Source organism: Bosea sp. RAC05, assembly GCF_001713455.1.
GTDB lineage: Bacteria > Pseudomonadota > Alphaproteobacteria > Rhizobiales > Beijerinckiaceae > Allobosea.
Genome location: NZ_CP016464.1, coordinates 3,874,328 through 3,983,797, shown reverse-complemented (window position 1 = coordinate 3,983,797; position 109,470 = coordinate 3,874,328). Strand labels below are relative to the sequence as shown.

General features: G+C 68.4%; 116 protein-coding genes and 2 pseudogenes (2 of these 118 only partly in view). 50 read left to right on the top strand and 68 right to left on the bottom strand.

Features of this window, described 5'->3' with window-relative positions; translation table 11 throughout:
* Positions 1–791, bottom strand: partial view of an ABC transporter permease gene (locus BSY19_RS22375; RefSeq protein ID WP_083247775.1) — the 5' portion only. The gene continues 76 nt to the left of window position 1, outside the view; the window shows 791 of its 867 coding nt (coding positions 1–791); it begins with the start codon at positions 789–791; its stop codon lies beyond the left edge, outside the window.
* A 182-nt stretch (positions 792–973) separates the two neighbouring features.
* Here BSY19_RS22375 and BSY19_RS22370 point away from each other — a divergent pair, with 182 nt between their 5' ends.
* Entirely contained in the window at positions 974–2,203 is a 1,230-nt protein-coding gene (locus tag BSY19_RS22370; RefSeq protein WP_150129699.1) for a metal-dependent hydrolase family protein, read from the top strand.
* 45 nt (positions 2,204–2,248) lie between these two features.
* The gene (gene ggt / locus BSY19_RS22365) at positions 2,249–3,856 is read left to right on the top strand and encodes a gamma-glutamyltransferase (RefSeq protein WP_069056085.1); all 1,608 of its coding nucleotides are present in this window, start codon (positions 2,249–2,251) and stop codon (positions 3,854–3,856) included.
* A gap of 54 nt (positions 3,857–3,910) precedes the next feature.
* Here the strand turns inward: ggt and BSY19_RS22360 are convergent, their stop codons facing one another.
* The 7 genes and pseudogenes from BSY19_RS22360 to BSY19_RS28540 all read right to left on the bottom strand — a co-directional run.
* On the bottom strand, positions 3,911–5,008 hold the full coding sequence (locus BSY19_RS22360) for a TRAP transporter substrate-binding protein (RefSeq protein WP_069056084.1): 1,098 nt from the start codon (positions 5,006–5,008) through the stop codon (positions 3,911–3,913).
* A 127-nt stretch (positions 5,009–5,135) separates the two neighbouring features.
* A complete protein-coding gene (locus BSY19_RS22355) occupies positions 5,136–6,032 on the bottom strand; it encodes a ketopantoate reductase family protein (RefSeq protein ID WP_069056083.1) in 897 nt (298 codons plus the stop codon).
* On the bottom strand, positions 6,029–7,192 hold the full coding sequence (locus BSY19_RS22350) for an alpha-hydroxy acid oxidase (RefSeq protein WP_150129698.1): 1,164 nt from the start codon (positions 7,190–7,192) through the stop codon (positions 6,029–6,031). The genes BSY19_RS22355 and BSY19_RS22350 overlap by 4 nt, the downstream gene beginning before the upstream one ends.
* A gap of 132 nt (positions 7,193–7,324) precedes the next feature.
* Positions 7,325–8,338: a MaoC family dehydratase gene (locus BSY19_RS22345; protein ID WP_069056082.1), complete on the bottom strand. Its 1,014-nt coding sequence runs from the start codon at positions 8,336–8,338 to the stop codon at positions 7,325–7,327.
* Between the two features lie 16 nt (positions 8,339–8,354).
* On the bottom strand, positions 8,355–9,452 hold the full coding sequence (ychF, locus tag BSY19_RS22340) for a redox-regulated ATPase YchF (RefSeq protein WP_069056081.1): 1,098 nt from the start codon (positions 9,450–9,452) through the stop codon (positions 8,355–8,357).
* A gap of 9 nt (positions 9,453–9,461) precedes the next feature.
* Complete coding sequence (locus tag BSY19_RS22335; RefSeq protein ID WP_069056080.1) at positions 9,462–9,908, bottom strand: PIN domain-containing protein; 447 nt, start codon at positions 9,906–9,908, stop codon at positions 9,462–9,464.
* Between the two features lie 109 nt (positions 9,909–10,017).
* Positions 10,018–10,128: pseudogene (locus BSY19_RS28540) on the bottom strand (FitA-like ribbon-helix-helix domain-containing protein); the annotation flags it as partial.
* A 151-nt stretch (positions 10,129–10,279) separates the two neighbouring features.
* On the opposite strand from BSY19_RS28540, the gene BSY19_RS22330 reads away from it, so the two are divergent.
* Positions 10,280–10,876 (top strand): single stranded DNA-binding domain-containing protein, encoded by a 597-nt coding sequence (locus BSY19_RS22330; protein WP_069056079.1) that lies wholly within the window; start codon positions 10,280–10,282, stop codon positions 10,874–10,876.
* Positions 10,877–10,882: 6 nt separating this feature from the next.
* Here the strand turns inward: BSY19_RS22330 and pth are convergent, their stop codons facing one another.
* From pth to BSY19_RS22300, 6 genes are all read right to left on the bottom strand, one after another.
* Positions 10,883–11,497, bottom strand: coding sequence for an aminoacyl-tRNA hydrolase (pth, locus tag BSY19_RS22325; protein ID WP_069056078.1), 615 nt, complete (start codon positions 11,495–11,497; stop codon positions 10,883–10,885).
* A gap of 89 nt (positions 11,498–11,586) precedes the next feature.
* Positions 11,587–12,201, bottom strand: coding sequence for a 50S ribosomal protein L25/general stress protein Ctc (locus BSY19_RS22320; RefSeq protein ID WP_069056077.1), 615 nt, complete (start codon positions 12,199–12,201; stop codon positions 11,587–11,589).
* 140 nt (positions 12,202–12,341) lie between these two features.
* Positions 12,342–14,153, bottom strand: coding sequence for a putative bifunctional diguanylate cyclase/phosphodiesterase (locus tag BSY19_RS22315; protein WP_236840427.1), 1,812 nt, complete (start codon positions 14,151–14,153; stop codon positions 12,342–12,344).
* A gap of 190 nt (positions 14,154–14,343) precedes the next feature.
* Positions 14,344–14,907, bottom strand: a complete 564-nt coding sequence (locus BSY19_RS22310; RefSeq protein ID WP_069056075.1) for a VUT family protein — start codon at positions 14,905–14,907, stop codon at positions 14,344–14,346.
* Entirely contained in the window at positions 14,897–15,622 is a 726-nt protein-coding gene (gene queC / locus BSY19_RS22305; RefSeq protein ID WP_069056074.1) for a 7-cyano-7-deazaguanine synthase QueC, read from the bottom strand. Before queC ends, BSY19_RS22310 begins: the two co-directional genes overlap by 11 nt.
* 19 nt (positions 15,623–15,641) lie before the next feature.
* Positions 15,642–16,586, bottom strand: a complete 945-nt coding sequence (locus BSY19_RS22300) for a ribose-phosphate pyrophosphokinase (protein ID WP_069057309.1) — start codon at positions 16,584–16,586, stop codon at positions 15,642–15,644.
* Positions 16,587–16,921: 335 nt separating this feature from the next.
* Here BSY19_RS22300 and BSY19_RS22295 point away from each other — a divergent pair, with 335 nt between their 5' ends.
* On the top strand, positions 16,922–17,812 hold the full coding sequence (locus BSY19_RS22295) for a hypothetical protein (RefSeq protein WP_150129697.1): 891 nt from the start codon (positions 16,922–16,924) through the stop codon (positions 17,810–17,812).
* Between the two features lie 31 nt (positions 17,813–17,843).
* Here BSY19_RS22295 and BSY19_RS22290 read toward each other — a convergent pair whose 3' ends face one another.
* Complete coding sequence (locus BSY19_RS22290) at positions 17,844–18,428, bottom strand: hypothetical protein (protein WP_069056072.1); 585 nt, start codon at positions 18,426–18,428, stop codon at positions 17,844–17,846.
* Positions 18,429–18,633: 205 nt separating this feature from the next.
* On the opposite strand from BSY19_RS22290, the gene BSY19_RS22285 reads away from it, so the two are divergent.
* The 7 genes from BSY19_RS22285 to BSY19_RS22255 all read left to right on the top strand — a co-directional run bounded on the left by BSY19_RS22285 (position 18,634) and on the right by BSY19_RS22255 (position 24,493).
* Complete coding sequence (locus tag BSY19_RS22285; RefSeq protein WP_069056071.1) at positions 18,634–18,903, top strand: accessory factor UbiK family protein; 270 nt, start codon at positions 18,634–18,636, stop codon at positions 18,901–18,903.
* Between the two features lie 373 nt (positions 18,904–19,276).
* Complete coding sequence (locus BSY19_RS22280) at positions 19,277–19,783, top strand: type III secretion system chaperone family protein (RefSeq protein WP_069056070.1); 507 nt, start codon at positions 19,277–19,279, stop codon at positions 19,781–19,783.
* A 114-nt stretch (positions 19,784–19,897) separates the two neighbouring features.
* On the top strand, positions 19,898–20,713 hold the full coding sequence (gene proC / locus BSY19_RS22275; protein ID WP_069056069.1) for a pyrroline-5-carboxylate reductase: 816 nt from the start codon (positions 19,898–19,900) through the stop codon (positions 20,711–20,713).
* A 66-nt stretch (positions 20,714–20,779) separates the two neighbouring features.
* Positions 20,780–21,526, top strand: a complete 747-nt coding sequence (locus BSY19_RS22270) for a TetR family transcriptional regulator (RefSeq protein ID WP_069056068.1) — start codon at positions 20,780–20,782, stop codon at positions 21,524–21,526.
* A 99-nt stretch (positions 21,527–21,625) separates the two neighbouring features.
* Entirely contained in the window at positions 21,626–23,626 is a 2,001-nt protein-coding gene (locus BSY19_RS22265) for a methyl-accepting chemotaxis protein (RefSeq protein WP_171905190.1), read from the top strand.
* Entirely contained in the window at positions 23,623–23,991 is a 369-nt protein-coding gene (locus BSY19_RS22260) for a tRNA-binding protein (RefSeq protein ID WP_069056066.1), read from the top strand. The genes BSY19_RS22265 and BSY19_RS22260 overlap by 4 nt, the downstream gene beginning before the upstream one ends.
* Positions 23,992–24,136: 145 nt before the next feature.
* The gene (locus tag BSY19_RS22255) at positions 24,137–24,493 is read left to right on the top strand and encodes a hypothetical protein (protein ID WP_069056065.1); all 357 of its coding nucleotides are present in this window, start codon (positions 24,137–24,139) and stop codon (positions 24,491–24,493) included.
* Positions 24,494–25,034: 541 nt separating this feature from the next.
* On the opposite strand, the gene BSY19_RS22245 is transcribed toward BSY19_RS22255, so the two are convergent.
* The 3 genes from BSY19_RS22245 to BSY19_RS22235 form a co-directional block, all read right to left on the bottom strand.
* Positions 25,035–26,402: an ATP-binding protein gene (locus tag BSY19_RS22245; RefSeq protein WP_150129818.1), complete on the bottom strand. Its 1,368-nt coding sequence runs from the start codon at positions 26,400–26,402 to the stop codon at positions 25,035–25,037.
* 86 nt (positions 26,403–26,488) lie between these two features.
* Positions 26,489–27,214, bottom strand: a complete 726-nt coding sequence (locus BSY19_RS22240; RefSeq protein ID WP_069056063.1) for a response regulator — start codon at positions 27,212–27,214, stop codon at positions 26,489–26,491.
* Positions 27,215–27,264: 50 nt separating this feature from the next.
* The gene (locus tag BSY19_RS22235; protein ID WP_069056062.1) at positions 27,265–27,771 is read right to left on the bottom strand and encodes a MarR family winged helix-turn-helix transcriptional regulator; all 507 of its coding nucleotides are present in this window, start codon (positions 27,769–27,771) and stop codon (positions 27,265–27,267) included.
* 202 nt (positions 27,772–27,973) lie between these two features.
* Here BSY19_RS22235 and BSY19_RS22230 point away from each other — a divergent pair, with 202 nt between their 5' ends.
* Complete coding sequence (locus tag BSY19_RS22230) at positions 27,974–28,861, top strand: branched-chain amino acid aminotransferase (protein ID WP_069056061.1); 888 nt, start codon at positions 27,974–27,976, stop codon at positions 28,859–28,861.
* Positions 28,862–28,904: 43 nt separating this feature from the next.
* Here BSY19_RS22230 and BSY19_RS22225 read toward each other — a convergent pair whose 3' ends face one another.
* The 5 genes from BSY19_RS22225 to uvrC all read right to left on the bottom strand — a co-directional run bounded on the left by BSY19_RS22225 (position 28,905) and on the right by uvrC (position 33,525).
* Complete coding sequence (locus tag BSY19_RS22225; protein WP_083247773.1) at positions 28,905–29,996, bottom strand: DUF1176 domain-containing protein; 1,092 nt, start codon at positions 29,994–29,996, stop codon at positions 28,905–28,907.
* The gene (locus tag BSY19_RS22220) at positions 29,968–30,423 is read right to left on the bottom strand and encodes a molybdenum cofactor biosynthesis protein MoaE (RefSeq protein ID WP_069056059.1); all 456 of its coding nucleotides are present in this window, start codon (positions 30,421–30,423) and stop codon (positions 29,968–29,970) included. The genes BSY19_RS22225 and BSY19_RS22220 overlap by 29 nt, the downstream gene beginning before the upstream one ends.
* A gap of 6 nt (positions 30,424–30,429) precedes the next feature.
* Positions 30,430–30,729 (bottom strand): molybdopterin converting factor subunit 1, encoded by a 300-nt coding sequence (gene moaD / locus BSY19_RS22215; protein WP_069056058.1) that lies wholly within the window; start codon positions 30,727–30,729, stop codon positions 30,430–30,432.
* Positions 30,726–31,337 (bottom strand): CDP-diacylglycerol--glycerol-3-phosphate 3-phosphatidyltransferase, encoded by a 612-nt coding sequence (pgsA, locus tag BSY19_RS22210; RefSeq protein WP_236840425.1) that lies wholly within the window; start codon positions 31,335–31,337, stop codon positions 30,726–30,728. Before pgsA ends, moaD begins: the two co-directional genes overlap by 4 nt.
* 67 nt (positions 31,338–31,404) lie before the next feature.
* Positions 31,405–33,525, bottom strand: a complete 2,121-nt coding sequence (gene uvrC, locus BSY19_RS22205; protein WP_069056056.1) for an excinuclease ABC subunit UvrC — start codon at positions 33,523–33,525, stop codon at positions 31,405–31,407.
* Positions 33,526–33,602: 77 nt separating this feature from the next.
* Here uvrC and BSY19_RS22200 point away from each other — a divergent pair, with 77 nt between their 5' ends.
* From BSY19_RS22200 to pgeF, 5 genes are all read left to right on the top strand, one after another.
* Entirely contained in the window at positions 33,603–34,211 is a 609-nt protein-coding gene (locus BSY19_RS22200; protein ID WP_083247772.1) for a chloramphenicol phosphotransferase CPT family protein, read from the top strand.
* 104 nt (positions 34,212–34,315) lie between these two features.
* A complete protein-coding gene (locus BSY19_RS22195; protein WP_442856666.1) occupies positions 34,316–35,332 on the top strand; it encodes an NADP-dependent oxidoreductase in 1,017 nt (338 codons plus the stop codon).
* Positions 35,333–35,419: 87 nt separating this feature from the next.
* Positions 35,420–36,259: a prolipoprotein diacylglyceryl transferase gene (lgt, locus tag BSY19_RS22190; RefSeq protein ID WP_442856665.1), complete on the top strand. Its 840-nt coding sequence runs from the start codon at positions 35,420–35,422 to the stop codon at positions 36,257–36,259.
* Complete coding sequence (locus tag BSY19_RS22185; protein ID WP_069056052.1) at positions 36,256–37,353, top strand: class I SAM-dependent methyltransferase; 1,098 nt, start codon at positions 36,256–36,258, stop codon at positions 37,351–37,353. The genes lgt and BSY19_RS22185 overlap by 4 nt, the downstream gene beginning before the upstream one ends.
* 36 nt (positions 37,354–37,389) lie before the next feature.
* Positions 37,390–38,154 (top strand): peptidoglycan editing factor PgeF, encoded by a 765-nt coding sequence (gene pgeF, locus BSY19_RS22180; protein ID WP_069056051.1) that lies wholly within the window; start codon positions 37,390–37,392, stop codon positions 38,152–38,154.
* Positions 38,155–38,161: 7 nt separating this feature from the next.
* Here pgeF and BSY19_RS22175 read toward each other — a convergent pair whose 3' ends face one another.
* On the bottom strand, positions 38,162–38,455 hold the full coding sequence (locus tag BSY19_RS22175; RefSeq protein WP_069056050.1) for a type II toxin-antitoxin system RelE/ParE family toxin: 294 nt from the start codon (positions 38,453–38,455) through the stop codon (positions 38,162–38,164).
* Entirely contained in the window at positions 38,452–38,703 is a 252-nt protein-coding gene (locus tag BSY19_RS22170; RefSeq protein WP_069056049.1) for a type II toxin-antitoxin system ParD family antitoxin, read from the bottom strand. The genes BSY19_RS22175 and BSY19_RS22170 overlap by 4 nt, the downstream gene beginning before the upstream one ends.
* Positions 38,704–38,830: 127 nt before the next feature.
* Here BSY19_RS22170 and BSY19_RS22165 point away from each other — a divergent pair, with 127 nt between their 5' ends.
* On the top strand, positions 38,831–39,460 hold the full coding sequence (locus tag BSY19_RS22165) for a 2-hydroxychromene-2-carboxylate isomerase (protein ID WP_069056048.1): 630 nt from the start codon (positions 38,831–38,833) through the stop codon (positions 39,458–39,460).
* Positions 39,461–39,469: 9 nt separating this feature from the next.
* Here the strand turns inward: BSY19_RS22165 and BSY19_RS22160 are convergent, their stop codons facing one another.
* Together BSY19_RS22160 and BSY19_RS22155 are read right to left on the bottom strand one after the other, a co-directional pair.
* On the bottom strand, positions 39,470–40,216 hold the full coding sequence (locus BSY19_RS22160) for an SDR family oxidoreductase (protein WP_069056047.1): 747 nt from the start codon (positions 40,214–40,216) through the stop codon (positions 39,470–39,472).
* The gene (locus BSY19_RS22155; RefSeq protein WP_442856663.1) at positions 40,209–41,027 is read right to left on the bottom strand and encodes a glycosyltransferase family 2 protein; all 819 of its coding nucleotides are present in this window, start codon (positions 41,025–41,027) and stop codon (positions 40,209–40,211) included. Before BSY19_RS22155 ends, BSY19_RS22160 begins: the two co-directional genes overlap by 8 nt.
* A gap of 360 nt (positions 41,028–41,387) precedes the next feature.
* On the opposite strand from BSY19_RS22155, the gene BSY19_RS22150 reads away from it, so the two are divergent.
* A complete protein-coding gene (locus tag BSY19_RS22150) occupies positions 41,388–42,044 on the top strand; it encodes an outer membrane protein (RefSeq protein ID WP_069056046.1) in 657 nt (218 codons plus the stop codon).
* Positions 42,045–42,197: 153 nt separating this feature from the next.
* Here BSY19_RS22150 and BSY19_RS22145 read toward each other — a convergent pair whose 3' ends face one another.
* Genes BSY19_RS22145 through BSY19_RS22130 form a run of 4 tightly spaced genes read right to left on the bottom strand, consistent with a single transcriptional unit; the run spans position 42,198 to position 44,927 of the window.
* Positions 42,198–42,803 carry a glutathione S-transferase family protein gene (locus BSY19_RS22145; RefSeq protein WP_069056045.1) on the bottom strand — a complete coding sequence of 202 codons (606 nt, stop codon included), beginning with the start codon at positions 42,801–42,803 and terminating at the stop codon, positions 42,198–42,200.
* A gap of 27 nt (positions 42,804–42,830) precedes the next feature.
* The gene (locus tag BSY19_RS22140; protein WP_069056044.1) at positions 42,831–43,682 is read right to left on the bottom strand and encodes a 23S rRNA (adenine(2030)-N(6))-methyltransferase RlmJ; all 852 of its coding nucleotides are present in this window, start codon (positions 43,680–43,682) and stop codon (positions 42,831–42,833) included.
* Between the two features lie 31 nt (positions 43,683–43,713).
* On the bottom strand, positions 43,714–44,382 hold the full coding sequence (locus BSY19_RS22135; RefSeq protein ID WP_069056043.1) for a ribonuclease T2 family protein: 669 nt from the start codon (positions 44,380–44,382) through the stop codon (positions 43,714–43,716).
* A gap of 17 nt (positions 44,383–44,399) precedes the next feature.
* Complete coding sequence (locus tag BSY19_RS22130; RefSeq protein ID WP_150129695.1) at positions 44,400–44,927, bottom strand: hypothetical protein; 528 nt, start codon at positions 44,925–44,927, stop codon at positions 44,400–44,402.
* Between the two features lie 150 nt (positions 44,928–45,077).
* Between BSY19_RS22130 and BSY19_RS22125 the strand changes: the two genes are divergently transcribed.
* On the top strand, positions 45,078–45,713 hold the full coding sequence (locus BSY19_RS22125) for a pyridoxamine 5'-phosphate oxidase family protein (protein WP_069056042.1): 636 nt from the start codon (positions 45,078–45,080) through the stop codon (positions 45,711–45,713).
* Positions 45,714–45,729: 16 nt separating this feature from the next.
* Here BSY19_RS22125 and BSY19_RS22120 read toward each other — a convergent pair whose 3' ends face one another.
* Together BSY19_RS22120 and BSY19_RS22115 are read right to left on the bottom strand one after the other, a co-directional pair.
* Positions 45,730–46,860 carry an iron-containing alcohol dehydrogenase gene (locus BSY19_RS22120; RefSeq protein ID WP_069056041.1) on the bottom strand — a complete coding sequence of 377 codons (1,131 nt, stop codon included), beginning with the start codon at positions 46,858–46,860 and terminating at the stop codon, positions 45,730–45,732.
* A gap of 42 nt (positions 46,861–46,902) precedes the next feature.
* The gene (locus BSY19_RS22115) at positions 46,903–47,790 is read right to left on the bottom strand and encodes a DMT family transporter (RefSeq protein ID WP_069056040.1); all 888 of its coding nucleotides are present in this window, start codon (positions 47,788–47,790) and stop codon (positions 46,903–46,905) included.
* 159 nt (positions 47,791–47,949) lie between these two features.
* Between BSY19_RS22115 and BSY19_RS22110 the strand changes: the two genes are divergently transcribed.
* Positions 47,950–48,267 (top strand): ArsR/SmtB family transcription factor, encoded by a 318-nt coding sequence (locus BSY19_RS22110; RefSeq protein ID WP_069056039.1) that lies wholly within the window; start codon positions 47,950–47,952, stop codon positions 48,265–48,267.
* Positions 48,267–48,836 carry an SRPBCC family protein gene (locus tag BSY19_RS22105; RefSeq protein ID WP_069056038.1) on the top strand — a complete coding sequence of 190 codons (570 nt, stop codon included), beginning with the start codon at positions 48,267–48,269 and terminating at the stop codon, positions 48,834–48,836. The genes BSY19_RS22110 and BSY19_RS22105 overlap by 1 nt, the downstream gene beginning before the upstream one ends.
* Positions 48,837–48,869: 33 nt before the next feature.
* On the opposite strand, the gene BSY19_RS22100 is transcribed toward BSY19_RS22105, so the two are convergent.
* From BSY19_RS22100 to BSY19_RS22070, 7 genes are all read right to left on the bottom strand, one after another.
* The gene (locus BSY19_RS22100; RefSeq protein ID WP_069056037.1) at positions 48,870–51,107 is read right to left on the bottom strand and encodes an ATP-binding protein; all 2,238 of its coding nucleotides are present in this window, start codon (positions 51,105–51,107) and stop codon (positions 48,870–48,872) included.
* Between the two features lie 28 nt (positions 51,108–51,135).
* A complete protein-coding gene (locus BSY19_RS22095) occupies positions 51,136–51,639 on the bottom strand; it encodes a putative pterin-binding protein (RefSeq protein ID WP_069056036.1) in 504 nt (167 codons plus the stop codon).
* A gap of 28 nt (positions 51,640–51,667) precedes the next feature.
* Entirely contained in the window at positions 51,668–52,729 is a 1,062-nt protein-coding gene (locus BSY19_RS22090; protein ID WP_069056035.1) for an HD domain-containing phosphohydrolase, read from the bottom strand.
* A 344-nt stretch (positions 52,730–53,073) separates the two neighbouring features.
* Complete coding sequence (locus BSY19_RS22085) at positions 53,074–53,604, bottom strand: winged helix DNA-binding protein (protein ID WP_083247769.1); 531 nt, start codon at positions 53,602–53,604, stop codon at positions 53,074–53,076.
* Positions 53,605–53,702: 98 nt separating this feature from the next.
* Positions 53,703–54,692: a TRAP transporter substrate-binding protein gene (locus BSY19_RS22080; protein WP_069056033.1), complete on the bottom strand. Its 990-nt coding sequence runs from the start codon at positions 54,690–54,692 to the stop codon at positions 53,703–53,705.
* Between the two features lie 36 nt (positions 54,693–54,728).
* Positions 54,729–56,033, bottom strand: a complete 1,305-nt coding sequence (locus tag BSY19_RS22075; protein WP_069056032.1) for a TRAP transporter large permease — start codon at positions 56,031–56,033, stop codon at positions 54,729–54,731.
* Positions 56,033–56,581 (bottom strand): TRAP transporter small permease, encoded by a 549-nt coding sequence (locus BSY19_RS22070; RefSeq protein WP_069056031.1) that lies wholly within the window; start codon positions 56,579–56,581, stop codon positions 56,033–56,035. The genes BSY19_RS22075 and BSY19_RS22070 overlap by 1 nt, the downstream gene beginning before the upstream one ends.
* Positions 56,582–56,797: 216 nt before the next feature.
* Between BSY19_RS22070 and BSY19_RS22065 the strand changes: the two genes are divergently transcribed.
* The 6 genes from BSY19_RS22065 to BSY19_RS22040 all read left to right on the top strand — a co-directional run bounded on the left by BSY19_RS22065 (position 56,798) and on the right by BSY19_RS22040 (position 65,391).
* On the top strand, positions 56,798–60,397 hold the full coding sequence (locus BSY19_RS22065; protein WP_069056030.1) for a hydantoinase B/oxoprolinase family protein: 3,600 nt from the start codon (positions 56,798–56,800) through the stop codon (positions 60,395–60,397).
* Between the two features lie 114 nt (positions 60,398–60,511).
* Positions 60,512–61,207, top strand: coding sequence for an SDR family oxidoreductase (locus BSY19_RS22060; protein WP_069056029.1), 696 nt, complete (start codon positions 60,512–60,514; stop codon positions 61,205–61,207).
* A gap of 138 nt (positions 61,208–61,345) precedes the next feature.
* Positions 61,346–62,020: an RraA family protein gene (locus tag BSY19_RS22055; RefSeq protein WP_069056028.1), complete on the top strand. Its 675-nt coding sequence runs from the start codon at positions 61,346–61,348 to the stop codon at positions 62,018–62,020.
* 129 nt (positions 62,021–62,149) lie between these two features.
* Complete coding sequence (locus tag BSY19_RS22050; protein WP_069056027.1) at positions 62,150–63,826, top strand: methyl-accepting chemotaxis protein; 1,677 nt, start codon at positions 62,150–62,152, stop codon at positions 63,824–63,826.
* Between the two features lie 80 nt (positions 63,827–63,906).
* Positions 63,907–64,998 (top strand): ATP-dependent DNA helicase, encoded by a 1,092-nt coding sequence (locus tag BSY19_RS22045; protein ID WP_069056026.1) that lies wholly within the window; start codon positions 63,907–63,909, stop codon positions 64,996–64,998.
* A gap of 72 nt (positions 64,999–65,070) precedes the next feature.
* A complete protein-coding gene (locus BSY19_RS22040; protein ID WP_083247768.1) occupies positions 65,071–65,391 on the top strand; it encodes a hypothetical protein in 321 nt (106 codons plus the stop codon).
* A gap of 166 nt (positions 65,392–65,557) precedes the next feature.
* Here the strand turns inward: BSY19_RS22040 and BSY19_RS22035 are convergent, their stop codons facing one another.
* Positions 65,558–66,295 carry an anti-sigma factor gene (locus tag BSY19_RS22035; protein WP_069056024.1) on the bottom strand — a complete coding sequence of 246 codons (738 nt, stop codon included), beginning with the start codon at positions 66,293–66,295 and terminating at the stop codon, positions 65,558–65,560.
* Entirely contained in the window at positions 66,292–66,837 is a 546-nt protein-coding gene (locus BSY19_RS22030) for a sigma-70 family RNA polymerase sigma factor (protein WP_236840424.1), read from the bottom strand. Before BSY19_RS22030 ends, BSY19_RS22035 begins: the two co-directional genes overlap by 4 nt.
* Before the next feature lie 204 nt (positions 66,838–67,041).
* On the opposite strand from BSY19_RS22030, the gene BSY19_RS22025 reads away from it, so the two are divergent.
* From BSY19_RS22025 to BSY19_RS22015, 3 genes are all read left to right on the top strand, one after another.
* Positions 67,042–67,836 (top strand): DUF4394 domain-containing protein, encoded by a 795-nt coding sequence (locus BSY19_RS22025; protein ID WP_069056023.1) that lies wholly within the window; start codon positions 67,042–67,044, stop codon positions 67,834–67,836.
* A 201-nt stretch (positions 67,837–68,037) separates the two neighbouring features.
* Positions 68,038–69,471, top strand: coding sequence for a DUF1800 domain-containing protein (locus tag BSY19_RS22020; RefSeq protein ID WP_069056022.1), 1,434 nt, complete (start codon positions 68,038–68,040; stop codon positions 69,469–69,471).
* Between the two features lie 5 nt (positions 69,472–69,476).
* Positions 69,477–70,724, top strand: coding sequence for a DUF1501 domain-containing protein (locus BSY19_RS22015; RefSeq protein WP_069056021.1), 1,248 nt, complete (start codon positions 69,477–69,479; stop codon positions 70,722–70,724).
* Between the two features lie 154 nt (positions 70,725–70,878).
* Here the strand turns inward: BSY19_RS22015 and leuD are convergent, their stop codons facing one another.
* From leuD to kynA, 8 genes are all read right to left on the bottom strand, one after another.
* Positions 70,879–71,481 carry a 3-isopropylmalate dehydratase small subunit gene (gene leuD, locus BSY19_RS22010; RefSeq protein WP_069056020.1) on the bottom strand — a complete coding sequence of 201 codons (603 nt, stop codon included), beginning with the start codon at positions 71,479–71,481 and terminating at the stop codon, positions 70,879–70,881.
* A gap of 37 nt (positions 71,482–71,518) precedes the next feature.
* Positions 71,519–71,968 (bottom strand): metallopeptidase family protein, encoded by a 450-nt coding sequence (locus tag BSY19_RS22005; RefSeq protein WP_083247766.1) that lies wholly within the window; start codon positions 71,966–71,968, stop codon positions 71,519–71,521.
* On the bottom strand, positions 71,968–72,213 hold the full coding sequence (locus BSY19_RS22000; RefSeq protein WP_069056019.1) for a hypothetical protein: 246 nt from the start codon (positions 72,211–72,213) through the stop codon (positions 71,968–71,970). Before BSY19_RS22000 ends, BSY19_RS22005 begins: the two co-directional genes overlap by 1 nt.
* Positions 72,210–72,476 (bottom strand): DUF2442 domain-containing protein, encoded by a 267-nt coding sequence (locus BSY19_RS21995; RefSeq protein ID WP_069056018.1) that lies wholly within the window; start codon positions 72,474–72,476, stop codon positions 72,210–72,212. Before BSY19_RS21995 ends, BSY19_RS22000 begins: the two co-directional genes overlap by 4 nt.
* Positions 72,448–72,693, bottom strand: a complete 246-nt coding sequence (locus BSY19_RS27170; protein ID WP_083247765.1) for a DUF4160 domain-containing protein — start codon at positions 72,691–72,693, stop codon at positions 72,448–72,450. Before BSY19_RS27170 ends, BSY19_RS21995 begins: the two co-directional genes overlap by 29 nt.
* A 41-nt stretch (positions 72,694–72,734) precedes the next feature.
* Entirely contained in the window at positions 72,735–74,153 is a 1,419-nt protein-coding gene (leuC, locus tag BSY19_RS21990) for a 3-isopropylmalate dehydratase large subunit (protein WP_069056017.1), read from the bottom strand.
* Positions 74,154–74,260: 107 nt separating this feature from the next.
* Positions 74,261–74,437, bottom strand: a complete 177-nt coding sequence (locus BSY19_RS28070; RefSeq protein ID WP_171905078.1) for a hypothetical protein — start codon at positions 74,435–74,437, stop codon at positions 74,261–74,263.
* Between the two features lie 96 nt (positions 74,438–74,533).
* Complete coding sequence (gene kynA / locus BSY19_RS21985; RefSeq protein WP_069056016.1) at positions 74,534–75,388, bottom strand: tryptophan 2,3-dioxygenase; 855 nt, start codon at positions 75,386–75,388, stop codon at positions 74,534–74,536.
* Positions 75,389–75,477: 89 nt separating this feature from the next.
* Here kynA and BSY19_RS21980 point away from each other — a divergent pair, with 89 nt between their 5' ends.
* Positions 75,478–76,656: an aminotransferase class V-fold PLP-dependent enzyme gene (locus BSY19_RS21980; protein ID WP_069056015.1), complete on the top strand. Its 1,179-nt coding sequence runs from the start codon at positions 75,478–75,480 to the stop codon at positions 76,654–76,656.
* A gap of 95 nt (positions 76,657–76,751) precedes the next feature.
* Here BSY19_RS21980 and rplS read toward each other — a convergent pair whose 3' ends face one another.
* Positions 76,752–77,147 carry a 50S ribosomal protein L19 gene (rplS, locus tag BSY19_RS21975; protein WP_069056014.1) on the bottom strand — a complete coding sequence of 132 codons (396 nt, stop codon included), beginning with the start codon at positions 77,145–77,147 and terminating at the stop codon, positions 76,752–76,754.
* A 221-nt stretch (positions 77,148–77,368) separates the two neighbouring features.
* Between rplS and BSY19_RS21970 the strand changes: the two genes are divergently transcribed.
* Complete coding sequence (locus BSY19_RS21970; RefSeq protein WP_069056013.1) at positions 77,369–78,157, top strand: SDR family NAD(P)-dependent oxidoreductase; 789 nt, start codon at positions 77,369–77,371, stop codon at positions 78,155–78,157.
* Positions 78,158–78,203: 46 nt separating this feature from the next.
* Here BSY19_RS21970 and BSY19_RS27710 read toward each other — a convergent pair whose 3' ends face one another.
* Entirely contained in the window at positions 78,204–78,665 is a 462-nt protein-coding gene (locus BSY19_RS27710; protein WP_150129694.1) for a hypothetical protein, read from the bottom strand.
* Between the two features lie 320 nt (positions 78,666–78,985).
* On the opposite strand from BSY19_RS27710, the gene BSY19_RS21965 reads away from it, so the two are divergent.
* The 4 genes from BSY19_RS21965 to BSY19_RS21950 all read left to right on the top strand — a co-directional run bounded on the left by BSY19_RS21965 (position 78,986) and on the right by BSY19_RS21950 (position 86,045).
* A complete protein-coding gene (locus BSY19_RS21965; RefSeq protein WP_069056012.1) occupies positions 78,986–79,699 on the top strand; it encodes an SUMF1/EgtB/PvdO family nonheme iron enzyme in 714 nt (237 codons plus the stop codon).
* A gap of 1,065 nt (positions 79,700–80,764) precedes the next feature.
* Entirely contained in the window at positions 80,765–82,837 is a 2,073-nt protein-coding gene (locus tag BSY19_RS21960) for a methyl-accepting chemotaxis protein (RefSeq protein ID WP_069056011.1), read from the top strand.
* Positions 82,838–83,099: 262 nt separating this feature from the next.
* Complete coding sequence (locus BSY19_RS21955; protein WP_069056010.1) at positions 83,100–84,809, top strand: AMP-binding protein; 1,710 nt, start codon at positions 83,100–83,102, stop codon at positions 84,807–84,809.
* 123 nt (positions 84,810–84,932) lie between these two features.
* A complete protein-coding gene (locus BSY19_RS21950) occupies positions 84,933–86,045 on the top strand; it encodes a sulfite oxidase (protein WP_069056009.1) in 1,113 nt (370 codons plus the stop codon).
* A 4-nt stretch (positions 86,046–86,049) separates the two neighbouring features.
* On the opposite strand, the gene mtaB is transcribed toward BSY19_RS21950, so the two are convergent.
* Positions 86,050–87,321: a tRNA (N(6)-L-threonylcarbamoyladenosine(37)-C(2))-methylthiotransferase MtaB gene (mtaB, locus tag BSY19_RS21945; protein ID WP_069056008.1), complete on the bottom strand. Its 1,272-nt coding sequence runs from the start codon at positions 87,319–87,321 to the stop codon at positions 86,050–86,052.
* On the bottom strand, positions 87,321–88,205 hold the full coding sequence (gene dapF / locus BSY19_RS21940) for a diaminopimelate epimerase (protein WP_069056007.1): 885 nt from the start codon (positions 88,203–88,205) through the stop codon (positions 87,321–87,323). Before dapF ends, mtaB begins: the two co-directional genes overlap by 1 nt.
* A gap of 154 nt (positions 88,206–88,359) precedes the next feature.
* On the opposite strand from dapF, the gene BSY19_RS27700 reads away from it, so the two are divergent.
* Positions 88,360–89,271 carry a GyrI-like domain-containing protein gene (locus BSY19_RS27700; RefSeq protein ID WP_150129693.1) on the top strand — a complete coding sequence of 304 codons (912 nt, stop codon included), beginning with the start codon at positions 88,360–88,362 and terminating at the stop codon, positions 89,269–89,271.
* Between the two features lie 14 nt (positions 89,272–89,285).
* Here BSY19_RS27700 and BSY19_RS21930 read toward each other — a convergent pair whose 3' ends face one another.
* The 5 genes from BSY19_RS21930 to BSY19_RS21910 are packed head-to-tail and all read right to left on the bottom strand — an operon-like array spanning position 89,286 to position 92,939.
* A complete protein-coding gene (locus BSY19_RS21930) occupies positions 89,286–90,344 on the bottom strand; it encodes an MBL fold metallo-hydrolase (protein WP_069056006.1) in 1,059 nt (352 codons plus the stop codon).
* A gap of 46 nt (positions 90,345–90,390) precedes the next feature.
* Positions 90,391–91,005, bottom strand: a complete 615-nt coding sequence (locus BSY19_RS21925; RefSeq protein ID WP_069056005.1) for a class I SAM-dependent methyltransferase — start codon at positions 91,003–91,005, stop codon at positions 90,391–90,393.
* Positions 91,006–91,018: 13 nt separating this feature from the next.
* Positions 91,019–91,645 (bottom strand): LysE family translocator, encoded by a 627-nt coding sequence (locus BSY19_RS21920; RefSeq protein ID WP_069057302.1) that lies wholly within the window; start codon positions 91,643–91,645, stop codon positions 91,019–91,021.
* A gap of 20 nt (positions 91,646–91,665) precedes the next feature.
* A complete protein-coding gene (locus BSY19_RS21915) occupies positions 91,666–92,331 on the bottom strand; it encodes a nitroreductase family protein (RefSeq protein ID WP_210184392.1) in 666 nt (221 codons plus the stop codon).
* Positions 92,332–92,378: 47 nt separating this feature from the next.
* Positions 92,379–92,939, bottom strand: a complete 561-nt coding sequence (locus tag BSY19_RS21910; RefSeq protein ID WP_171905189.1) for a CAP domain-containing protein — start codon at positions 92,937–92,939, stop codon at positions 92,379–92,381.
* A 288-nt stretch (positions 92,940–93,227) separates the two neighbouring features.
* Here BSY19_RS21910 and ffh point away from each other — a divergent pair, with 288 nt between their 5' ends.
* The 6 genes from ffh to trmD all read left to right on the top strand — a co-directional run bounded on the left by ffh (position 93,228) and on the right by trmD (position 97,707).
* Positions 93,228–94,814, top strand: a complete 1,587-nt coding sequence (ffh, locus tag BSY19_RS21905) for a signal recognition particle protein (RefSeq protein WP_069056002.1) — start codon at positions 93,228–93,230, stop codon at positions 94,812–94,814.
* Positions 94,811–95,074, top strand: a complete 264-nt coding sequence (locus tag BSY19_RS21900) for a hypothetical protein (protein ID WP_069056001.1) — start codon at positions 94,811–94,813, stop codon at positions 95,072–95,074. Before ffh ends, BSY19_RS21900 begins: the two co-directional genes overlap by 4 nt.
* 46 nt (positions 95,075–95,120) lie before the next feature.
* On the top strand, positions 95,121–95,480 hold the full coding sequence (gene rpsP, locus BSY19_RS21895; protein WP_069056000.1) for a 30S ribosomal protein S16: 360 nt from the start codon (positions 95,121–95,123) through the stop codon (positions 95,478–95,480).
* 150 nt (positions 95,481–95,630) lie between these two features.
* Positions 95,631–96,158, top strand: coding sequence for a ribosome maturation factor RimM (rimM, locus tag BSY19_RS21890; RefSeq protein WP_083247763.1), 528 nt, complete (start codon positions 95,631–95,633; stop codon positions 96,156–96,158).
* Positions 96,148–96,849, top strand: a complete 702-nt coding sequence (locus tag BSY19_RS21885; protein ID WP_069055998.1) for an HAD family hydrolase — start codon at positions 96,148–96,150, stop codon at positions 96,847–96,849. Before rimM ends, BSY19_RS21885 begins: the two co-directional genes overlap by 11 nt.
* 162 nt (positions 96,850–97,011) lie before the next feature.
* Complete coding sequence (trmD, locus tag BSY19_RS21880; RefSeq protein WP_083247965.1) at positions 97,012–97,707, top strand: tRNA (guanosine(37)-N1)-methyltransferase TrmD; 696 nt, start codon at positions 97,012–97,014, stop codon at positions 97,705–97,707.
* 44 nt (positions 97,708–97,751) lie between these two features.
* Here the strand turns inward: trmD and BSY19_RS21875 are convergent, their stop codons facing one another.
* Together BSY19_RS21875 and BSY19_RS21870 are read right to left on the bottom strand one after the other, a co-directional pair.
* Entirely contained in the window at positions 97,752–98,162 is a 411-nt protein-coding gene (locus BSY19_RS21875) for a rhodanese-like domain-containing protein (protein WP_069055996.1), read from the bottom strand.
* A gap of 105 nt (positions 98,163–98,267) precedes the next feature.
* The gene (locus BSY19_RS21870; RefSeq protein ID WP_069055995.1) at positions 98,268–99,470 is read right to left on the bottom strand and encodes a pyridoxal phosphate-dependent aminotransferase; all 1,203 of its coding nucleotides are present in this window, start codon (positions 99,468–99,470) and stop codon (positions 98,268–98,270) included.
* 230 nt (positions 99,471–99,700) lie between these two features.
* On the opposite strand from BSY19_RS21870, the gene BSY19_RS21865 reads away from it, so the two are divergent.
* The gene (locus BSY19_RS21865) at positions 99,701–100,513 is read left to right on the top strand and encodes a transglutaminase-like domain-containing protein (protein WP_069055994.1); all 813 of its coding nucleotides are present in this window, start codon (positions 99,701–99,703) and stop codon (positions 100,511–100,513) included.
* 51 nt (positions 100,514–100,564) lie between these two features.
* Here the strand turns inward: BSY19_RS21865 and BSY19_RS21860 are convergent, their stop codons facing one another.
* Positions 100,565–100,792 (bottom strand): hypothetical protein, encoded by a 228-nt coding sequence (locus tag BSY19_RS21860; RefSeq protein WP_069055993.1) that lies wholly within the window; start codon positions 100,790–100,792, stop codon positions 100,565–100,567.
* On the bottom strand, positions 100,789–100,920 hold the full coding sequence (locus tag BSY19_RS28535) for a hypothetical protein (protein ID WP_257785730.1): 132 nt from the start codon (positions 100,918–100,920) through the stop codon (positions 100,789–100,791). Before BSY19_RS28535 ends, BSY19_RS21860 begins: the two co-directional genes overlap by 4 nt.
* Positions 100,921–101,218: 298 nt before the next feature.
* Between BSY19_RS28535 and BSY19_RS21855 the strand changes: the two genes are divergently transcribed.
* The 4 genes from BSY19_RS21855 (at position 101,219) to BSY19_RS21840 (ending at position 104,653) form a co-directional block, all read left to right on the top strand.
* Positions 101,219–101,698: a YaiI/YqxD family protein gene (locus tag BSY19_RS21855; RefSeq protein ID WP_069057301.1), complete on the top strand. Its 480-nt coding sequence runs from the start codon at positions 101,219–101,221 to the stop codon at positions 101,696–101,698.
* 122 nt (positions 101,699–101,820) lie between these two features.
* A complete protein-coding gene (locus tag BSY19_RS21850; RefSeq protein WP_069055992.1) occupies positions 101,821–102,795 on the top strand; it encodes a Bug family tripartite tricarboxylate transporter substrate binding protein in 975 nt (324 codons plus the stop codon).
* A 20-nt stretch (positions 102,796–102,815) separates the two neighbouring features.
* Positions 102,816–103,412, top strand: a complete 597-nt coding sequence (locus tag BSY19_RS21845; protein WP_069055991.1) for a histidine phosphatase family protein — start codon at positions 102,816–102,818, stop codon at positions 103,410–103,412.
* Between the two features lie 107 nt (positions 103,413–103,519).
* Complete coding sequence (locus BSY19_RS21840) at positions 103,520–104,653, top strand: PQQ-dependent sugar dehydrogenase (RefSeq protein WP_069055990.1); 1,134 nt, start codon at positions 103,520–103,522, stop codon at positions 104,651–104,653.
* A 721-nt stretch (positions 104,654–105,374) separates the two neighbouring features.
* Here the strand turns inward: BSY19_RS21840 and BSY19_RS28435 are convergent.
* The 5 genes and pseudogenes from BSY19_RS28435 to BSY19_RS21815 form a co-directional block, all read right to left on the bottom strand.
* Positions 105,375–105,851: pseudogene (locus BSY19_RS28435) on the bottom strand (DUF5666 domain-containing protein); the annotation flags it as partial.
* Complete coding sequence (locus tag BSY19_RS21830; protein WP_069055988.1) at positions 105,848–106,684, bottom strand: DUF6502 family protein; 837 nt, start codon at positions 106,682–106,684, stop codon at positions 105,848–105,850. The pseudogene BSY19_RS28435 and the gene BSY19_RS21830, both read right to left, overlap by 4 nt.
* 563 nt (positions 106,685–107,247) lie before the next feature.
* Positions 107,248–108,024 (bottom strand): class I SAM-dependent methyltransferase, encoded by a 777-nt coding sequence (locus BSY19_RS21825; protein WP_069055987.1) that lies wholly within the window; start codon positions 108,022–108,024, stop codon positions 107,248–107,250.
* Positions 108,025–108,094: 70 nt separating this feature from the next.
* Complete coding sequence (locus BSY19_RS21820) at positions 108,095–108,451, bottom strand: DMT family protein (protein ID WP_069055986.1); 357 nt, start codon at positions 108,449–108,451, stop codon at positions 108,095–108,097.
* Between the two features lie 67 nt (positions 108,452–108,518).
* The gene (locus tag BSY19_RS21815) at positions 108,519–108,779 is read right to left on the bottom strand and encodes a SemiSWEET family sugar transporter (protein WP_069055985.1); all 261 of its coding nucleotides are present in this window, start codon (positions 108,777–108,779) and stop codon (positions 108,519–108,521) included.
* Positions 108,780–108,905: 126 nt separating this feature from the next.
* Between BSY19_RS21815 and BSY19_RS21810 the strand changes: the two genes are divergently transcribed.
* A protein-coding gene (locus BSY19_RS21810; protein ID WP_069055984.1) for a lytic murein transglycosylase crosses the window boundary here: on the top strand, positions 108,906–109,470 show its 5' end (the start). 620 nt of this gene lie beyond the right edge of the window; 565 of the gene's 1,185 nt are visible here — the first part of the coding sequence; it begins with the start codon at positions 108,906–108,908; its stop codon lies beyond the right edge, outside the window.

Genomic DNA, 109,470 nt, shown 5'->3' with positions numbered 1-109,470 from the left:
ACGACCGAGGCGACGAGGGGATCGAAGCGGTATTCGAGGTACTGCAACACCGAGATCGGGAAGGTGATCATGCCGGGGCTGATCAGGAACAGCGTCATCTCGATGTTCTCGAAGGAGACGATGAAGGCGAAGAGCGCGGCGGCGACGATGCCCTGGCGCATCATCGGCAGGGTGACGCTCCAGAGCACGCGGCCCGGCGAGGCGCCGAGATTGGCGGCCGCCTCCTCGATCGAGCGGTCGAGCTGGACGAGATTGGCGACGCAGAGCCGGACCACCCAGGGCGTGGTGATCAGAAGATGGGCGAGGATCAGGACCCAGTCCGAGCCAATCAGCGGGAACTGCGTGCGGATCTCGATGTCGACCATCAGGACATAGAGGCCGAGCCCGATGACGACGCCGGGCACCGTCAGCGGCGAGAGCAGCAGCACGTTCAGGATGCTTCGGCCGGGAAAGCTGTAGCGCACCAGCGCGATGCTGGCGGGCACGCCGATCAGCAGGCTGCAGAGTGTCGCCATGGCCGCGACCCGCAGGCTGGTGGAGAGCGACTGGCCAAATTTCGGGAATTCGGCGAGGCGGCCATACCAGGAGAGCGTGTAGCCGCTGGGCGGGAAGGTCACCACGCCATCGGCGAAGACGCTCATATAGGCCGTCATCATGAGCGGGATCAGCATCAGCGCGATGCCGACGAAGACCAGCAGCCGCGTCACCGCCGTCAGGGCGGCGACCGTCCCGGGGCTGCCCGGTATGGCCGCTCGCGGCAGGTCCCCGACTGAGTTCTGGGCGGCGGCCAAGCAACAATCTCCCCGTCGAAAGCCCTCTCAGCAGACCGGGAAGCCTCGTCTCTGTCAATTGGATAAAATCGCCAATATGCAATTGCCCGGCATCGGCTTCTGTGGAACGCTGGTGACCCGTCCTGCCCGGCTGCTGCGGCGACACCCGCCGCGGCGCATCCCGCCCGCCCGGAGACATCGCGATGAATCTGACCCTGTTCACCGGCGGTCGCTTCCTCGATCCGGAAAAGGACCGGCTGCTCGACGGCATCGAGGTTCTGGTCGAGGGCGACCGCATCCGCGAGGTCTCGGACCGGCCGATCACGGCAGCGAATGCGACGCGGATCGATCTGCGCGGACGCACCCTGATGCCGGGCCTGATCGACATGCATGTCCATGTCGTCTCGGCGGTGGTGAATGGCGTCGCCAATGCGATGACGCCCTCCTCGCTGGTGGCGCTGCGGGCGGGCCGGGTGATGAACGCCATGCTGATGCGTGGCTTCACCACGGTGCGCGATCTCGGCGGCGCCGATCTCGGGCTCGTGCTGGCGGTCGAGGAGGGGCTGATCGCCGGGCCGCGCCTGATTATCTGCGGCAAGGCGCTGAGCCAGACCGGCGGCCATTCCGACCCCCGCGACCGCTCCGAGACGCGCCCGCTCTACACCGGCCGCCTCGGGCAGATCGGCCAGCTCTGCGACGGCGTCGACGCCGTCAGGCTCGCCGCCCGCGAGCAGCTCCGGGCCGGGGCGACCTTCGTCAAGATCATGGCCAATGGCGGCGTCGCCTCGCCCAACGACCCGATCCATGCGCTGGGCTTCTCGAAGGACGAGATCCGCGCCGCGGTCGAGGAGGCGGAGAATGCCGGCACCTATGTCGCCGCCCATCTCTACACCGACAAGGCGATCGCGCGGGCCGTCGAATGCGGGGTGCAGTCGCTCGAGCATTGCAACCTGATCCAGGCGGAGACGGCGAAGAAGGCGGCCGCCGCGGGCGCCTTCGCGGTGCCGACGCTGGCGGCTTATGAGGGGTTGGCGCTGGAGGGTTCGACTTTCGGTCTGCGGCCGGAATCGGCGGCCAAGATCGAGACGGTGCGCAAGGGCGGCATGGAATCGCTCTCGATCATGCGCGAGGCCGGGCTGCCGATGGGCTATGGCTCGGATCTGCTCGGCCAGCTCCAGAAGTACCAGACGATGGAGTTCGAGCTGCGCTCGCGCGTTCTGCCGATGCAGGAGGTCCTGCAGTCGGCGACCACCACAGCCGCGAAGCTCTGCCGGATGGAGGGCGAGATCGGCGCGCTGGTGCCGGGCGCCCATGCCGACCTGCTCGTGGTGGACGGCGACCCGCTGTCCGATCCGCAGCTCTTCCAGAACGACGGCCGCGCGCTGCGGGCGATCATGCGCGGCGGCCAGTTCTTCAAGAACGAGCTGCACTGAGGCGACTGCGGTTCCCCGCGGTTTGAATCGCTGAAAGGACACCCCATGCGCGGAATGATCGTGGCGGCCCAGCCTGAAGCCGCCGAGGTGGGGGCCGACATCCTCAGGCGCGGCGGCAATGCGGTGGATGCCGCGATTGCCTGCGCCTTCAGCCAGGGCGTGGTCGATCCGCAGATGTGCGGTATCGGCGGCTTCGGGGCGATGCAGATCTGCATGCCCCAGCGCGGCGTCCACACCGTGCTGGAGTTCCTCGCGCGTGCGCCGCTATCGGCGACCGCCGCGATGTGGGCCGACCGCTTCGTCGGGCAGACGCGCGACGGCTTCGTCTTCCTGATGAGCGACCATGCCAACGAGCTCGGCCATCTCGCGGCCGGCACGCCGGGCAATGTCGCGGGCTATTGCGAGGCGCTCTCGCGCTTCGGGACGATGGCGCTGCCGGAGGTGGTGGCGCCGGCCATCCGCCAAGCGCGCGAGGGCTTCATCGTGCGCCCTTACGTCCACTACTACTGGGCGATCGACCAGCGCTCCACGGGCCAAGTCAACACCGAGGACAAGCTGCGGCTGAGCGAGACCGGCCGGGCGGTCTATTTCCATCCCGATGGCAGCCTGAAGCGCCCGGGCGACGTCGTCGCCAATCCCGATCTGGCGCGCACGCTGGAGCGGATCGCGGCCGGCGGCGCGCAGGCCTTCTATACCGGCGAGATCGCCCGGGAGATCGCCGCCGACATGGCGGCCAGCGGCGGGCTGATCACACTGGACGATCTGGCCGGCTATCGCGTGCGGGAGAAGGCGCCGATCTGGGGCGCCTATCGGGGCTTTCGCATCGCCGGCAATCCGCCGGCGGCGGGCGGCGCCTCGCTGATCGAGCTGCTGCAGATCCTGGAGGGGTTCGATCTCGCGAGCCTGCGGCATAACGGGCCCGAGCACATCCGCATCCTCGCCGAGGCGATGAAGTGGATGACGATCGACAAGGACGCCCATATGGGTGACCCCGACTTCGTCGACGTGCCCCTCGACCGGCTGCTCTCGCCGGACTATGCCGCCGGCCTCGCCGCCCGCATCCGGGCCGGCGAGAAGGCCAGCGTGCCGCGCTCGGCGCTGCCGAAGGACCCGCCCGACACCACCGTCTGCTGCGTGATGGACGAAGAGGGCAATGCGGTCACGATCACGCATACGCTCGGCCAGCCCTCGGGCGCGATCACGCCGGGGCTGGGCTTCATGTACAACGGCACGATGAGCGGCTTCGATCCGCGGCCGGGCCGCGCCGCCTCGATCGCGCCCGGCAAGGCGCGCGGCAGCGCCATGGCGCCGACGATCGTCTTCGAGGGCGAGCGGCCGGTGATCGCGATGGGCGCGCCGGGCGGGACCTTCATCGTGCCTGCCATCGCGCAGGCGCTGAGCAACGTCGTCGATTTCGGGATGAGCATGGCCGATGCGGTCGCGGCGCCGCGCATCGTCTGCCTGAGCGACACGATCGACGTCTCCAACCGCGTCCAGCGCGGTGTCACCGACGAGCTGCAGGCGATGGGCTACGCGGTCGCGCGCTCCTACCAGTCCTTCGCCTTCGGCGCGCCGCATGGGGTGAAGGCGGAAGGCGCGGGCTGGTCGGGCGGGGCCGATCCGCAGCGGGACGGCATGGCGATCGCGGTCTGAGGAACGGGCTGGTCGGAGGCGCCCGCTGGGGACGCCTCCGGAGCGTATTCGCGATCAGCCGTCCTGCCAGCGCTGCTGGAGCGCCGTCGCCGACATCAGGTCGAAGGAGAGGTCGGAGATCTGCCAGTAGCGCGTGCTGTCCTGCTGGAAGGCCCAGAGATGGTCGTAGATCTTCTTGAAGGCCGGGTTGGCGGCTGACATCTCGGCGTAGAGATCCTTGGTGTGTTTGTAGCTTTGCCTGAGGATGTCGTTGGGAAGCGGGCGCAGCTGCGCGCCGCCGGCGATCAGCCGCTTCAGGGCCGGGGGGTTGAGCGCGTCGTATTTCGCCTGCATGTCGTGGCCGGAGGCCATCGCGCAGGTCTTGAGCACCCGCTGATAGGTCGGGGGCAGGCTGTTCCACTTCTCCAGATTGATGAAGAAGCTGAGTTCCGCGCAGCCATCCCAGAAGCCGGGATAGTAGTAATAGGGCGCGACGCGGGCGAAGCCGAGCTTCTCGTCGTCATAGGGACCGACGAACTCGACGGCGTCGAGCACGCCGCGTTCCAGCGCCGGATAGATGTCGCCGGCGCCGAGCTGCTGCGGCACCACGCCCATCTTCTGCAGGACGTTGCCACCCAGCCCGCCGATGCGCATCTTGAGGCCCTGGAGATCGGCCACCGACTTGATCTCCTTGCGGAACCAGCCGCCCATCTGCGCGCCGGTGTTGCCCGCCGGCAGGTTGTAGATGTTGAACTTGGCGTAGAACTCGTTGAGCAGTTCGAGCCCGCCGGCATGGAACAGCCAGGCCTGCATCTGGCGGCTGTTGGGGCCCCAGGGAATGACTGTGCCGAAGGCGAAGGCGGTGTCCTTGCCGATGTAGAAATAGGAGCCGGAATGGCCCATCTCGACCGTGCCGTTGGTCACGGCATCGGCCACCTGGAGAGCGGGCACGATCTCGCCCGCCGCGAAGACCTGGATCTTGAACTTGCCGTCGGTGACGGCCGAGACGGCTTCCGACAGATGCGTGCAGGCGCCATAGAGCGTCTCCAGCGACTTGGGATAGCTCGACGCCAGTCGCCAGGTCACGGTGGGCGTGCTCTGAGCGATCGCCGGAGACGCGATTCCGGCCGCGGCGCCGAGGCCGGCGCCCTTCAAGAACAATCTGCGCTTCATGGGTGTCGTTTCCTGCCGGTGGTTTCTTATGGCGCCGTCTCTGGCGTGACGGCAGCTTGGCATGGTGTGGGCGCCGGCGACAACGAGCGCGCGCGCATGACCGCCCGGCGGCGCAGGGGCCTGCGGCTCAGGCGCCCGCTCGGGCTTCCATCAGCTTGACCATGACCGTCAGCAGGCGGTTGGCGGGCGTCGGGACGCCCAGACGCTCGCCGGTGCGCACGACATAGCCGTTGAGATGGTCGATCTCGGTGCGCTTGCCGCGGGCGAGGTCCTGCGCCGTCGAGGAGGATTGCGCCGGCATGGCCGGGGCGAGCGCCAGGACGGTGTCGAGGATCTCGGGGCCGATGGTGATGCCGGCGGCCTGCGCCACCGCGCGGCATTCGGCGACGATGTCGACCATGCTGTCGCGCACGCCCTCGACCGCGATCATCCGGCCATAGGGCAGTTGCGGAATGGCGGAGAGGGCGTTGTAGGCGCAGTTGACGACGAGCTTGGTCCAGAGCGCGCCGATGACGTTCTCCGAGACCTCGGTGGGGATGCCGGCCTGGCCGAAGCTCGCGGCGACGGCGGCGCTGGTCGCGCCGGGGCCGATGACGAGTTCGCCGCGCCCGTGATGGCGGACATGGCCGGGGCCGGGCATCTCGACGGCGACATAGACCGCGGCCGGGATCACCGGGCGGCCGAGGACGTCCTGCAGGCGCGGCGCATTGTCGACGCCGTTCTGGAGGCTGAGGATCGTGGCGTTGGCTGCGAGGTGGGGCGCGATGGCGCGGCCGGCCTCTTGCGTGTCGCCCGACTTCACGCAGAACAGCACGACCTCGGCGCCGGCGACGCCGGAGGGCTCGGTCGTGGCCGTGACCGGCAGCGTCTCCGTCGTCCCCCTGGCTTCGAAGACGAGGCCGTGCCGCGCGATCGCCTGGACATGCGGGGGCCGCGCGATCAGCGTCACGCCATGGCCGGCGCGCGCCAGCATCGCCCCGTAATAGCAGCCGACGCCGCCGGCTCCCATGATCGCGATGGTCATCGGTTGGCTCCCTGCCTGGGCCAGAGATGGTCGCTGCCGAGTTCTGTGGGCTCGGCGCAGCCGAGATGGATCATCGTGTTGAGCAAATCCGACCGCAGGATCTCGATGATCGCCTTGGGGCCATCGGACAGCCCGAGCGCGGCAACCGCAAACAGGAACGGCCGACCGAGCAGGACGAAATCGGCGCCGCAGGCGAGGCTGCGCGCGATGTCGTCGCCGGTGCGCACGCCGCTGTCGAGGATCAGGGCTAGCCGGTCGCCGCAGGCCTCGCGGATGCGCGGCATCACCTCGATCGAGGACGGCGCGGAATCGAGCTGGCGCCCGCCATGGTTGGAGACGACGACGCCATCGGCGCCAATGCGCTCGGCCATCAGCGCATCCTGCGGGTTGAGGATGCCCTTGATGACGAGATGATGCGGCCAGGCCTTGCGGATCGCCTCGATGCGAGCCCAGTCGAGGCCGGGGCAGGAGAGCTGGCGGGCGACGAATTCGGCATGGGCGAGGCCGCTCAGCGACCCCTTGTTCTCGATGAAGTTCGCCATGCCTGGCCGTTCGCCGCGCGCGGCCCGCCAGAGCCAGCCGGGATGGCGCGCGACGTCCAGAATGGTGGCGAGCGAGGGTTTGAGGGGGATGGCGAGTCCGTTGGTCAGGTCGCGCACGCGCCGCGCGGGCACGGGGATGTCGATGGTGACGACGAGTGTCGTCACGCCGGCCGCGAGCGCCCGCTGCATCAGCCCGGCGGCGATGATCTCGTCGGCGCCCGGGTAGAGCTGGAACCAGAGATTGTCCTGGGCGATGCCGGCGATGGTCTCGATCGAGGTCGTGGCGGCGGTCGAGAGCACGTAAGGGATGTTCTGCGCCTTGGCCGCCGCGGCGAGCGCGCGGTCTGTCCCGGGGCAGACGAGATCGGCGAACCCCATCGGCGCGACGCCGAAGGGGGCGGCATAGCGGCGGCCGAACAGCGTGACCTGCGTGTGCGCGGCGGCGCAGTCGCGCAGGGCCTGCGGCATCAGGGCGATCTCGCTGAAGCGCGCCCGGTTGCGGGTGACCGCCTGTTCGGCGCCAGCGCCGCCCTCGATGAAGTCGTAGACCGCGCGGGGCAGGCGCTTGCGGGCGCGCGCCGCCATCTGGGCCGTGCTGAAGATGCGGGCTGCCGCCACGATGCGCTCCTCCCGGAGATGTCTCGCCGGCGGCTCTGCGGCCACCTCGCGCACCCTCCCTACAGGCTGCGCCGGGCTCGCAGAAGCGTCACGGCCGCGATAGGGTTCGTCGGGGAAAGCAGGACGGCGGCTTCAGACCGGCTTGCGCTCGACGAAGACGCAGCCGTCGAAGCTGAAGACCTCTTCGCCGTTCTGGTTCACACCGGTGTTGTGGTGGAAGAACAGGCCCCATTGCGGGCGCGAGGTGCTGGCGCGCTTGTCGGTGACCTCGGAATGATAGGTGATGCGGTCTCCGGCGAAGACCGGCCTCGTCCAGCGCAGGTTCTTGAAGCCGGGCGACGGGCCGAGCCGCGGCGCGCGACCTGGCCCGAAGGCGGCGAGTTGGCGGCGGCGATGGGTGACCATGGTCGCCATCCAGACGGAGGCCGTATGCCAGCCTGAAGCCGCGAGCCGGCCGAAGGAGGAGGCTGCCGCCGCCGCCTCGTCCATGTGGAAGGGCTGCGGATCGAAGGCGCGCGCGAAGGCGATGATCTCGTCGGCCGTGAAGACGGTGCTGCCGAGCTCGAAGCGGTCGCCGATCGCGATGTCCTCGAAGAAGCGCGCGGCCGGCGTCGGCTCGGCCGGCGGCTCGATCGGGGCGGGCGAGGGGGGCGGGACGTAGAGCGGCGGATGGGCGAGCCAGTCGCCCGCCGGCTGCAGGGCGGCGACGCCGCGGCGGCCGAACATGATCCAGTTGGCCTGCTCCAGCACCGCCTCATCGCGCTGGTTCAGCAGCTCGAGCTTGAAGCGCACGAGGCCCATCTCCGGGCGCGAGCGCGAGGGCTTGATCTCGGTGACGGTGCGGCGGCCGTGCAGCACGTCGCCCGGCTGGACCGGGCGCAGCCATTTCACCTCCTCGATGCCGGGCGCGCCCATCCCTGAGGAGTTGAGCAGGAAGCTCTGCGCCATCAGCCGCATCAGCAGCGAGCAGCTGTGCCAGCCCGAGGCGATCAGCGTGCCGACGAAGCTCCCCTTCGCCTTCTGCGGATCGACGTGGAAATCCTGCGCGTCGAAGCGCGAGGCGAAGGCGACGATGTCTCCTTCCGAGACGGCGAGGCTGCCGGTCGGCACCGTCTCGCCGAGGATGAAGTCCTCGAAATACAACATCGCCGCCAGCGCCCGCTCAGTTGGCGAAGCGGAAATGCAGCACGTCGCCGTCGGCGACGACATACTCCTTGCCTTCGAGGCGGAACTTCCCGGCCTCGCGCGCGCCGCTCTCGCCCTTGTTGGCGATGTAGTCGTCATAGGCGATCGTCTCGGCGCGGATGTAGCCCTTCTCGAAGTCGCTGTGGATCACGCCGGCGGCGGCGGGGCCCTTGGTGCCCTTCTCGATCGTCCAGGCGCGCGCCTCCTTCGGCCCGACCGTGAAATAGGTCACGAGGTGGAGGAGCGCGTAGCCGGCGCGGATGACGCGGTTCAGGCCCGGCTCCTCCAGGCCGACGGCCTCGAGATAGTCCTTCTGGTCGGCGGCCGGCAGCACCGCGATCTCGCTCTCGATCTTGGCGGAGACGACGACGGCGACCGCGTTCTCTTCCGCAGCCCGGGCTTTGACCAATTCGGAGAAGGCATTGCCCTTGTCGGCGCTCGCCTCCTCGACATTGCAGACATAGAGGACGGGCTTGGAGGAGAGGAGGCCGAGCGTCTCGAAGGTCTTGCGCTCGTCGGCGGCGACCTGGACAAGGCGGGCGGGCTTGCCCTCGCGCAGCAGCACGAGGCAGCGGTTCATCAGCTCGGCGAGTTCCTTGGCGTCCTTGTCGCCGGTCTTGGCCTTCTTCTCCAACGGCAGGACGCGCTTCTCGAGGCTTTCGAGATCGGCCAGCATCAGCTCGGTCTCGATGATCTCGATGTCGTTGATCGGCGCGACCTTGCCCTCGACATGGGTGATGTCGCCATCCTCGAAGCAGCGCACGACATGGGCGATGGCGTCGCACTCGCGGATGTTGGCGAGGAACTGGTTGCCGAGGCCTTCGCCCTTCGAGGCTCCCCGGACGAGGCCGGCGATGTCGACGAAGGTCAGCCGCGTCGGGATGATCTCCTTGGAGCCCGCAATGGCGGCGAGCTTCTCCAGCCGGGGATCAGGCACCGCGACGTCGCCGACATTGGGCTCGATCGTGCAGAACGGATAGTTGGCCGCCTGGGCGGCCGCCGTCTGCGTCAGCGCGTTGAAGAGGGTCGACTTGCCGACATTCGGCAGGCCGACGATACCGCATTTGAAACCCATGGTGGTCTTTCAGTCTCGGAGCATGAAATCGCCGGGGAGGGCGATGAACGGATTGACGATGATGATGCCGTTTACGACGTGACCATGCCGCATGTCTTCACTGAGGAAGTGGGAACACCCCAAATTCTGCGCAGCGGCCAGTAGCACGCAATCGAACCATTGATAGCCTGCTGCCTCGCGGATCTGCCAGGCGTCCGTCAGTGTCTCGTAATCGATCGGCGTGTCGCCCCAAATTCTCAGGCCTTCGGCGTCGGCTCTCACAGTTTCCACATCGAGATGCGGAAGCTTACGAAGCGCGACGTGACAGAATTCGTTGATGACCTGCAGGTTGATCACCGGCGGCTTCGTCTCGATCAGCGCGTTCAGCCAGATTTTCGCGCGCTCCTGCTTCTGCTTCGCACCCGGATCCCGGCTGTAGATCAGCACGTTCGTGTCGAGAAAGAAGGTGCTCGTCATACAATTCGGTCCGGGAAGGGAGTTTGCCGTTTTCGTCCGAAAACGGAAGAGGAGGCCCGGCAAGGAATCTGTCGAGCGCTTCGCGCTGGCTGATCGTTCGGCCAACGCGCCGTTCGAGGAGTTCGGTCACGAATTTCGACATGCTCTTGCCTTCCCGCGCCGCTGCCACGCGCAGGCGCGATAGCGTCTCGTCAGGAAGTGTCACCGTCAAATTCTTCATCTCATACCAACCTCGCTGCGGCTCAACATCGTGTTTCCGTGTTTTCGTGTCAACGATCCGCGCTGTGGTCGGTCACGCGAACGTGCGTGGCTGCTTGATCCCGGCCGGCGCAAAAACAGGCGGCGACAGTCTTCGTCCAGCGGATATCACCATGCGCGTTTTCACCACCGCCTGCCTCATCCTCGGCCTCACCGTCGCCGCTTCCGCCCAGTCGCCGACGACGCGCATTCGCGGCGAGGTCGAGACCGCCGAGGGCAACACGCTGACGATCAAGACCGTCGATGGCGCTGCGGCGAAGGTCGCTCTGGCGCCGGGCTATTCGGTCGGCGCCGTGGTCAAGGCGACGACGGCCGACATCAAGAAGGGCGGCTTCGTCGGCGTCGGCGCGCGCCCGCAACCCGATGGCTCGCTGCTGGCCGTCCAGGTCTTCATCTTCCCCGAGGCGATGCGCGGCACGGGCGAGGGGCACCGTCCCTGGGGCGTGCTGCCGGATACGACCATGACCAACGCCACCGTCGCTGAGACCGTCTCGCGCGTGGATGGCGCCGGCATCGTGCTGAGCTATCCGGGCGGCGAGCAGAGAGTGACCATTCCGGCCGATGCCAACATCATCATGGCCGCGCCGGCCGACGTCTCGGAGTTGAAGGCGGGCGCACAGGTGGCGATGACGGCGACGAAGCAGGCCGATGGCAGCTTCAGCGCCAGCCGCGTGACGCTCGCCAAGCCCGGCGCGCAACTGCCCTACTGAGCGGCTTCAGTCGCCGGACCTCTCGCCGAGGCGCTTCACCGCGCCGTGACCGCGCGCCTCCATGAAGAGGTGCACCTTGTTCTGAAAGCCGGCGTCGTCGTGCTTCGCCAGCAACTCGGCGTTGTCGGCGCAGGCGGTGCAGAGATCCTCGACCCAGTGACCCTCCGCCTTGCCGAAATCATTCAGCACATAGGCGTGCACGAGTTCCTTCAGCCCCGGATGGCCGATGCCCATGCGGACCCGGCGGTACTCGTTGCCGATCGCCGCCGTGGTCGAGCGCAGGCCGTTATGGCCGGCATTGCCGCCACCGAGCTTCACGCGCAGCTTGGCGGGGGCGAGGTCGAGTTCGTCATGGAAGACGATGACGTCGGCGGGCGCGACCTTGAAGAAGCGCGCCGCCTCGCCGATCGCGCGGCCGGATTCGTTCATGTAGGTCTGGGGCTTGAGCAGGACGACCTTCTCGGTCCCGATCGTCGCCTCGCAGGCTTCCGCCTGGAAGCGGCCACGCCAGGGCGAGGCGCGATGCGTACGCGCGATCGCCTCGAGCGCCATGAAGCCGATATTGTGCCGGTTGCCGGCATAGCGCGTGCCGGGATTTCCGAGCCCTGCGAAGATCAGCATGACGATCGTCGTCCCTCACGGCAAAACGGCCGGGAAGCCCCGGCCGTTCGCATGGTCGTTCGTGGCGAGATGCCGACTGGGAAGCCGGATCAGGCCTTCTTGGCTTCGGCGGCCGGAGCTTCGGCGTCGCCAGCCTCCTCCGCCATCGGCGGAACGATGGTGACGATGGTGGCGTCCGAGCCGACCGAGAGCTTGGCGCCCTTCGGAAGCTTGATCACGCTCGCCTCGAGGGCGTCGCCGATCTGGAGACCGGCCACCGAGACCTCGAAGGCCTCCGGGATGAGCTCCGGCTCGACGGTGATCTCGAGCGAGTGCTCGACGATCTGAACCAGGCCGCCGCTCTTCACGCCGGGGCTCGCCTCCTGGCCGACGACATGGATCGGAACCTCGACCGTCACCGTCTGGCCCGCGGCGACGCGCAGGAAGTCGACATGGATCGGGAAGTCCTTGACCGGGTCGAGCTGGTAGTCGCGCGGGATCACGCGCTGCGTCTTGCCGTCGACGCTGATGTCGAACAGCGTGGTCAGGAAATGGCCACCATAGATCAGGAGGCGGGTCTTGTTGGCGTCGAGCGCGATGGCTTCGGGAGCGGCGCCCCCGCCATAGATGACGGCGGGTGTCTGGCCTTGACGACGAACTGCACGGGCGGCCCCCTTGCCGACCTGTGCGCGCGCCGAAGCCTGGATTTGCTTCACGGCGGTCATGGTTTTGAATCCTTGCTTGAAAAGACAAGGCCGCCAGCAGGCGGCCTCTTTGCGGTTCGGCGCCCGTGCCTCCAAGGGTGTCAGTCGGGCGCTGGCAGGCTCATAAGCGAAAAGAACCGCGATCTCAAGTCCGCGATGCGTCAGGCTGCGGAGGCGGTGACGCCCCGAAGCGGGCGTGCCGCCCTGTCCGGCTTGGCGCCGAAGCGCTGCAGGAGCTCGCCGACGATGCCGGCCGGCAGGGCCTGGGCATAGAGGAAGCCCTGGCCGAGCCGGCAGCCCATGGACTGGAGCCATTCGGCCTGGGCCTGCGTCTCGATGCCTTCGGTGATGATCCGCATGCCGAGCCGGTGGGCGATGCCGACCATCGCCTCGACGATGACGCTGCTCTTCGTGCTGGTCTGGGCGGCGGCGATGAAGGAACGGTCGATCTTGATGATGTCGACGGGGAAATCGAGCAGATGTGTGAGGGAGGCGAAGCCCGTGCCGAAATCATCGAGCGCCACGCAGATGCCGCGCTCGCGCAGCGCCGCGATCGTGCGGGCGACGCCGTCCTTGCTCCGGCCCATGAAGACCTGCTCGGTGATCTCGACCACCAGGTGCCGGGGCGACACGCCGGTGCGCTCCATGGCCCGGACGATGCGCTGGACGAGATCGCCCTTCTGGAAGTCGGCGGAGGTCACGTTCATGCCGACATGCTGGAACGGGATGCCGGCGCTCTGCCAGGCGGCCATGTCGGCCGCCACGGCGTTCAGCATCTGCCCGGTGATGCGGTGGGCCACCTTGGGGTCGGCCATCGCCTCTTGGAATTCGACGGCGGAGGCGACGCGCCCATCCGGCATGCGCATGCGGGCGAGCGCCTCCAGACCGACGATCTCGTCGGTGTCGATCCGCAGGACCGGCTGGTAATAGGGAATGATCCGGCCCTCGGTCAGGGCGACATCGACGTCGCGCTTGATCTGGAGGCGCCGCGTCATCGAGGTTCGCAGACCGTCCTTGAAGCGGACATAGCCGCCGCGACGGGTCTCCTTGGCGTGATAGAGTGCAAAATCGGCATTCTGACGCAGGGTGACGCCCTCCTCGCCATCCTCGCCCGCCAGGGCGGCGCCGATGGTGACGCTCGGCATGATGCCGTGTCCGTCGTGATCGAGCGGGGTGGCCATCGCGGCGAGGATGGCACAGGCGGTGGCCCGCATCTGCGCGGCCGTCGTTCCTCGCGGCAGGATCACGGCGAACTCGTCGCCGCCGATGCGATAGGCCACGGCCTCGCCCGCCACGGACTGGATCCGGAGGCCCACCGTCGCGATGAGCGCGTCGCCCGCGGCATGGCCCATCGTGTCGTTGACCACCTTCAGGTGATCGATGTCGATCAGCATCAGGCCGAAATCGAGCGGCGTCGCGGCGGTCAGGCGCGTGATCGCCTCGTTGAAGCTCGCCCGGTTCGGGAGCGCCGTCAGCGTGTCGTAATAGGCCAGCCGATGATTGCGGGAGCGAACCTCCTCGTGCTCGATCGCGATCGCGCAGAGATGGACGCAGGTCTCGACGATCTGGCGCTCGAGTTCATCGGGGCCGCGCGGCCGGTCATAGTAGAAGGCGAAGCTGCCGACGACGCGGCCATCGCGGGCCTTGATGGGGCTGGACCAGCAGGCCCGCAGGCCGAGCGGCAGCACGAGATCCTCAAAACCCCGCCAGAGCGGGTCGTTCGCGATGTCGGTGACGCAGACGGGCTCGCCGCGGTGGATCGCGGTGCCGCAGGAGCCGACGCGCGGGCCGACCGCGACACCCGTGATGGCGGCCGCGTAGGACGCCGGGAGAGAGGGCGTGGCCAGCGAGACGAGGCGCCGCTCCTCGTCGAGCGTCAGGACGGAGCAGATGACGCCCGGTGCGATCGCTTCGGCACGCAGGCACAGGCGTTCCATGATGGTGCAGAGCGCCTCACCGCGGGCGATGGACACCAGGATCTCGTTCTGCAGCGCTTGCAGACGTTCTGACGAACGGTCTTCGTGCATTGCCGGCCCCATGTAACGATGGGGCAACGATCGCACCTTGCCATGAAGTCGGCGTTGCGGCGTTGGCTCAAATTGTCCGCACCCCGCCACGAACGTGCAAAAAAGGGCCCCGTCGCGTGGCCCTGGGGCCCGAACATCAGGCGGGGGCGAGCCCCAGCCGCTCGTCGCGGCGGCGCAGCAGATGCATCAGCGGCAGGGCGAGCACGATCATCCAGGCCTTGCCGATGATCTGGCCGCTGAGGAAATCGAGGCTGCCGAAAGCGAGCTGCAGGAAGACGATCGAGTCGACCACGAGCCCGACCAGGCCGGACGCGATCACGGCCGTGACGAAGCGGCGCTTCTGCAGCGGCGTGTAGACGGCGAAATCGGCGAGTTCGGAGAGCAGGAAAGCGGCCACCGAGGCGACGACGATCGCCGGCGGGGCGACGAAGCCGGAGATCGCCGCGCCGACCGCGATGGCGCCGAGGCCGGCGGCCGTGCCCAGACGGCGCTGGACGAGGTCGCGCAGCACGAGGGCGAGGCCGATCATCAGCACGCCGCTGGGGGCCTTGATGCCGGGCCAGACCGGGACGAGGCAGGGGCCGTTGGGCACGCAGACGGTGCCGGCATTGCCGATCAGCCAGTTCGCGGCGGGAATGGTCAGGGCGAAGAGGACGAGGGCGACGAGCCCTTCGATCCGGCGCTGACGGTCAAGAGTCATGGGAAGGTCCGCTGTCGTCGGGAGCAATCAGATAGGCGGCGTAGCCTTTGGCCCGCAGCTCGCAGGCGGGGCAGCCGCCGCAGCCATAGCCCCAGGGGTGCCGGGTCGAACGGTCGCCGAGATAGCAGCTATGGCTCTGCTCGACCACCAGATCGAGCAGGGCCTCGCCGCCGAGCGCACGCGCCAGCGCGAAGGTCTGCGCCTTGTCGCGCCACATCAGCGGTGTGTGCAGCACGAGCCTTCGGTCGAGCCCGAGGCCGAGCGCGACCTGCATTGCCTTGATCGTGTCGTCGCGGCAGTCGGGATAGCCGGAATAGTCGGTCTCGCAGACGCCGAGCACGATGTGCTTGGCGCCCCGGCGATAGGCCAGCGCCGCCGCGAAGGTCAGGAAGATCAGGTTGCGGCCCGGCACGAAGGTGGTCGGCAGCCCCGTCTCGGCGAAGGCGATTTCCGTGTCGCGGGTCAGCGCCGTCTCGGAGATCGCGCCGAGCGCGGCGAGATCGACCATGTGGTCGGCGCCGAGACGCTGCGCATAGCGCGGCGAGAGTGCGGGCAGGGCTCTCCGGATCGTCTCGCGGCAGTCGAGCTCGACGCGGTGGCGCTGGCCGTAGTCGAAGCCGACGGTCTCGACCGCGTCGAAGCGCTCGAGCGCCCAGGCGAGGGCGACGGTGGAGTCCTGCCCGCCCGAGAACAGGACGAGGGCGCGGGAGGTCATGACGCGCGGCGCCCCGGCATCAGTCGAACAGGCTGGAGACGCTGGTTTCCTGCGCCGTGCGCTCGATCGCCTCGCCCATCAGCTGGGCGATCGAGAGGACGCGGATGTTGCGCGCCACCTTCACCGCCTCGGTCGGCATGATCGAATCGGTGATCACCAGCTCCTTCAGCTTCGAATTGGCGATGCGCGCCACCGCGCCGCCCGAGAGCACGCCATGGGTGATGTAGGCGTAGACCTCGCGGGCGCCCTGTTCGAGCAGCGCCTCGGCCGCATTCACGAGCGTGCCGCCGGAATCGACGATGTCGTCGAGCAGGATGCAGGAGCGGCCCTCGACCGAGCCGATGATGTTCATGACTTCGGATTCGCCCGGCCTGTCGCGGCGCTTGTCGACGATGGCGAGCGGCGCGTCGATGCGCTTGGCCAGCGCACGGGCGCGCACGACGCCGCCGACGTCCGGCGAGACGACCATGGCGTTCTTGTAGTCGAGCCGCTCCTTGATGTCGCGCGACATCAGGGGGGCGCCGAACAGGTTGTCGGTCGGGATGTCGAAGAAGCCCTGGATCTGCCCGGCATGGAGATCGAGCGTCAGCACGCGGTCGACGCCGGCATGGGTGATCAGGTTGGCGACGAGCTTGGCCGAGATCGGCGTGCGGCCCGAGGCGCGCCGGTCCTGCCGGGCATAGCCGAAATACGGGATCACCGCCGTGATGCGGCGCGCCGAGGAGCGGCGCAGCGCGTCCGTGATGATCAGCAGCTCCATCAGGTGGTCGTTGGTCGGGAAGGAGGTGGACTGGATGATGAAGACGTCCTGTCCGCGCACATTCTCCTGGATCTCGACGAAGACCTCCATGTCGGCGAAGCGACGCACCGACGCCTTGGCCAGGGGGATGCCGAGATGGGTGCAGATGGCTTCCGCAAGCGGCCGGTTGGAATTGCCGGCGACGACTTTGAAAGAAGAGGGCATGCCGTGGCGCACCATTGGAACGGGGCTGGATGGCCGGCGCACGGCCGGCCCTGATGGCAGCGCTCTTAACAGCGGTGTGACGGTGAGTCGACCGCTGCACTGCGAAAGACACACGGAAAGCAGCGCCCTCGATCCTTGCAGGCGTGGCAGACTCCGGGGCGGCCGCAGCATCGCGAATGGAACCGTGGCGCATCCTCGCGGTTTGCTGAGGTGCATGAGGCTTCAACTGTGCGATGCTGACGGTTCCGGATTGCGGGAGTTCCAAACGTGGCGATGTCGTTCAGACCTGTGACCGCGTTCCTCCCCGTTTTGCGATGGCCTGCGAGGGGCGGGCGATGAGCTATCCACGACGCGCTGTTCTGGCAGGCTTGGCGGGCGTCGCTGCGACGACAGGATTCCTGCGCCAGGGTCAGGCACAGGCGCCGACTCCACGCGAGGTTCTCGTCACGCCGCGCATCTATTTTGTCCGCTCCGATGGCAATGATGACAATCATGGGCTCTTCAATGCGGCGAATGCGGCTTTCCGAACGGTCGCAAAGGCACTGGCGACAGCTGCGAAGCTCGACCAGGCCGGATTCCGGGTGACAATCTCGATTGGAGGGCCGACCTATCCGGTCACCTGGACCGAGACGATCGAGATCGTTCATGATCTCACCGGCAAGCTTTCCATCGTCGGTGCGACCGGCGATGCTGCGGATGTGATCCTCGCGCCGTCCGGCCGCGAATGCATTCTGGGGTCGTTCTACAACATCGTCAGCCTGTCGTGGCTGACGCTTCGGCCATCGCCGGGGCGGCACGCGCTGGTCGCCGTTCACGGCGCGCGCCTCTTCGGCTCCGACGTGGTCTTCGAAGGTCATCCGCACCCGGGCGAATCGGCGCATGTCTATGCGACGCGTGACGGCTATGTGGAACTGAGCGGCGCCATGGTGGTGCGAGGGCGCAGCGGATACTGGTTGAATGCCTCGCACAACGGCCAGATTCGCCTGAACGCCGCGACGGTCGACTTCCTGGCGGATGCGTCCTTCAAGACTATCGCTTATGCGCTGGCCAAATCCGAGATCGTGATCACCGATGGCTCGACCATGTCAGGTATCGTGCAGGGGCGCCGCTATCTGGCCGATGGGGGCTGGATTCAATGGATGGGCGGTAACGAGGCCTCGTTTCCCGGCTCCATTCCCGGCACGGTCAGGAATGGCGGCGTTTACAAGACGCACAGCGACGATTGAACAGAGGTGCCGGAGCGACTTCGCTTGCCCGCTAGAGCTTTTTGCCAGCCGGCGCCGAAGCGGTCCTGGCTGCCGTGGTGGCCTTGAGGTTATTGGCCTGCGCGTCCGCCGCCTTGGCCTTGTCGGCCGGCAGAACGGCCCCGACGGCGGGCGTCGTCACCAGGAAGCTCGCGATCGCATCCATCGATTCGGCCGCGGCCTTGGCGACGACGGTCTGGTCGATGCCCGACCAGGGATCGGACCCGCCGCCCCGGCGGCCGAGGCTCTCGCCCTGGACCCGCTGCGCGCGCTTCTTGCTCTCGTCATAGACGTCCCAGACGAAGGCGAGCGCGGTCTGCCCGTCCTCGGTCGGCTGGGCGGTGAGATAGCCGCGGACGCGGAAGCGGGCCGGCTTGTCGCCGGGCACGATCTCCATGCGACGCTCGGCGGCGGCCTCGCCGAGCAGGCCGGCGAAGCGGGTCGTCACCGAATCGGGCGCGCCGGAAATGCTCTGGACCGAGACCGGAACGCCCGGTGCGTCCACCCGGGGGCGCGCGGCGGTGGTGGTTTCCTGGCAGCCCGCGAGCGCGAGCGCGGCGGCCGCCCCGAGGACCGGGCCGCTGAAACGAATGATCATGACGCCTCCCGCTTGTCTTTGGTCGCTTACGGGTTGGAGTGTTTTGTAGTCCCTGTGCGGCCTTTCTAGGCCGATGTGCCGCGCAGGTCCAGACAGGCCGTTCGCGGCGGCCGGCCCGTGGCGCTCCGTCCGATTGCGGGAGGCCTCGTCCTCCCCCATATAGCGGTGAAGCCGGCCCCGACGGGCCTTTGTCCGGAGAGCCCCCATGGTCACGACCAGCAGCCGTATCCTCGACGACATCGCCCGCCTCGCCACCGACGCCGCCGGTGCCGCGCAGGGCATGCGTCGCGAGGTCGAGACCGTCGTGAAGACTCAGATCGAGCGCCTGCTGCGGGACCTCGACGTGGTGACCCGCGAGGAGTTCGAGGCTGTGCGCGAGATGGCGGTGCTCGCCCGTGAGGAGAACGACCGGCTCGCGGCCCGCCTCGCTGCGCTCGAGGCCGCGGCCCAGCCGGCGTCCGACGCCAAGGCCTGACCTCGCGTTCCGACGACAGATCCGGTCGCGAGCCCGGCCGGTCACGCGGCCCGCATCTGGTTGGGCGCCGCGCCGGCGGCGCCGGCATCCACAGCCATGTGCTGTGGACAGGCTGCCATGGGGATTGAGCCTCCCCCCGAATCCGCCGAGCGTCACATCGTGTTGGGAGTGTCATACGCCCTGCGCTAACGTCGATGGAGAAATTGATTCGTCAGTCCAGCCGCTTAGGCTGGGTTGGACGAAGCGTTGCACCCGGTCTCCCGCCGGCGCTGCGCCTGTGGGTTGCGTTCCTTCAGTTTTCCCGTCGCCGTGTTCCCGTTCTCGAACGCGCCGGACCGCGCCCTCCGCGGCGCCGGCAGTTGGACCCAAGGGCATGATGGATCTCGAACTGGACGGCGAACTCGATCGGCCCTCCAACCCCCTCGACCTGATCGAGCGGCTCGCCGCCCTCAACAACTGGAGCTTCGACCGCGACAGCGATGACGAGCTGTCGGTCGCGGTCACCGGCGGCTGGTCGGATTATCACGTCGCGATCACCTGGCTGGAGGAGGTCGAGGCGATCCATGTCGCCTGCGCCTTCGATCTGAAGGTGCCGGAGCGGCGGCGCGGCGAGGTGCTGCAACTGGTCAGCCTCGTCAACGAGCAGCTCTGGCTCGGCCATTTCGACCTGTGGAGCTCGGAAAACGTGGTGATGTACCGCCACGCCCTGCTGCTCTCGGGCGGGGCCGAGCCGACGGACGAGCAGGCGGCGGCGCTGATCAAGGCGGCGATCGACGCCTGCGAGCGCTATTTCCAGGCCTTCCAGTTCGTCGTCTGGGCCGGCAAGACGGCCCGCGAAGGGCTCGAAGGCTCGATGCTGGAAACCGTCGGAGAGGCGTGAGGGTCGCGGATCGTCCTGCCCGGGCTTGACCCGGTCCTCTCATGACTGGAAGGCTTTCTCGCAAGAGATTCTTGGGCCAAGCCCGAGAATGACGCCTTTCAAAGAGACGCCGCCATGTCCAGTTCCCTGCCGACCTCCCTCGTTCTTCTCGGCGCCGGCAAGATGGGCGGCGCGATGCTGGAGGGCTGGCTGCGGATCGGCATGAATCCGGCCGGCATCAGCCTGTTCGACCCCCACCCCTCCGACGAGCTGGTCGGCCTCGCCGCGGCGAAGGGCATGGCGATCAATCCCGATCCGGCCTCGCTGACCTCCGTCGAGGTGCTGGTGCTGGCGACCAAGCCGCAGATGCTCGACACGGCGGCCCCCGCCGTGCAGGCGCTGATCCGCCCCGAGACGCTGCTGATCTCGATCCTGGCCGGGAAGACGCTGTCGGATCTGTCGGCGCGGCTGCCCAACGCCACGGCGATGATCCGCGCCATGCCCAACCTGCCGGCCTCGGTCCAGCGCGGTGCCACGGGTGCGGCGGCGGGACGCGGCGTGACCGGCGCCCAGCGCGCGATGGCCGATGCCCTGCTGCGCAGCATCGGCACGGTGGAATGGCTCGAGGACGAGGGGCTGATCGACGCCGTCACGGCGGTGTCGGGTTCGGGGCCAGCCTATGTCTTCCATCTGGTCGAGTGCCTCGCCGCGGCCGGCAAGGCGGCCGGTCTGCCCGCCGACATCGCCGAGCGCCTGGCGCGGGCGACGATCGAGGGGGCGGGCGAACTGCTCCATCAGTCGCCGCTCTCGCCGGCGACCCTGCGCCAGAACGTGACCTCGCCCGCCGGCACGACGGCGGCCGGATTGTCCGTGCTGATGGGGCCGCTGGAGCCGCTGGTGGTTGAGACCGTGGCTGCCGCCAAACGTCGCGCCGGGGAGCTTTCGGGCTGATCGGCCTTTCATAGGCCGCGATCGCAGCCTAGCTTCTCCTCACAACCGTCGCGAAGGAGAACCGCCATGGCCCGCGCTCCGCTGCCCCCCACATCCGCTGCTGCTCCGGTCGAGCCGCCGGTCGATCCGCGCAAGCAGGCCGTCGAGGCGCTGATGCGCCTGGCCGCCACGCATCCCTGGGACGAGATCGAGCTCGGCGACATCGCGGCCGAGGCGGGGCTGCCGCTCGCCAAGCTGCGAGGCCTATTCCCGTCGAAGCTCGCCATGCTGGGCGGCCTGACCCGCCTCGTCGACGAGGCCGTGCTCGCCGACACCTCCGATGACCTCGCCGCCGAGCCGGTGCGCGAGCGCCTGTTCGACCTGGTGATGCGGCGGCTCGATGCGCTGGCGCCCTACAAGGCGGGGCTTCGCCGCATCGCCCCGGTGATCCGGCGCGACCCGCTGACCATGGCGGCGCTCAACCGCGGGGCGGTGAATTCCTGGCGCTACATGCTGGCCTCGGCCGGCATCCGCACCGAGGATGCGCTCGGTGCGGTGCGCGTGCAGGGCGCCGTGCTGCTGATGGCGCGGGTCAGCGAGGTCTGGCTGGAAGACGACGAGCCGGAGCTGTCGCGGACCATGGCGCGGCTCGACCGCGAGCTGAAGACGGCCGGTTCGATCATGGCCCGCGTCGAGGATGTGCACCGGCTGACGGCGCCGCTGCGCGGGCTGGCGCGGGCGCTGTGTTCGGGACGGCGGCCCGGCGCGCGGCGGCGCGAGCGCTCCGACGAGAGCCTGCGCCGCACGGGCGAGGATTTCGCCCCGGCGATCTGAGACAAGGTTAAGAAATCGGTCTCGGGCTCGCTGAACGTTAAGCGTGTATTAGCCATTCCTTGCGACTCTTGCGAATCTCGTTTCGCAGGGGTCATGCGCATGTCGCTGAAGAAGCTCGCCACCCTGTCGATCAGCCGCTCCTTCGCGCTGATCGCAGGACTCGCTCTGGTGATCGCAGTCGGGAGTGTCGGCTACACGCTGACCGAAGCCCGCAACGAAATGGTCGAGTTGAAGCGGCAGGAGGTGCAGAACGCTACCGACATCGCCCGCACCACGGTCGAATTCTATCGCGACAAGGCCAAGAAAGGCGAAATTCCGGCGGCTGAGGCACAGAAGCTTGCCATCGATGCCGTCGCTGGCGCGCGCTTCGACGACGGCAACTACTTCTTCGTCTACACCTTCGACGGCGTCACCGTCACGCATCCCCGCGCCGATATGGTCGGCAAGAACCTGATCGGTCTCAAGGATCCCGCTGGCAAGCCGATCGTCCAGGAACTGCTCTCGATCGCCAAGGCCGGCGGCAAGGGCGGCTATCTCGATTATCTCTGGGTCAAGCCTGGCGACAAGGAGCCCACCCGCAAGATCGCCTATGTCAGCGGCATCGCCGACTGGAACTGGGCTGTCGGCACCGGCCTTCACGTCCACGACGTCGATGCGAAGTTCCTCGGCCTGATGGGCGACGTCGCCAAGGTGCTGGTGCCGCTGGGCCTGCTCATGTTCGGCCTCGTCATCGTCCTCAGCCGCCGCGCCAACGGCATGCTGACCTCGCTGTCGGGCACGATGAACGCGCTCGCCGCGGGCAATCTCCAGACCGCCATCGCCCATCAGGACCGGCCCGACGAGATCGGCTCGATGGCGCGGGCGCTCGTGATCTTCCGCGACGCCGCCGTGGCGAAGGACGCCATGGAGGCCGACAAGGTGCGCGTCGAGCAGGAGGCCGCCGCCCATCGCGATGCGGCCGATGGCCAGCGCCGGCGCAGCGAGGCCGAGCGGGCCGAGCTTTCGCGGACGCAGGAGGGCGTCGTCGCGGCGCTCGGCGCCGGCCTGGAGCATCTCGCCGAGGGCGACCTGACCTATCGCATCAACGAGAACTTCGGCTCCGACTACGCCAAGCTGCGCGACGACTTCAACGCCGCGATCGGCAAGCTGCAGGAGACGATGCGGCAGATCGCGACCAACACCGAGAGCATGAAGGCCGGCTCGATCGAGATCAGCCAGGCGGCGGACGATCTCGCCGGGCGCACCGAGCAGCAGGCGGCCTCCGTCGAGGAGACGGCGACGGCGCTCGACGAACTGACCGCGACCGTGCGGCAGACGGCCGAGAGCGCGCGCCAGGCCAACCAGGCGACGACGCAGGTCAAGGCCGAGGCCGAACAGTCGACCGCGATCGTGCGCGATGCCGTGGTGGCGATGGGCGGCATCGAGAAATCCGCCGAGGAGATCTCGCAGATCGTCGGCGTGATCGACGAGATCGCCTTCCAGACCAATCTGCTGGCGCTGAACGCCAGCGTCGAGGCCGCGCGCGCCGGTGACGCCGGCAAGGGCTTCGCGGTCGTCGCCTCCGAGGTGCGGGCGCTCGCCCAGCGCTCGGCGGAAGCCGCCAAGGAGATCAAGGAGCTGATCGCCGCCTCCAACAGCGAGGTCGAGAAGGGTGTCAGCCTGGTTGGCCAGACCGGCAGCGCGCTGCAGCGCATGGCGCAGGAGATCACCCGTGCCACGGGCCTCGTCTCCGAGATCGCCAGCGCGGCGCAGGAGCAGGCCTCGGGCCTGCAGGAGGTCAACACCGCGGTCGGCGAGATGGACCAGTCGACCCAGCAGAACGCCGCCATGGCCGAGCAGTCGACGGCCGCCGCGCATTCGCTCTCGCAGGAGGCCGACCGCCTGGCCGCGCTGGTCGCGCGCTTCCAGCTCGGCGGCGATGTCGCGGGACTGAAGGCGATGGCCCGCACGATGCAGGCGGCGGCCGCGCCCGCATCGCGCAAGGCCGCGCCCCCGGTCGCCCGGCCCGTCGCCCGGCCCGTCGCTGCCGCGGCCGGCGGCGGCGCCCCGGCGCGCAAGGCCGAGATGAGCGCGCATGACAAGGGGTGGGCCGAGTTTTGAGCGGCCCCTCCGACACCGCCGCTCCGGCCGCGACGATCGGCTTCGACGACTTCCTGAAGGTCGACATCCGTGTCGGCACGATCGTCGAGGCTGCTCCCTATCCGGAGGCGCGCAAGCCCGCGATCAAGCTGGTGATCGATTTCGGCGGCACGATCGGCCTGAAGAAGTCCTCGGCGCAGATCACCAAGCACTACACCTGCGAGGACCTGCCGGGCCGGCAGGTTCTGGCGGTGGTCAACTTCCCGCCGCGCCAGATCGGCAAGTTCATGTCGGAGGTGCTGACGCTCGGCGTGCCCGACGAGCAGGGCGAGGTCGTGCTGATCGGGCCGGGGCACGAGGTGCCGAAGGGCGGGCGGTTGTTTTAGGCTGCCACTGCCGGGTCAGGGTGGCTGTCGGCAGGTCAGCTTTCGGCGTGTTGCGGAACTTGACTAGACCCGGCCCTCTTTCCTATCCGCACCGTTGCTTTCGCGGGACTTGCCTTGTTGCAGACCAGATGGTCTCGTTGTGGGCATGCTTATCGAAACTCATGTAGACCTGAGCGGCACGCTCACGTTCGCCGTCGACCGGGCCGAGGACGGAACGATCTCGATCGGCTTCGTCGGATTCCCTTGGCATGTTCACCCATGCCTGCTTGTGAGCGCATTCGGTCCTACAGACGAAGCGGCAACGGAGGGTTTCAAGAACGCCGTCCTCGGCAACAGGCTGGTTATCGCCATCGTGCGGAAAGGCCAGGAGATTGCCGACGTTTTTATAACCGGAGATCCGGACACAGAAGCCGACGGCTTGTCGGACGATGAAGAACTAGAACTGCGTTATTGGAACGGCAGGCGCTGGTCGAGCGGCGATCCCGCACTGCCATTCGGATAGTCGGCTTCCTACCCGTTGGTACATTTGCTCAAGCTGAGGGAATATTGCGCTGTTGGCCGATCCCATCCGGCGCTGTATACGGCGCGCTCAGGATGTTGGTCAGTTGTTCGCGCTGCCAGCAGCTATATCGTGAGCGAATGAGCGACTTTCAGTTTCAGATCGTGATTGCCGGTGTCGGGCCGAGGCCCCCCTTTCGCGACGTTGTCGAGCATGTGTACGGCATTGACACCGACGTCGATACAATGGGGGATAGCCACCCGCCCGAGCGGACGGACTGGACCTGGCTATGCATGAGCCTTCGGCCGACTTCCCGCGACCTTCCTGACGTCGAGGTTTCGATGTCAGTCGATCAGCCCACATGCATGATAGTCTTGGCGCACAATGAGGAATTGGCAACCCGCACTGCCGCCTTCTTGGCATTGCGAACAGGTGGCATAGTACTGGCCTAAGTCCGCAATCTGCCTATGCCCCGCCAGGGGTACGAAAAAATGGCCCGCTTGCTGCGGGTGGGCGGTCGGACTACCGCTATCGACATGCAGCCCTAAACCGGCAGCCTCACCGTCGCCCGCAACCCCCCGAGCGGCGAATCGGCCAGGATGATGTCGCCGCCATGGGCGCGGGCGATGTCGCGGGCGATGGCCAGCCCCAGGCCCGTGCCGCCTGAATCGACGTTGCGGGCCTCGTCGAGGCGGAAGAAGGGGCGGAAGACATCCTCGCGCTGGTCGGCCGGGATGCCGGGGCCGTCATCGTCGATCATCACGATCAGGTAGCGCGCGTCATGGGTGGCGCGGATGGCGATGCGGTCGCCGTAGCGTGCTGCGTTGGAGACGAGATTCGTCATCAGGCGGCGGAAGGCGTCGGGCCGGACCACGACCAGCGGGTCGCCGACCACGGTCAGCTCGGTCTGGTGGCCCTGGCGCTCGGCGTCCGACTTTAGCTCCTCGAGCAGGCCGCGGATGTCGGTCTCGACGGCCGTCTCGCCGGCGTCGCCGCGGGCGAAGGCGAGATAGTCCTCGAGCATGCGCGCCATCTCGTCGACATCCTTCTCCAGCGCCTCGATCTCGGAGGAGCGCTCGAGCAAGGCGAGCGAGAGCTTGAAGCGGGTCAGGATGGTGCGCAGATCGTGGCTGACGCCGTTGAGCATGGTGGTGCGCTCACCGACCGCGCGCTCGACGCGGCGCTTCATCTCGATGAAGGCGTTGCCGGCGCGACGGACCTCGCGGGCGCCGCGCGGGCGGAACTCGGCGTCGCGGCCCTTGCCGAAGGCCTCGGCCGCATCGGCGAGCTTGAGGATCGGGCGGATCTGGTTGCGCAGGAACAGGACCGCGATGGTCAGCAGGATCAGCGACGTGCCGAGCATCCAGAGCAGGAAGATGTGGCTGTTGCTGGCGTAGGCCGAGTTGCGCCGCGTCAGGATGCGCATCACGTCCTTGTCGAGCTTGACGCGGATCTCGATCAGGCTGGAGCGGCCGACCGTGTCAAGCCAGAAGGGGCGGGCGACCTGCTGGGCGAGCTCGGCCGAGAGCGCGCTGTCGAGCAGCGAGAAGAAGGGGCGCGGCCCCGGCGGCGGCAGGTCGGTGTTGGGGATGATGTCGATGTCCATGCCCAGCCGATCGGCCGCGATGCGCGAGAGCACGCTGGTGTCGGCATCCTGCGGATAGCTCTCATAGACGTCGATCATCGCGGCGATGTCGGCCGAGACGGCCGAGGACAGGCGCTGCGTCACGGTCTGCCAGTGCCGCTCCATGAAGACATAGGCGATGACCGACTGCAGCAGCACGACGGGGGCGATGACGATGACGAGCGCGCGCGGATAAAGGCCCTTGGGGGCATAGCGGGCGATGCTGTGCAGCGGCCGGCCGGCGATCTTGAGCCAGGGCTTCAGCCGGTTGTTGGCGCGGGTGCGCATGCGCGACACCGCCGCGCCCAGGCGCGCCCAGCCCGCTCCCATGATCTGCGCCACGCCCCTGCGACGCCTGCCGGGCTGGACGGGCGTCACGTCCGGTCGGTCACGAGGCGATAGCCGACACCGCGCACGGTCTGGAGATAGAGCGGATCGGCGGGGTCGCGCTCGATCTTGCGGCGCAGCCGGTTCATCTGGACGTCGACGGTGCGGTCGTTGGCGGCCGTGCCCTGGGAGGCCAGCTCCTCGCGCGGCACGACCTCGCCGGCGCGTTCCGCCAGGGCGGTCAGGATCTCGCGCTCGCGCTCGGTCAGGCGGACGGGCTCCTCGCCCTTGCGCAGCTCGCCGCGGGAGAGCCCGTAGAGGAAGGGGCCGAAGCGGACGAAATCGGGCCTGGCCGCCTGCGCGGGTTCGGCGGCCATGGTGCGCTTGAGGATGTTGCCGAGGCGCAGCAGCAGTTCGCGCGGCTCGAAGGGCTTGGCGAGGTAGTCGTCGACACCGATCTCGAGGCCGTTGATGCGGTCCTTGCCGTCGGCGCGGGCGGTCAGCATCAGGATCGGCACGGCCGAGTCGACGCGGAAGCGGCGGGCGAAGTCGAAGCCATTCTCGCCGGGCATCATGATGTCGAGGACGATGGCGTCGAAGACGAGCCGCGCCAGGCGCTGGTCGGCCTCGGCGGCATTGGCCGCGGTGGTGACCCGGTAGCCGTTGTCGCCGAGGAAGCGCGCCAGCAGGTCGCGCAGGCGGCGGTCGTCATCGACCACGAGGATGTGGGGGGCCTCGTCGGGGAGGGGCTTACGCGCCGGCTGTGCGGCCATGTCTTGTCCGCCTTGATTGTCTCTTGCGCCCTTGGCTGATGCCGTGGGCCTCACCGCGGCGCGGCGAGCAAGCCCTGCACCTTGTGGCGTTCGGAGGGATCGATCAACCCCGCGAGGTATTGCGCGACGGTCTCGGCCGCCTCCGGCGCGAGATCGGCCAGCGCCGCCTGGATGCGCTGGGCCTGCAGCCTGACCAGCCGCAAGGCGAGATCCTGCCCCGCGGCCGTGGCGTGGAGATGACGCTGGCGCTTGTCCTGCACGCCGGTTCGCTGCTCGACGAAGCCGGTCTCGACCAGCTCCTTGAGGACGCGGTTGAGGCTCTGCTTGGTGATCTTCAGGATGTCGAGCAGTTCGGCGATGGTCAGCCCCGGCCGGCGCAGGACGAAATGCAGCACGCGGTGATGGGCCCGGCCGAAGCCGTATTCGGCGAGGATCAGGTCGGGGCCGCCGACGAAGTCGCGATAGGCGAAGAAGAGCAGTTCGATCAGGTCGTAGGGGACCGTCGCATCCGGTGCGGGAGCGGCGGCGGCCGTGGACCGGGCCTGCGTCTGCGGCATCGAATCCGTCCTGCGAATTACGTCAGTGATGTTGACATATCTCAGACGGAAGATTACCGGTCAAGCGCGCCTGACGACGGAATATGTCGCAAGACGATGTTGCAGCGCAGTATCATTCCGGTCTTCGCCCCGGCCCGCCATGGTGACGGTGCTCGGGGTGCCAGCGGATCAACCGGACCGGACGTGCCAAGAGGAGCACCCCATGTCAGTCATTCCTTTCGACCAGCGCGACGGAGTCATCTGGTTCGACGGCAAGCTCGTGCCGTGGAAGGACGCGAAGATCCACGTACTGACCCATGGGCTGCATTACGGTTCCTGCGTGTTCGAGGGCGAGCGCGCCTATGACGGCGTGATCTACAAGGGCACCGAGCACTCGCAGCGCTTCCACAAGTCGGCCGAGATCATGGATTTCACGATTCCCTGGTCGGTCGCCGAACTCGACGCCGCCAAGGAACTCTGCCTCAAGGAGAACGGGTTGAAGGACGCCTATCTCCGCCCGGTCGCCTGGCGCGGCTCGGAGATGATGGCGGTCTCCGGCATCAACAACACCATCCACACCGCCATCGCGGTCTGGGAGTGGCCGAGCATGTTCGACATGGCGCAGAAGCTGAAGGGCGTGCGCCTCGACGTCGCCGCCTATCGCCGGCCGGACCCGGCCTGCGCGCCTGTTCATGCCAAGGCGGCGGGGCTCTACATGATCTGCTCGCTGTCCAAGCACAAGGCGGAGCGGGCCGGCTATGCCGATGCGATGATGCTGGACTGGGAAGGCCATGTCGCCGAATGCACCGGCGCCAACATCTTCTTCATCAAGGACGGCGTGATCCATACCCCGCTGGCCGATCGCTTCCTGAACGGCATCACCCGCCAGTCGGTGATCGATCTCTGCCGCCAGCGCGGTTTCGAAGTCGTCGAGCGGCGGATCCTTCCCGAGGAGCTGGAGGGCTTCAGCGAGTGCTTCATCACCGGCTCGGCGGCCGAGGTGACGCTGGTCTCCGAGATCGGCCCCTACTCCTTCCTCACCGGCAATATGGGCAAGGTGATCATGGAGGATTACTCCGACGCCGTGCGGGGCAAGCCCAGGGCGGCGTGAGCACAGGCCGTCATGCCCCGGCTCGACCGGGGCATGACGGCCGTCAGTTGGCCGCGCTGCCCTTGCTTCGAAACAGCGTGATCCAGTCGTCGCCGGGGATAAGGCGGCACTCGCTCATCTCGCTCCACTGGAGGACGGCAAAGCGCTTGCCGTCCCAGCCATAGGAGCCCGAACTGCCGCAATCGCCGAGGCCGCGGGCCTTGGCGTAGAAGCTGATCTGGCCCGTCTTCGCGTCGAAATCGGCATTGACCAGTTCGCTGGCCGCCTTGCCCGAGGCCCCCTCGAAGGGGGCCGGTCTCGCCTTGGCGACGTCGCGCCCGCCGACCAGCCAGAACTGGCTCGAGACATTGTAGGCGCCGCGCGAGCAGGCGATGGCGACGAGGCGCAGCGTGCCGTCCAGAGCCCAGGCGCCATCGGTGTCGGTGAAGCCTTCGGGCATGTCCTCGCAGGAATCAGGCTCGCGCCGCTTGATCTCGGCCCGCATCGCCTTGGTCAGGGCCGCCGCTTCGGCCTTGGCGAGGGCCTTGCCGGAGGCCGGCTTGCTGGCCACGACCGGCAGGGGCGGGGCGGCCGGTGCGGTGCCGGTCGTGCCCTTGCGGATCAGGGCGGTGGGCGTGTTCAGCCGGCCCTGCTGCTCGTCGATCCAGAGCATGGCCGCGACCGAGCCCGCGAGGGAGACCTTGAAGCTTTCCGTTTCGATCGTGGTCGTCAGGATCGTCGCCTTGCGCGCCGCCGCGATCAGGGCCTCGGCTTCCGCGGGCGGGATCGTGATCTCGGCAACCTCACCGTCGATGCTGGTCGCGGGGAGCAGCCGCCCGGCGGCCGGGAAGGGCGCGCCATCCAGGGTCAGCGCGATGGCGAAGCTCGGCTTCAGCTTCTGCGCTCGCAGCTTCAGCGCCAGCGTCGGGGCGCCATCGGGCCCGGCCGGGCGGTCGAGCCGCAGGAAGGCGATGTCGTCCTCGGTCCCGCCGGGCAGCGACAGCGCCGTGCAGGATTTTGTGTTGTCGCAACCCGCGATCCAGTCGCGGAAGGTCTTGATCGGGCCGATCTGCGCCTGGGCCGGGGTCGCCAGGGCGAACATCAGCCCGAGCGCCGCCAGCGCACTCTTACTCCCAGCGCCGCGCCGCATCGTCATCTTCTTCCTTCGCCTCGACCCAGCCGCCGGTCGTGCCGTCGGCGAGATGCTCGCGCTTCCAGAACGGGGCGCGGGTCTTGAGGTAGTCCATCATGAAATCCGCCGCCTCGAAGGCGGCCCGGCGATGCGCGGAAGAGGCGATCACCAGCACGATCTGCTCGCCGGGCGCGACGCGGCCATAGCGGTGGATGGCGAGCAGCCCCAGCAGCGGCCAGCGCGCTGCCGCCCGCTCGGCGACGCGGGCGATCTCGGCTTCGGCCATGCCCGGGTAATGCTCGAGTTCGAGCGCCGCGAGCGTGCCGCCCTCGTCGCGGCAGAGGCCGGTGAAGCTGACGACGGCGCCGATGTCGCGTCGGCCGGCCGAGAGCGCGGCGATCTCGGCCGCGAGGTCGAAATCCTCCCGCTGGATGCGGATGGTGGGGGTCATTGGCGGTCAGCCGCCCGTCATCGGCGGGAAGAAGGCGATCTCGCGGGCGCCGTCCAGGCGCGCGCCCGGCTTGACATGGGTCTGGTTGACGGCGGCGCGCACCAGCGTCTCGTCGGCGAAGGCGGCGGCGTAGCCCTCGTCCCGGGTCTTCAGCCAGCGCACGAGGTCGAGCACGGTGGCGACGTCGTCCGGCAGTTCGATCTGCTCCTCGGCCTTGCCGACGCGCTCGCGCACCCAGGCGAAATAGATCAGCCTGACGATCCGTGTCTGCACGGCGGGCGCCGTCGTGTCGGGAGACTGCGTCATGAGCCGCGCAGGTCCTCGTCGACCATGTGGCGGATGCCGGCGTTGAAATAGTCCCAGCCGGTGTAGATCGTCAGCGCCGCGGCGATCCAGAGCATGACGATGCCGATCTGCGTGTTGTAGGGCAGGACGGTGTCGCCCGCCGGCCCGGCGACGAGAAAGCCGAGCGCGAGCAGCTGCGCCGTCGTCTTCCACTTTGCGACCTTGCTGACGGGCACGCTGACCTTCAGATCGGCGAGGAACTCGCGCAGGCCGGAGACCAGGATCTCGCGGCAGAGGATGACGATCGCCGCCCAGACGGCCCAGCCCTTGATCGTCTCGGTGTGGACGAGCATCAGCAGGAGTGCGCAGACCAGGAGCTTGTCGGCGATCGGGTCGAGCATGCGGCCGATGGCCGATTGCTGGCTCCAGGCCCGGGCGATCCAGCCGTCGAGATAGTCGGTGACGGCGGCGGCGACGTAGACGGCGAGCGCGATCCAGCGCACCCAGTCGTCCTTCGGCCAGAACAGAAGCCCGACCAGCGCCGGAATCGCCAGGATCCGGCCGTAGGTGAGCAGGTTGGGCAGGGACCAGGGTCCGCGCCGCCGGATGGCTTCTGGAAGAATCGTCACAGGCATCACCAAAGCAGCGGGGTTGTGACAGCGTCAACACGCAATGCGGCGACAATGCCGTTCATCGTCAGCCATCGTGAAAATAATCATGGACCGCCTTGGCCGTGGCCGCGTTGACGCCGGGCGTCCGCATCAGGTCGTCGAGCTTGGCGCGCTTGATCGCCTTGACCGTTCCGAAATGCAAAAGCAGCGCCCGCTTGCGCGACGGCCCGATGCCGGGGATCTCGTCGAGCGGGTTCTTCATCGTGTCCTTCTTGCGCCGCGCCCTGTGCGTGCCGATGGCGAAGCGGTGGGCCTCGTCGCGCAGACGCTGGATGAAATAGAGCGCCGGATCGCGCGGCGGCAGCTTGAAGGGCTCGCGCCCGGCCATGTGGAAGGTCTCGCGCATGGCGTTGCGGTCCTCGCCCTTGGCGATGGCGACGAGCGGAATGTCCTGGGCGCCGAGCTCGGCCATGATCTTCTGCGCCGCGGCGAACTGGCCCTTGCCGCCGTCGACGATGACGAGGTCGGGGCGGGCGGGGAAGCTGTCGTCGTCGGGGTCGGCGGGTACCGAGGCGGGCTCTTCCCTTCCCCCTTGTGGGGAAGGGAGAGGGATGGGGGTGGTGCCGCCTGGCGAGGGCTCGCCGAGCGGCGCGACCCCCACCTCCAACTCCTCCCCACAGGGGGGAGGAGAGCCGGTCGCGGTGCCCGCTTCCTTCGCCAACCTTGCAAACCGCCGCTGCAGCACCTCGCGCATCATGCCGAAATCGTCGCCGGCGATGGTGTCGGTGGAGATGTTGAAGGTGCGGTAATGGCTCTTCATGAAGCCGTCCCGGCCGGCGACGACCATGCCGCCCACCGCGTTCGTGCCCATGATATGGGAGTTGTCGTAGACCTCGACGCGTCGCGGCGGCTTCGCCAGGCCAAAAGCGGCGCCGAGCGCTGCCAGCAACGAGCTCTGGCCGGCATTGTCGGCGAGCTTGCGCGACAGTGCCTCGCGGGCGTTCTTGCGCGCCATCTCGATCAGATCGACACGCTCGCCGCGCTTGGGGTTGGCGACCTCGACCTTGCGGCCGGCGCGGGCGGAGAGCGCCTGCGTGATCAGGTCCATCTCCGCCAGTTCGTGCGAGAGCAGGACGAGGCGCGGCGGCGGCTTGTCGTCGTAGAACTGGGTGACGACCGAGGCCAGCACGTCTTCGGGCGTCAGGCTGCGGTCGGCGCGCGGGAAGAGGGCGCGGTTGCCCCAGTTCTGCTTGTTGCGGAAGAAGAAGATCTCGACGCAGAACTGCCCGGCCTGCTCGTCGATGGCGAAGACGTCCGCCTCCTCGACGCCTTGGGTGTTGATGTCCTGCCCGGCCTGCACGGCCGAGAGCGCCGCGAGCCGGTCGCGATAGCGCGCCGCCTTCTCGAATTCGAGCTCCTCGGCGGCCTCCTGCATGCGGGTCGAGAGCAGCTGCTTCACATTGGAAGAGCGGCCCGAGAGGAAGTCGCGCGCTTGGGAGGCCAGCGCCTGGTAGTCGGCAATCGCGATCTCGCCCGTACAGGGGCCGGCGCAGCGCTTGATCTGGAAGAGCAGGCAGGGCCGTGTGCGGTTCTCGTAGAAGGAATCGGTGCAGGAGCGCAGCAGGAAGGCCTTCTGCAGCGCGTCGATCGTCCGCTCCACCGCCCAGACCGAGGCGAAAGGGCCGAAGTAGTCGCCCTTGCGCTGGCGCGAGCCGCGATGCTTGGCGATCTGAGGCGCCTCGTGGTCGCCGCTCAGCAGGATGTAGGGGAAGCTCTTGTCGTCGCGCAGCAGCACGTTATAGCGCGGCCGCAGCTGCTTGATCAGGTTGGATTCGAGCAGCAGCGCCTCGGTTTCCGTCCCCGTGGTGACGAATTCCATGTTCGCCGTCTCGGCGATCATCCGGGCGACCGCATTGGTGTGGGCCATGCCGCGCGCATAGGCCGTCACCCGGTTCTTCAGGTTCTTGGCCTTGCCGACATAGAGAACCTCGCCGGCGGTATCGAACATCCGGTAGACGCCCGGCTTGTTGGGCAGATGCTTGGCGAAGCCGGCGATGACCTCGATGCCGTGCTTCAGTGCGCCGGGCGCGGTTTCGCCGAGATCGAGTGGCGGCGTCGGCAGGGCCTCCTCGGCCTCGGGCTCGGGGCCGGCCCCGGTGTCCGGCAGGTCCTCTTCGGGCGGGTGCTGGGTCGGTTCGCGATTCATGCCTCGCATGTAGGATGCGCGAAGCGTTTCGTCATGTCAGGAGCGTAACCCTTCAGTCGAGAGGGGAGTGAGGGGCGATGTCGGCTGACAATAGGGTGCCCGCCGGGCAGATGATCCTGCTCAACGGGGCCTCGTCGAGCGGCAAGTCGTCGCTCGCGCGGGCGGTTCAGTCGGTGACCGAGCGGCCCTTCTGGCACATTTCGATCGATCATCTGCGCGATTCCGGCGTGCTGCCCTCGGCCCGCATCAAGAGCGGCGAGTTCGCCTGGCGCGCGATGCGCGAGCCGTTCTTCATCGGTTTCGAGACGTCGCTGCTGGCCTATCTGCGGGCCGGAAACAGCCTGATCGTCGAGCACATCATGGAGAGCGAAGCCTGGCTGCACCGGCTGGTCGGCATCCTGGCGGGACAGGACGTCTTTTTCGTCGGCGTGCATTGCGATCTGGCGGAGCTGGAGCGGCGCGAACTGGCGCGCGGCGACCGACCCGTCGGCGATGCCCGGCGCGATTTCTTCCAGATCCATGACTACTGCCTCTATGATTTCGAGGTCGATAGCCTGATCGCGCCGGAGCAAAACGCCGCGGCCCTCATCGCGGCCTGGGAGGCGCGCGGCCGCCCCTCCGCCTTCGAGCGTCTGACGGCGCGTCGCGAAGCGGGGCACGGCGGATCCGTCGCGTCGGAGCCGTAGCCAGCCTGCCGAGGCGGAAATGCCATCTGCGGCGCTGTCCTTGCGGGCGGGGCGTTCCCATATCCTCGGGAAGCCCCCATCATTCTCCATTCAGGATGTCCCCCGTGCCCACAGCCGATCATCTGCGCATCGCCCTGGCCTCGCGCCCTGACGGGCGCCCAGCCCCGGACAATTTCCGGCTTGAGCGGGCGCCGATCCTGACCCCTTCGGACGGCGAGGTCCTGCTGAAGATCCTCTATCTCTCGCTCGATCCGTACATGCGCGGGCGGATGAGCGCGGCGAAAAGCTATGCCGCGCCGACCGAGATCGGCGCCGTCATGGAGGGCGGCACGGTCGCCGAGGTGCTGGAGAGCCGCCATCCGAACTTTGCGGCGGGCGACATCGTGCTGTCCCATTCCGGCTGGCAGTCGCATGCGCTGGCGAAGGGCGAGCAGCTGCGCAAGCTCGATCCGGCTGCCGCCCCCGTCACCACGGCGCTCGGCGTGTTGGGGATGCCGGGCTTCACCGCCTATGCGGGCCTGTTGACGATCGGCCAGCCGAAAAAGGGCGAGACGGTCGTCGTCGCCGCCGCCAGCGGCCCGGTCGGTTCGGCGGTCGGGCAGATCGCGAAGATCAAGGGCGCACGCGCCGTCGGCATCGCGGGCGGGCCGGAGAAATGCGCGGTCGTGCGGGAGACCTTCGGATTCGACGCCGTGATCGACCATCGTGCGCCGGATTTCGCGGCGCAGCTCGCGGCGGCCTGCCCCGATGGGATCGACGTCTATTTCGAGAATGTCGGCGGCAAGGTCTGGGACGCGGTCTTCCCGCTGCTCAACACCTTCGCGCGCATCCCGGTCTGCGGGCTGGTCGCGCAGTACAACGCGACCGGGGATTTCGAGGGGCCCGACCGGCTGCCCGTGCTGATGCGGCAGGTTTTGTCGAAAAGCCTGCTGATCCGCGGCTTCATCCAGCGCGAATTCATCGCCCAGCGCCCGGATTTCGAACGCGAGATGGCAGCCTGGATCGCCAGCGGAGCCGTGAAATACAAGGAAGACATCGTCGAGGGTCTTGAGCGGGCGCCCGAGGCCTTCATCGGGCTGCTCGAGGGCGGGAATTTCGGCAAGCTGATCGTCAAGCTGTGAGTGGAAGGGCAGCGGCTGGGGGTGTTTTCGCTTGACCGCATCGCAAGCGGCCAGCCATCACCTGCTGCCCGCCACCGGATGCCGTCCATGCCCACATTCGCCATCGCCTTCCCGGTGATCGACCCGGTTGCGCTTCAGTTCGGGCCGCTCTCGGTCAAATGGTATGGGCTGGCCTATGTCGTCGGCCTGCTCGGCGGCTGGTGGTATGCGCGCCGGCTGGTTTCGTCCGAGCCGCTCTGGGCGGGGCGGGCGCGGCCTTCGGCGGATTCGCTCGACGACATGCTGCTGTTCGTGGCGCTCGGCGTCGTGCTCGGCGGGCGGCTCGGCTTCGTGCTGTTCTACGACCTGGCGCGCTATCTCGAACGGCCGCAGGACATCCTGGCGATCTGGCAGGGCGGCATGTCCTTCCATGGCGGGCTGATCGGCGCGACGATGGGGTTGTGGCTGTTCGCGCGGCGGCGCGGCTATCCGGCCTTGTCGGTGTTCGACATCGCCGCCGCCGTCGTGCCGATCGGGCTGTTCCTCGGGCGTATCGCCAATTTCATCAATGCCGAGCTCTGGGGCCGGCCGGCGCCTGATGTGCCCTGGGCGATGGTGTTTCCGGGCGGCGGGCCGCTGCCGCGCCATCCGAGCCAGCTCTACGAGGCCTTTTCCGAGGGTCTGCTGCTGTTCATCCTGCTGGCGCTGCTGGTGCGGGCCGGTGGGCTGAAGCGGCCCGGCCTCGTTGCCGGCGTCTTCGGCATGGGCTATGCGGTGGCGCGTATCGTCTGCGAATTCTTCCGCGAGCCCGACCCGCAGCTCGGCTTCCTGTTCGGGACCTCGGTCGATGCGCTCTCGGGCGGTATCACCATGGGCATGATGCTCTCGCTGCCGCTGTTCGCGGCGGGGCTGGTTCTCGTGCTGCGCGCCCGGCGGGGCGCTGCGTGACCACGCTGAAGACGGAACTTGTCCGCCTGATCGCGGAAGAGGGCCCTCTTCCCATCTCGCGCTTCATGGCGCTGTGCCTCGGCCATCCCAAGCATGGCTACTATCGGACGCGCGATCCCTTTGGCGCGCAGGGCGACTTCACCACCGCGCCCGAAATCAGCCAGATGTTCGGCGAGATGATCGGGCTCTGGGCGGCCCATCTCTGGCAGGCGATGGGGCAGCCTTCGCGCGTCGCCCTGATCGAGATCGGCCCGGGCCGCGGCACGCTGATGGCCGACATGCTGCGCGCGACGCGGATCCTGCCGGGCTTCCGGGAGGCGGCGGCGGTGCATCTGGTCGAGACCAGCCCGGTGCTGCGCGAGATCCAGGCCGCGACGCTTGCCGGCAAGGCGGAGCCGATCTGGCATGAGAGGGTCGAGACGGCGCTGGAGGGGCCGGCGATCATCGTCGCCAACGAACTGCTCGACGCGCTGCCGCTCGACCAGTTCGTCATGACGGAAGGCGGCTGGCGCGAGCGGCTCATCGGGTTGGATGGCGAGGGGCGCCTCGCCTTCGGGCTGGCGGCGGCCGCTTCCGACGGGGTCGGGCCCGCAACGGCGCCGACCGGCGCGGTGCTGGAACAGCCGCTGGCGGCCCTGTCGCTGGTCTCGACCGTCGCATCGCATGTCGCGCGTCATGGTGGCGGGGCGCTCTTGATCGACTATGGCGCGATGCAATCAGGCTTCGGCGACACGCTGCAGGCGATGCGCCGGCACGCCTTCGTCGATCCGCTGGAGGAGCCCGGCGAGGCGGATCTGACCGTGCATGTCGATTTCGCCCGGATGGCTCAGGCGGCACTGCGGGCGGGCGCTGCGACCCATGGACCCGTGCGGCAGGCGGATTTCCTGCTGGCTCTGGGCCTGGCCGAGCGGGCGCAGGCGCTGTCAGCGAGGGCGACGCCGGAGCAGGCGGCGTCGATCGGCGCGGCCTTCGACCGGCTGACCGCGCGCGGCGAGACCGGCATGGGCGATCTGTTCAAGGTTCTGGCCGTCTCCCATCCGGGCCTGCCGCCGCTGCCCGGATTTGACCTTCATCGCCTGCCAGAGCAGGGCTGACATGAGCGGCACCGCTCGCTGAAACCGGACGACACGATGTTCATCACCTCCCCCGATCTGGCCGCCGAGCCCGGCATCCGCCACGCCTTCTTCACGCGGGAGGGCGGCGTCTCCAACGGGATCTACGCCTCGCTCAATGGCGGGCTGGGTTCCTCCGACGATCCGGCGGCGATCGCCGAGAACCGCAGGCGGATGGCGGCGCATCTGGCGGTCGAGCCGACGCATCTGGTCAGCCTCTACCAGGTGCATTCCGCCGATGTGGAGGTGGTGACGGGGCCCTGGCCGGCCGAGCGGCCCAAGGCCGACGCCATGGTGACGGCGGCGTCGGGCGTGGCGCTCGGCGTCTCCAGCGCCGATTGCGGGCCGATTCTGTTCGCCGACAGCGAGGCGCGGGTCGTCGGCGCGGCCCATGCGGGCTGGAAGGGGGCTTTCGGGGGCGTCGTGGCCTCGACCGTGACGGCGATGGAGAAGCTCGGCGCGCGCCGCGAGCGCATCGTCGCCGTGCTCGGGCCGACGATCAGTGCCGCCGCCTATGAGGTCGGGCCGGAATTCGTCGAGCGCTTCAAGGCCGAGAACGCGACCTATGCGCGCTTCTTCACGGCCTCTGAGCGCGCCGCCCATGCGATGTTCGACCTGCCGGCCTTCATCGGCCTGCGCGCGCAGGAGGCCGGAATCGGGCGTTTCCTCGACCTGTCGCTGTGCACCTATGGCGACGAGCAGCGCTTCTTCAGCTATCGCCGCACGACCCATCGCGGCGAGCCGGATTACGGGCGGCTGATCTCGGCGATCGCGCTGGTTTGACCAAAACTCAGGACAGATGGGAGCCTGCATCCATGCGCTGGTGCAGGATGCGAATGACCTCAATGCGGTCGTGCTCGACCCGATAGAAGATGACATGGGCGCCGACGCCAAGGCGCCGGTAGCCCGAGCCCAGATCTGAACGCCCCACTCCCAGTTCGGGCATTTGGGGGAGGCGGGACAGTGAAGTGGTGATGCCCGAGATATAGCTGAAGGCCTGCGCGGCACCCCAGCGTTCTCTCGATTGGCGGCTGATCTGCCGAAGATCTGACTTCGCCGCCGCCCTGAGAAAGAGCGTTCTCATTTCGCGGGCGCGATGTCGGGAAACTCCTCGGTCAGGAAGGCATCGACATCGAATGCTTCTGCTTCGCCACTGGCTTCGCCCTCGTCGAGCGCGGCGCGTAGCGCGGCGATCCGGGCCTCCTGATCTTCAAGCAGGCGCAAGCCAGCCCGCACCACTTCGCTGGCGGAGCCATAGCGTCCTTTCTCGACCTCCGCTTCGATGAAGCTGACGAAATGGTCGCTGAGGCTGATCGAGGTGTTCTTGCCCATGGCCTGATCCGAGATGTTACCAGATATTAGTATAACGCTGCTCGCCCACCCTGTCATGCGTGGCCGCGCCTTTCCCCGATTGGCCGGGCCGCTATCGTGCCCGTCCCCGCATCGCCGGAATCTGACCATGCCCCGCACCATCGACTACTATTTCTCGCTGCATTCGCCCTGGACCTATCTCGGCCATGCGACGTTCCTCGACATTGCGGCGCGGCATGGCTGCCGGATCGCCTATCGCCCCGTGCCGCTGCGGGCGGTGTTCGACGAGACGGGCGGTCTGCCGCTGCCGAAGCGTCATCCGGTGCGCCAGCGTTACCGGCTGATGGATCTGCAGCGCTGGCGCGAGCGGCGCGGCGTGAAACTCATGCTGCAGCCGAAGCATTTCCCCTTCGATCCGTCGCTCGCCGACCGTTTCCTGATCGCGATCGTGAGCGCTGGCGGGGATCCGGGCCGCTTCATGGGCGAGATCATGGCGGGTGTCTGGTCCCGCGACGAGGACATGACGCAGCCCGGGGCCGTGGCCCGGGTGGCCCAGTCCTGCGGCTTCGATGCGCAGGCCCTGGCGCTTGCGGCCGACAGCGAGGCGGTGGTGCAAAGCTATGAGGGCACCATCGCGGCGGCGATTGCAGCCGGGGTTTTCGGTGCGCCGAGCTATGTGCTCGACGGCGAGGTGTTCTGGGGGCAGGATCGGCTCGAACTCCTCGACAGCGCGCTCGCCAGCGGCCGCGCGCCCTATCGGCCGGACCCGGCCGCCTGATCGCCGGCGTCAGCCGACGATGTCGGGCGTGCGCCAGCCGAGATGCTGGCCGGCATCGACGGCGATCATCTGCCCGGTGACCGAGCGGGCGCGGGCGAGGTAGAGCACCGCCTCCGCGATCTCGCTCGCATCGATCTTGTGGCGCAGCAGCGTTCCGGCCGCCTCCTGCTCCATCGCCTCGGGGCCGTCATGGGGGTTGGGCAGGGTCGGGCCGGGCCCGACCGCGTTGACGCGGATGCGCGGCGCCAGGGCCTGCGCCATCGTCGTGGTCGCCGTCAGAAGTGCGGCCTTGGTCAGGGTGTAGGAATAGTATTGCGGCGTCAGCTTCCAGACGCGCTGGTCGATGAGGTTGACGATGGCGCCCTGGCGCCCCTCCGGCAGCCGGTTCGCGAGCGCTCCGGCCAGCACCGACGGGGCGCGCAGATTGATCGAGAACTGTCGATTCCAGGTCGGCACGTCGATGGCCGTGACCTCGTCGACGAGGAAGCTCGAGGCATTGTTGACGAGCAGCGTGACGGGCCCGAGCGCGGCCTCCGCCGCCGGCAGCAGGCCGGCGACCGCGTCGGGATCGACGAGATCGGCGACCAGCACCGCGGCGCGGCCCCCATTCGCCACGATGTCCGCCGCCAGCGCATCGGCCTCGTCGCGCGCGCGGCCGCAATGGATCGCGACGGCATAGCCGTTCGCCGCCAGCCGCTCGACGATGGCGCGGCCGATGCGGCGCGCGCCGCCCGTCACCAGTGCGACCTCAGCCATCCCGCCGCTCCTGTGCATCTGTCTGTGTCTGCGCGGGTGCCTCGGCCGAGCGCCGCTGGAGCCGCCGCTCCCAGTGCTTCGCCACCCGAAGATAGCGATAGAAGGCATAGTTCATTGCCGTCATGAAGCCGTAGACGCCGCGCAGGGCGTGGCGGCGGCCGATATAGGCCTTGATGAAGTTGGCGGGGAATTCGACGGCGAGCCGGACCACCGAGAGCGACTGGCCGCGCCGATCGAGATCGTCGGCCTGGGCATCGCTGTAGCTGTTGAGCTTGGTCATCTGCTCCCCGAGCGAGCGCACGGAGTAGTGATGGACCGTCCCTTTCAGCCGGGCGACGCGCGTGGCGGGCGCGAGGTCGACGCGGTCGTGCACGGGGGAGGGCGAGTAGCGGCCCTTGTCCTTCCGGTAGAGCCGGACCGGGGCGAGCGCATAGGCGAAGCGATGCGGCGCCGGCTCGCCGGGGAAGATCTCCGCGATGCGAATCTTGTAGGCGTCGGCGGCCGGGCCCGGGCCTGCGAACAGGGCCGCGATCTCGGCGGCGAGATCGGGCGGGACGACCTCGTCGGCGTCGATGTTGAGCAGCCAGTCGTGGCGGCACTGATCTTCCGCGAAGCGCTTCTGCTGGCCGTAGCCCGGCCAGCTGTTGAAGATCACGCGGGCTCCCAGGCGCGCCGCGATCTCCTGCGTGCCGTCCGTCGAGCCCGAATCGACCAGCACGATATCGTCGCTGAGGCTGCGCACCGCCCTGATCGTCCGCTCGATCCGGTCTGCCTCGTCGCGCGCGATGATGAAGATGGAGAGGAGCGGCACCCGGATTCCGTTCTGGCTGACTGGTTCGGCTAAAGCACGCGTCACGGGGGGCCGCAAGCGCGGCGGAAAAAATTGTGGCGAGATTGGGAACCTCGGGTGACGGCGCGCGTTTCCGCAACGGGCCGTGGTGGAACCTCGCGAAGTTGTTAGTATTCGGTTCACCATTAGGCATGCTTTAACAGACGTTAACGTGCGTTTATATAATCGCCGCAGTCATCCCATTCGTGCCGCATTTTCGCCGCGGTCTGGGAGGCACATGTGCTTCCGACGCAACAGACAAAAGCCTCGACAGGTCTTATAACCAGTCCATCGACATCACCCGCCGGGGCAACCGGCAAAGCGACGACTAGGAGTACTACCATGAAGAAGTTCCTGCTTTCGAGCGTTGCGGCGATCGGCCTCGTCGCTGCCGGCGCTGCCTCCGCCGCCGACCTGCCGTCCCGCAAGGGCCCGGTCGTCGCTCCGGTCTACGCCCCCGTCTTCACCTGGACCGGCTTCTACGTCGGTGCCAACGCCGGCTACGGCTTCGGCAACGTGAACGCCGGCACCTTCGCCCTGGCTCGCACGGTTTCGATCGGTGACATCGACGGCTTCGTCGGCGGTGGACAGATCGGCTACAACTACCAGATCGGCCAGATCGTTCTCGGCGTCGAGGCGGACATCCAGGGCGCCGACCTGAAGGCCAGCAACGGCTTCGGTGACCGCATCAAGACCGAGTACTTCGGCACGGTTCGTGGCCGCGTCGGCTTCGCCTTCGACCGGTTCATGCCCTACATCACCGGTGGTTGGGCCTACGGCAACGTGAAGACCAGCATCGCCGGCATCGGCTCCTCGGACACCAGCCACACCGGCGGCTACGCTGTCGGCGCCGGCGTCGAGTATGCCTTCACCAACAACTGGACCGCCAAGGTCGAGTATCTCTACGTCGACCTCGGCGAGAAGAGCTTCTTCAACACCGGCGTCAAGGTCGGCACCGACTTCTCGGTGGTCCGCGCCGGCCTGAACTACAAGTTCTAGTCTGCTTCCCCTCACGGGGTCCAAAAGAACCCGGTGGCCTCGGCCACCGGGTTTTTTGTTGTTTCGCGTGATCGCCGCGACCGGGAGCCGAGCCGGGCGTGCGGTGTCGGCGCCGGCTGGCCTCTGTCGCGAGACCGGCCGGCCGTGCGGGTGTCAGCCCTTGACGCGGGTCGCCTCGAAAGACGGGACCTTGGTGGCGAAGGCGTCGAGCCAGGCGACGAGCCGGGGGTGATCGGCCCGCCAGGTGCCGGCGAAGCGCAGGTCGAGATAGCCGAGCGCGCAGGCCAGCGCGATCTCGCCGATGCGCGGACGGTCGGGATAGACCGGCGGGGCGGCTTCGAGCGCCGCCAGCGCGCGCGACACCTTGCCGGCCTGGTTGGCGACCCAGGCGGCGTTGCGGCCTTCTTCCGGGCGGAAGCGCGTCTCGTAGACCTGGAGCAGGGCAGCGTCGCAGAGGCCGTCGGCCAGCGCCTGCAGGCGCAGCTGCGCGAAGCGCGCCTCGCCGGCCGGGATCAGCCGGTTGCCGCCGGCGAGATGGTCGAGATAGTCGACGATGACGCGCGAATCGAACAGCGTCATCCCGTCTTCCAGGACCAGCGTCGGGATCTTGCCCAGCGGGTTCTGCTGGCGCAGCGGCTCGGCCGGGTCGTTGGTGTCGGCGACGACGATCTCGATGCGGTCGCTCAGCCCGAGTTCGGCGGCGGCCATCTTGACCTTGCGGCCGAAGGGGGAGGCAGGGGAGGAGCGGAGAACGAGCATCGGCGAGGCCTCGGAAATGCGGGCGTGTCAGCCGTCCGGACGGATCGGCTCGCATAGATAGCGCGGCTGCGGTCCCTGGGCGAGGCGTTCCGTCAGGGCCGGCAGCAGGATCTGCGCCTCCTCGGCGAGCCGCCAGGGCGGATTGACCAGCAGCAGCCCCGTGGCACTGAGGCCGCCGGCCGCCTCGGGCCGGTCGACATCAATCTCGAGCCGCAGCAGCCGGCCGATGCCCGCATCCAGGATCGCATCGACCAGGCCTGTGGCAGCGCGGCGATCCTTGACCGGGTACCAGAGCGCGTAGATGCCCGTCGGCCATTTGCGATGCGCGGCGACGACCTCGGCCGCGAGCGTCTCGAACTCGTCCTTCTCCTCGAACGGCGGGTCGATCAGGACCAGCCCGCGCCGCTCCTTGGGCGGGACATTGCCGCGCAGCGCGTTCCAGCCGTCGATCGCCAGCGCCTTGCAGCGCTCGTCGCGCCCGATCGCGGCGACGAGCTTCTTGTGCGTCTGGGGGTGGAGTTCGGCCGCGATCAGCCGGTCGTCGCGGCGCATCGCCTGCCGGGAGAGCCAGGGCGAGCCGGGATAGGCGTTCGGCCCATAGAGCGCGCGCGCGCCGGCGACCGCGTCGCGCCAGGGCTTGAGCAGGGACTCGACGGGGGCTGCCAGCGAGGCCTGGTCGAGCCGCGCGACACCGTCCTTCCATTCATGGGTCCGCAGGGCTTCTTCCGAGCCGAGATCGTAGCGGCCGGCGCCGGCATGGGTGTCGACGATGCGGTAGGGCGTGTCCTTGGCGTTCAGATGCGTCAGGACGCGCATCAGCACGACATGCTTGAGGACGTCGGCGAAGTTGCCGGCATGGAAGCCGTGGCGGTAATTCATGCCGCGCTCATACGCGGCTTTGCGGCCGCTGTCAGCGCGGCGCCGGCACGGTGATGTCGCGCGTGCGGCAGCCGGAGCGATCGACCTCCTCGCACATGCGGAAATTCCGCAGGTCCTTGCTCAGGCAGATGCGGACCTCCTGCAGCACGCCGCGCCGGCAGGCGACCGACATCATGTCGGTGCGCAGGCCCGGATTGGCATCGACGAAGGCGCGCTCGATGTCGATCGCGGTCCAGTTCTGCTCGCGCCCGGCCTTGGCCAGGGCCGGGGGAATTGCGACCTTCTCGCGGGCCCGGCGCGTATCGGCGAAATAGTCGCTCGGGCTCGAGCCGGAGCAGGTGCCGTGCTTGCGCCATTGGTGGCGGGCGAGCCCCTCGCTCGGAAACAGCCCCTTCGCCTGGTCGAGCGCGATGCGCGAGGGCGTGCGCCCGGCCGGGCCGCATTCGCTCGGAAAGCCGCGCTCGTTCTGCGGCCAGAGGCCATGCACGACGAAACCGAGGCCCGCCCCGTCGGCACACTGCTCGCGGTTGCGATCGCGATCGCCGTCGAGCTCGCAGAAGCCGGGCGACCAGGACAGGGCGAGGACGTAGAAATCGAAATCGCCCGGTTGGCCGCCCCGGTCGTTGCGCGGCTGCGCCACGGCCTCGCCGAGCAGGCCCGCCAGCAGCGGCAGCGCGAGTGCGAATCGCAGGAGGTTCATCGGCGGCGCTGTCCGGATCAGGGCCGCGCCATCTTGCAGTCGGGGGCATAGCTGCGGTGCCGGTCGAGCCCGCTGACGCACCAGTTGACGTTCCAGGTCCAGCCGAAGAGGCCGAGATTTTCGCGCACCGAGTAGTCGACGCGATGCAGCGTGCCGTCGTTCAGGGCCATCCGGCCGGTGCAGAAGCGGCGGGGAATGAAGTCATCGCCCAGGGGGCGGAAGCCGATCGGCCTGATCCGGTCATAGGCGACGGCCTGCAGGGGCCCCCAGAACTTGGCCTCGCGCGAATTGAACCAGCTGGTGATCTCGCCGAGAACCGCGGGGTCGTCGCAGGCGGGCAGCGCACCCGTCAGCGGCACGGTGCGGTTTTCGGCGCGGTCGGCCGGATGGACCATGCGGCGGCCCGAGGCCTCGGCCGAGGCGGCGGCCGTCAGGACGGCGAGGGATGCGAGGGCGGTTCGCAGCAGGGCGCGGCGCATGGAGGTCAGCCTCGTCGAGGGGCGGAAATGATGGCGCACGATGGCGGGGGCCGTCTGCAGGGTCAAGGCGCCGGCGCCCGGGCGGGCCATCCCGGCGCTGGCTGTGGCTTTTCGATCCGCCGCCGGATGCGGGGGAATGGCTGCCACGCGACCGGGGCGCTGGCCCGAGTGCCGCGGATCGGGAACAGTGACGGCGAGACGGAGCAGGAGAATGCGATGACGACGGACCGCGATGCCGAGGAGACGATCATCGCCGAGCCCGGCGCTCTGAGGGCGCATATGGGCCCGGTCAACCCGCTGGCCGAGCGCAAGGTGCTCGACCGGCTCGACGGGCATTGCCGCGACTTCATCGCGCTCTCGCCCTTCCTCGTGCTGGCGACCTCGGACGGCGAGGGGCGGGCCGATGCCAGCCCGCGCGGGGATGCGCCGGGCTTTGTCGAGGTGGTCGACGAGCGGACGCTGTTCATTCCCGACCGGCGCGGCAACAACCGGGTCGACAGCTTCGGCAACGTTCTGGCCTCGCCCGGTGTCGGGCTGATCTTCATGGTGCCGGGCATCGCCGAGACGTTGCGGGTCAATGGCCGCGCGCGGCTGACCCGCGACGCGGCGCTGCTCGAACCGGCGACCGTGCAGGAGCGCACGCCGACGCTCGGCCTGCTGGTCTCCGTCGAGGAGGCCTTCTTCCATTGCGGCAAGGCGCTGATCCGCTCAAAGCTCTGGGACCCGGCGAGCCGGGTCGAACGCAGCCGCTTCCCCTCGCTCGGCCGCATCATGGCGGACCAGACGAAGGCCGTCGGCGTCGCGGAGGCGGAGGCCAATCTCGAAGAGGCCTACCGGACGCGGCTGTACTGAGAGCCAGGCCTCGCCTTCAGAACGAGGCCTCCAGCATCGCGGCATAGTCGGCCGCGGTGGCGGCGCGCGGGTTGGTGGCGCTCGAATGGTCCTTGGTCGCGGCCTCGGCGATGGCGGGAATGACGCCGCGCGGCAGGCCCATGGCTGAGAGGCTGGCGGGCATGCCGAGGCGGGCGACGAGACCGGCAATCCAGTCGGCGAGATCCGTTTCGGGCGCGAGGCCGAGGACCTTGCGGATCTCGGCATATTTCGCCTGTGCGTCCGGCGCGTTGAAGCGCAGCACGGCCGGCAGCAGCACGGCGTTGAGCGTGCCGTGATGCAGCGAGACCTCCTTCAGCCCACCGAGCGGGTGGGACAGCGCGTGGACGGCGCCGAGCCCCTTCTGGAAGGTCAGGCCGCCCTGGAGCGCAGCCATCATCATCTCCTTGCGGGCCTCGCGATCGCTGCCGTCCTTCACCGCGCGCTCGATGAAACCGACGGCGCGCCTGAGGCCGTCCAGTGCAATCGCCTCGGCCGGCGGGTTCTCGCGCGGGCTGAGATAGGTCTCGATGCAGTGGGTGACGGCGTCCATGCCGGTGGCGGCGGTGAGCCAGGCCGGCAGGCCCAGCGTCAGCGCGGGGTCGCAGACGGCCAGGCGCGGGATCAGGTGGGGCGAGATGAAGCCGAGCTTGCGGCCATCCTTCAGCGTGATCAGCGCGGCGCGGCCGACCTCGCTGCCGGTGCCCGAGGTCGTCGGGATTGCGATGACGGGGGCGACGGCGGCGGTGACCTTCGGGATGCCGCCGAGGATCGCGGCATAGGTTTCCAGCGAGCCTTCATGGGTCGCGAGCAGCGCGACGCCCTTGGCGAGGTCGATCGGCGAGCCGCCGCCGATCGCGACGAGCCCGTCGCAGGCGTGCTCGCGATAGAGCCCGAGCGCGGCCTCGACCGCCTCCTCGGTCGGGTTGGTCGGCGTGCCGTCGAAGACCGGCGCAGCCGCCAGAACCGGCGCGACCGCCTGCACCTTCGCGACGAGTCCCGCCGCGACGATGCCCTTGTCGGCGATGATCAGCGGCCTGGCGACGCCGAGGCCCGCGAGATCGGCCGCGATGCCGTCGATCTCGCCATAGCCGAACTTGACGGTGGTGAGGTAGGTGATCAGGGCCATGGGAGGATCCTTCGCCTTTCGCGTGAAGACAGGGTGCCCCGGTCAGGGCGTATCGAGCACGGGTGGCGCCGGGTTCGCCCGGCGTTCGAGCAGAATGAGCGCGAGTCCGGCCGCGACGATCAGCGTCGCGCCCGCCAGCATCGCAGGCGTCGGCCAGTCGCCGAAGACCAGCCAGCCGAAGATCAGCGCCCAGACGATCAACGTGTACTGATAGGGCACGACGACCGAGGCTTCCGCCAGCTTGAGGGAGCGCGTCACGCACAGATGCGCCACCATGGCGACGATGCCGAGCAGGCCGAGCATCGCGGCATCGGCCCAACTCGGCGTGACCCAGCCGAAGGGCAGCAGCACGATGCCCATCAGCAGGGCGCCCAGCGTCTGCCAGGCGACGAGGGTCACATCGGGGGTGCCGCGCAGATAGCGTCCGGCGATCATCATCCCCGCGAAGAGGACACTGCCCAGCAGCGCGAGAAGCGCCGGCATCGACAGGCTCGCGCCCGTGGGATTGAGCGCGATCGCGACGCCGACAAAGCCCGCCGCAATGGCGAACCAGCGCCCGGCATCGACACGCTCGCCCAGCAACAGCACGGCCAGCAGTGCCGACCAGACGGGTGCGGCGAGCCAGAGCGTCATCGTGTCGGCGAGCGGCAGATAGGAGACGGCGAGGTAGAACAGCGCGACCTCGCCCGAGCCGAGCGCCACGCGCAGGACCTGCAGGCCGGGACGCTCGGGCCGCAGCGTCCGCATCAGGCCCTGGCGGATGACGAAGGGCGCAAGCACGGCCAGGCCGGCGGCGCTGCGCAGCAGCAGCACCTGGCCGACCGTGTAGGTCGCGACGAGCCATTTCCCCATGACGTCATTGAGGGAAAACATCAGGATGCCCAGCAGCATCATGCCGATGCCGGCGAGGGTGGCGTTGCGGGTGGACATGCGGAACGGCTTGCCGTGTCGGAGGATCGGTCGGGAAAGCATCGCTTTGACGGAGCATGCGGCTGCAGGCAAGCGCCGTGGTTGCGGGCGAGGCAGACGCAAAGCGCCGCACAATATTTTTGTATTGACTTAATTAAGCGAATTCGGAATTATAGGCCCATGGACGCCTTCACCGCGCTCGCCGACCCGACCCGCCGCCGCATCGTCGAGATGCTGGCGGAGGGGGAACTGTCGGCCGGGGAGATCGGGGAGCGGTTCACGCTGTCGGCACCGGCGATCTCGCAGCATCTCAAGGCGCTGCGCGAGGCCGGGCTGGTCCGGGTCACGGTCGCAGGCCAGCGGCGCATCTATGCGCTGGATCCCGACGGCATCGACGGCTTCGAGCAATGGGTCCGGCGCGTGCGCGCCTTCTGGCCCGACAGGCTGGCGGCCCTCGAGGCCGCGCTACGAAAGCCCGATCCGGGCGAGGAGGCGTGATGCAGACGCAGGCACGGCAGGCCGACACAAAGGCCTATGGCGAGGTTCTGGAGAGCGGGGCGGTGCGCTTCGAGCGGCTGCTGCCGGGGCCGATCGAGCGGGTCTGGGCCTATCTGGTCGAGGACGGCAAGCGCGCGACCTGGTTCTGCGGCGGCGAGACGGAAGCCCGCGCCGGCGGCCGGATCGACCTCGTCTTCAAGCATTCCCGCATCACCGACGAGGTGCCGCCCGAGGGCCATCGCAAGATGAACGACGAAGGCGCGCTGATGAGCGGCACCGTCACGGTCTACGAACCGCCGCACCGGCTGGCCTTCACCTGGGCCGGGATGGGCGATCCCGATTCCGACGTCGAGATCGAGCTGACGCCGGTGGGTGACGGGGTCCGGCTCGTGCTGATCCACCGCCGGCTGGCGACCAAGTCGCGCATGGCGATGGTCTCCAGCGGCTGGCACCTGCATCTCGGCTTGCTCGAGGACCAGCTGCTGGGGCAGGCCCCGCGGCCCTTCTGGTCCGCGCATGAGCCGCTGATGGCGGAGTATGCGCAGAGGCAGGAGAACGTGGCCCTCTGAGCGGTCTTCGGCGGCGCGCGCGCGGGATCGGGCTCAGCCGGCCGCCCGCATCGCCTCGCCGCCTGGCGTCGCCGCCTCACCCGGATCAAGGGTCCCGAGCGCCAGCATGGTGCGCAGCAGTGCGGTCTGCAGCCCTGTCAGGTCGGCGTCGCGGCCCGAGCGGATCGCGGCTTCGGCTGCTCTCGAGTCCGCCTCGAATGCGCTGAAGCCAAGCGTGCCGGCGATGCCCTTCAGCGTATGCAGTTCGCGCAGGGCGATGTCGGGTTCTCCGGCTTGCAGCGCCCTGGCCGCCTCGGCCGTCGAGCGGGTCGCATCGGGCCAGAACTGGCTCGTCAGTTCGTCGAGCAGATCGGCGCCGATCTCGCGCGCCAGCTCGGCCCGCACTTCCTGGTCGACGAGCATGACGCCGTCGTCGACAGGGAGGTGACCGAGATGCGCCGAGGCCGGCAGCGTCATGGCGGCCCGTGCGCCCTGCGGCAGCCATTTCGCCAGAATGCCCGTCATCTTCGCGCGGCTGATCGGCTTGGCGACGAAGTCGTTCATCCCTGCTTCCAGGCAGGCCTCCCGGTCGCTGGCGAAGGCATTGGCGGTCAGCCCGACGATCGGAAGATCGTGCAGCCCCTGCTGCCGGATGGCGCGGGTGGCTTCGAGCCCGCTCATCAGCGGCATCTGCATGTCCATCAGGATGAGATCATAGGTCGTCGCTCCCGCCAGATGGGCGGCGATCCGGCCATCGGGTGCGTGATCGACCTGGAGGCCGAGGCGCTGCAGCATTTCGCTGGCGACGGCGAAGTTGACCGGGTTGTCTTCGGCGACGAGCACGCGGCCGGCGAAGCGGTCCGGCGTGGCGGCGGCCAGAGCGAGGTCCGCCTTCGCCTTGGGCTCCGAGACGGGGCCGACCGGCAGGGTAAACCAGAAGCGCGTGCCACGCCCCTCGCGCGAGGCGACGCCGATCTCGCCGCCGAGCGACCCGATCAGCCGCCGGCAGATCGCCAGGCCCAGGCCGCTGCCGCCGAAGCGGCGATTGATCGTGACGTCGAGTTGGCTGAAGTCCTGGAACAGGCGCTCGCGCGCCGCTTCGGGGATGCCGATGCCGGTGTCCTCGACCTCGACGCGCAGCCGGTTGCCGGCTTCGAGGCTGCAGACCAGCCTGACCCAGCCGGTGTCGGTGAACTTCACGGCATTGCCGACGAGGTTGAACAGAAGCTGGCGCAGGCGCGTCGGATCCGTCGTGATCATGGCGGGCGGGTGCTCGACCTGCAGCGTGATGCCTTTGTCCTCTGCGCGCCGGCCCATCACATTGGCGACGGCTGAGCAGACCTCGCCGAGATCGAAAGGCCGAATCTCGAAATCGACCGCGCCGGATTCCAGCTTGGAGTAGTCGAGGATGTCGTCGATCAGCGCCAGCAGCGTGTCGCTGCAATCGCCGATGACGCCGAGCCTTTTGCGCTGGGTCGGGTCCATGGCCGATTCCCGCATGATGTCGACCATGCCGATGATGCCGTTCAGCGGGGTGCGGATCTCGTGGCTCATCGTCGCCAGGAAGATCGACTTGGCGCGGGCGCCAGCCTCGGCGCGCTTGGCCGCTTTGGCGTTCTGGATACTGAGCTTCTCGAAGCGGCGCCGGGCGATCCGGATATGGTAGAGCTGGACGCCGAGATACATCACGATCAGCGCGAGCGAGGCGATCAGGGCCGTCATCGCGCCGCCCAGTTGCTGGTAGGCCGCCGCCAGCTCGGCGCGATCCTGCACCCGGATGCGGGACTGCGCGAGGTTGGTGGTGTTGAGGAGCCGCTCCGTGACCTGCGTCAGCGGCACGAGTTCGCCCAGCAAGGCGTCCACGCGCTCGGTCTGCAGGTCGGACCGCTCCAGCGCATCGACCAGAGGGGCGATCCGCTGGATCCGCTGGCTCGCGTCCTCCGCCAGCATGATGATGTCGGCATCCTGCCCGAACTTGCTGCGGTAATGGTCGCTCGTGAGCACCGTCCTGCGGCTGTAGAGGATGTCGTAGCGAAGCGTGACGTCGGCGCGCCGTGCCGCCGTGAACCCCTCCTTCAGGTCACGCGCGACGGCGCCGAGCTTCTTGACCTCGCGATCGAGCTGATAGGCCGCCCAGACGACGTCCTCGCGGACGCTCTCCTCGGTCGCCCGATGGCGGGCGCCGAGCGCGGAGAAGGTCGCGATGACGACCACGCCCAGCAGAAGGCTGACCCCGAGCAGGGCCAGGATGCCGAGATTGTTCAGCCGGTTCGGGTTGGGGCGCTTTTCCATGCCCGTGCGTGTCTCTCCAGCTCGCGTTTCAGCGCACCTCGATCGTCTTGACCTGCCAGGCGGAGCGGCCGAAATAGAGCTCGTTGTAGAGCGAGGGCTCTTCGTCGAAGGGGTAGATCACGAAGATCGGCCCCTTTTCGCGCACCGAGATCGGCTTGCCGTTGATCTTGGTGGCGAGGATCACCGGCCATTTGCGGAGATCGGCGAGCGGGATCTCGACGGCATAGTCGTTGAGGGCCGTCACCTTCAGGACGGTGCCGCTCGCGCCCACCAGATCCAGCAGCGCCGCGCCGAGCGGCCCCTCGAACTCCGTCTTCTGCGGATACCAGGGCGTGCTCGCCGTGGTCGTGCGCTTGGGCAGGGCCTCCAGCATCGCGGCGTCGAAGGTGGCGCCGTCGGCCGCGTTGCGGTTGGCGATCTTGCCGGTGACTGTGAGGATCACCGGCCCCTTGGGCGCGGCGATCTCGGCGGCGGTGGCGAAGCCGGCCAATCCGAGCCAGGCGATGCAGAGAAGAGCGAGACGGGTCAGCATGGTTGCGGCTCCTGCCGATGAGGGCTGTTCAACTGGCGAGCGCGATCGGGGGTGCCAGCGGATCGGATGTGGCGTTGATCAGGGCGAGAATCTGGTTCCAGCGGGCTTCGAAGGCGGCGACGCAGGCCGGGTCGAAATGGCGGCCGGATCCCGCGAGGATGAACTGGCGGGCGTCTTCCGGCGGCCGGCCGGGTCGGTAGATGCGATTGGCGCAGAGGGCCTCGAAGACATCCGCCACGGCGGCGATGCGCCCCTCGATCGGGATGTCCTTTCCGGCGAGGCCGCGCGGATAACCCTTGCCGTCCCAGCGCTCGTGATGGGTGCTGGCGATCCGCTCGGCGCATCGCATCAGGGCCGAGCGGCCATCGGCGAGGATGGCCTCGCCGATCGAGACATGGGTGCGCATCACCGCCATCTCCTCGTTGGTGAGGCGGCCCGGCTTCTGCAGGATGAAATCGGGGATGCCGATCTTGCCGACATCATGCATCGGGGCGGCGGCGTGGATGGTCTCGCACTGCTCGGCATCGAGGCCGAGCCCTTCGGCGATGATGCGGCAGAGCGCAGCCATCCGCGCGACATGGTCGCCGGTGTGGCCGTCGCGGCAGTCGATCGCCCGGGACAGCCGCCGCGCCATGTCGCGCTGGCTGTCGACCAGATCCTGCGTCGCCTGGCGGACCTCCTTGGCGAGCCAGGCCGCCTTGTCGCGCATCGCCGTCTGGGCCTCGCGCAGGCCGAGCAGGTTCTGGACGCGCACGCGCAGTTCCACCGGCTCGATCGGCTTGCGCAGGAAATCGGTCGCGCCCGCATCGAGGGCGGCGATCCGCGTCTCGCGCTGCTCGGTGGTGGTGACCATGACGATGGGCTGGTCGCGGTGGTTCTGCAATTGCCGCAGTGCGCGGATGAAACTGACGCCGTCCATCTCGGGCATCAGGTAGTCGACCAGCACGAGGTCGAATTCGATGCTCGCCGCCGCCTCGAGCGCGTCGAGCGGGTTGGAGAAGACGGAGATGTGGTGGTCGCCGATATTGTTCACGACGCCCCGCAACACCATCAGATAGGTGCGGTTGTCGTCGACGATCATGATCTTCATGTGCCTGCCCCCGAGCGCGCGATCGGTCGCCTCGCGGACCCTGAGTCCATCGGGGCCGCGGGTCGCCGGCCGGCAGGCTCTTGGCGGGCGCCGTCCGAGGACAGCCAGCCGCCTGCTGCAGCCGTCCTAGCGCGGTCGGTTTAAAATTGTCTCAATCAGAACGTATAAATTCGCGTTCTTTCCCGCATGAAGAGTGTCCGTCAGTTCTGGTTCAACCAGACATCAGCGACTGATCGACATTCTTCTTGTGATCTTGGGGGCTGCCTTTGCGGCAGGATCGGCGTCCCGGACAGGCTTCAGCCCGTGGCGCGATGCGCCGGGCCCGGCGGCGTGGTCTGTCGTTGCTACAGGCTCGCGGCGGCGCGGGCGGCCTGGTCGTACTGGCCCGAGAGCGAGCGCATGGCGGCGGCGATTTCGGAGAGCCGCTTCGGGTCGACCCCGGTCGAGAGCACCGACTTCACCAGCAGTTGCTCGCGAATCTGGGCGTAGCGCCGGCAGGCCTCCTCGCCGGCGAGCGTGACCGTGACGGTCTTCTCCTTGCCCTTGCGGCCGGCCTTGAGCAGTTTCAGCCGTTCCAGCTTTTTCAGCGCGTAGTTCACGAGATGCGTGTCCTCGATGTTGAGGACGAGGCAGATGTCGGCCAGGCGCTTGGCCTTGCCGCGGTGATTGACGTTGTGCAGCACGAGCACGTCGAGCGGCGAGAGATCGGGCATCCCGGCCGCAGCCATGCAGCGCACCATCCAGCGCTGGAAGGCGTGGACCGTCATGTTCATCGCGAACTCGAACTCGGACAGAGCCGGCATCGCGCCCGCGGCCAGATGGCCGGAGGAGACGATGGGGCCGAGTTCGTCGGGCGGGGGCGGTGATTCTGGCATGGATGAAGCGCCCGTCATTCTCGGGCGGCGCCAGAGCGCCGGCCCGAGAAACTCTCGCGGGAGAGGGTCGGGCGAGGCCCGACCCTTGACGCGGCTCGTCACATCTTCTTGTAGGCGTCGACGATGGCCTGGCCGTCGGCGCCGGCCTTCTTCAGCCAGTCGGCGGTCAGCGTGTCGCCGGCCTTCTTGAAGCCGGCGGCGAGCGCGGGGCTCGGCGCCTGGACCTTCATGCCCTTGGCCTTGAGCTGGTCGAGATACCAGCCGGACTTCTCTTCCCACATCTTCCAGCCGCGCTCCTCGGCGGTGGCAGCGGCCTTCAGAATCGCGTCCTGCGTCGCCTTGTCGAGGCCGTTGAAGGCGGCCTTGTTGACGAAGGTGGCGTTCTTCGGGATCCAGGCCTGGGTGTCGTAGAAGTGGGTCAGCGACTCCCAGACCTTGGAATCATAGCCCGTTCCGCCCGAGGACATGAAGGAGTTGACGACGCCGGTCGCCAGCGCCTGCGGCAGTTCGGCCGCCTGGATGGTCACCGACTGCATGCCGAGCAGCTCGCCCAGCCGTGCCGTGCCGACATTGTAGGAGCGCCACTTGAGCCCCTTCATGTCGTCGATCGTGTTGATGTCCTTCTTGGTGTAGACGCCCTGCGGCGCCCAGGGGACCATGAACAGCAGCTTGACGCCCTGGCTGTCGAGCTTCTTCTCCACGGCGGCCTTCGAGGCGGCGTAGAGCTTCTTGGCCTCCGGGAAGGAGGTCGCCAGGAAGGGCACCACGTCGATGCCGAAGATCGGATCCTCGTTTTCGTGGATCGAGATCAGGACCTCGCCCATCTGCGCCTGGCCGCTCTGGACGGCGCGCTTGATCTCGGGCGCCTTGAACAGCGAGGCGCCGGGATGGACGGTGATCGCCAGCTTGCCGCCGGTCGCGGCTTCGACATCCTTGCCGAACTGGATGAGGTTCTCGCTGTGGGGGTTGTCGACCGGATAGGCGGCCGGGAGGTTCCACTTGGTCTGCGCCGCGGCGGGCGCCGCGAAGGCGAGCGCGCTCACGCCGAAGGCGAAGGCGGCGGCCGTGAAGATCCTGCGGTTGGTCATGGTGTCATTCCCTCTCTTGTTGATTGTGGGTTGCGGTCAGTCCGGGAAAGCGAGCTTGGGCAGATAGAGCACGATCTGTGGGAAGGTCGTGATGATGAAGACGGCGACGTTGAGCAGAATGAAGAACGGAAACGCCGCCTTCGCAACCGTCCAGGTGTCCTTGCCGCTCATGTTCTGCAGGACGAAGAGGTTGAAGCCCACCGGCGGGGTGATCTGCGCCATCTCGACATGGATGATCAGGTAGACGCCGAACCAGACGAGGTCGAAGCCGGCCTCCTTGACCATGGGCAGCACGATCACGGCCGTCAGCACGATCATCGAGATGCCGTCGATCAGGCAGCCCAGGATGATGTACATCACGGTCAGTGCCAGCACGAGCATATGCGGCGAGAGGGCCTGGCCCTTGACCCATTCGGCCAGCGCGGCGGGAATGCCGGTATAGGCCATGGCCGCCGTGCAGAAGGCCGCGCCCGCCAGGATCAGCATGATCATGCAGGTCAGGCGCGTCGCGCTCATGATGCTCTCGTAGAGCGTCTTCCAGGTCAGCGTGCCGCTCCACCAGGCCAGGAACAGCGCTCCGCTGACGCCCCAGGCGGCGCATTCGGTCGCCGTGGCGAAGCCGAGCACGAGCGCGAGGAACACCGCCGCGATCAGCAGCAGGCAGGGCGCGAGCTTGGCCGACTGCTTCAGCTTCTGGAGGAAGGGCAGGGACGGGTCACGCGGCGGCGTCTGGTCCGGGTTGAGCAGCGACCAGATGATGACGTAGCCCATATAGAGCGCCATCACGAGCAGGCCGGGCAGGAAGCCTCCGAGGAAGACCTGCAGCACCGAGACGTTGGCGGTGACGGCGTAGACCACCATCGGGATCGAGGGCGGGATCAGCAGGCCGAGCGTGCCCGAGCCGGCGAGCGTGCCGAGGCTCAGCTTCTCGTTGTAGCCGCGCTTCCTCAGCTCCGGCAGCGAGATCTTGCCGATCGTCGCCACTGTGGCGGCCGAGGAGCCCGAAACGGCGGCGAAGATGCCGCAGCCGATGATGTTGGTGTGGATCAGCCGGCCGGGCAGCCATTGCAGCCAGGGCGACAGGCCCTGGAACATCTGCTCGGACAGCCGCGTCCTGAACAGGATTTCGCCCATCCAGATGAAGAGCGGCAATGCTGCCAGCGTCCAGGAGCTGGCGCTGCTCCAGACGGTGGTGGCCAGCACCTGGCCGATCGGGATGTCGGTGACCAGCACCATGGCGAGCAGGCCGACGAGGCCGAGGCCAACGGAAATCCAGACGCCGCTGCCGAGAATGACGACGAGGAAGCCGAGCAGGATGAGGGCGAGAACGGGCAGGGACATCAGACGCCTCCCCCTTGGGCGATGCGCTCGATCAGTTCCTCGGCCGTCTTCGGCGGCTCCGGCTCATAGGTCGGACGTCCGCCGCGCGCGACGATGACGAACTCGTCGAGGATGGCGATGAGCAGGATGGCGAGCCCGATGACGAGCCCGAGCTGGGGAATCCAGAGCGGGACGGCGACGACACCGGTCGACATGTCGAAATACTGCCAGGAATCATGGGCGAGCTTGCCGGCCTGGAAGGTGAAGTAGCCGATGAACAGCGCCGCGGTACCCAGCGAGAACAACTCGGCGGCCCGCCGCTTGGGGCCGTGCAGCCGCTCGATCAGCAGGCCGACGCGGATCATCTCGCCGCGCTTGAAGGTGTGGGCGAGGCCGAGAAACGCCATGGCCACCAGGGCCCAACCGGTGAAATCGTCGCCCGACGGTACGTTGAAGTTGATCTCGCGGCCGACGGAGAGCAGCATCATCAGCGCGAAGATCACGACGAGGAAGACGCCGGCGGCGTAACCCGCGCCGAGGTAAAGGCCATCGAGCAGGCGCCTCGTCATGAGCGCGGCTCCTGCGGGCGGGCGCCTGCCGCGCCTGCGGTTGTCAGGACTGTTCCGGTCATAGCATCCTCCGCGTCGCGACCGTCCGGCCCCTCGCCATGTTCCGGTCACAATTGCGATCGTATCGCCCGAATCCGTCTTGTCAACGAGACATCGACAAATTATCGATGAAATGTCATCGACGCCGATCTGGCGTTCAGGGAGAGGATGTCGGGGATGTCGTTTTCGCGTTGGGACTTCTGGATCGACCGGGGCGGCACCTTCACCGATGTGATCGGCCGCGATCCCTCAGGCAAACTTCACGCCAGAAAGCTCCTGTCCGAAAATCCGGGCGCCTATCGCGACGCGGCAGTGCAGGGAATTCGCGACCATCTCGGACTAAAGACCGGCGAGGCGATTCCGGCCGGGCTGGTCGGCGAGGTCCGCATGGGCACGACGGTGGCGACCAATGCGCTGCTCGAGCGCAAGGGCGACCGGACGCTGTTGGTCACGACGAAGGGTTTCCGCGACGCGCTGCGCATCGGCTACCAGGCGCGGCCCGACATCTTCGCCAAGGAGATCATCAAGCCCGAGCAGCTCTACGAGGCGGTGGTCGAGATCGACGAGCGCGTGCTGGCCGATGGTGTGGTCGAGCAGGCGCCCGACGAGGCGGCGATCCGCACCGCACTGCAGGCGCAGTTCGATGCCGGCTTCCGCGCGGTGGCGATCGCCTTCATGCACGCCTATCGCTATCCGGCGCATGAGCAGGTCGCGGCCAGGATCGCCCGCGAGATCGGCTTCCCGCAGGTCTCGGTCAGCCATGAGGTCTCGCCGCTGATCAAGCTGGTCGGCCGCGGCGACACCACCGTGGTCGATGCCTATCTCTCGCCGATCCTCGGCCGCTATGTGCAGCAGGTTTCGGAGGAACTCGACATTGCCCGCACCGGCGCGCGGCTGATGTTCATGATGTCCTCGGGGGGCCTGACCGCCGCCGAACTCTTCCAGGGCAAGGATGCGATCCTGTCCGGCCCCGCCGGCGGCGTCGTCGGCCTGGCCGAGACAGGCCGCTCGGCCGGCTTCGACAAGGTCATCGGCTTCGACATGGGCGGCACCTCGACCGATGTCGCCCATTTCGACGGCGAGTATGAGCGCGCCTTCGAGACGGAGGTCGCGGGCGTTCGGATGCGCGCGCCGATGATGCTGATCCACACGGTCGCGGCCGGTGGCGGCTCGATCCTGCATTATGACGGCGCCCGCTTCCGCGTCGGCCCCGATTCCGCCGGCGCCAATCCGGGGCCGGCCGCCTATCGCCGCGGCGGGCCGCTCGCGGTGACCGACGCGAACGTCATGGTCGGCAAGCTGATCCCCGACTATTTCCCGCCGATCTTCGGCGAGAAGCGCGATCAGCCGCTCGATGTCGAGGCGGTGAAGGCGAAGTTCGTGGCGCTCGCGGCGGAGGTCGGCGACGGCCGCTCGCCTGAGCAGGTCGCCGACGGCTTCATCCAGATCGCGGTCGCCAACATGGCGGAGGCGATCAAGAAGATCTCGGTCCAGCGCGGCTACGATATCACGCGCTATGCGCTGAACTCCTTCGGCGGCGCCGGCGGGCAGCATGCCTGTCTCGTGGCGGATGCGCTGGGCATCAAGACCGTGCTGCTGCACCCGTTCTCCGGCCTGCTCTCGGCCTATGGCATGGGGCTCGCCGAGATCCGCGCGACGCGGACGGCCGCACTCGACGTAGCCCTAGATGGCGGCGCCCAGGCGGCGGTCGAGGCCGCTGCGGCCGGGCTCGCAGCCGAGACCCGAGCCGAGGTGTCGGGCCAGGGCGTGCCCGACGGCGACATCGCGATCCTGACCCGCGCCCATGTCCGCTATGCCGGCACCGACACCGCCATCGCGGTGGCGGCCGGCACGCCCGAAGCCATGAAGGCGGCGTTCCAGGCGGCGCACAAGGCCCGCTTCGGCTTCATGGACGAGACCAAGGCGCTGGTGATCGAGGCGGTCGAGGTCGAAGCGATCGGTGGCGGTGCCAAGTTCGAGGAGGCTTCCGCGCCTGAAATCGCGGGCGAGCCCGCCGTGGCGGAGACGACGCGCGTCTTCTCCAGGGGGCAGTGGCACGAGGCGAGGATCGTCCGGCGCGAGGCGATGCAGCCCGGCCAGGGCGTCTCGGGGCCGGCCATCATCATCGAGCCGAACCGGACCGTCGTGGTCGAGGAGGGCTGGAGCGCCAGGCTCACCGCCAAGGACCATCTCGTGCTGGTGCGCTCCAAGGCGCTCGTCCAGAACGCCGCGATCGGCACCCGGGCCGATCCGGTGATGCTCGAGATCTTCAACAACCTGTTCATGTCGATCGCCGAGCAGATGGGCGTGACGCTGCAGAACACCGCCTATTCGGTGAACATCAAGGAGCGGCTCGACTTCTCCTGCGCGGTCTTCGACCAGAGCGCGGCGCTGGTGGCCAACGCCCCGCACATGCCGGTGCATCTGGGCTCGATGGACAAGTCGGTCGAGACTGTCATCAAGAACAACCCGGTCATCAAGCCGGGCGACGTCTACTGCCTTAACGCGCCCTATAATGGCGGCACGCATCTGCCCGACATCACCGTCTGCACGCCGGTCTTCGACGAGGCGGAGCAGCAGATCCTGTTCTGGGTCGCCAGCCGCGGCCACCATGCCGATGTCGGCGGCACCGCGCCGGGCTCGATGTCGCCGCTGGCCACCGTGATCGAGGAGGAAGGCGTCTATATCGACAACTTCAAGATCGTCGATCAGGGCCGCTTCTGCGAGGACGAACTGGTCGCGATCCTGACCGGCGCGCGCTATCCGGTGCGCAACGTCGTGCAGAACGTCAACGACCTGAAGGCGCAGATCGCGGCCAACGCCAAGGGCGTCGCCGAGCTGAAGAAGATGATCGCCTCCTTTGGGCTCGACGTGGTGCAGGCCTATATGGGCCATGTCCAGGACAATGCGGCCGAGAGCGTCGCGCGCCTGCTGACCAAGCTGCACGATGCCGAGTTCACCTATCCGATGGACCAGGGCTGCGCGATCAAGGTCAGGATCAGCATCGACCGCGACAAGCGCGAGGCCACCGTCGACTTCACCGGCACCTCGCCGCAGCGGCCCGACAACTTCAACGCGCCGGCGCCGGTGACGCGGGCCGCCGTGCTCTATGTCTTCCGCGTCATGGTCGACGATGCGATCCCGATGAATGCCGGGTGCCTGCGGCCGATCAGGATCGTCATCCCGGAAGGTTCGATGCTCTCGCCGCGCTATCCGGCCGCGGTCGTGGCGGGCAATGTCGAGGTCTCCCAGGCCGTGACGAACACCCTGTTCGGGGCGCTGGAGGCGATGTCGTCCTCTCAAGGGACGATGAACAACCTCACCTTCGGCAATGACGAATACCAGTATTACGAGACGATCTGCTCGGGCTCCCCGGCCGGGCCGGGCTTCCACGGCACGTCGGGCGTGCATGTGCACATGACGAACTCGCGCCTGACCGATCCGGAGATCCTGGAGACGCGCTTTCCGGTGGTGCTGGAGGATTTCCACATCCGCGCCGGCTCGGGTGGGCGTGGCGAGTGGAACGCCGGCGACGGCACCAGCCGCACGATCCGCTTCCGCAAGACAATGGACTGCGCGATCCTCGCCTCGCATCGCAAGGTCCGTCCCTTCGGCGTCAAGGGGGGCGAGCCGGGGCAACTCGGCAAGACGATGGTGCGGCGGCTGTCGGGCGCGGTCGAGGAGCTCAAGCCTTGCGACCAGACCCTGCTCCAGGCCGGCGAGGCGGTGACGGTGATCACGCCGACGGCGGGGGGCTACGGCAAGCCGAAGGGGTGAGGATGAGAGGCACGTCATTCTCGGGTCAAGCCCGAGCATGACGGCCACGCTTTCGCCGCTCTGGAAAGGTTGCCGCCACCGGCTAAGGTCTGACCGAGAGTACGGAGCCAACCCATGCCCCAGACCTGGATGATCACCGGCGCCAATCGCGGCATCGGGCTCGCGCTGACGATGGAATTGCTGCGGCGGGGCGATCATGTCGTGGCGGCGGCGCGCAATCCCTGGGGTGGGGCGCTGGCGGAACTGTCGGCCGCGCATCCGGCCGCGCTGGTGCCGCTCGAACTCGACGTGACCTCGGACGAGAGCGTCGCGGCGGCACAGGCAACGCTCGACGGGCGGCCGATCGACGTCCTCGTCAACAATGCCGGCATCCATGGGCCGCGCGGCACCGAGAGCGCGCTCGCGATGGATTTCGATGTCTGGCGCGAGGTCTTCGAGGTCAATGTCTACGGGCCGCTGCGCGTGGCGCAGGGCCTCCTGCCGAACATCGAGGCCGGGCAGGGCCGCAAGATCGCCACCATCACCAGCCGCATGGGCTCGATCGGGCTGAACCCCTCCGGTTCGCTGGCCTATCGCTCCTCCAAGGCGGCGGTGAACATGACGATGGTGGTGTTCGGCAATGCGGTGTGCGAGCGCGGCATCGCGCAGCTCCTGTTCCATCCCGGCTGGGTGCGCACCGACATGGGCGGCGGCGGCGCCGATATCGCGCCCTCGGAGAGTGCGGCCGGGCTCATCGCCACGATCGATGCGTCGGGGATGGCTGAGACCAACAGCTTCCGCACCTGGCAGGGCGAGACGATTCCCTGGTGACCGTCCGGGCCTGAAGGGCGCAGCCCGTCCGGTTCCCGGGCGAGGAGGCTGGACCAGGCCCCGCCTCTGCAGCACTGTGCGAGCGTAAGCGCCCGGTCAGTGGCGCGATTGAAGCCGATCGGCTCTGGAGGGAACGGTATGTCGGATCTCGCGGGACTATTCGACGTCGAGATGCTCAAGGCGAAGCTCTACTCGGCGGTGCTCTCGGACGTGCTGGACCAGCTGGGCTCGCCAAATCAGGCCCTGAAGCCCTTTGTCAGGCCGCTCGACGAGGCCAGCATCCTGTGCGGCTTCGCCCGCACCGGCCTCTACATGAAGCGCTATCACTTTCCCGAAGGCCATAATCCCTATGCCCTCGAAATGGACCTCATCGACAGTCTCGCACCGGGCGAGATCGCCGTGCTGGCGTGCGATGGTCCGACGGACCGGATCGCGCCCTGGGGTGAGCTGCTGACCACGGCCTCGATGGTCCGGGGCGCGGCCGGCTGCCTGACCGATGGTCTGGTGCGTGATGTGCGTCGCATCCGGGAGCTGAACTTTCCGCTCTTCCACGGTGGCATTGGCCCGCTCGACACCAAGGGCCGGGCTGAGATGATGGCCAAGGACGAGCCGGTCGAAGTCGCCGGCGCGCGGGTCGAACCGGGCGATTTCATCTTCGGCGATGCCGATGGGGTCGTCGTGGTGCCCAAGCGCCTGTTTCGGGAGGCGGTGACGCTCGCACTCTCCAAGATCGAGGCGGAGGACACGACGCGCGACGAACTGCTGGCCGGAGCGAGCCTGCGCGCGGTTTTCGAGCGCCACGGCGTGCTCTAGCCGGGGCGCCACATGCGTCTCGATAACCGGCTAATCTCTTGATTTGATTGATTTTGCCGGTGCCGTTAACGGCTTGTTGTCTCGCACCTGCGAGAGAGGCGCCAGCCTTTGCGATGGTGGCCTGCGACGATGCCTAGACTGGGACTGACGGCCAAGATCACCCTGCTCTTCGCGCTCCTGAGCGTCGCGAGCGCTCTCGGCCTGGTCAGTGCGGTGCGGGGGTTCGACGCCGTCCGGCAGATCGACAAGGAGGGTCTCGAGAAGCTCGAGCTCGCCAACCGCGCGGCGCTGCTGACCAACCGTGTCACCTACGCCTCGCTGCTCAGCCGGTTCGAAGTGGGGGCGACCGGCCGGGAGATCGAAGCCGTGCTCGATGAACTCGACGGCGCGATCGGGCTGGTCGATTCCGCGCGGGCGAGCCTGATGTCGTCACTGCCGGCCGCGATGCGGGAGGCCAATCCGACGCTCGATCCCAGCCTGAAGACCTTCATGTCCTTTCAGCGCGACATCGTCGAGATCGGGCGGAGCATCTCCGTCCAGGCGGCGCTGGTCGAGGCCGGGGCCGATGCCGCGCGGGAGAATGTCCGCCAGATCATCGCGACCACCTCTGCGATGCGCGACGAGCTCGGGCAGATGGCTCGCGACGCCACGAGGAGAGCCGCCGATCTCTCCGATACCGTCCGCGTCCGAACCATCGTGACCGCGCTGCTGCTGCCGCTCGCCGGCGGGCTTGCCGCGTTCCTGCTGCTCGGCGCGCATCTGACCCGGCCGCTGCGCGACCTGATGGCGGCGATCGCGCGGGCCAGCACCTCGAACACGCTGATCGAGGTGCCCCACCAGGGCCGGGCGGACGAGATCGGGCAGCTTGCCCGGACGGTCCGGGCCCTGAGCGAGGTTCGCGCCACGCTGGTGACGCGCGAGGCCGAGGCCGATCTCGCCCAGCAGACCCGCCAGGCGCGGACGCGGGAACTGCATCGGATCGCCGATGACTTCGAGCAGCGGCTCGGCAGGCTGCTCGCGGAGATCGCAGGTTCGAGCGAGGTCCTCCGCGTCGCGCTGCAGGATTCGGCGGTGCGGGTGCATCAGGTGTCGCGCAGTGCCGAGACCGCCGCATCGTCGGTCAGCGGTGCCGGCGCGGACGCTCAGGCCAGCACCGAGGCCGCGCTGCGGCTGGAACAGGTGATCGGGCAGATCAACGCGGAAGTCCGCCGGGTCTCGATGATGGCGACCGGCGCCAACGAGGAGGCCGCCGGGACCCGCGCGCTCGTCGAGCGCCTGACCGACAACGCCGCCCAGATTCGCGATGTCGTCGGGATGATCGAGGCGATCGCGCGCCAGACCAACCTGCTGGCCCTGAACGCCACCATCGAGGCGGCCCGCGCCGGGGCCCATGGCCGCGGCTTTGCCGTCGTGGCGAACGAGGTCAAGGCGCTGGCGGGGCAGACGGCGGTGGCGACGGGGCAGATCGTTGGCCGGATCTCGCTGGTCAACGAGGCGCTGTCGCATGCGGCCGGCGCGATCTCGGCGATTGCGGCCAGCGTCGGCGCGGTCGAGCAGACCAGTGCCGAGATCTCGACCATGGTCGGGTCGCAGACCGCGTTGCTCGGTTCGCTCGGGGAGACCGTCGCGCGCATCTCGGAGGTCACGGGGACGGCGGCCGGCGCGATGTCGGAGATCGCCATCGCCAACGCGCAGAGCGTGGCCCAGGCCGATATGGGCGCGGCGAGTGCCGGGGCGCTGGACGAGCGCATCGGCAGCTTGCAGCGCGAGGCGCTGGATTTCGTCCGCCGCCTGCGTGCGGCCTGAGTGGCAGGCGCCTTCGCGCTTGCCATCGCGGTGCGACTCGTCCCCATCTGCGGCATGATTTCCCTTTGCCGCATCGCCACATGAGCTGGTCCCCGCAACAGGATGCCGCGCTGAGCGCGGTCGCGCGCTGGCTGCAGGCCGGCGAGCCGCAGCTCTTCCGCCTGTTCGGCTATGCCGGCACGGGCAAGACCACGCTGGCGCGCCACATCGCCGAGGCCGTCGACGGCGAGGTCGCCTTTGCCGCCTTCACCGGCAAGGCCGCGCTCGTGCTGCGCAACAAGGGCTGCGTCGGCGCGCAGACGATCCATTCGCTGATCTACCGCTCGCGCGGCGTCGACGAGGAGAGCCCGACCTTCGTGCTCAACCGCGAGAGCGCCGCGGCCAAGGCCAAGCTGATCATCATCGACGAATGCTCGATGGTGGACGAGGATCTCGGCCGCGACCTGCTCTCCTTCGGCACGCCGGTGCTGGTGCTGGGCGATCCCGCGCAGCTTCCTCCCGTCAAGGGCGGCGGCTTCTTCACCGAGGTCGAGCCCGACATCATGCTGACCGAGGTCCACCGCCAGGCGGCCGACAACCCGATCGTGCGGATGTCGATGACGATCCGCGAGGGCGGGCGGCTGGATGTCGGCGATTACGGCAAGAGCCGCGTGATCCGGCGCAGCGAGGTCGACCCGCAGCTGGTGATGAGTGCCGACCAGGTCCTCGTCGGCCTGAACAAGACGCGGCGCAACTACAATGCCCGCATGCGCCAGATCATGGGCCGCACCGAGACCGTGCCGGTGGCCGGCGAGAAGCTGGTCTGCCTGCGTAACGACAAGAGCAAGGGCTTGCTCAATGGCGGCTCCTGGATCGTGCAGGAGCTCAAGACCTCGAAGAAGGGCCTCGTCACCATGCGGGTGACGCCGGAGGACGACCCCAACGCCAAGCCGGTCAAGGTCTCCGTGCTGCCGAACTTCTTCGACGGCACGGAGGAGGAGATCCCCTGGGAGCTGCGCAAGCACACCGACGAGTTCACCTTCGGCTACGCGCTCACCGTCCACAAGGCGCAGGGCTCGCAGTGGAACGACATCGTGCTCTTCGACGAGAGCTTCGCCTTCCGGGAACACCGGGCGCGGTGGCTTTATACGGGGCTGACGCGGGCGGCTGAGACGATCACGGTGGTGGTTTGAGGGGCGCGCATGCGAGAGCCAGATCTTCAACTCGATCATTGGCATCTGCTTGACGGTGAGGACTATCATCGGATGGCACCGACGACGTTCACGATTCCGAATGCCATTGCGCGGAACAGTCTTCAGCCGGGAGATTTCGCCAAGCTGATGTTCGAGATCAGACGCGGCGAGGACGATCTCGTCGTCGAACGCATGTGGGTTTTGGTCACTGCGCGATGCGAGTTCGGCTATGTCGGCATCCTCGACAATGATCCGCGGGAAATCGCTGAGAATGACGAGCTGTGGTCTGGCACCGAGCTGCCGTTCAAAAGCCGCCACGTCATCGCCATTCAACCGCGCGACGCCGCATCCGTCGCGCTGGCGCTAAAGGGCCCGCGTCGGCGCTGGTCCTGATCGTCTATAGGTCACGCCCTGTCGGGGGCTCCGGACGCATCCTTCAAGACGCTATCCTAATGAATTGGCTCGTCAGCATGAGCGCTGAATGACGTTCTGGGTCGGGCTCTGACACGGTTACCTTGCCACGTGGGGCAGGCCGGGATGTCGCCTGCAACGGCTCCCCTCACAACGCCTGCGACGTCGTTCCCTTCGCGACGATCGGCCCGGTCGGGCGGCCCGTCGGCGAGCCGGTGGCCGGTTCGATCGTGATTTCGAAGAGTTGATCCTTGCCGAGCGGCAGTTGGTCGAGGCGCAGCGGCGTGGTGCGGGCGCGGTCGATCAGGCCGACCGAGCGCGGGCCCACCGTGCGGTCCCAGAGCGTCCAGATCTCCAGCGCCATGCCCGCGGGCACCGCGATGTTCTGCAGCGGCACCATCTCGACGCGGCCATCGCGATAGGTGTTGACGACGGCCGCCGCGACATTGGCGTCCGTCAGCAGCACGGCGACCATCAGCGGCTGGCGCTTGGCTCGGTCGAGCGCGCCGTTCAGGCCGATGGCGAGCAGGATCGCGGCGAGCGCGCCGGCCAACGCTGCGCCGCGCCAGACGAACAGGCTGTTCCACCAGTCCGCGAGTTTGCCACCGGCCTTCACTGCCTTGGCGCGGCCGCGTTCGGCGGCGGGAAGGATGGCTGCGATCTCGGCCTCGATGCGGGCCCACAAGCCCGGCGAGGGCTGGATCGGCCTGGCCGTGGCGTCGATCGCGGCGAGATGGCCGCGCCAGCTTTCGACGCTCGCCGCCAGGGCCGGCTCGCGCGCGATGCGCTGTTCGAGCTGCTCGCGATCGGCCCCCTCGACGAGGCCGAGAACGTATTCGCCGGCGAGCGCATCGCGCTCCCGGGCGTTGTCGGGGGAGGGGCTCATCCGAGGCACTCCTTCAGGGCGATCAGCGAGCGCCGGATCCAGGATTTGACGCTGCCGATCGGCAGGCCGAGCCGGCCTGCGATCTCGCCATGGGTCAGGCCCTGGACGAAGGCGAGCAGCACGAGGCCGCGCCGCTGCGGCGGCAGCGTCTCCAGGCAGGCATGCAGCGCCCTGGCGTCGGACAGCTTCGACATCACGGTTTCCGGATCGTCCTCTTCGCTCGCCATCTCCTCCCCGAGGGGAGCCTCGCTCGTCTCCGTCCGCTTCTCGTCGCGCAGGATCGAGAGGGCGCGGTTGCGCAGGATCGCGTAGATCCAGGTCAGGCCGGCGCCGCGCTGCGGATCGAAGCGCGCGGCATGCCGCCAGATCAGGACGAAGGCATCCTGCACAGCCTCCTCGGCCAGGGCGCGACGCTTCAGCAGACGCTGGGCGACACCGATCATACGCGGCGACTCGGCATCGTAGATGCGCCGGAGCGCGGATTTATCTCCTGCGGCGCAGGCCAGCAGCGCCGCTTCGATCTCGCCCGCCTTCTGCGTCAACGCGAAGTCCCCCACCGTCTCCAGAACCCGGGCGGTCGCAGCACGGCACCCGGCTCCCAACGGGAGGATACGCCGACGGTTCCCCTCGGGATGCAAGGCTTCAGTATATTTTTCAGCCTGCATCCGCCGGCCGCCGGCCGCGATAGCCGCTGCGAGTGCCGCGGTTCCCAAGCGGTACCGCACCAGAACCCGGAGGACCCTGACATGACCAGAACCCTGCGCCTCGCGCTGACCGCCTCGACCCTTCTCGCGGCGTCGCTTTCCGCCTCGCTCTCCGCCCAGGCCGCGACGCTCGCCGCGCTCACCGGCGACGACACCCTGACCCTGATCGACACCGCCACGCAGAAGGCCGGCAAGTCGTTGAAGGTCACCGGCATCGCCGGCAAGATCGCCGGCATCGATGTCCGCCCCGCCGACGGCCTGCTCTATGCGCTGGCGACGGACGGCACGATCTACACCGTCGATGCCGCCGGCAAGGCGACGATGAAGTCGAAGATGGACACGGTGCTGGCGGCGGGCGCGATGGCGACCGTCGACTTCAACCCCGCCGCCGACCGCCTGCGCGTCATCGGCTCCGACGGCAGCAATCTCCGCGTCAATGTCGAGGACGGCAAGACCACCGTCGACGGCAAGCTGAAATTCGCCGAAACCGACATGCACAAGGGCGAGACGCCGATGGTCGTCGCCGGCGCCTATTCCAACTCGGTCAAGGGCACCAAGGAGACCGCGCTCTATGACATCGACGGCAAGATCGGCGCGCTGCTGAAGCAGGCGCCGCCGAATGACGGCGTGCTCGGCGCCATCGGCAAGCTCGGCGCGACGCCGAAGGCGATCGCCTTCGACATCGAGACCGCGGCTGATGGCAGCAATACGGGCTGGCTGGTCGCCGACGGCGCCCTGCACAAGGTCGATCTCGCCTCCGGCAAGGCGACGATGGTCGGCAAGATCGCCGGTCTGAGCGGCACGGTCCGCGACGTTGCGGTTCTGCCGGCCATGTGAAGACGGACGCTTTTTCCTGTCGTGACAACGCCGCCGCCCCGAACAGGGCGGCGGCTCATTTTTTGAGCCTATCGTCGTGTTTCGGGCTGCTACACGCCGTCTCTCCGACAAAGCCTCGCATTGTCCCGGTCGTCTTCTGGTTTTTGCCATGATTGAGGGGCTAGTCTGGAAACGCCAGACGAACCCGACCGGAGGCGACGCATGGCGAGCCCGAGTGTTTTGCGCAGCGAGAGCGTGGGGTTGCAGCGGTTCGGGCTGGGCTTCGGCCTCGGTCAGGCCCCTGAGATTCGCGGCACGGTGCGCGAACGCCTGCTCGCCGAGATCGCGCGGCGCAGGCTGCCGCAGCCGTCCGGGCTGCCCTATTCCGGCACGGCCGAGATCGGTGCGGCGCTCTACGCCTTCGAGGATGCCGAGCGGGCGGCGCGCGAGGCGAAGCCCCCTGCCGGCCAGCCGGTCGCGGCTGCGCCTGCCGTGCCAAACGGCCAGAACGCAATGGCGCCGCCGAAACCAGCCAACGAGCCTGCGTTGCCCTACCGGACCTATCGCGACGAGGTTTCGGCGCGGGTGCGGCTTGCGCTCGAGGCCGAGACCGGTTTCGGGGAACGGCTCGTCCAGTTCTGGTCGAACCATTTCTGCATCGGCGCCACCAAGAGCAACATGACGCGGATCATGGCCGGCGCCTATGAGCGCGAGGCGATCCGCCCGCATGTCTTCGGCCGCTTCGCGGACATGCTGGTCGCGGCCGAGAGCCACCCGGCCATGCTGGAATTCCTCGACAACCGGCTCTCGATCGGCCCGTCCTCACCGGCCGGCAAGCGGCGCGGGCGTGGGCTCAACGAAAACCTCGCCCGCGAGATTCTCGAACTGCACACGCTCGGCGTCTCCGGCGGCTATGCCCAGGTCGACGTCACCAATCTCGCGCGGATCATCACGGGCTGGACGGTGGTCGGCCGCGAGGCTGTGCTCGGCTTTCCCGGGTCCTTCGCCTTCAATGCCGGGCTGCACGAGCCGGGAGCGCCGGAGCTGCTCGGCAAGCCCTATGGCCAGCCGGGCAAGGAGAAGGGGCTGGCGGCGCTGACCGATCTCGCCCGCCATCCCGCCACCGCCGATTTCATCGCGATCAAGCTCGTCCGGCATTTCGTCGCCGACGAGCCGCCGCCGGCGCTGGTGCGCGAATTGTCGGCGGTGTTCAGGAAGACCGAGGGCGATCTCGCCGCGGTGTCGCGGGCGCTGATCGAATCCGACGTGGCCTGGAGCGCAGAGCCGACCAAGATCCGCTCGCCGCAGGAGTTCCTGCTGGCGGCCTTCCGCGCGCTCGGGCGCAAGGCCGAGTTCGGCCAGATCGTCGGGCCGCTCAACGCGATGGGCCAGCCCTTCTGGCAGCCTGCCGGCCCCAATGGCTATCCCGACGGCAACGAGGCCTGGGCCTCGCCCGAGGGGATCAAGACCCGCATCGACGTCGCGGCCGGCTGGGGGCGCCAGGCAGCGGCCAGCGTGCCCGATCCCCGCGCGCTGACCGACGACATCCTGGGGCCGCTGCTCTCGCCCGAGACGCGGCAGGCGGTGGCGCGTGCCGACAGCAAGCCGCAGGCGCTGGCGCTCATGCTGCTCTCGCCCGAATTCCAGCGGAGGTGAGTCCGATGGTGGATGACGACGATGATTGCGAACGGATGACGCCGTCGCGCCGCGCCGTGCTGGGTGCGGCCGGGGCGCTCTTCGCCTGGTCCTTCGTGCCGACATTCGCCTATGCGGCGGCGGGCGCCCGCGATCCGCGCTTCCTGCTGGTGGTGCTGCGCGGCGCGCTCGACGGCCTCTCCGCCGTCCCGCCGCTCGGCGACCCCGATTATGCGGGCCTGCGCGAGGGCATCGCGCTGACGAAGGACGGCCCCGATGCGGCGCTGCCGCTCGACGGCTTCTTTTATCTTCACCCCGCCATGCCGAACCTCGCCCGGCTCTATGCCTCCGGGCAGGCCTCGGTCGTGCATGCGGCGGCGACGGGCTATCGCGAGCGCTCGCATTTCGACGGGCAGGACGTGCTGGAGAGTGGCCAAGCCGGCCCCGGCAAGACCGAGAGCGGCTGGCTGAACCGGCTGATCGCCCATCTGCCGGCGGGGGAGGGCATCTCGCGCAAGGGCGTGCTCGGCGTCGGCGTGGTGCCGCCGCTGGTGGTGCGGGGCGAGGCGCCGGTGCTGGGCTGGGCGCCGCCGCGCATGGCCCGCGCCGGCTCCGATCTGATCCAGCGGCTGGAGGATCTCTACGGGCAGCGCGATCCGGGGCTAGCCCGTGCGCTCGCCCAGGCGAAGCTGACCGAGGAGATCGCCCGGCGTCAGGGCATGAGCAGCGAGGCGAGGGGGGGCGGCGGGCCCGACAGCACTGAGGGCATGAAGCGCATCGCCGAGGGCGCGGCGGCGCTCGTCGGCGCCGATGACGGGCCGCGCATCGCCGCGCTCGCCTTCGAGGGCTGGGACACGCATGCCAATGAAGGCGGGGCCAAGGGCCGGCTGGCGCAGCTGCTGGGCGGGCTCGACGGCGCGCTGGCGACCTTCGAGCAGGGCCTGAAGCCAGTCTGGAAGAACACGGTGGTGATGGTCGTCACCGAGTTCGGCCGCACCGCCCGGGTCAACGGCACCGTCGGCACCGATCACGGCACCGGCACGGTCGCCTTCCTCGTCGGCGGCGCCGTCAAGGGCGGGCGGATGATCGTCGACTGGCCGGGACTGAAGCTGGAGCAGCTCCACGAGAAGCGCGACCTGAAGCCGACGACGGACATCCGCGCCGTTGCCAAGGGGGTCGTCGCCGATCTGTTCGGGATTTCGGGACCGGTGCTGGCGGAAAAGGTGTTTCCCGGCAGCGGCGGGATTGGGCCGATGGCGGGGCTGGTGGGGTAGCTTGCCTTCTCCCCGCGGGGGAGAAGGTGGCAGCGCGAAGCGCTGACGGATGAGGGAAAGAGCCTCAGCAGAGACCAAGAAGGGCCGCTCGCGCAACCCTTCCCTCATCCGCCTCACTGCGTTCGGCACCTTCTCCCCCGAGGGGAGAAGGACCTCAAGCCCAGGCGCGCCCCTTCAGCTTCTCCTCGAAGGCCTCGATCTTCGGCGCCTTCTCCATGGTCAGGCCGATATCGTCGAGGCCGTTCATCAGGCAGTGCTTGCGGAAGGGGTCGATGTCGAAGCTGACCGTGCCGCCATCGGGACCGGTGATCTGCTGCTTTTCGAGATCGACCGTCAGCGTCGCGTTGGAGCCGCGGTCGGCGTCGTCGAACAGCTTCTCGAGGTCTTCCGGCGAGACCACGATCGGCAGGATGCCGTTCTTGAAGCAGTTGTTGTAGAAAATGTCGGCGAACGACGTCGAGATCACGCAGCGGATGCCGAAGTCGAGCAGCGCCCAGGGGGCATGTTCGCGCGAGGAGCCGCAGCCGAAATTGTCGCCGGCGACCAGGATCTCCGACTTGCGATAGGCCGGCTGGTTCAGCACGAAATCGGGGTTCTCCGAGCCGTCCTCCTTGTAGCGCATCTCCGAGAACAGCGCGGTGCCCAGGCCCGTGCGCTTGATCGTCTTCAGATACTGCTTGGGGATGATCATGTCGGTGTCGACATTGATCACCTTCAGCGGCGCGGGCGTCGAGGTCAGGGTGGTGAAGGGCTGCATGAGCGGTCGGTCCTTGCTGCTTTATGGGTGTCGCCGGTCATTCCGCGGCGCGTTCGATGGCTTCGAGATCCTCGTCCGAGAAGCCGAAATGGTGGCCGATCTCGTGGACGAGCACATGGGTGACGATGTGGCCCAGGCTCTCGTCATGCTCGGCCCAGTAGTCGAGGATCGGGCGGCGGTAGAGATGGATCGTGTTGGGCATCTGGCCGGTCTGCGGGGCGTAGCCCTGCTGCGGCAGGCCGATGCCGGTGAAGAGGCCGAGGATGTCGAAGGGGCTCTCGGCCTCGAGCTCCTTGCAGACATCGTCCTCGGGAAACTCGGTGACGTTGAAGATCACGTCGCTGCAGAGCGCGCGGAACTCCTCCGGCAGCCGGTCGAAGGCGGCCTGCGCCAGCAGTTCGAAGGCCTCGACCGAGGGCGCGCGGGCGCCGTCCCAGTCGATCTCGGCCGGGCTTGCGGTGGCGGCGATGGCGGGAACGCTGCCCATCACCAGACCTTCAGCTGATGGCCGAGCCACCAGGCGAGCACGACGACGCCGAGCAGCGACAGGGATCGCCCGATGCGCCGGCCCCAGAGCTCGACGGGGTCGCCCTCGGGGGCATCCTTGGCGCCGAAATGATCCGCCGCCCGGCCCATGGAGGAGCCGAGCAGGCTTTCGCTGTCGCGCTTGACGCGGTCGAGCGCGGCTTGCGCCTCGGCGGCGCGGGCGGATTCGCGGGGGTCCTGGCTCATTTCACCACGCCGGGAGCGGCCCAGCCCATCAGCAGGCCCTTCACGCTGAGGTCCTCGTCGATCTGGGGCCAATGGATGCCGTAGCCGGCCCCGGCGAGTTCCCAATCCGCGCGCTGGGCGGGCGTCGCGTTCAGAAGCCGGGGATACCAGCGAATGGGCACCGACAATTCGCGGCCGTCCGTCAGATCGACGATGAGCCGGTCGTCCGTGCAGCGCACGTTCTGCACGCGTGCTTCAATCAGAAGCTCTTCCGCAGTGCTCATGCCAGACCTCCAGGCAACGTTGGCGATTGTCACTGACGAGACGCTCGATGTCACGCAATTCGTGATTGGAGAAGCCGATCGCGCTGGCGAGGCGAAGCGGCTGCAACCAGAATTTCGCCGTCAGCATGTCGCGATCGACATGCACATGAGCGGGCTCGCGACAGTCGTGACTGACGAAGTAGACGCGGTAGGGACCCGATCGCAGGATCGTCGGCACTGGCGTCGCTCCCTTCGATCAGAAGCGACGCCAAGCCGCTCTCAGCCCAGCTGCCTCACATCGACGAACCGGCCGACCAGCGCGGCGGCCGCCGCCATTTGCGGCGAGACGAGATGGGTGCGGCCCTTGAAGCCCTGGCGGCCCTCGAAATTGCGGTTCGAGGTCGATGCCGCGCGCTGGCCCGGCTTGAGCTGGTCGGGGTTCATGCCCAGGCACATCGAGCAGCCCGGCTCTCGCCATTCGAAGCCGGCGGCGAGGAAGATCTTGTCCAGGCCTTCGGCCTCGGCCTGCTGCTTCACCAGCCCCGAGCCCGGGACGATCATGGCGTAGTCGAGGGAGCCCGCGATCTTCTTGCCCTCGACGATCTTGGCCACCGCGCGCAGATCCTCGATGCGGCCATTGGTGCAGGAGCCGATCCAGATCACGTCGAGCGGGATCTCGGTCATCTTCGTGCCGGCGGTCAGGCCCATATAGTCGAGCGCGCGCTGCTTGGAGGAGCGCTTGGTCTCGTCCTCGATCAGCGCCGGATCGGGTACGCTGCCGGCGACCGAGATCACGTCCTCGGGGCTCGTGCCCCAGGAGACGATCGGCGGCAGGTTGTTGGCGTCGAGCTTCACGATCCGGTCGAAATGAGCGCCCTCGTCGGTGTAGAGCGTCTCCCAGTAGCGCAGGGCCTCGTCCCAGGCGGCGCCCTGCGGGGCCTTGGGGCGGCCCTTCAGATAGGCGTAGGCCTTCTCGTCGGGGGCGACCATGCCGGCGCGCGCGCCGCCCTCGATCGACATGTTGCACAGCGTCATGCGGCCCTCCATCGAGAGCGCGCGGATGGCGTCGCCGGCATATTCGATGACCGAGCCGGTGCCGCCGGCCGTGCCGATCTCGCCGATGATCGCCAGCGTGATGTCCTTGGCGGTGACGCCCTTGGTCAACGTGCCGTCCACCTGGACGAGCATGTTCTTGGCCTTCTTCTGGATCAGCGTCTGGGTGGCCAGCACATGCTCGACCTCCGAGGTGCCGATGCCATGGGCCAGCGCCCCGAAGGCGCCATGCGTCGAGGTGTGGCTGTCGCCGCAGACGATGGTGGTGCCGGGCAGGGTGAAGCCCTGCTCGGGGCCGACGATGTGGACGATGCCCTGGCGGATATCGAGCTCGTTGAAATACTCGACGCCGAACTCCTTGGCGTTCTTCGCGAGCGCCTCGACCTGGATGCGGCTCTCCTCCTCCGCGATGCCCTTGGAGCGGTCGGTGGTGGGAATGTTGTGGTCGACGACGGCGAGCGTCTTGTGCGGCGCGCGGACCTTGCGGCCCGTCATGCGCAGCCCCTCGAAGGCCTGCGGGCTGGTCACCTCATGGACGAGGTGGCGGTCGATATAGAGCAGGCAGGTGCCATCCTCCTGCCGGTCGACGATGTGGTCGTCGAAGATCTTGTCATAGAGCGTGCGGGGTGCGGACGTCGCGGTCATGGCGCTAAAGCCTCGGTGGCTGGGGATCGATGGGATCGTGGAAAGGGCCGGCTCCGGGAGCCGGCTCGCAGAACGCATTCGCCTGTCGCCCGCGCACGGCGCGGGTCTCAGGCGCGGCTAAGGCCTGCGGCGATCGAGGCGGTGAAGCGGCCGAAGAAGCGCCAGGGCAGCCGGGCATGGTCGTGCAGGGCCGCGAAGCCTTGCGTCGTGGGCATGCGGCGCAGGTTCACCTCGCGGCGAACCACGCAGAGCCGGCCATGCTCGCTCGCGGGGCGCTTCGTCATGAGCCGGTTCTAACAGTTCCAGACTGGCCGGGCAATGCGAGGCAGGGACATGCCAGGCCCCAGCTGACGGCCTGAACGCCGCCGCTCCGGGCGCCGTCAAAGCTGTCCGCGCAGGTCCCAGAGCTCGGGGAAGAAGCGGCGCTCGAGGGCGGTGCGCAGGAACTGCACGCCCGACGAGCCGCCGGTGCCCGTCTTGAAGCCGATGATGCGCTCGACCGTCTTCATGTGGCGGAAGCGCCATTGCTGGAACTGGTCCTCGATGTCGACCAGTTCCTCCGCCAGTTCGTAGAGATCGAAATGCTGGCGGTTCTCGCGATAGATGCCGAGCCAGACATCGCGCAGGCCGGCATCGAAGGGGTGAGGCTCGCGCCAGTCGCGCTCGACGCAGGCCGCTGGCACCGGCAGGCCGCGTCGCGCCAGGAGCAGGATCGCCTCGTCATAGAGGCTGGGCTCGCGATAGGCGTTCTCCAGCAGCGCATGGGCCGCCGGGTGATGCTTGTGGACCGCGAGCATGCGCGGGTCCTTGGCGCCCAGGCGGAATTCGAGCGCGCGATACTGCCAGGACTGGAAGCCGGAGGATTCGCCGAGCGAGGGGCGGAAGGCGAGATAATCCGCCGGCGTCATGGTCGAGAGCACGTCCCAGGCGGCGACGAGCTGCGACTGGATGCGCGAGACGCGCGCCAGCGACTTGAAGGCGGGCGACAGCTCGTCCTTGCGGATCGCGGCGATGGCGCCGTCGATCTCGTGCACGCAGAGCTTGAGCCAGAGCTCCTGGACCTGGTGGATGGTGATGAAGAGCGGCTCGTCGGGGGCGTCGCTCAGCGGCTTCTGGGCGGAGAGCAGGAGGTCGAGCCCGAGATAGTCGCCATAGCTCATGCGCTGGCGAAAATCGGTGGTCATGCCGGGCTCGATCCGGCTCTCGGATTGTCCGCCGTGCTCGCTCTGACTCATGACGCGTTTCCCCCGCCTCCGGGCTCGACAAGTTATATTTTAAACTTAAAGTATTTGGCGCAGCGCACAAGGCGGGAGCCGCGTCAGGCATGACAGAACAGGCGTTTCCACTCGACCTTTCCCAGCATTTTTCGCGTTTCCGGCAGGCGGCCGTGGGCCGGCTGCATGTCGCCGCGCACAGCCACCATTTCTGGCCGGACGTGACGCGCGCGGCGCAGATCCGCTGCTGGGACGATGCCGCCCGCCTCGTCGACGACAAATGGGGCGAGGTGCTGGGGCCGGTCTGGGGGCGGGTCTCGGCGGGAATCGCGCGGCATCTCAACCTGCCGTCGCCGGAGTCGCTGGCGCTGGCGCCCAACACCCATGAGTTCGTCAATCGCCTGCTGTCCTGCTGCGTGCCGGGCCGGCCGGTCCGCATCCTCACCAGCGATGGCGAGTTCCACTCCTTCCGGCGCCAGACGCAGCGCCTCGCCGAAGAGGGGCTGATCGAGCTCGTGATCGTCCCGGCGGAGCCGTTCGAGAGCTTCACCGCGCGGCTGGTCGCGGCTGGGCGCGAGGCCGGGCGGATCGACCTCGTCTTCGTCAGCCAGGTTTTGTTCAATTCCGGCTATGCCCTGCCGGACCTGCCCGGTCTGGTCGAGGCGCTCGTCGCCCCCGAGCGGCTGATCGTGATCGACGGCTATCACGGCTTCATGGCGCGCCCGACCGATCTGGCGCCCGTGGCGGACCGCGCCTTCTATCTCGCCGGCGGCTACAAATACGCGATGGGCGGGGAGGGCATCTGCTTCCTGCACAGCCCGCCAGGCGTCGCGCCGCGCCCGCGCGACACGGGCTGGTATGCCGCCTTCGGCGCGCTGGCCGGGCCGCAGGACGAGGTCGCCTATGCGGAGGGGGGCTGGCGCTTCATGGGCGCGACCTTCGACCCCTCGGGGCTCTACCGCTTCGACGCCGTGCTGGCCTGGATGGCGGAGCACGGCCTCGATGCCGGCGTGGCGCAGGCGCATGCGCGGGCCCTGCAGGCGCTCTTCCTTGAAGGCCTGCCGGCTCTGCGGCATCCCGTGCTCGCGCCCGCCCATCTGGTGGTGGAGAGCGAGGCTGATCGCGGCAACTTCCTGACCTTCCGGCACGAGCAGGCCGGGGCATGCCACAGCGCCCTGCATGAGGCCGGCATCATCACCGATGTCCGCGGCGACCGGCTGCGCGTCGGCTTCGGGCTCTATCACACCGCCGGTGACGTTGCGGCACTGCTGGCGCGGCTTCGGGGCTGAGCCCGGCGACGGCCCCATCACCAACGAAAAACGCGGCCCGAGGGACCGCGTTCGCTATCGTATCGCCAGAGGCGAAATTCTGACTTGGCGCAATCTTACTTGGCGTCGGCCTTGGCGCCCTTGGCGGGGCGGGCCTCGACGCGCTCGGCGATGCGGGCCGACTTGCCGCGGCGATCACGCAGATAATAGAGCTTAGCGCGGCGCACCTTGCCCTTGCGGATGACCTTGATCGAATCGAGGTTGGGCGAAAACAGCGGGAAGACGCGCTCGACGCCCTCGCCATAGCTGATCTTGCGGACGGTGAAGCTCTGGTTCAGGCCGCCGCCGTTGCGGGCGATGCAGACGCCCTCATAGGCCTGCACGCGGCTGCGCTCGCCTTCCTTGACCTTCACGTTGACCTGCACGGTGTCGCCGGGCTGGAAGTGCGGGATCTCGCGGCCTTCGCTGAGCTTGGCGACCTGTTCCTGGTCGAGCTGTTCGATGATGTTCACGGGTCTCTCCAATTGCCGTTGTCGCGCTTGGCTGCGCGGGCGTTCGGCACGCTGTTTTCAGTTGAGTGCGCGGGCCATACAGGAGAAGGCGCGGCTTGTCGAGCGGGTCTCGAAACGCGCCGCCCGTGCGCTGGAGCGCGCCGGTCCGGCTTGGCGACGCCTGCGCCGCAATGCATAGGCTGTCACCAACCAGACTGACAGAAACCGGGTCGAAACGCATCATGCCTCAGGACAGCATCAAGGTCGCCCTCGTCACCGGCGCCGCGCGCGGCATCGGGCTCGCCACCGCCAGGCGCTTCCTCGAGGAGGGCTGGACAGTCGCCCTGCTCGACATCGAGAGCGAGCTGCTGGCGAAGGCCGTCGCCGCGCTCGGCCGTCCGGAGGCGACGCTGGCGCTGCCCTGCGACGTGTCCGATCCCGATGCCGTCGAGGCGGCTTTTACGGCGCTGACCGCCCGCTTCGGGCGGCTCGACGCGCTGGTCAACAATGCCGGCACGGCCGTGTTCAAGCCGCTGCTGGAGACGACGCTCGCCGAGTGGAACCGCGTCATGGCGGTGAACCTCACCGGGCCCTTCCTGATGACGCAGCTCGCCGCCCCGCTGATGGCGGAAACCGGCGGCGGCGCCATCGTCAACATCACCTCGATCTCGGGCTTGCGCGCCTCGACGCTGCGCGTCGCTTACGGCACCTCGAAGGCGGCGCTCGCCCATCTCACCAAGCAGCAGGCGGCCGAGCTCGCCTCGCTCGGCATCCGGGTGAACGCGGTCGCGCCCGGCCCGGTCGACACCGCGATGGCCAAGGCGGTGCATTCGGCCGAGATCCGCGCCGATTACCGCGACGCGATCCCGCTCGCCCGCTATGGGCTGGAGGAGGAGCTGGCGGCCTCGATCTTCTTCCTGTGCAGCGAGCAGGCGAGCTATGTCACCGGCCAGGTGCTGGCGGTCGATGGCGGCTTCGATGCGGTCGGGATAGGGCTCGCGACGCTGCGGGGGGAGCGACGGAATCGGTGAAGGAGAAAATTCGATTTGGCGTTCTGCCTTAGGGCATTAGAGGTCGTTATCCGCTGACGCCAAGAACGGTTAAATGGTTGATGGCCCAAATAATTGCAAATCCAATAAAGACAGCGCTTCCGTAAAATATGGCGATGGTTCGCTTGGCTTGCCGTGGCTTTACAGCCGTGGACAGTCGCGTCGATAGCTTTATAGGGAAGTCATATTTTTGCTCGGCTTGGGCAGCTTCGTCAACTGCGGCAACCAGCATTCGAAAGTAGTAGTGTCTGTCGATCATATAGCCTACGAATAGAAATATCCATGCGAGAATAACCAGTGGCGTAGCAAAATGCATGGTTATCCCTGTGCTAGGAACGACGAGGAATTTAAATGTGTTCGACGCGAAATAGGCTAAAGCCGCGCCATATGCTGCTAAAACGGCGGTGGCTGTAAGCTGCCTTGTTCGGTGTATCGCCTCGTTGAAGTGTATTTGAACTCGAAGAACATTTCCCCACTGCTCTTTGGCCACATCGAACCTCGCTGCGGAGGGGGCATCTGCAGCATTATCAGCCTCTCCCGGGAGTCCCAACGCTGATACCCCTTAATCTGATTGGATGCGGAACTAGCCATCGGGCTCCAGTTATCCATGGGAGAGGGGAGCTGTACAAGGCGCGATCTATTTGGTCGCCAGTCTTGGACTCTTTGCCTCGCATTTGGACGAGGGCGCCGGCGACTGGGTGCCCGCAGCAAGGACGGCCCGTCTTCACATCCGCGTGGGTGCGGCGATGCGCGGCTTGCGGCGCAGAGGCCCGCTTGCATCATCCGCTCCGCGACGGGAGGGGATGCGGGATGGCACGGCGTTGGCGATGGGCGGGGCTGATCGGGCTGGTGCTGGCGGGGACGGCGCAGGCTGCCCCGCCCGAAGGCGCGGTGGCGATCGGCGGCTTCGCGATCGACGCCACCGAGGTCACGGTCGAGGCCTTCGCGCGCCATGCCGCCGCGCGCGGCTTGCAGACGGCGGCCGAGCGCGAGGGCGGCGGGCATGAATATGTCGGCGGCTGGCAGCGGCGGCCGGGCTGGAGCTATCGCAGCCCCTCGGGCAAGCCAGCGCAGCCGACGGATCCGGCGGCGCATCTGACCTGGTTCGAGGCGCGCGACTATTGCGCGGCCAAGGGCGGGCGCCTGCCGACGCTCGCCGAATGGCGCGAGGCCGCCTTCACCGAGCGCCGCGCCGCCCCGAGCGACGGCTATGAGCGCGGCCGGACCTATCCCTTCCCCGTCGGCGACCAGCCTTCAGGCATGAACCTCGCCGGCACCGATCCCGCCGCTGGCGATGTCTGGGAGCGGCACGCTCCCACGGGGGCGACGCGGCGCGGCGTCAACGGCGTCCACGACATGGGCGCCAATCTCTGGGAATGGCTCGCCGACCGGCGCGGCAGCGAGGCGCTGACCGCCGGCGGCTCCTGGTGGTACTGCCCGGCCCAGACCCGCAGCGAAGCCCCGCAGTGGAAGGCCGCGGATTTCACGGCGGTCTATATCGGCTTTCGCTGCGTTTACGGGTGAGGGGGAGTGTTCCGCGCGCTGACGGCGAAGGTCGCGGGAACCCCTCTCCCGCATCGAAGTCGGCTGTTGCCGACTTCGACACTCTGAGTGCTGATCTCGGGCAGACCCGAGATCAGTGAGAATGGCAGGGGCGTGGCGGTTGTGGCGAGGGCGCGAGGGGAGGAGCCAATATCTTATCCCCGCTGCCCGCCACACCCCTATCCTCCCATCACCTCATCTCCGAGGGGCAGCCATCCGGAAGGCAAGCCGTTGGTGGGGGTGGGCGCGGCGCCTGCGGCCAGCCTTGCGAGCTGGACTCGGGAGGCTTCGGGGCACCGCCCTGGGGGTACTACGGCCCCTGTGCGAGGAGCTCGCTGGACCGGTCGTTGGCATCATACCTTCGTCCCATGCCGGACGGCGCAACAACCCGATGAGGGGAACTGGCGCCCGAGGGCTCGCGGCGGAGGCTGGCCCTTGACCCGATAAGCGCGGCCCGGAGCCCAAAATCGCCGACAAGCGGAGCGCCACGGGGCGTGCGACGGGTGGCTCAATCCCGCCGCGCCGCATCCTGGCTCAATGGATGCGGAACTGAGACCTACGCGCCTCGCGGCGCTCCGCTGCCCCTCGTTTTCGACGCCTGCGTGCGAGCGCGGGCGGGGATTACGGCTGTGCGGTTTCGCGGGAGGGCGCGAACCCCTCCCCCTTGTGGGGAGGGGCAGGGGTGGGGGGCGAAAAGCAGCGCGCGTCCTGCGCAGGTCAGGTGGACCGTCCCTGCAACTCCGGCAGCCGCTCACACAGCGGCACCACCCCCACCCCTTCCCCACAAGGGGGAGGGGTGTGCGGCGCGGTTCTGGCGCTCCCTGGTCCCGAGATGCTCGGGACAAGCCCGAGCAGGACGCCCTGGTGGGGACGCCGCAACCGCTGACGGGACCTCTCCCCTCATGCGAGCGATCCGGATGACGCAGCTGCCGGGAGTGCGTTCTGGGTCGATAATGTTGCGCTATGTCATTTCCTGACTGCAAATCTCAGCGCTCTTAAAGTTGTTAAGCATTTTGCAGTCCTAGTCATGGTTGGCTGGGAGGTACCATGCGCGCGTCGACATTCATCATGCTGGGCACCGGCATCGTTCTGCTCGCATGCGGTTTGATGACGGGGCGAGTTCTGCTGTCTGAGCGACGCTTCTACGTGCTCGGCATCGAAGCGCGTTCGGGGGCCGAGTCGTTGCGCGACATCTCGGTTGCCGCAACCGCCATGTCGGCGGAGCGGGGGCCGACCAACGGTGTGCTCGGAACCGATCTGCCGATCCCCACGGAGCGCCGCATGGCCCTAGACCATGCGAGGCAAGCGACGGACACGGCCCTGCGCGCTGCCGACGGCTCTGCCGTGAGGCTCAGCTCTGCAGCCGCCGCGCATGTCAGATCCGCCGTGGCCGCGGCCCGCAGCAGCCTCGCGGCGGCTCGCGCGGAGGTGGATTTGCTGGCGTCGAAACCCTTGAGCGAGCGCAATGGTGATGCCCTCAATCGCGCAGTCGAGGCCATGATCGGTACCATTCCAAGCCTCGACCCAGCGTTCCGTGCCGTTGAAGGACTTGTTGCGAGCGGGAGTCCCGACAGCCTGCCGCTTCTGGCCGCGATCCGCAGTGCCACAGAGCTGCGCGATATCGTCGGTCAGGTCGGCTCTGTCTTTACCGCTCCGCTCGCGACCGGGCGGCGACTGAGCGCATCGGAGCTGGCACATTACCACCGGCTCAACGGCCATATCGACGCCTTGGTTCAGTCGATCCAACGATCACAGCTGGTGCTGGCGGCCGACAAGCCTCTCTTGCATACTCTGGCGCTGAATCTCGGCGCCAGCCGCGCTGTTGCGGCCCAGATTGTAGACCTGTCTGAGCGCAATGCGCCTTACCGCCAGACGACGGCCGAGTTCGCTGCCCAATATGTGCCCAAAATGACGAGCATCGTCGAGTTTCGCGCTTTGGTGCAGAGCCGTGTCGAATCGGCTGTCGTCGATGACGTCGCGCGCGCACAGGTTTCATCCCTACTGGCGTCGATCATCGCGATCGTCACGCTGATCGTCGTCGCCGCGATTGCCGTCTTGTTCAACCGACGCGTATCGCGGCCGCTCGACGCGATCACCCTGAGATTGCAGCGAATGTCTCAGGGCGATCTGACCGCGGCACCAATTCGCTATCGCGGCCATGACGAGATCGAAAAGGTTGCCGAGGCTCTTGAGCAACTCAGGCTGCTGACGATTGAGAAGCGCGCTGCCGCTGCTCTCAACGCCGCCGAGGAAACCCGACGAGCCCAGCACGCAGCCGAGGCCCGGGCTGTTCTGGCAGCCGAATTCGCCGATGTCGTCGGTGGCGCCGTCAACGACATGCTCCATGAGATCAGGACCTTCCGCGGCACGGCCGCTGGTCTCCAGCAAACTGCGGAGGCCGCGCGCGCCGGCATCGAAAACCTCGACGCGGGAGCAAGCCATTCGGGTCGCTCAGCGCACAGTCTGGCTGTCGCCGCAGCGCGTTCGCGCGAAACGATTCGCGAAATCGGGCGACTCGTCATCCACGCCAATGGCGTCGCCCAGGACGCCCATCACCGCGCGACCGAGGGCAGCCGCATCACGGGCGCCCTTGCCAGTAGCGCAGAGACGATCGGGAATGTGGTGACGCTGATCGGCTCGATCGCGGCGCAGACCAATCTGCTGGCTCTCAATGCCACGATCGAAGCCGCCCGCGCCGGCGAAGCGGGCAGGGGATTTGCCGTGGTCGCCTCCGAGGTCAAGCAGCTTGCCGGCCAGACGGCGATGGCCACCAGCGAGATCCGCAGTCAGATCGGCGACATCATGGCCGCGTCGCAGAACGCGATTGCCGCAAACGATGCGATTCTGACGAGGATTGATGCCATAGGCGCGGCTGTGGTTGAGGTGCTCAACGCGGTCGAGGACCAGAACGAAGTTACGGGGATCATCGCAGATGGCGCCGCCTCGGCTTTGACTGACAGTGTGGCCGTCTCGTCGGGAGTCACGGCCGCGCGCGCATTGATCAGCACGTCCGACGAGGCGGTCGTGGCTGTGTCGCAGGCCGCGCTGCGCCTGGATCACCATGCGACTTTCGTGGACGAACGGGTGAAGGTGTTCCTGACAAAGGCCTCGGCAGCCTGACAACTGCTGGGAGCGTCCTTCGCGCAGGCCATTGCTTAACGGATGCCGCCTCGCAATGATCTGAGGGTGCGAACCTTCTCGCGGGTGGCACCACGGCGAGCATCTGCGAGATGAGCTTGCCTTTAACGTTCATATGTGAACTATCTTGCTGACATATCGAGGCTGCGCTTGCGCTCGCAATCGTGGGTCCGCAATGTAGACCGTCAAAAAATGCACCGGCACGCCCGTCCGCGGGTGAAGCCGGGCGATGGGGAGGACGACGATGAACGCGACAACCGCCACACAGGCGACGACGGAGCCGCGGCCGTGGCTCGCCCATTATCCTGCGGCCGTGCCGCCGGAAATCGGCGATCCCGGCACGCTGGCCGATCTGATCGGCCGTGCCTGCGAGACCTATGCGACGCGCCCGGCCTTCGAGAGCTTCGGCAAGTCGATCAGCTTCGCCGAGACGGGCCGGGCCGCGCGGGCCTTCGCCGCCTGGCTGCAGGCGAAGGGCTACCGCAAGGGCGACCGCATCGCGCTGATGATGCCCAACATCCTGGCCTATCCGGCGGCGATCTTCGGGGCGCTGATCGGCGGCTACACGGTCGTCAACGTCAACCCGCTCTACACGGCGCGCGAGCTCGCCCACCAGCTCAATGATTCGGGCGCCCGTGTCCTGGTCGTGATCGAGAACTTCGCCCACGTGGTCGAGGAGGCGAAGCCGCAGCTGAAGATCGAGACGGTGGTCGTCGCCACCGCCGGCGACCTGATGGGCTTCAAGGGACACATCGTCAATTTCGTCGCCAGGCGCATCAAGAAGGTGGTCAAGCCCTTCAACCTGCCGGGCTTCGTGCCGCTCGCCACGGTCTTCGCCGGCTCGGATGCGATGGCGCCGGTGACGGTGACGCCCGACGACGTCGCCTTCCTGCAATACACGGGCGGGACGACGGGCGTCGCCAAGGGCGCGACGCTGACGCATCGCAACGTCGCCTCCAATGTCGAGCAATGCGGCCTGTGGCTCGGCTGGGCGCTGGAGCCGCCGCTCGGCCGCAGCGACTACCAGCACGTCATGGTCACGGCGCTGCCGCTCTACCACATCTTCGCGCTGACCTGCTGCTGCATGTTCATGCTGCGCATCGGCGCCAAGGGGCTGCTGATCGCCAATCCGCGCGACATCGCCGGCTTCATCAAGACGCTGAAGGCGAGCCGCTTCACCCTGATGTCGGGCGTCAACACGCTCTACAACGCGCTCGCCAACCACCCCGAATTCGCGCAGGTGAATTTCGACGAGCTGCGCTTCGCGGTGTCGGGGGGCATGGCGACCCAGGCCGCGGTGGCCAAGCACTGGAAGTCCGTGACGGGGCGCCCGATCATCGAGGGCTATGGCCTGTCGGAGACCTCGCCGGTCGCCTCGATCAACCGGCCCGACATTTCCGAATTCTCCGGCACGGTCGGGTTCCCGCTGTCATCGACGGAGATCGCCATCCGCGACGCCGAGGGCAATGACCTGCCGATCGGTGAATCCGGCGAGATCTGCATCCGCGGGCCGCAGGTCATGGTCGGCTACTGGAACCGGCCCGACGAAACCGCCAAGGTGATGTCGGAGGACGGCTATTTCCGCAGCGGCGACGTCGGCGTGATGCTTCCCGACGGGCAGGTCCGCATCGTCGACCGAATGAAGGACATGGTGCTGGTCTCCGGCTTCAACGTCTATCCCAACGAGGTCGAGGATGTGATCGCGATGCATCCGGGCGTGCTCGAATCGGCCGTGATCGGCCTGCCCGACGAGCATTCCGGCGAGGCCGTCACCGCCTTCGTCGTGCGCAAGGACGACGCGCTGACGGCCGACGAGCTGCGCGCCTTCTGCAAGGAGAGCCTGACCGGCTACAAGGTGCCCAAGCAGATCTTCTTCCGTGAGAGCCTGCCGAAGACCAATGTCGGCAAGGTGCTCCGTCGCGCGCTGCGCGAGGAGGTCGCCGGCAAGGGCTGATCGGTCGGGCCGATGGATCGCGGCGGCGCGTTGCCACAGTGCCGCCGCGTCCCCATGTTCCGAAACGGGGATCGCAGGCGGCCGCACCGGCACGGCCCGCTGCCCCGAACGGAGAATGGCCGCTTGACCCCCGCCTCGACCGAGCTGGCCCGGCTGCGCGCGCTCAAGCCCGGGCTTCACGTCCATGACGACCCCGCGCTGAATGCCGAGCCGCCGATCGCGCTGCTCGGCGAGGCGATCACGCCGGCCGAGGCCTTCTTCGTCCGCAACAATGGCGACGTGCCGGTGGTCGGGCGCGAGGATGACTGGGTCCTGACGATCGACGGCGAGGTCGAGCGGCCCGCGCGCTGGACGCTGGATGCGCTGCGCGCGCGCTTCGAGACGGTGACGCTGACGGCCGTGCTCGAATGTGCCGGCAATGGCCGCTCGCAGTTTTCTCCGGCCACGGACGGTTTGCCCTGGCGGCTCGGCGCGGTCGGCTGCGCGCGCTGGACCGGGGTCAGGCTCGCCGATGTGCTGGCGGAGGCCGGCGTGCGGCCGGGTGCGGTCTATGCCGGGCATCATTCGCCCGACCGGCTGATCGCCGACCCGTCCCGGCCGGCGCTGTCGCGCGGCCTGCCGATCGCCAAGGCGCTGGCGCCGGAGACGCTGGTCGCCTTCGCGATGAACGGCGAGCCGCTGGGGCGGCTGCATGGTGGGCCGCTGCGGATCGTGGCGCCGGGCTTTCCCGGCTCGGCCTGGCAGAAATGGCTCGACCGGGTCGAGCTGCGCCCTTGCGAGCATGACGGCGAGAAGATGGGCGGCACGAATTACCGCCTGCCGACCGCGCCGGTCGCGCCAGGCGAGCCGTTCGATCCAAGCCGCTTCGCCGTGATCACCGACATGCCGGTGAAGTCGCTGATCACAACGCCGCTGGAGGGCTTCACCGTCACCTGCGGCGAGACCCTGACGGTGGCGGGATTCGGCTGGAGCGGCGCGATCCCGCTCGCGGGCGTTCGCGTCTCCGGCGATGGCGGCGTGAGCTGGCAGGATGCAGAGTTGGCGGAAGGCGAGGGGCCCTTCGCCTGGTGGCGCTTCAGCGCGGACCTCGTCGTCGAGCGGGCGGGTTCGATGTCCGTCCTCGCCCAGGCCCGCGATGTGAAGGGGCATGTCCAGCCGCTCGAGATCGTCTGGAATCCGCGCGGCTACTGCAACAATCAGGTCCATCGCGTCGCCGGGACAGCGCGCGAGGGCTGAGGTCTCAGGCTGCGATCAGGGCGCGTGCGTCGGCGGCCTGCGCCGAGACCGAGACGATTTCGCCCGGCGCGGTCTCCCGCCGGAAGCGCACCAGCGTGAAATCCGGGGCGCGGCCGGTGTTGCCGCGCTCGGTGAGCACCGTCAGCGGCCGGCCGAGGCGGGCGGCGAGATGGGCGGCATGGGCTGCACCCGCGGCCTCGCGCAGCCGGGCCGCACGCTCCGCGACGACCGGGCCCGGAAGCTGCGGCATGCGCGCGGCCGGCGTGCCGGGGCGGGCCGAATAGGGGAAGACGTGGACATAGCTCAGCCCGCATTCGCCGATCAGGTCGAGCGAGCGGGCAAACATCGCCTCGTCCTCGGTCGGGAAACCGGCGATCAGATCGGCGCCGAAGGCGATGTCGGGCCGCAAGGAGCGGATCTCCGCGCAGAAGCGGATCGCGTCCTCGCGGCCATGGCGGCGCTTCATGCGCTTCAGGATCAGGTCGTCACCGGCCTGGAGCGAGAGATGCAGATGCGGCATCAGCCGATGCTCGGTGGCGAGCGCCTCGCGCAGATCGCCGTCGGCCTCCACGGCATCGATCGAGGACAGGCGCAGGCGCGGCAGCTCCGGCAGTTCGCGCAGGATCAGGCGCACCAGCCGCCCCAGCAGCGGGGCCTGGTCGAGGTCGCGGCCATAGCTCGTCAGATCGACGCCGGTCAGGACGATCTCGCGCGCGCCGCCTTCGAGCAGCGCGCGGCACTGCGCCAGCACGGCCTCGGGCACGAGCGAGCGCGAATTGCCGCGGCCGAAGGGGATGACGCAGAAGGTGCACCGATGGTCGCAGCCGTTCTGGACCTGCACGAAGCCACGCGTCTGCCGGGCGGCGCGGCCGCTTTCGACCGGCGCGAGCCGCGTATGCGCCATGATGTCGCCGACCGCGATCTTGTCGCGCAGATCGGTGTCGGCGGCGCCGAGGCTGTTCGAGCGGGCAAGCGCCGCCCAGGTCGCGGGTTCCAGCTTCTCGGCGTTGCCGATGACGCGGGCGGCTTCCGGCATCTGCGCGAAGCCCTGCGGCTCGATCTGCGCCGCGCAGCCGGTGACGACGACCGGCCGGCCCGGCTGCTCGCGATGGAGCCGGCGCACCGCCTGCCGGGCCTGCCGGGTGGCCTCGGAGGTGACGGCGCAGCTGTTGACCACGGCGAGATCGGTGAGGCCCGCGGCTTCAGCCTGACGCCGGAGCGCCTCGCCCTCGACGATGTTGAGGCGGCAGCCGAAGGTGACGACCTCGAGGGTCATCAGGCGGCGGTCTCGAACAGTTCGGGGGCGAGCGTGCCCTCCCATTCGAGTTCGACGGGGCCGGTCATCAGGACATGGCCGTCGCTCTCGCGCCATTCGATGGTGAGGTCGCCGCCGGGCAGGCTGACCACGGCCTTGCGGGCGCTGAGCTCGCGGCGCACCGCCGCGACGAGGGCCGCGCAGGCACCCGAGCCGCAGGCGCGGGTGATGCCGGCGCCGCGCTCCCAGACGCGCAGCACGATATGGTCGGGCGCGGTGACGGCGGCGAGCTCGATATTGGCGCGATCGGGAAAGATCGGGTGGTTTTCGAGCAGCGGGCCGATCTGCTCGAGATTGAAGCGGTAGGGATCGTCGACGAAGAAGACGGCGTGGGGATTGCCCATGTTGACGGCGCAGGGCGTGTGCAGGATCGGATCGTCGATCGGGCCGATCTGAAGCTCGAAATGCGCGGTGTCGTGGAAGGGCTCGGCCAGCGGGATGTCCTCCCAGTCGAGCCGGGGTGCGCCCATGTCGACGGTGAAGACGAGGTCGCTGTCGCGCCGGGCCGGCAGCAGCCCGGCCTTGGTCTGCAGGGTCAGCGCGGTCTTGGCGGCGTCGCCCATGATGGGGTCGGCCAGCATCGCCCAGGCGACGCAGCGCGTGCCGTTGCCGCAGGCGCCGGCCTCGGAACCGTCGGTGTTGTAGATCCGCACGAAGGCGTCGGTGCCGGGCGTGACGGGATCGTGCAGGACCATGAGCTGGTCGAACCGGGCGCGCGGCTCGGCCGCGATGGCGCACGCGTCGTGCTCGCTGACGCGCAGCTTCGTCCCGCGCAGGTCGAGCACGGTGATCTCGTTGCCGAGACCGTTCATCTTCAGGAACCGGCGATGGGCGAGGGCGTTCATTCCGTCACATATCCCATGGGATTGCGGGTCTATGAGGGAGGCGACGTGAAAAAGCCACCCTTGCGATGATTTCCTGGCGTAAGTGGATGTTCCATATTGCACTGCAAGAGCGCGAATCGATTTTCGCGCCGTGCTTCCTGGCAGGACGTTGACGATGCAGCATGGCCGTATTGCCGTCGGGGCGCTGGCCGCCCTTCTGAGCGTCGGCGGCGTCGCCGCCGCCCAGACGCGGGTGGCGCCGCCGGGCGCCGTCGAATCGGCACCGCTCGCGCCGCCGCCGGGCGCAGCCATGCCGGACCAACCCGTGCCCGCCCAGGCCCAGCCTGCTCCCGCGCCGACGCCGCCGGCCGCCGTGCCCGAGCCGGTCCCCGGCCCGCAGCCGGTCCAGCCCGCGCCGGCGCCGCCGCGCCCGGTGACGCCCGAGCCCGTCCAGCCGGCGCCGACGCCGCAGGTCCCGCTCGAGCCACAGCCGGTGCAGCCGCCGCCGACCCTGCCCGCGCCCGGCCCGATCCAGCCCGTGCAGCCGCCGACCCTGCAGCAGCAGACCGGCGTCCTCGATCCCAATGCGACGCTCGCCGGCAAGCGCGGCGACCAGAGCGATGTCGACGAGGTGCTGCTGGTCGCCAAGCCGGTGCTCAAGCTCTCCGGCGCGGCGAGTTGGGACGAAGGCTTCAAGCGGCTGGCCGAGAGCTTCCGCGTGCTGCGCCAGGAGGCTGAGCGTGCGCGACTGCCGGTCGCCGGGCGGCCGCTGACGCTGTTCCTGGAGACCGACGACAACGGTTTCCGCTACGAGGCGATGCTGCCGGTCGGTCCGGCGCCTGAGGGCGAGCGCAACGCGACCTTCGGCAACGGTGTCCGCCCGGGTCTGACGCCGGCGGGGCCTTCGCTGCGCTTCGTCCATGTCGCGCCCTATGACGACATCGACTCGACCTATGAGACGATCACCGCCTATCTTGAGGCCAAGGCGATCAGCGTGAAGGATGCGTTCCTCGAGGAGTATGTCGGGGACCTCACCGATCCGGCCGACCCCAATCTCGAAATCAACGTCTACGTTCAGCCGCGCTGATCACGCGCTCCCGTTCAGGCCTGCCAGCTCAGCCCCGGCCGCATCGCGCGGAAGCGCTCCTCAGCGAGGCCGGCGGCCGCCAGCGCCGCCGCCAGCGCGGCCGGCGGGCGCTCGATGCCCTCGTCGGTGAGCTGGAAGGTGCCCCAGTGGTGGCCGAGCGCCTGCTCGGCCCTGAGGGACAGCATGACCTGCACCGCCTCCTCCGGGTTCATGTGGTTGTCGCGCATGAACCAGCGCGGCTCATAGGCGCCGATCGGCAGCACGGCGAGGTGGAAGGGGCCGAGTTCGGCGCCGAGGCGGCGATAGAGCGAGCCGTCGTGATAGCCGGTGTCGCCGATGTGGAAGATGCGGGTTCCGCCGCCCTCCAGCACGAAGGAGCACCAGAGCGCCATGCGCCGGTCGAAGGCGCCGCGCGCCGACCAGTGATAGCTCGGAGCCAGCGTCACGCTCACGCCGTTGGACAGGGGCAGGCGGGCAGACCAGTCATGCGCCTCGGCGCGGGCTTCCGGAATGCGGGCCCTGACAATGGTGTCGTTGCCGAGCGGCATGATCATGCGCGGCTGATCGCGCTCATGCAGCCGCGCCAGCGTCTCGATGTCGAGATGGTCGTAATGGTTGTGCGTGATCAGGACGGCGTCGATGCGCGGCAGGTCGTCGAAAGCGACACCCGGATCGTTGACGCGGCGTGGACCGAAGAAGCTCAGCGGGCTGGCGCGCAGCGAATAGACCGGGTCGATCAGCAGGTTGAGGTCGCCGATCTGGTAGAGGAAGGAGGCGTGGCCGAGATGGACGACGCGGACGCTGTCGACGCGGGCGGGCGGCCTGTCCTTGGGCGGGGCGGGGTAGCTCTCGGGAAACGCCTCGCGATCGCGCTTCGAGGTCTGCCATTTCAGCACGTCGGCGAGCCCCTTGGTCACGGGCCGGCCGTCGGTGAAGACGGTTCCGTTGAAGTTCTCGGTCACGGGGCCCTGATAATACGGGTTGCGCGAGCGCGAGATCGAGGCCCAGGCCGCACTGCCGGTGCCGAGCAGCGCGGGGAGGCCGAGGAGGGTGAGGAGTTTGCGGCGGTTCATGCCGCAGAAAGTGGGTTCGCTCCGCCGCGGGTCAAGCCGCCATCGTTCACGGTCGCTTGACCGCCGCGCCCTTGATTGCCGTGACATGAAGCCAGGGCGTCGGCTCGCCGTCATAGCCGCCGCCGATCTCCTCGCGGAGGTCGAGGCTCTGCCAGCCCTCGGGGCCGTAGGCGGACCGCAGCCAGTCCGGCGAGGGATAGTTGAAGTAGCGGCCGAAGCGGTCCCGCCCCTCGGTCGTGCCCGCCTTGAAGCTGGCGTAGAACAGTCCGCCGGGCTTCAGCGCCCTGTGAATGGAGGCGAGGATGCCAGGCAGCGCCGTACGGGGCACGTGCAGCAGGCAGGCATTGGCCCAGACGCCGTCGAAGGTCTCGACCGCGTCGATGTCCTCGAAGAGCAGCACCTCGACCGGCCGGCCGAGACGCCGGCTCGCCTGCTCGGCCAGTTCCGGCGAGCCGTCGGTGGCGACGAGGTCGAGGCCGCGGTCGAGGAGCGCGACGCTGTCGTGACCGCCGCCGCAGCCCAGTTCCAGCACGCGGGCGCCGGGCGGCAGCGCCGCGGCGAAGGCGGCGATGCGGGCATGCTCGGCTTCGCGGGATCGGCCCGCATAGGCCTGCGCCTCGGCGGCATAGAAATCCAGCGTGGCGGTGTCGCGGGCCGTCATGATCGTTTCGCCTTCAGCGCGTGCCGCTGCGCATCGCGACGGTTGCGATGCCGGCCCCGATCAGCAGGGTCCCGCCGGTCCGGTTGATGGCTCGGATGGCGCGCGGGCTGCTGACGACGGCGCGGGCGCGGGAGGCGATGAGCGCGTAGCCGAAGGCGTTGGCGGCGGCGAGCGTCACGAAGGTCGCCTCGAAGATCAGCATCTGCGTCCAGAAATCGGCCTTCGGATCGAGGAACTGCGGCAGGAAGGCGACGAAGAAGGTGAGGCTCTTGGGGTTCAGCGCCGTGACCAGCCAGGCATGGCCGAGCATCTTCAGCGACGACACCGCATCCTCGCGCGGGCTGGCGTCGAGCGTGCCGCCGGCGCGGAAGAGCTTGATGCCGAGCCAGACGAGATAGGCCGCGCCTGCCCATTTCAGCGCGGTGAAGACGGTGGCCGAGGTCGCCAGCAGCGCGCCGACGCCGAGCATGGAGAGCGTCATCGCGGTGAAATCGCCGAGCGCGACGCCGGCCGCCGTCGGCAGCGCGGTGCGCCAGCCCTGGCCGAGCGCATAGGAGACGACGAGCAGGATCGTCGGGCCGGGAATAACCAGCAGCACTGCGGTGGCGGCCGCGAAGGCGGCCCAGGTCTCGAAGGTCATGACGATCCCCCTCTCGGCGATCAGGGCCGGCCGGCCGGCCAAGTGTCGGTGAAGACGAAACTGTCCAGCGGCTTGCGGCTGCGCGGGGCGCGCTCACGCTCATCCAGCGGTGACGGCAGTTGCGAGGCCTCGCCGACGGTGCCAACCGCGATCACCACGACGGGTTCATGGCTGGCGGGCAGGCACACGGCCTCGCGCAGCCTGGCGGAATCGAAGCCGGCCATCTGATGCAGATGAAGGCCGAGCGCCGCGGCCTGGATCGACAGATGCGCGACCGACTGGCCGAGATCGTAGCGTCCATAGAGATTGGGGCTGCCGTCGGCCTTCGTCAGCTCGGCGACGCCGACCACCAGCAGCGGAGCATGCTGCGCCCAGGTGACATTGCCCGCCGCCAGACTGCCGACGATCGCGGCAAAGCCGGCGCCGCCATGGGCGGCGTGGACGAAGCCCCAGGGCTGAAGATTGCTGGCGGACGGCGCCCAGCGGGCCGCCTCGAAGAGCGAGCCGAGCGCGGTGGCGTCGATCTTTGTGGCCGTGAAGGCGCGCGGGCTCCAGCGTTCGGCCAGCAGCGGCAGGATCGGATGGGCGGTGGTCGCCGTCTTGTTCATGATGGGCTCGGTCTCAGGCTGGTTTTCGGACTCGGCAACGCCGGCAGGTATTCTCGACAGCAGCAATCGGTAGGCCATGCCGTTCTGTAAAGGGGCAGAGGGGTTCTGCTGCGACGGCCGAAGCCTCAGTCAGGCCGGTTCGAACCGAACCAACCGACGGGCCCGGCCGACATCTCGACGCGCTTCTCCGGTTCGCCCGCCACGACCAGCGCCCACCAGGCGCGATAACGCGTCTGCGGGTCCTTCGCGAGCGCGATGCCGAAGCGGGTGGCCTCCTTCATCCGCAGATTGGCGTCATGGCCCGACGAGGCGCGCCAGCCGGCGAAGGCTTCTGCCGTCGAATAGTAGCCGCCGCCGAGATTTTCCGCCGCGCGGGCGGCGTCGAGGCCGGCGGCATGGACGCGCGCGGCGAAATTGCCGGCGGCGTCGTGCGAGAGCGCGTTGGCGCGCGCCATGGCATCGGCCTGGCGCTGGGCCATGGCCGTCAGGGTGGGATCGAGCCTGACGGGCCCGAGGCCCTGGCCGGCACGATAGGCATTGAAGATACGGCCGGCCTCGGCGGGATCGAGCGTGACCGCCGCCAGGCGTTCGGTGGCGCGCGCATCGAGCGGCGTCTCGCGGCGTGGCTCACCGGCGCAGCCGGCGGCGAGGAGGGCGAGGGCGGCAGCGAAGAGAAGGGGGCGCATGGGCGAGGATGGGTCCGGCATCGCTTCGGAGGGTGCGGCGCTAGCGGCCCATCATGGCGAGATTGCTGCGGCGACCCGGTCAACCTTGACTTTCGCCACAATCTGCCGCTTTAACCGCGCCATCCGTTTCGCCGACATCGTCGAGACCGCATCCGCCGACCGGGCCGCCTCGCGGCTACACGAGCCCGGAGGTCAACGCCCGACAGCGCGTCCGCGCCCTCGGGCGCGAAACCGTTTGGCGATGGGGCTTCGCGCTGCCGGTCCCTGAAGGCAAGCAAGCAGGTCCGCATGTTCGGCACTCTCAGCGACAGGCTATCAGGCATCCTCTCGGGGCTGACCCGCAGGGGTTCGCTGACCGAGGAGGACGTCAACGCCGCGCTGCGCGAGGTGCGCAAGGCGCTCCTCGAGGCCGACGTCGCGCTCGAGGTCGTGCGCTCCTTCACCGACAAGGTCCGCGAGCGGGCCGTCGGCGCCGAAGTGCTGAAGTCAGTCACGCCCGGCCAGCAGGTCATCAAGATCGTCAACGACGCGCTGATCGACATGCTCGGCGGTGACGGCGAGGGCATCACCTTCGACGCCGTGCCGCCGGTGCCGATCCTGATGGTCGGTCTGCAGGGCTCGGGCAAGACGACCTCGACTGCCAAGATCGCCAAGCGCCTGACCGACCGCAGCAAGAAGCGCGTCCTGATGGCCTCGCTCGACACGCGCCGCCCGGCCGCGATGGAGCAACTCGCCATCCTCGGCAAGCAGGTCGGCGTCGAGACGCTGCCGATCGTCGCCGGACAGTCGGCCGTGCAGATCGCGCGGCGCGCGATCGAGGCCGCCCGTCTGGGCGGCTACGACGTCGTGATGCTCGACACCGCCGGCCGCGTCACGCTCGACGACACGCTGATGGCCGAGGTCGCCGAGGTGAAGGCGGCGACCAACCCGCACGAGGTGCTGCTCGTCGCCGACGCGCTGACCGGCCAGGACGCCGTCAACACGGCGCGCGCCTTCGACGCCCGCGTCGGGCTGACCGGCATCGTGCTGACCCGCATGGACGGCGATTCCCGCGGCGGCGCGGCGCTCTCGATGCGCGCCGTCACCGGCAAGCCGATCAAGCTCGTCGGCACCGGCGAGAAGATCGACGCGCTGGAGGATTTCCACCCGTCCCGCGTCGCCAACCGCATCCTCGGCATGGGCGACATCGTCAGCCTGGTCGAGCGCGCGGCCGAGACGGTCGACGCCGACAAGGCCCAGGCGCTGGCGCAGCGCCTCGCCAAGGGCAATTTCGACCTTGCCGACATGCGCATGCAGCTCCAGCAGATGGAGAAGATGGGCGGTCTCGGCGGCGTGATGGGCATGCTGCCCGGCATGAAGCAGATGCAGGGCCAGCTCGCCAATTCGGGCGTCAACGACAAGATGATCAAGCGCCAGATCGCGATCATCGATTCGATGACGCCGGCCGAGCGCAAGAATCCCGACCTGCTCAAGAACAGCCGCAAGAAGCGCATCGCCGCCGGCTCCGGCACCTCGCCCGAGGCGATCAACAAGCTGCTCAAGATGCATCGCGGCATGGCCGACATGATGAAGGCGATGAGCAAGCAGAAGGGCGGCATGCTCGGCAAACTCGGCCAGATGTTCGGCATCGGCGGCGGCATGGGCGGCCTGCCGCCCGGCATGCCCGACCCCTCGAAGATGGACCCGGCGCAGCTCGCCGAACTGCAGAAGCAGCTCGGCGCGGGCGGCGGCATGCCGGGCCTGCCTCCGGGCGGCTTTCCGGGCCTGCCCAAGGGCGTGACGCCGCCGGCGGGGATGATGCCGAAGCTGCCCGGTCTCGGCAGCGGGCTTCCGGGGCTGGGGGGCTCCAACCCCTTCGGAGGCAAGAAGAAGTGACCAAGCCCACCGAAATGCGCGTCGGCATGTTCGACGTGTTCAAGCAGGTCAAGGCCCGTCTCGACGAGGCCAACCTGTCCTATGAGACGTCGTCCTATCGCGACGACGCCTTCTCCTTCCTCGTGCATGCGCCGGGTGAATACTGGGAGATCGACGTGCTGGAAGACGGCTCGATCGATCTCGAGATCTTCACCTCGACGGGCATGAAGGACGATCCCTGGGCCGCGATCGACCAGCTGGTCGACGACAACAAGCCCTGATTTCCACCGCAACGCTTACCCGTTCAAAACCCAAGGAAAGACGCGAATGTCCCTCAAGATCCGCCTGACCCGTGGCGGCGCCAAGAAGCGCCCGTACTACCGCATCGTCGTCGCCGATGCCCGCTCGCCGCGCGATGGCCGCTTCATCGAGAAGATCGGCTCCTATGATCCGATGAAGGCGAAGGATTCGCCGGAGCGCGTCGTGCTCGACGTCGAGAAGGCCAAGGAGTGGCTCGCCAAGGGCGCCCAGCCGACCGACCGCGTGCTGCGCTTCCTGGACGCCGCCGGCCTCGCCAAGCGCCCGGTCCGCAGCAACCCGGCCAAGGGCGTTCCCGGCGAGAAGGCCAAGGAGCGCGCCGAGAAGAAGGCCGCCAAGTCCGCCGCTCCGGCCGAAGCCGAGGCGTGATGCGGTCTCGGGCTCGCGATGCTGTTCGTCATGGTCGGGCTTGTCCCGACCATCCACGTCTTCGCTCGTCGCGACCTGAGTTCAAGCCGTGGATGCTCGCCACAGGGGCGAGCATGACGGCCGTGCCTCTCCTCGATGAGGGGGTGCAGCATGGCCGCTGACGACAAGCTCATCCTGCTCGGCGTCATCGGCGCCGCGCATGGCATCAAGGGCGAGGTCCGGATCAAGGCCTTCACCGGCGATCCGCTGGCCATCGCCGACTACGGCCCGCTGACCGACGAGAAGGGCCGGCGCTTCGAGATCGCCGAGATCCGCCCGGCCAAGGAGGTCGTGGTCGCCCGCCTCAAGGGCATCACCAGCCGCGAGGCGGCCGAGAGCCTCAACGGCGTCAACCTCTTCGTGTCCCGCGACAAGATCCCGGCGCCCGAGGACGAGGACGAGTTCCTGCAGGCCGATCTGATCGGCTGCGCGGTCGTCGGTCCCGATGGCGTGGTTCTGGGGACGGTCACCACCGTCGCCAATTACGGCGCGGGCGACCTGCTCGACATTCTGCTGCCGGACGGGCGCTCGGTGCTGATGCCCTTCACCAAGGCCTTCGCGCCGCGCATCGACATCGCCGCCCGGCGGATCGAGGCGGTTCCGCCCGAGGGACTGTTCGAGGCCGACGATGACGACTGAGCCGAACCCCTCCAGCACGAAGGCCTGGGACGAGCCGGCCGGCGCGCTGATCTTCGACATGGACGGCACCATCGTCGACAACATGCGCTTCCATGACGACGCCTGGGAGAGCTGGCACCGCGAGCACGGCCTGCCCTTCGACCGGCCAGCCTTCTTCCGGACCACGGCCGGGATGGCCGTCAGCGAGATCGTGGGGCCCTATTTTCCGGGCGTCGCTGCCGAGGAGATCGCGCGGCTCGGCGAAGCCAAGGAGACGCTCTACCGCGAGACCTACCGGCCTCATGTCGCGCCGCTGCCGGGCCTGCTGCCGCTGATGGCGCGCGCCCGCAGCTTCGGCGTCCCGATGGCGGTGGCCTCGGCCGCGCCGCCCGAGAACATCGCGCTGGTGCTCGATACGCTCGGCCTGCGGGCCGAATTTGCGACGGTGATCTCGCCGTCTCAGGGTTTCCGCGGCAAGCCGCATCCGGACATGTTCGTCGAGGCGGCGCGCCGCATGGGCGTGGCGCCGGAGACCTGCCTCGTCTTCGAGGACGCCCCCAACGGCGTCGAGGCGGCGCGGCGGGCCGGCATGCGGGCCGTCGCCATGCTGACCATGCTCGGCGCGGAGGGCTTCGCGGCCTATGACAACGTCGTCGCCTCCGCGACGGACTTCAACGCGCTGGACCGGCTGCCGGCGCTGCGCTTCGGTTAGTGTTCGCCCCTCATCAAGCCGTCATCCTGGACAAGCCGCGAAGCGGCGCAGCTCCGGGATCCATTGTAGAGATCGACATCGCTTTATGATGGATCCCGGGACGCCCTTCGGGCGCCCAGGATGACGAAGAGGTTCCAGCGCGAGCTCACTAAGGTTTTCTCCATGCCGTTCCGCGCCTCCATCCTCACGCTCTATCCGGAAATGTTTCCCGGGCCGCTCGGCGTGTCGCTGGCCGGCGAAGCGCTGCGGCGTGGGCTGTGGTCGCTGGAGACGCACCAGATCCGCGACCACGGCATCGGCCGCCATCGCAATGTCGACGACAACCCGGCCGGCGGCGGCGCCGGCATGGTGCTGCGCTGCGACGTGCTGGGCGCGGCGATCGACGCCGCCGTTCCCGCCGGTGACACGCGCCCGCGGCTGCTGATGTCGCCGCGCGGGCGCCCGCTGGCGCAGCGTCAGGTGCGCGACTGGGTTTCGGGCGAGGGCGTCGTCATCGTCTGCGGGCGGTTCGAGGGCGTCGACGAGCGGGTGATCGAGGGGCGCGGGCTGACCGAGGTCTCGATCGGCGACTACATCCTCTCGGGCGGCGAGATGGCGGCGCTGGTCCTGCTCGACGCCTGCGTGCGGCTGATCCCCGGCGTGATGGGCAAGGAACTGTCCGGCGAGGACGAGAGCTTCGAGAACGGCCTGCTCGAGTATCCGCACTACACCCGTCCGCGCGAATGGGAGGGCCGGGGCCTGCCCGAGGCGCTGCTCTCGGGCGACCATGCCCGCATCGCGAAGTGGAGGCGGGCGGAAGCGGAGCGGATCACCGCGGAGAGGCGGCCTGATCTGTTGAAGGGCCGAAGCGGCGGCTGAGCCGTGTGCGTGATGCTCGGGTCAAGCCCGAGCATGACGGCGCCTCAGGGATAGGCCGTCACCGGCAGCTTCTCGGCCAGCCAGCCGCCCGGACCCAGCATGCCACCGCGCACCGCCACGATGTCGCGGAAGCCCCGTCCCGCGAGCTTGGTGCGGACCGAGGCCGCGAGCGCGCCGCTGCGGTCGATCAGGGCGATGCGCTTGGCCGGATGGTCGAGCCGCAGCCCCGCCAGCCGGACCTCGAAGGCGGGCGTCTCGGCATCGAGCGCGAGCGCGCCCTGGGCCAAGCCGGTGTCGCGCCATTCTGCCGGCGGGCGGATGTCGATGAGCAGGAGGGTGCCGGCGCGGGCGCCGTTGAGGGCTTCGTGGGCCGACAGGGTGGTCGGTGCCTGCGCCTGCGCCCGGCACGGCAACAGAAAAACCGCCGCTCCCGCGATGAGGATGCGGCGGTTCAAGATGGCATCTACGTCATCGCGAGGAGCGTCAGCGACGAAGCAATCCAGGAGCCGTCGCGCGACACTCACTGGATTGCTTCGCTGCGCTCGCAATGACGGCCCCGCTCAGCGCAGCTCGGCGCAGAAGCGCTGGATGCGGCGGCAGGCTTCTTCCAGCTTCTCGTCCGAGGTGGCGTAGGAGATGCGGAAGTTGGGACCCAGGCCGAACGAGGAGCCGTGCACGGCTGCGACGGCTTCCGTCTCCAGGATGCCCATGACCAGATCCTCGTCGGTCTCGATGACCTTGCCGTTGGGCATGGTCTTGCCGATCAGGGCCGAGCAGTCGGGATAGACGTAGAAGGCGCCTTCCGGCTTCGGGCAGACGAGGCCGCGGGTCTGGTTGAGCATGGAGACGACGAGGTCGCGGCGGCGCTCGAAGGCCTTCTTGAAGACGGGCAGGTGGTCCTGCGGGCCGTCCAGCGCCTCGACCGCGGCCCATTGCGAGATCGCCGAGGTGCCCGAGGTCTGCTGGCCCTGGACGAGGTCCATGGCGTTCATCAGGTGCTGCGGGCCGGCCGCATAGCCGATGCGCCAGCCGGTCATGGCGTAGGACTTCGAGACGCCGTTCATGGTCAGCGTGCGCTCATAGAGGCCGGGCTCGACCTGCGCCGGGGTGACGAACTCGAACTCGCCATAGACGAGGTGCTCGTACATGTCGTCGGTGAGCACCCAGACATGGGGGTGGCGCATCAGCACATCGGTGAGCTTCTTCATCTCGGCGCGGCTGTAGGCGGCGCCCGAGGGGTTCGACGGCGAGTTCAGGATGACCCACTTGGTCTTGGGCGTGATCGCGCGCTCGAGTTCTTCCGGCTGGAGCTTGAACTCGTTCTCGATCTTGGTCTCGGCGAAGGTCGCCGTGCCGCCGCAGAGCGCGACCATCTCGGGATAGGAGACCCAGTAGGGCGAGACGCAGATGACCTCGTCGCCGGGGTTCAGCGTCGCGAGCAGGGCGTTGTAGATGACATGCTTGCCGCCGGTGGAGACGATGGTCTGGCTCGGCTTGTAATCGAGGCCGTTCTCGCGCTTGAACTTGCGGGCCACGGCCTCGCGCAGCTGCGGGATGCCGGAGACGGGGGTGTACTTGGTCTCGCCGCGACGGATGGCGGCGATCGCCGCCTCCTTGATGTTGTCGGGCGTGTCGAAATCGGGCTCGCCGACGGAGAGCGAGATCACGTCCTTGCCCTGCGCTTTCAGGTCGCGCGCCTTCTGCGTGATGGTGATGGTCGCAGACGGCTTCACGCGCTTCAGGGCGTCGGCAAGGAAGGCCATGGGAGTTCTCCGGATCTCGGATAAGGGCACGCCGCAGCGGGCGCGCGCGTGGTTTAGGACTCATGGCGGCCTATCGCAAGCGAGACTGCTTGATCATTGCCAGCAGCGACACGAATTGGAGCGACCATCGCGAGCAGCATATCGGCGGCGGCGCGAAAGGTGCATGCTGGTGCGACCGGCTGAGGGGCCACCCATGACCAGCGCGCCCGCGGCGCGCGGAAAGCAGCTCCGTGAAACTCAGGATCGGCTACGAACTCGACTACGACTTCCCGCAACCGACGCCGCTGATCCTGATGCTGAACGTGCATTTCAGCCGGGTGTCGGACCTGCAGACGCCCGACTACATCCGCCTGAGCCCGTCGGTTCCGGTCAGCGCCTATCGCGACGGCTTCGGCAACTGGTGCACCAGGCTGGTGGCGCCGCAGGGCGCGATGCGGATCACGGCCGATGCGGTCATCCAGGACAGCGGCCTGCCGGAAGCCTTCGATCGCGGCGCGGGGCAGGTGCCGGTCGAGCATCTGCCGGAGGAGGCGATCGTCTTCCTGCTGGCGAGCCGCTTCTGTGATTCCGATCGTCTGCTCGATCTCGCTTGGGAGCTGTTCGGCACGACGCCGCCCGGCGCGCCGCGGGTCCAGGCGATCTGCGACTTCGTCAACCAGCGCATCGCCTTCAACTACAACGACGCCAGCGTGACGCGCAGCGCCTCGGACGCCTATCGGGAGGGGCGCGGGGTCTGCCGCGACTATGCCCATCTCGCCATCGCGTTCTGCCGGGCGATGAACATCCCGGCGCGCTACTGCACCTGCTATCTCGGCGATATCGGCACGCCTCCGCCCTGGCCGCCGGGCGATTTCGCGGCGTCCTTCGAAGCCTATCTCGAGGGCGGCTGGCAGATGTTCGATCCGCGCAACAACGTTCCGCGCATCGGCCGCGTGCTGATCGCGCGTGGTCGCGATGCGGCCGACGTCGCCATCGCCACCACCTTCGGGCCGAATACGCTGACCGGCTTCAGGGTCTGGACCGACGAGGTGATCGAGGCGTGAGCCAGCGGCGGCGCGCCCGCTCGGGCCGCGCCGTCTCGGTCGGCCGCGATCTCAGTCGCGGAACAGCCCGGAGGTGTCCGGCTTCTTGGCCCGCAGCGGCGTCTTGCGGGCCAGGCCCTTGGCCTTGGGGGCCGAGGCGTCGGTGGCCGCCTCGTCCGGGTCCTGCCCGTCTCCGGCCGGTTCGGGCTGCGCAGGGGCGACGGCCGCAGGCTTCGCCGCGGCCGCCTTTTCGTCCGCCCTGGCCTGCTCGGCCGGGTCGATCGTCCGGAAGCGGATCATTTCTTCTTCGGTCCCGCAGCGCGCGCAACGGCTGCCGCGAAGGTCGCGGGCGCCGCCGCCTCTGCCTTGGGCTTGTCCTTCTTCGGCTTCTTGGCTTCGCGGTTTCCGCGCTGTTCGCCTTTTGCCATGGTCGGTCTCCCTTGGGTCTGAGGGTGCGGGATCGCGCCCCCGGTGGATCTCGGGCTTGAAGTCAGGCGTGGCCTGGATCGCGATGGTCGCTGAAGCTGGGTTCGATCATGCGGGCGGCTTTCGCCTGCCGCGGCCGGCCCGGCAGAGGCCGGGACTCGTCATGTCGAAGCAGAGCCCGACTCTAGGCCAGACCGGCGGCCGGCGCACGCGCTTTCTCGCAGGATGCCGCGCACCTGGTCCATTGCCGACGATTTCGGCCTTGCGCGACGCGTGCGTCCCTGCGATGCGCTGGCGGCCATGACCGCTCCCCCGCCGATCGCGATCTATGTCGATGCCGACGCCTGCCCGGTGAAGGACGAGATCTTCAAGGTCGCCAGTCGGCACCGGCTGCACGTCTTCGTCGTCGCCAACAGCTTCATGATGCTGCCGCGCGAGCCGTGGATCGAGCGCGTCATCGTCTCGGGTGGCTTCGACGCGGCCGATGACTGGATCGCCGAGCGCGTCGCCCGCGGTGCGATCGTCGTCACCTCCGACATTCCGCTGGCCGACCGCTGCATCAAGGCCGGCGCCGAGGTCATCGGTCCGACCGGCAAGCCCTTCACCGAGGCCTCGATCGGCATGGCGCTGGCGACGCGCGACATGATGGAGGATCTGCGCGCGATGGGGACGGCGACGGGCGGGCCGAAGCCGTTTTCGGCGCGCGACCGCTCCGCCTTCCTGCAGGCGCTCGACCTTTCCATCCAGCGGCTCAGGCGGGCGGGCTTCGCGGCGGGCTGACGCGCGACTAGGTCGTTGAATTCGTAGCGGCTTTGCCCGTGCCGGCCCATTTCCCTCCGCAGGGGAATGCTCTAATGCTGCGGCCAAGCCTGTCGCAATCGGGCCGCTCCGGGAGGAAGTTCATGTCGCTGACCCGCCGTTCCACGCTCGGCCTGCTGGCCGGTGCCATCGTCGCTCCGTCCGTGGTGCGGGCGCAGAGCTTCCCGACCAAGCCGATCACCATCGTCGTGCCCTATCCGGCGGGCGGGCCCACCGATGCGATCGCGCGCTTCGTCGCGCAGGACCTGTCGGGCTCGATCGGCCAGAACGTCATCGTCGACAACCGCGCCGGCGCCTCGGGCGCGGTCGGCACGCGCGCCGTGGCGAAGGCGGATCCCGATGGCTACACCATCGTCTTCGGCAACAACCAGACGCATGGGAACAACATGTTCCTGCTGAAGGAGCCGGGCTACGACGCGGTCAAGGATTTCGCGCCGCTGGCCGGCGTCGGCGCCTTCGAGCATGCCTTCGTCGTGCGCAAGGACCTGCCCGCCAAGGACATCAAGGAGCTGATCGCGCTGGCCAAGGCCGATCCGGGCAAGCTCAACTATGGTTCGACTGGCGTCGGCTCCGGCTCGCATCTCGCCATGGAGCTGTTCATGGCGCGCACCGGCATCAAGATGACGCATGTGCCCTTCCGCGGGGCGGCCCCGCTCGTCCAGGAGATCATCGGCGGGCGCATCGACATCGCCAATTCGACGCTGCCGAGCGTGCTCGAGCAGATCAATGCCGGCACCCTGCGCGCGATTGCGCTGGCCAGCCCCGAGCGGAACGCGCGGGCCAAGGACATCCCGACGCTGCGCGAGCAGGGCATCGCCGATGCGGATGCCGATTCCTGGGCCGCCTTCTTCGCGCCGGCCGCGACGCCCGCCCCGGTGCTGGAGGCGCTCTCCAAGGCGATCCTGGCCTCGCTCGCCAAGCCGACCGTGACCGAGCAGATCCTGAAGCTCGGCTTCACGATGAGGTTACGTGACCCGGCCGCCTTCCGGCCCTATCACCAGCAGGAAATCGCGACCTGGGAAAACATCATCAAGGCGGCCGGGGTGAAGCCGGAATAGCCTGAACCGAAGGAGTCGGCATGGCCGCAGCGGGGTTTGGTAGACGGTTCGTCCTCGCTCTCCTGCTGCTGCCGGCGCTCTGGCCCGGGGCCGTCGCCGCCGTCGAGGTCGACCGAGAGCGGGTCTGGGCGCTGCTCGCGAAACCCGGCCATGTCGCGCTGATGCGCCATGCCGATGCGCCGGGAACCGGCGATCCGGCCGGCTTTCGCATCGGCGACTGCGCGACGCAGCGCAATCTCGGCGAGCGCGGCCGCGACCAGTCCCGCCGCCTCGGTGCGGAATTCCGGCGCCGCGCGGTGCCCGTCGCGCTCGTGCTGACAAGCCAGTGGTGCCGGACGCGCGAGACGGCCGAACTGATGGCGCTTGCGCCGATCGAGGACGAGCCGACGGCGCTGAACTCCTTCTTCGGGCGCCCCGGCGAGCGCGATGCCGCCACCGCCGCGCTGCGGCGGCGCCTCGTCTCGCTGCCCGTCGATGCCGGGTTGGTGGTGATGGTGACGCATCAGGTCAACATCACCGCTCTGACCGGGGTGTTCCCGGCGTCCGGCGAGATGGTGGTGCTGAAGCGGGACGATCAGGGTGGCTTCGTGACGGTCGGCCGGCTGCCCCCGCCCTGACGCTGGCGGAGCCCGCCGCGTCACTTTGCCGTGACGGGCCGGCAACCGACTGGCCAGGCCGGCGGTTCTCCCTATCTCTGAGCCAGGGGTCCGATCAGGAGATGACGATGCGCCGGCAAGCCTGTTTTTCCCTGCTCGCGGTCGCGACGGCGCTGCTCGTCGGCCTTCCGCAGGCGGGTGCCCAGCAGCGGGTCCCGTCGAGCGCGGGCGACCTCACTGTGGAGACGGTCGCGGGCGGGCTCGAGCATCCTTGGGGGCTCGCCTTCCTGCCGGACGGGCGCATGCTGGTGACGGAGCGGCCGGGGCGGCTGCGGCTGGTGGGGACGGATGGCCGGCTGTCTGCGCCGATCACCGGCGTGCCCAATGTCGCCGCCCGCGGGCAGGGTGGTCTGCTCGATGTCGTCCTCGACCCCGGCTTCGCGCAGAACCGGACGATCTACCTCTCCTTCGCCGAGCCGCGGGCGGGCGGCAGCGGCACCAGCGTCGCCCGCGCCCGCCTCAACGAGCGCGGCACGGCGCTGGAGGGCACCAAGGTGATCTTCCAGCAGATGCCGACGATCGCCAGCAACCTGCATTTCGGCTCGCGGCTGGTCTTCGACCGGACGGGCGCCCTCTTCGTCACGGTCGGCGACCGCTACGGCCAGCGCGACCAGGCGCAGAACCCGGCCAACCATATCGGCAAGATCATGCGGATCGCTCCCGAGGGCGGGGCGCCGGCCGACAACCCCAGGGTCGAGGGCTGGCAGCCGGAGATCTGGTCGATCGGCCATCGCAATGTCCAGGGCGCGGCGCTGCATCCCGAGACCGGCCAGCTCTGGACGGCCGAGCACGGTGCGCGCGGCGGCGACGAGGTCAACACGCCCATGGCCGGCCGCAACTATGGCTGGCCGGTCATCACCTTCGGCATCGACTATTCCGGCGCCAGGATCGGCGAGGGGACGGCCAAGGCCGGCATGGAGCCGCCGCTGTTCTACTGGGACCCCTCGATCGCGCCCTCGGGCGCGGCCTTCTACACCGGCGCCGTCTGGCCGGCGTGGAAGAACTCGCTCTTCGTCGGCGGGCTCGCCGGCCAGATGCTGGTCAGGCTGTCCACCCAGGGCGAGGCCGTGACCGGGCAGGAGCGGCTGCTCGAGGGGCTGGGCGAACGCATCCGCGACGTCCGGCAGGGGCCGGACGGGTTCCTCTATCTGCTGAGCGACGCGCCCGCCGGGAAGCTGCTGCGGGTGCGCCCTGCGCGGTAGGGGCAGTCATGGTGCTGAGGGCTGAGGCCGGAGATCGTGCCGCGTCAGCGGCCGGGTCCACCACCCCCACCGCTTCCTCCGCCTCCACCAGGCCCCCGCCACCAGGCCCTCCGCCTCCCGGGCCTCCCGGCCCTCCTGGCCCTCCTGGCCCTCCTGGCCCGCCTCCGGGGCCTCCGCCCGGGCCACCGCTGCCCGGGCCACCGCCGCCGGGACCGAAGCCGCCCGGCCCGGAACTGCCGGGGCCCGGTGAACCTCCGGACTGCCCTTCGCCTTCGCCATCTGTCCTCGCCAGACGGATGGCGTCGATGCTGAGTTCGCCATCCGGGCCGACGCGCCCATTCAGGACGGCACGGACCTCTTCCATGAGCGACCCATCGGATGAGAAGGCCTCGCCACGCACCGCGAGGCCCGAGCCGAGCAGCACGCGTCCCTCGCGGGCCCGGACATAGCTCTCGATCGAGACGGGTCCGGTGGCCGCGATGGCTTGAGCGTCTTCGATCCGCGCGGGCAGAAAGCCCCCCCGCGCGAGCCTGCCCGTCACAAGCACGCGCCGGCCGAGATGAGCCTGATCGGCATGAAGCAGCTTCAGCCCACCGATCCAGAATCCGTCAGCGTCCTGCTCGAGAATCCCGAGAACACGGGACGGACCTGGCCCGCGAGGCTCGATCAGGCTGGCGGCAATCGAGCCATCCAGCCGGCGCAGGCCGCTGACCGCCACGCGCTGACCCTTGCGCCAAGCATCCCGCGGCTGGGCACTCGCGGTGACGATCTTCTGCCCGAGGACCTCGATGGTGTCCCGGTCGACGGCGGTCACCGGGCCAATGACTTCGCTGACCACGGTGATCGCATCCGTGACGAGCCCGGTCGAGTCGGGTCGCGCCGCGACACGCACGACATGGCCGACCCGCAAGTCACGCGCGTTTCGCCGCCGCCCGTCGATCGTCACGGGGACATTCGGCCCATAGGCGATGCGCGTGCCGTTGACGACGATGCTGCCGAAACGCTGGATCGTTCCGACAAAGCCGGTGCCGCCGATGCCACGGTCGCTTCCTGCCGGGCCGTCCGGCGCGAACCCCGTGCCGCCGATGCCGATGTCGCGCGGCTTCTCCGGCGCTGCAATCGCATCATGCAGCGACGCTGTCGCCGCCCCGAGCGCAGCGATCACAGCCCGTCGCGTCCATGCGAAACGCCGTGTCATCGTTGGACGGCCTCGTCGTCCGGGCCGCTGACACGCTCGCGGAAAACATAGATGCCGCAGTTCCAGCGGTGTTCGCCGCCGTGGTCGGTCTCGCTGGCAGCATGGGCTTCCCGGTTGATGCGCTGGAGCATCTCGAGGGCCAGTTCCCGCGAGCGGGCCTCGAGCCGTTCGGCCAGTTCGGCCGAGAGGCCATCATAGTGAACCGCGCGTTCGAGGAAGGCCGGGCTGGGACCAGTAACATTCGCGGCGGCTGCCGCCAGGTGGTCGTGCAGGTTCCGGCCGAAGTAATAGAGCTTATCGTCATCGCCGTGATGCGGGATGAAGGCCGCCTCGGCGAGCACGATGTGGTCATCGGCGTCGATCGTCACGATGCGGCGGTCGAGCCATTCATCGAGGACGGCGCGGGGCCTGACGTCTCGGGTGACGGATGACACCAACTCCTCGAAAGACGGGGACGCCCCCTCTGCGGTGCGCGGAAGCGGCAGAGGCCGGCCGGTCTCGTCACAGAAGCGGGGTGAAGCCAGCCACCGCGCGATGACCGCACCGGTCCGCGAAACCGTTGCGGGCACGGCATTGACCGGAGCGCCGGCCCCCCGCAGCCGGCTCACCTCCTTGCGGTGGATCCCGGTCAACAGGCTGACACGGCTGTCCGTCTGGTCCTTGCCGGGCAAAGCGAAGTCGTGCTCCGCGACATTGACGTACAACTCCCGCAGCAGCTGGCTCAGTGCGGGAAAGGTCATGCCGGCGCTGATGCAGAGGCGGACAAGCGGCCGCAGCAGCCGCGCGAGCGGCGGATAGAGCTTGCTGGCAGTGGGGCCGGGGGCGGAGTCCATCGCGTGATCGAGGTATCCTCGATTTACGTGGGACACAATCCCACATTTTTGCGAAACGATATTGCCAGCCTCGGCAATCTGGAATAAGTGGGAATTATTCCCACTTCGAGTTGTCGCTGATGCAGATCTCCCTCTCGAGCCGGCCGTCCCACTGGCTCAGCCCCCATAAACGTTCGGCATTTGTCGCGAGACGATCGGAAACGGCCTGTCTGCTGGGGCGAGCCCTCTGCTGCGTCATCGCGCTGTCGACGCCCTACGCCATGTTTTTGCTGAACGGCGCCTTGCACCCATGATGTTTCAGGAGCCTTGCACCGCCAATGGAGCCTGTGGCCTCAGCGAGAGTGTCGCTCGGCGTCCCCAAGGCCTGCTGGCGCCGCTGTGCCAGACGCTGATGTTTCTGCTTCTGTTTGCAGGGTTCGGCGTATCCTCGCTGCTGGTTGCCTCGTTGATCCAGGTCTTCGAGTAAAACCTCAGCGATCGATGCTCCATCGCAGCCGGTGCTAGCCAGCGCCTGTCGTTCGTCACGCCGTGCCGCGTCCGCGATCACGCATGGGACGCGTCCCTCAAACGATCTCCGCCAGCCGGGTGTCCTGCGACAGCACCAGGCACCAGTGCGGCTCGAAATCGGCGCCCAGCGGCCAGATGAAGTCCTTGAAGATCTCCAGCAGGCGGGACTGGTAGCGCTCGAACCAGGCGCGCTGGCAGAGCACGAACTTGGTCGCGCCGACGATCGTCTCGCGGTCGATGACGCAGAGCGGGACGATGTCGGGATTGGCCTCGAGATAGGCCTGCACCGCGACCATCAGCGTCGGGTAGCCGGGGTGGAGCATGTCGTCGAGGACGATCAGCCCGCCCTCGGCGAGGCAGGCGGTCGCCAGCGCGAGGTCGCGGCCGAGCGCGGCGCGGGAATGCTCGCCGTCGATGTGGATGAAGCGCAAGGGCACGCCGCCGGCCTTGGCGAGGAGGTCTGCGGGTGCCATCGCGCCGGCATCGCCCTTGATCGTGCGGCGGCGCTCGGGGCCGATGCCGTGGCGGGCGCAATTGGCCTCGAAGCGCTGCTCCACGCCGGGGTCGGGCCAGGAGAAGATGTCGAGCGCCAGCGCGATTTCGTCCTGCTCGAGCGCGTGGGCGAGCGCAATGAAGAAGCGGCCCTCGAAGGCGCCGATCTCGGCGATGGGGCCGTGCACGCCTTCCTCCGTCTGCAGCCGCAGCAGCCGCGCGCAGATCGCGGCGGCAAAGCGCGAGGACATGCCGACGACCTGGTCGTAGCCCGAGGCGAGATAGGCCTCGACCGCGTCGTGGCCGGAGAAGGGGAGGGCGGGTGTCGCGTGCTGATCCATGGCGCCACTGTGACCAAGCGGCACAGCGCTGTCACCCCGGGATCGGCTTTGATCAGCGCTCGCCCTGGGATCAGCCCTTGGCGTGGAAGATGAAGAAGGCGCCGGCCGCGATCAGCGCAAAGCCGATGGCGTGGTTCCAGGTCAGGCTTTCCTTCAGCCAGAACACCGAGAAGCCGGCGAAGACAAGGAGGGTGATGACCTCCTGCATCGTCTTGAGCTCGGCGGTGGAATAGACCGCCGAGCCGATGCGGTTGGCCGGCACGGCCAGCATGTATTCCGGCAGCGCGATCATCCAGCTCGCGAGGATGGCGAGGCCGATCGCCGTGCTCTTGTAGCTGAGATGGCCATACCAGGCGAAGGTCATGAAGACGTTGGAGCCGATCAGCAGGAGGATCGGCAGGACATGGGCCGTGGTGAGGGAGGGCATCGCGGTTCTTCCCGTGGCGAGGCCGGAAACGCCCGGCGATCGGGTCTGTTCCGGCCGGAGCCTCGGCTCAGCCGAAGCGCAGCTTCATCGAGAGGATGAGCAGCACGAGGCAGAGCGTCAGCGCATTGGCGAAGACGACCGGCCAGGAGCCGATCTGCAGGCCATAGGTCAGCCACAGCGCCGTGCCGGCCGCGAAGAGCGACTGCGTCCAGAGCGAGATCGCCTTGGTGTCGCGGGTGCGGATGGTGCGCCAGGCCTGGGGCAGCCAGCACAGGCTGGTGAGCGCGGCGGCGACGAAGCCGAGGATTTCGATCGAGGCGGGCGACATGGCGGGTTCCGGCGGGGCTCGCGCCCTCATAGCGGGATTCGCCGGGCCGCGCTGCCATGGCGATGGTTAACCTCTCTTAACCGCCACGCCCTAGTTTTGCGTCATTCCTGCGATTCGGTGGAGACCATGCGCGCAACGATCCTGGCCCTGCCCCTCGTCCTCATCGCCTCGGCCGCTTCGGCGCAGGGCAGTTTCCAGTCCTGCCTGTCCGGCCTGCGCGGCGAGGCCGCCGCCAAGGGCGTGTCGGGCGCGACCTTCGACCGCGCCATGGCCGGCGTCGAGCCGGACATGAAGATCATCGAGGCGATGAACAACCAGCCGGAGTTCAAGACGCCGATCTGGGATTACCTGGGCACGCTGGTCGACGAGGAGAAGGTCGCGGAAGGGCGCGCGATGATGCGCCAGCACGCCGCGGTGCTCGCCGCGGCCGAGCAGCGCTTCGGCGTCGACCGTCACACCATCGCCGCCGTCTGGGGCGTCGAGAGCGATTTTGGCAAGGCCAAGGGGCGCTGGCCGCTGGTGCAGGCGCTCTCCACCGGCGCCTGCCTGGCGCCGCGCCGCAACGCCTTCTTCAAGGGCGAGCTGCTGGCGACGCTGCAGATCATCCAGCGCGGCGATCTGCGGCCGGAACGCCTGTTCGGCTCCTGGGCGGGTGCCTTCGGCCACACCCAGTTCATCCCCACGACCTATC

Coding starts and splice junctions, on each gene's coding strand:
- BSY19_RS22370 (WP_150129699.1), top strand. CDS start 974: ATGAATCTGACCCTGTTCACCGGCGGTCGCTTCCTCGATCCGGAAAAG.
- ggt (WP_069056085.1), top strand. CDS start 2,249: ATGCGCGGAATGATCGTGGCGGCCCAGCCTGAAGCCGCCGAGGTGGGG.
- BSY19_RS22360 (WP_069056084.1), bottom strand. CDS start 5,008: ATGAAGCGCAGATTGTTCTTGAAGGGCGCCGGCCTCGGCGCCGCGGCC.
- BSY19_RS22355 (WP_069056083.1), bottom strand. CDS start 6,032: ATGACCATCGCGATCATGGGAGCCGGCGGCGTCGGCTGCTATTACGGG.
- BSY19_RS22345 (WP_069056082.1), bottom strand. CDS start 8,338: ATGTTGTATTTCGAGGACTTCATCCTCGGCGAGACGGTGCCGACCGGC.
- ychF (WP_069056081.1), bottom strand. CDS start 9,452: ATGGGTTTCAAATGCGGTATCGTCGGCCTGCCGAATGTCGGCAAGTCG.
- BSY19_RS22335 (WP_069056080.1), bottom strand. CDS start 9,908: ATGACGAGCACCTTCTTTCTCGACACGAACGTGCTGATCTACAGCCGG.
- BSY19_RS22330 (WP_069056079.1), top strand. CDS start 10,280: ATGCGCGTTTTCACCACCGCCTGCCTCATCCTCGGCCTCACCGTCGCC.
- pth (WP_069056078.1), bottom strand. CDS start 11,497: ATGCTGATCTTCGCAGGGCTCGGAAATCCCGGCACGCGCTATGCCGGC.
- BSY19_RS22320 (WP_069056077.1), bottom strand. CDS start 12,201: ATGACCGCCGTGAAGCAAATCCAGGCTTCGGCGCGCGCACAGGTCGGC.
- BSY19_RS22310 (WP_069056075.1), bottom strand. CDS start 14,907: ATGACTCTTGACCGTCAGCGCCGGATCGAAGGGCTCGTCGCCCTCGTC.
- queC (WP_069056074.1), bottom strand. CDS start 15,622: ATGACCTCCCGCGCCCTCGTCCTGTTCTCGGGCGGGCAGGACTCCACC.
- BSY19_RS22300 (WP_069057309.1), bottom strand. CDS start 16,586: ATGCCCTCTTCTTTCAAAGTCGTCGCCGGCAATTCCAACCGGCCGCTT.
- BSY19_RS22295 (WP_150129697.1), top strand. CDS start 16,922: ATGAGCTATCCACGACGCGCTGTTCTGGCAGGCTTGGCGGGCGTCGCT.
- BSY19_RS22290 (WP_069056072.1), bottom strand. CDS start 18,428: ATGATCATTCGTTTCAGCGGCCCGGTCCTCGGGGCGGCCGCCGCGCTC.
- BSY19_RS22285 (WP_069056071.1), top strand. CDS start 18,634: ATGGTCACGACCAGCAGCCGTATCCTCGACGACATCGCCCGCCTCGCC.
- BSY19_RS22280 (WP_069056070.1), top strand. CDS start 19,277: ATGATGGATCTCGAACTGGACGGCGAACTCGATCGGCCCTCCAACCCC.
- proC (WP_069056069.1), top strand. CDS start 19,898: ATGTCCAGTTCCCTGCCGACCTCCCTCGTTCTTCTCGGCGCCGGCAAG.
- BSY19_RS22270 (WP_069056068.1), top strand. CDS start 20,780: ATGGCCCGCGCTCCGCTGCCCCCCACATCCGCTGCTGCTCCGGTCGAG.
- BSY19_RS22265 (WP_171905190.1), top strand. CDS start 21,626: ATGTCGCTGAAGAAGCTCGCCACCCTGTCGATCAGCCGCTCCTTCGCG.
- BSY19_RS22255 (WP_069056065.1), top strand. CDS start 24,137: ATGCTTATCGAAACTCATGTAGACCTGAGCGGCACGCTCACGTTCGCC.
- BSY19_RS22245 (WP_150129818.1), bottom strand. CDS start 26,402: ATGCGCACCCGCGCCAACAACCGGCTGAAGCCCTGGCTCAAGATCGCC.
- BSY19_RS22240 (WP_069056063.1), bottom strand. CDS start 27,214: ATGGCCGCACAGCCGGCGCGTAAGCCCCTCCCCGACGAGGCCCCCCAC.
- BSY19_RS22235 (WP_069056062.1), bottom strand. CDS start 27,771: ATGCCGCAGACGCAGGCCCGGTCCACGGCCGCCGCCGCTCCCGCACCG.
- BSY19_RS22230 (WP_069056061.1), top strand. CDS start 27,974: ATGTCAGTCATTCCTTTCGACCAGCGCGACGGAGTCATCTGGTTCGAC.
- BSY19_RS22225 (WP_083247773.1), bottom strand. CDS start 29,996: ATGACGATGCGGCGCGGCGCTGGGAGTAAGAGTGCGCTGGCGGCGCTC.
- BSY19_RS22220 (WP_069056059.1), bottom strand. CDS start 30,423: ATGACCCCCACCATCCGCATCCAGCGGGAGGATTTCGACCTCGCGGCC.
- moaD (WP_069056058.1), bottom strand. CDS start 30,729: ATGACGCAGTCTCCCGACACGACGGCGCCCGCCGTGCAGACACGGATC.
- uvrC (WP_069056056.1), bottom strand. CDS start 33,525: ATGAATCGCGAACCGACCCAGCACCCGCCCGAAGAGGACCTGCCGGAC.
- BSY19_RS22200 (WP_083247772.1), top strand. CDS start 33,603: ATGTCGGCTGACAATAGGGTGCCCGCCGGGCAGATGATCCTGCTCAAC.
- lgt (WP_442856665.1), top strand. CDS start 35,420: ATGCCCACATTCGCCATCGCCTTCCCGGTGATCGACCCGGTTGCGCTT.
- pgeF (WP_069056051.1), top strand. CDS start 37,390: ATGTTCATCACCTCCCCCGATCTGGCCGCCGAGCCCGGCATCCGCCAC.
- BSY19_RS22175 (WP_069056050.1), bottom strand. CDS start 38,455: ATGAGAACGCTCTTTCTCAGGGCGGCGGCGAAGTCAGATCTTCGGCAG.
- BSY19_RS22170 (WP_069056049.1), bottom strand. CDS start 38,703: ATGGGCAAGAACACCTCGATCAGCCTCAGCGACCATTTCGTCAGCTTC.
- BSY19_RS22165 (WP_069056048.1), top strand. CDS start 38,831: ATGCCCCGCACCATCGACTACTATTTCTCGCTGCATTCGCCCTGGACC.
- BSY19_RS22160 (WP_069056047.1), bottom strand. CDS start 40,216: ATGGCTGAGGTCGCACTGGTGACGGGCGGCGCGCGCCGCATCGGCCGC.
- BSY19_RS22150 (WP_069056046.1), top strand. CDS start 41,388: ATGAAGAAGTTCCTGCTTTCGAGCGTTGCGGCGATCGGCCTCGTCGCT.
- BSY19_RS22145 (WP_069056045.1), bottom strand. CDS start 42,803: ATGCTCGTTCTCCGCTCCTCCCCTGCCTCCCCCTTCGGCCGCAAGGTC.
- BSY19_RS22140 (WP_069056044.1), bottom strand. CDS start 43,682: ATGAATTACCGCCACGGCTTCCATGCCGGCAACTTCGCCGACGTCCTC.
- BSY19_RS22135 (WP_069056043.1), bottom strand. CDS start 44,382: ATGAACCTCCTGCGATTCGCACTCGCGCTGCCGCTGCTGGCGGGCCTG.
- BSY19_RS22125 (WP_069056042.1), top strand. CDS start 45,078: ATGACGACGGACCGCGATGCCGAGGAGACGATCATCGCCGAGCCCGGC.
- BSY19_RS22120 (WP_069056041.1), bottom strand. CDS start 46,860: ATGGCCCTGATCACCTACCTCACCACCGTCAAGTTCGGCTATGGCGAG.
- BSY19_RS22115 (WP_069056040.1), bottom strand. CDS start 47,790: ATGTCCACCCGCAACGCCACCCTCGCCGGCATCGGCATGATGCTGCTG.
- BSY19_RS22110 (WP_069056039.1), top strand. CDS start 47,950: ATGGACGCCTTCACCGCGCTCGCCGACCCGACCCGCCGCCGCATCGTC.
- BSY19_RS22105 (WP_069056038.1), top strand. CDS start 48,267: ATGCAGACGCAGGCACGGCAGGCCGACACAAAGGCCTATGGCGAGGTT.
- BSY19_RS22100 (WP_069056037.1), bottom strand. CDS start 51,107: ATGGAAAAGCGCCCCAACCCGAACCGGCTGAACAATCTCGGCATCCTG.
- BSY19_RS22095 (WP_069056036.1), bottom strand. CDS start 51,639: ATGCTGACCCGTCTCGCTCTTCTCTGCATCGCCTGGCTCGGATTGGCC.
- BSY19_RS22090 (WP_069056035.1), bottom strand. CDS start 52,729: ATGAAGATCATGATCGTCGACGACAACCGCACCTATCTGATGGTGTTG.
- BSY19_RS22085 (WP_083247769.1), bottom strand. CDS start 53,604: ATGCCAGAATCACCGCCCCCGCCCGACGAACTCGGCCCCATCGTCTCC.
- BSY19_RS22080 (WP_069056033.1), bottom strand. CDS start 54,692: ATGACCAACCGCAGGATCTTCACGGCCGCCGCCTTCGCCTTCGGCGTG.
- BSY19_RS22075 (WP_069056032.1), bottom strand. CDS start 56,033: ATGTCCCTGCCCGTTCTCGCCCTCATCCTGCTCGGCTTCCTCGTCGTC.
- BSY19_RS22070 (WP_069056031.1), bottom strand. CDS start 56,581: ATGACGAGGCGCCTGCTCGATGGCCTTTACCTCGGCGCGGGTTACGCC.
- BSY19_RS22065 (WP_069056030.1), top strand. CDS start 56,798: ATGTCGTTTTCGCGTTGGGACTTCTGGATCGACCGGGGCGGCACCTTC.
- BSY19_RS22060 (WP_069056029.1), top strand. CDS start 60,512: ATGCCCCAGACCTGGATGATCACCGGCGCCAATCGCGGCATCGGGCTC.
- BSY19_RS22055 (WP_069056028.1), top strand. CDS start 61,346: ATGTCGGATCTCGCGGGACTATTCGACGTCGAGATGCTCAAGGCGAAG.
- BSY19_RS22050 (WP_069056027.1), top strand. CDS start 62,150: ATGCCTAGACTGGGACTGACGGCCAAGATCACCCTGCTCTTCGCGCTC.
- BSY19_RS22045 (WP_069056026.1), top strand. CDS start 63,907: ATGAGCTGGTCCCCGCAACAGGATGCCGCGCTGAGCGCGGTCGCGCGC.
- BSY19_RS22040 (WP_083247768.1), top strand. CDS start 65,071: ATGGCACCGACGACGTTCACGATTCCGAATGCCATTGCGCGGAACAGT.
- BSY19_RS22035 (WP_069056024.1), bottom strand. CDS start 66,295: ATGAGCCCCTCCCCCGACAACGCCCGGGAGCGCGATGCGCTCGCCGGC.
- BSY19_RS22025 (WP_069056023.1), top strand. CDS start 67,042: ATGACCAGAACCCTGCGCCTCGCGCTGACCGCCTCGACCCTTCTCGCG.
- BSY19_RS22020 (WP_069056022.1), top strand. CDS start 68,038: ATGGCGAGCCCGAGTGTTTTGCGCAGCGAGAGCGTGGGGTTGCAGCGG.
- BSY19_RS22015 (WP_069056021.1), top strand. CDS start 69,477: ATGGTGGATGACGACGATGATTGCGAACGGATGACGCCGTCGCGCCGC.
- leuD (WP_069056020.1), bottom strand. CDS start 71,481: ATGCAGCCCTTCACCACCCTGACCTCGACGCCCGCGCCGCTGAAGGTG.
- BSY19_RS22005 (WP_083247766.1), bottom strand. CDS start 71,968: ATGGGCAGCGTTCCCGCCATCGCCGCCACCGCAAGCCCGGCCGAGATC.
- BSY19_RS22000 (WP_069056019.1), bottom strand. CDS start 72,213: ATGAGCCAGGACCCCCGCGAATCCGCCCGCGCCGCCGAGGCGCAAGCC.
- BSY19_RS21995 (WP_069056018.1), bottom strand. CDS start 72,476: ATGAGCACTGCGGAAGAGCTTCTGATTGAAGCACGCGTGCAGAACGTG.
- leuC (WP_069056017.1), bottom strand. CDS start 74,153: ATGACCGCGACGTCCGCACCCCGCACGCTCTATGACAAGATCTTCGAC.
- BSY19_RS28070 (WP_171905078.1), bottom strand. CDS start 74,437: ATGACGAAGCGCCCCGCGAGCGAGCATGGCCGGCTCTGCGTGGTTCGC.
- kynA (WP_069056016.1), bottom strand. CDS start 75,388: ATGAGTCAGAGCGAGCACGGCGGACAATCCGAGAGCCGGATCGAGCCC.
- BSY19_RS21980 (WP_069056015.1), top strand. CDS start 75,478: ATGACAGAACAGGCGTTTCCACTCGACCTTTCCCAGCATTTTTCGCGT.
- BSY19_RS21970 (WP_069056013.1), top strand. CDS start 77,369: ATGCCTCAGGACAGCATCAAGGTCGCCCTCGTCACCGGCGCCGCGCGC.
- BSY19_RS21965 (WP_069056012.1), top strand. CDS start 78,986: ATGGCACGGCGTTGGCGATGGGCGGGGCTGATCGGGCTGGTGCTGGCG.
- BSY19_RS21960 (WP_069056011.1), top strand. CDS start 80,765: ATGCGCGCGTCGACATTCATCATGCTGGGCACCGGCATCGTTCTGCTC.
- BSY19_RS21955 (WP_069056010.1), top strand. CDS start 83,100: ATGAACGCGACAACCGCCACACAGGCGACGACGGAGCCGCGGCCGTGG.
- mtaB (WP_069056008.1), bottom strand. CDS start 87,321: ATGACCCTCGAGGTCGTCACCTTCGGCTGCCGCCTCAACATCGTCGAG.
- dapF (WP_069056007.1), bottom strand. CDS start 88,205: ATGAACGCCCTCGCCCATCGCCGGTTCCTGAAGATGAACGGTCTCGGC.
- BSY19_RS27700 (WP_150129693.1), top strand. CDS start 88,360: ATGCAGCATGGCCGTATTGCCGTCGGGGCGCTGGCCGCCCTTCTGAGC.
- BSY19_RS21930 (WP_069056006.1), bottom strand. CDS start 90,344: ATGAACCGCCGCAAACTCCTCACCCTCCTCGGCCTCCCCGCGCTGCTC.
- BSY19_RS21925 (WP_069056005.1), bottom strand. CDS start 91,005: ATGACGGCCCGCGACACCGCCACGCTGGATTTCTATGCCGCCGAGGCG.
- BSY19_RS21920 (WP_069057302.1), bottom strand. CDS start 91,645: ATGACCTTCGAGACCTGGGCCGCCTTCGCGGCCGCCACCGCAGTGCTG.
- BSY19_RS21915 (WP_210184392.1), bottom strand. CDS start 92,331: ATGGCCTACCGATTGCTGCTGTCGAGAATACCTGCCGGCGTTGCCGAG.
- BSY19_RS21910 (WP_171905189.1), bottom strand. CDS start 92,939: ATGCGCCCCCTTCTCTTCGCTGCCGCCCTCGCCCTCCTCGCCGCCGGC.
- ffh (WP_069056002.1), top strand. CDS start 93,228: ATGTTCGGCACTCTCAGCGACAGGCTATCAGGCATCCTCTCGGGGCTG.
- rpsP (WP_069056000.1), top strand. CDS start 95,121: ATGTCCCTCAAGATCCGCCTGACCCGTGGCGGCGCCAAGAAGCGCCCG.
- rimM (WP_083247763.1), top strand. CDS start 95,631: ATGGCCGCTGACGACAAGCTCATCCTGCTCGGCGTCATCGGCGCCGCG.
- BSY19_RS21885 (WP_069055998.1), top strand. CDS start 96,148: ATGACGACTGAGCCGAACCCCTCCAGCACGAAGGCCTGGGACGAGCCG.
- trmD (WP_083247965.1), top strand. CDS start 97,012: ATGCCGTTCCGCGCCTCCATCCTCACGCTCTATCCGGAAATGTTTCCC.
- BSY19_RS21870 (WP_069055995.1), bottom strand. CDS start 99,470: ATGGCCTTCCTTGCCGACGCCCTGAAGCGCGTGAAGCCGTCTGCGACC.
- BSY19_RS21860 (WP_069055993.1), bottom strand. CDS start 100,792: ATGATCCGCTTCCGGACGATCGACCCGGCCGAGCAGGCCAGGGCGGAC.
- BSY19_RS28535 (WP_257785730.1), bottom strand. CDS start 100,920: ATGGCAAAAGGCGAACAGCGCGGAAACCGCGAAGCCAAGAAGCCGAAG.
- BSY19_RS21855 (WP_069057301.1), top strand. CDS start 101,219: ATGACCGCTCCCCCGCCGATCGCGATCTATGTCGATGCCGACGCCTGC.
- BSY19_RS21850 (WP_069055992.1), top strand. CDS start 101,821: ATGTCGCTGACCCGCCGTTCCACGCTCGGCCTGCTGGCCGGTGCCATC.
- BSY19_RS21845 (WP_069055991.1), top strand. CDS start 102,816: ATGGCCGCAGCGGGGTTTGGTAGACGGTTCGTCCTCGCTCTCCTGCTG.
- BSY19_RS21840 (WP_069055990.1), top strand. CDS start 103,520: ATGCGCCGGCAAGCCTGTTTTTCCCTGCTCGCGGTCGCGACGGCGCTG.
- BSY19_RS21830 (WP_069055988.1), bottom strand. CDS start 106,684: ATGGACTCCGCCCCCGGCCCCACTGCCAGCAAGCTCTATCCGCCGCTC.
- BSY19_RS21825 (WP_069055987.1), bottom strand. CDS start 108,024: ATGGATCAGCACGCGACACCCGCCCTCCCCTTCTCCGGCCACGACGCG.
- BSY19_RS21820 (WP_069055986.1), bottom strand. CDS start 108,451: ATGCCCTCCCTCACCACGGCCCATGTCCTGCCGATCCTCCTGCTGATC.
- BSY19_RS21815 (WP_069055985.1), bottom strand. CDS start 108,779: ATGTCGCCCGCCTCGATCGAAATCCTCGGCTTCGTCGCCGCCGCGCTC.